This window comes from Brevundimonas bullata (assembly GCF_003350205.1).
Taxonomy (GTDB): Bacteria; Pseudomonadota; Alphaproteobacteria; order Caulobacterales; family Caulobacteraceae; genus Brevundimonas; species Brevundimonas bullata.
The window spans coordinates 1-113,128 of the sequence record NZ_QLLC01000002.1 but is presented as its reverse complement, the minus strand read 5'-3'; the positions used below and the strand labels follow the sequence as shown (position 1 = coordinate 113,128).

The window sequence follows — 113,128 nt, the reverse complement described above, 5'->3', positions numbered from 1 at the left end:
CGTCGTCGGCGGCGCGTGCATTGTCGGTCGTCTGGCGCACGGTCGCGGCGACCTGTTCCAGCGCGACGGTCGTCTTCTTCAGGCTTTCGTCTTGGCGCTCGGTACGTCGCATCAGGTCTTCGGCCGAGTCGCTGATGTCGATAGCTCCCGACTGCATCGCGCCGGCGCTGTGTCGGATCACGCCCATGGCGGAATCCAGCGACGTGATCGCCTTGTTGAAGTTCGTGCGCAGCAGGCGGTAGTTTTCGGGGAAGGGCGTCGTGATCAGATACGTCAGATCACCCGCCGCCAGCGCCTCCAGCGCGCCCCCGGCGCCCGACACCGCCGCCGCCTGATTTTGCGCCGCCAGGCGATCGCTCTCGGCGCGGCGCGCCCTCTCCTCTTCGGCGGCGGTCACATCGGTCGCGAACTTGACGACCTTATAGGGCGCGCCCTGCTCGTCGAGGATCGGATTGTAGGTGGCCTCAATGACGACGCGCCGGCCGCCCTTGCCGAACCGAGTGAACTTGTCGGCGATGAACTCCCCGTTGTTCAGGCGCGCCCAGAAGGCGGCGTAGGCCGTCGAGCGCGCCTCGTCCTGATCCAGAAACATCCGATGGTGACGGCCGCGAACCTCGTCGAGGGCGTAGCCCAGCACGTTCAGAAAGTTCTGGTTGGCGGTCAGGACATGGCCCTGAAGGTCGAACTCGATAACGGCCTGGGAGCGTTGCAAGGCCGAGAGCATCGCGCGCATCTCGCGCAGTTCCGTTTCAGCCAGCCGTCGGTCGCGCGTACGTGCAAACATGGTCGTCTCGAAACTACAGCCCGCAGGGCGGACATGGGGCGCGGCTTCTAGGAGCGGGTTCGTTAAGAAAACGTGCTGGTTTCGCCTGGCGTTTCGGTCTGCGCCCTGTTCACTTTTTCCGCGCACAGCCGCCGACTGCAAGATTTCGTAAAGAGGCGCAGCCCTACGCAGATATCCAATCAGCAGGGAGCGTGAGCGATGGCGACGGGATGCGAGGGCTGCCGCGACGGCGCCGGGTTCGATCTGCCCTTCTCGATGGCCTTCCAGCCCATCGTCGACGTGGCGTCCCAGACGATCTTCGCCCACGAGGCACTGGTGCGCGGCGTCGGCGGCGAAGGCGCCTATTCGGTCCTGAGCCAGGTCGCGGACGACAACCGCTATGCTTTCGACCAGCAGTGCCGGGTCAAGGCCATCGAACTGGCCACCGCCCTGGACCTGCCGCGAGACGGCGCGCGGCTGTCGATCAACTTCATGCCCAATGCGGTCTATGAACCGCGGGCCTGCATTCGCCTGACGCTGGCGACGGCCATGCGCACCGGCTTTCCGCTCGACCGGATCATCTTCGAATTCACCGAAGACGAGAAGTTGGACGCCAACCACCTGCTGAACATCCTGCGCACCTACCGCGCCATGGGCTTCAAGACCGCGATCGACGACTTCGGCGCCGGTTATGCGGGTCTGGGCCTGCTGTCGAAATTCCAGCCCGACATCGTCAAACTGGATATGGAGCTGATCCGCGACATCGACCGCGATCAGGCCAAGCAGAAGATCGTCAAATCCCTGCTGGGCCTGATGGCCGACCTGGGCATTCAGACCATCTGCGAAGGCGTCGAAACCCAGGACGAACTTGAGACCCTAAAAGACCTCGGCGCAAGCCTGATCCAGGGCTACGTCCTGGCCCGCCCCGCCTTCGAAAGTCTGGTCGGCGCCGACGCCCTCGCCCCCATGCAGGCGCGCCGCGTCGCCTGACGCATGGTGCGACAACTGATCTACACCAGCAGGGTCGCGCCCGGCCTGCAGGACGAAGAGGCCTTGCTGCGATCCATCCTCGCGGTGTCGGTCCGAAACAACGCCGCTGTGGCCGTGACCGGCATGCTGCTGCGCCATCGCGACCACTTCTTCCAGGCGCTGGAAGGGTCCGCAACTGCTGTCGAAGCCATCTATCGCCGGGTGCGCCGAGACCCGCGCCATCGGGATTTAAGGCTGCTCCAGGATGCGCCGCGCGCTTCCAGAAGCTTCGCCGGCTGGGCCATGTGCGGCTACAATCTGGGGCCGGCGGACAATGAGATCCTGGATATTCTCAACCTGCGGCGCGACCTCGACCCGCGACAGATCAACGGATCAAGCGCCCTGTCCCTGCTAAGGACCGTGCACACGATTCAGAAACGCGTCCTGTCGGCGACCAGCACGCCCGTCGTCATCGACGCCTGAGACGAGCCTGCGTCCGCATTTCAGTCGGAAGCAAGGCTCTCAGATCGCCCCCATGGGCCACATCCTCATTCAATAGCGGGGATTACCCTTGCTCATGCTAGGGTGATCCAAGGGCGTCTCGGCGCGCCTGAACACCCGAGGCTTGATTTCCAATTTGGACGTCGCGACGGGATCGGAAAGGGCCCATGGCTCCCGCATCTCAAAATACAGAAGTCGGCGCCGCCCTGGCCCTGGCGGTCATCTCGGTGTCGCGCGCGCCACTGTTGCTCATGGACGAACAGTTCAACGTCGTCGCCGCCAGCGAGTCCTTTCTTCAGGCGTTCGGACTTCGCAACGACGCCGTTCGCGGGCGCTCGATCTTCGCCCTCGGCGCAGGCGAATGGAATCTCCCCCGGCTGCGCTCCCTATTGAGCGCCGTCGGCTCCGGCGACGCTGAGGTCGCCGACTATCAGCTGGAGATGCCCATTGAGGGCGCAGCCCCGCGTAGCCTGCGCCTCAACGCCGAGCGTCTGGCGTTTGCCGACGCCATGCCCGCGCGGCTGTTGCTGACGGTCGTGGACGTCACCGCATCCAACGCGACCCAAAGAAAGATGGACGAACTGGTCCGGCAGAAGGAGGTCCTGCTGCAGGAGGTTCAGCACCGCGTCGCCAACAGCCTTCAGATCATCGCCAGCGTGCTGCTTCAGTCCGCCCGAAAAGTCGACTCGGTGGAGAGCCGCGCTCATCTGACCGAGGCCCACAACCGCGTCTTGTCGGTGGCTGAAGTCCAGCGGCAACTGTCCTTGACCCAGGTGGGGGATGTGGCTCTCAAACCCTACCTGACACAGCTGTGTCGCAGCATCGGCGCGTCGATGATCGCCGACCATGACCAGTTGCGGATCGAGGTGAGCGGCGACGGCAGCGTCGTGGACGCCGAGGTCTCGGTCAGCATCGGCCTGATCGTCACCGAACTGGTGATCAACGCCTTGAAACATGCGTTCCCGAAGGGCCGCAGAGGCCTCGTGACCGTTGACTACCAGTCGCGACCCGAGGGCTGGGACCTGAGGATCTCGGATGACGGCGTCGGCATGCCGAAGAATCCGGGCTCGGCGGAACCCGGCCTGGGCACCGCCATCGTGAAGGCCTTGGCCAGTCAACTGGCGGCGGAGATCGACGTGGAGAACCTCGCGCCAGGCACGAGAATCTCCATCGTGAATCGCAAGTCTAGAGTTGAACCGGCGCTGTTGCAGGCCGTCTAGGCGCGCCCTAGGTGGCTCGCGACCTCAGCGTCGACACCGCAGCATGCGGCTCGGAGCACAGTCTAGCCGCCCAGGGTTCCTCGGGCATCCAGGGTCGCGTCGGCGTTCTCGATGACCGTCAGATCGGCGGCTTCAACGTCGTAGTCCCGCTTGAGGGTCGCTATCCAACCGAACAGCGCCGCCGAGGTCACGCCCGGCGCGTCAAAGGCCAGACCGCCCTCGCCGTCCGCCGACAGGGTCACGGTCAGGCCCGCCGCCTCGGCTGCGGCGCGCGCTGACGTTTCGAAGTCTTCCCGCATCATCGCGGCGGGTTTGGCGCGCACGCGGCGGGCGAGACCGGCGTTCAGCCGCGTCATTTCCGCCGTGGCTTCGACCCTGCGCTCGACGGCCGACGCACGCCAGGCCCAGGCAGGACGCACAACCAGCAACCAGCAAGCCAATGCGGCGATCAGCAGCGCCATCGCCGCCAGCATCCCACGCTCCCGCGCCGAGCGGCCGCGCCACCACAGACCTGCCGACTGGATCATCCGATTCATCCGGCGCCTCCCACGCGAACTTCGCTGACGACCTTGCCCTGGTCGTCGACGGTGCTGTCATCGGTCAGAGACATGCCCTTGGCCGCCATGGCCTGCTGCAGGGCGTCCAGGTCCTGATAGGCGGCGTAGGTCACTGTGGCGCGAACCCCGGCTTCATCGACGGTCAGGCTGTCCAGCTCCGCCTCCTCGACGCTTTCGACGGCGGCGAACAGGGCGGCCGCAGCGGCGGCGGCCCCGCCCGGCGGCGCAGTCGACAGCCGGCGGGTCGCCTCGGCGACCGCGTCTGCCCAAGGCGCGATGTCAGGGTAGGCGCGCCGCGCCGCGGCCTCGGCCCGGTTCTCGGTGTCGCGCGCGCGCCATTCGTCATGACCGGCGGCGGCCAGGGTCAGGATCAGCGGCGAGACGATCAGGGCCGCCGCCAGCGCCGCCGCCCGTTTCCAGCCGCGCCGGTCTGCCTCGACCCGGCGCCCGCCCCCGGCCAGCAGGTTGATCGGCGGGTTCAGGGCGGCCGCAGCCAGCAGGCGCTCGATCTCGTCCGCCCGCTCGATCCGCTTCACCGCCCGCCCGGCGGCCACGGCCTCGGCCAGATCGGGCTGGACGCTCAGCGCCAGTTCGCGCCCGCGCAGAGCCAGGTCGGCGCCGAAGAGGGCGGCGGTCAGCACGCCCTCATCCTCCGGCTCCGGCTCCGGCAGGATCAAGCAGTCGGGGATCATGACGTCGGCGCGAAGACCGAAGCTGGCCAGATAGTCGCTCCACGTCTGCAGCAGCGACCGCCCCGCCACGGCGACCAACCGCCGCCCCGACGTCGGGACCGTCCCCAGGACGGCGGTCAGCCGGTCGGAGGGCGCCGCCAGGTCGTCGCGCAGCAGATGCAGCGCCGTCGCCGCCATCTGGGCCGGACTGCCCGACGGCAACTCCAGCCAGCGCACCAGCACGTCGGCGCCGGGAACCACCGCGACATTGCGCATCGGCTCGGGCGCATATCCGGAGCCGAGCTCCAGAACGCCGCGCGTCAGCACGACGCCTTGCGCATCCAGCGTAAGGCATGACGCCGGCAGAGCCGCCGAGGGCGGGATCAGAATCAGTCGGATGCGGCTCATTCGTCCAGGGTCCAGCGTTGGATCACGGTTTGCGTGCCGGCCATCGCCACAAGGGTCCGCTCAGCCATGGACGCGCACCTCGCCCGCCGCATCGACGACGACGGTCACGACGCGGCTCTTGCGCGACAGGGCCAGGGTGGCGGGCTCGGCGGCGCCGGTCGGGTCGAAGACGACGCGCAGGGGCTCGCCCTGAGGCTGGCCTTCAGGCCGCGCGGCGGTGTCCTCGGCCCAGAACTCATCGCCGAAGGGACCGTCCGTCAGGGGCGACCACTGGACGCCGTCGAAACTGGAAAAGGCGTAGCCCTCGGCCGTCGCCTCGACCGCCACGGCGCGGTTGGTCAGCAAGGCCTCCTCGCGCGCGCGGACGAGCCGCGCGGCGAAACGCTCGGCCTCGTCGCCGACCGGCGGGCGCGGGTCGGGCACGGCCAAGACGACGGCTCCGGCAGCCAGGCCGATGATGGCGACCACCATCAGAAGCTCGACCAGGGTGAAGCCATATCTTTGGGCGCTAACGCAGCGCGCGCGGCGCGCTGCTGCTTGAGCGCAGTCGCGCTTGTCAGCTCTGCCAGTTGCCGATGTCGGCGTCATTGCCCTCGCCCCCTTCCTTGCCGTCGGCGCCGTAGGAGAAGACGTCGAACTGACCGCCGTGAGCCGACGGGCGGCGGTACTGGTATGGGGCGCCCCAGGGGTCTTCCGGCAGGCGGCGGATATAGCCGCCCTCGCGATAGCGTTCCGGGCGCGCCAGACCGGCGGGCGGCGCGGTCAGGGCCTGTAGACCGCTCTGCGCGTCCGGGAAGCTCAGATTGTCGAGGCGGTAGGTCTCGATAGCCTGTTCCAGGGTCGAGATGTCGGCCCGCGCCTTGCCGATCATGGCCTTGTCCTGGCTCGGCAGGACGTTGATCGCCACCACCGTGGCCAAGAGGCCGATGATGACGATGACCACCATTAACTCCACGAGCGTAAAGCCCTGGCGGGCTTTGCGCTGAAGAGCGCTATCGCGAGCGACGCGGTCGCTCGCTGCTTGAGCGAGTCTTAGGGCGCTATCGCGACGCGCGCGGCGCGCCGCTGCTTGAGCGCAAAGAGGCGCCCTCGTCATCCCCTCACAATCGTCATCCTCGGCCTTGTGCCGAGGATCCAGAAACGTCACGACGCCCGCATCAAGCGCCGCGTTGTCGCCTTCCGACGTCGAGCGTCTGGATCCTCGGCACAAGGCCGAGGATGACGGGCGGGGAGAGGTAGGGGTCAGGTCGGAAAAGGTCATCAGCGCCTCGTTCACCCCATCGCCAGGGTGTTGATCTGAAGGATGGGCAGAAGGATCGACAGGACGATCAGGGCGACCACGCCGCCCATGACGACGATGATCGCGGGTTCAAGGAAGCTGAGCAGGACGGCGGTGAAGGTGTTGAACTCGCGCTCCAGATAGTCGGCGGCGCGCTCCATCATCGGCTCCAGTCGGCCACTGGCCTCGCCGGAGGCCGTCATGTGCACCAGGATCGGCGGGAAGACGTCGGCGCGGCGCATGGCCGCCGACAGGCCCCCGCCCTCGCGCACGGCGTCGGCCATCATCTCGGTTGCGGCGCGCAAGGCCCGGTTCGACACCGTACGGGCCGTGATGGTCAGCCCCTCCAGCACCGGCAGGCCCGCCGTGATCATGGTCGACAGTGTGCGCGCCATCCGCGCCCCGTGCAGGTCGCGCGTCAGCCGCCCGACGACCGGCAGACGCAGAATCCGCCGGTCCACCGCCAGCCGGAATTCAGGCTTCCTCAGCCCTGCGATGAAACCCGCGCCGCCGCCGACCAGCAGCAGCAGGAACAGCCAGCCCCAGTTCCGCATCAAGTCGGAAACCCCGATCACCGCGCGCGTCAGCAGGGGCAGGGTCTGGTTCATGCTGTCAAACTGATCGACCACCTTGGGCACGACGAAGACCATCAGGGCGATCACCACCCCCAGGGCCACCAGGGCCAGGACGGTGGGATAGACCAGGGCCGTGATCACCTTGCCGCGCACCTGCTGGTCCCGCTCCAGCCCGTCGGCGAGGCGCTCCAGAATGGGAGCCAGCGCGCCCGACGCCTCGCCCGCCGCGACGGTGGCGCGGTACAGCGGCGGGAAGGCCGCGCCCTGTCGCGCCATGGCTTCGGACAGGCGCTGGCCCTCGACCACGCCCGCATGGACGCCCGACAGGATGCGGCGCACGTTCGGCCGCTCGGCTTGCAGCATCAGGGTGCGCAGGGCCTCGTCGATGGGGGCGACGGTGATCAGGGTGGCCAGCTGGCGCGTGGTCAGGGCCAGGGTCCGGGCCGACAGCTTCTGGCGCAGGCGGGGGGCCTTGTCGCTCGTCGCGGCGGCGCCCGAGGCCCGGTTGAGCGACAGGGTCATCAGGCGACGGCGCTCCAACGCCTTGCGCGCAGCCGCCTCGTCCGGCGCGGTCAGCACGCCCGCGACCGTGCGGCCCGAAACATCCACGGCGCTGTAGTCAAAGGCGGGCATCAGGCGGCGCTTCCCAAGGCGGGCTCAGGCAGCGGATGCGCCTCGGGCGTTTCCTGACGGGTCACGCGCACCGCCTCCTCGACCGAGGTCACGCCCGCCAGCACCAGGCCGCGCGCCCGGTCCGACAGGGTTCCGCCTTGGGGGAAGGCGGCGGCGACCAGGGCGTCTTCGTCCGCCTCGGCGGCGATCAGGCGGCGCACCTTGTCGTCGATCTTCAGCGTCTCATAGACGCCGACCCGGCCGATATAGCCGGTGTGGTTGCACGATCCGCACCCTTGAGCCCGCCAGACGGTCGCGCCCTGGGTCACGCCCGACAGCCGCGCGGTCGCGGCGTCGGCGGGCTCGGCTCGCCGGCATTCGCCGCACAGGCGGCGCACCAGCCGCTGGGCCACGATCAGTCGCAGGGTCGAGGCCAGAAGGAAGGGCTCCACCCCCATGTCGCGCAGCCGCGTCACGGCCCCGGCGGCGTCGTTGGTGTGGACGGTGGACAGCACCAGATGTCCGGTCAGCGAAGCCTGCACGGCGACGCTGGCCGTCTCGACGTCGCGGATTTCGCCGACCATGACCACGTCGGGGTCCTGGCGCAGGATGGCGCGCAGGCCCGCCGCGAAGGTCATGCCGACCTTGGGATTGACCTGGGTCTGGCCCACGCCGTCGATGGCGTATTCGACCGGGTCCTCGACCGTCAGGATGTTGCGGGTGGCGTCGTTCAGCAGCGACAGACCGGCATAGAGGCTGGTCGTCTTGCCCGAGCCGGTCGGGCCTGTGACCAGGATGATGCCGTTGGGCTCACGCAGGGCGTGGCGAAACGCGTCCAGCGCCACCGGGTCCATGCCCAGATCTTCCAGCCGCAGATCGGCCTGATCCTTGTCGAGGATGCGCAGCACCACCCGCTCGCCCGCCCGCGACGGCAGGGTCGAGACCCGCACGTCCAGCGTCTTGCCGCCGAGCGCCAGCGGGATGCGCCCGTCCTGCGGCACGCGCTTCTCGGCGATGTCGAGCCGGGCCATGACCTTGATGCGCGACACCAGCAGGGGCGTGATGCGCGGGTTCAGACTGAGGCTTTCGCGCAGGACGCCGTCGACGCGCATCCGCACGACCAGGGCGCTCTCATAGGGCTCCAGGTGGATGTCGGAGGCGCCGGCGCGCACGGCCTCGGCGATGATGCCGTTGATCATGCGGATGACTGGGGCGTCGTCAGCCGAATCCAGCAGGTCGGCGGCGGCGGGCAGGTCCTCGATCAGGCCGTCGAGGCCAGACGGCATCTCCATTTGCTGATCGCCCGCGGCGTTCAGGTCGCCCGCATAGACGTCGGACAGGCGGCGGTCGAACTCGGCCTGGGCCATGGCTTGCACCTGCAAGGGCCGCCCCAGCGCCCGGCGCGTCTCGACCAGGGCCAGCGGGTCAGCGCCGTCGCGCAGACCCACCACGGCGATGTCGCCCGCGTCCAGCAGGATGACGCCGTTCCGCTTGGCGAAACCATAGGGAAGCGTGGGATTGACCAGGGTGATCATGGTGCTCAGCCCTGCGGCAGCGTCGCGTTTTGGGCGGGCGCCAGCGGCGAGATGGTCACGTCCCCGACTGGCGCGGCGACGCCCGGCGCCGGGTTGTCGATGGCGCGCGGCGCGACCGGCGCCTGGGTCCGCATATAGTCGCGCAGCATCTCGTCGAGGCTGGGCTCGACGCCCGGCTGGGCCCGCAACTGCTCGCCGCGCATATAGCCCCAGCGGTCGGCGCTCAATTGCTGGGCGTCGCCCGGCGTGCGGATGATGGTCGGGCGGATGAAGACCATCAGATTGGTGCGCCCGCGCTGGCGGCTGGTCGACTTGAACAGATTGCCGAGCACCGGGATGTCGCCCAGCCCCGGCACCTTGTCGATGGACAGGCGGTCGTTCTGATCCAGCAGGCCGCCGGCGACCGCGATCTCGCCGTCGTCCACCACCAGGGTCGTCTCCAGCTCGCGCTTGTTGAGCACCAGATCAGAGGCGCTGTTGGTCAGGACGCCGTTGATGCTGGACACTTCCTGACGCAGGAACAGGGTGATGGAGCCGCCCGCATTGATCTGCGGCTTGACGATCAGCTTGACGCCGATGTCCTGACGCTGGGTCGTGCGGAAGGGGTTGGAGTTGCCGTCCAGCAGGGCCTCGCCCGTCGTGATCGGCACCTCCTGCCCGACCAGGATGGTGGCCTCTTCATTGTCCAGCGTCATCAGCGACGGGGTCTGCAGCAGGTTGGAGCCTTCGTCCGACTTGGCCGCATTGATGATGAAGCCGAACAGGCCGTCCGAGCCGATGCGTCCGCCGCCGCCGCCGATGAAGCCGTTGGCGCCCAGCAGACTGTTCAAGGCCAGGTTCTGAAGCTGTTCGCGTAGAGGATCGTCCTTGTCCAACTGGCCCGCCGCCGCCCCGCCCGCAATGGGAACCAGAGGCGCCGAACGGTCGGAATAGTTGGTCAGCCCGATGGGATTGCCGTCCGATCCGGCCAGCAGCCACTGGACCCCCAGTTCGCGCACGGCGGTGTCGCCCAGCTCAACCACGATGGCCTCGATCAGCACCTGCTGGCGGCGGCTGTCGAGCTGGCGGATGACCTCGGCCAGCATCCGCTGGGTGTCGGCCGAAGCCGAGATGACCAGGGCGTTGGCGCCCGGGAAGCGAGCGATGCTGGCCTTCTGGCCCGCGACCGGAGCGGCCGGAGCGGCCGGAGCGGCGACTTGCGGCGTCGGCGCGGCGGCTTCGCCGGTTCCGCGCGCGGCAGCGGGGGTCGCGGTAGCGGTGGCCGCCGTCACCGGCTGGCCGACGATCTGTTGCAGCACGGGCAGCAGCTGTTCGGCGTTGGCGTGTTGCAGGAAGACGACCTTGACGTCGTCGGCCGAACGGGCGCGACGGTCCAGGTCCTCGACCAGGGGCCGCACCCGCGCCACGGCGGCGGGGTCGCCGCGCAGGATGACGGAGTTGGAGCTGGCCACGGGCGTCACCGACACCATCCCCTGCCCCGGCTGGCCGCCCGGCGGGGTCAGGACCTGGGCCAGGACGCCCGCGATCTCGGCGGCGGAGGAGTTTTCCAGCGTCACCACGTCGAAGGCGGCCCGATCCACGTCGATGCGCTGGATCAGGCTGCGGATACGGCTCAGGTTGTCAGCGAAGTCGGCGACCACCACGCTGTTGCCGCTGGGGTTGGCCAAGACCTGACCCTGGGGTCCGACCAGGGGCCGGATGGTCTCGGCGGCCGAGGCGGCGTCGATATTCCTCAACTGAAAGACCTGGGTCGAGAAGCGCTCGGAGCCGACGGTGGACGGCCCCTGGGCCGCGCCCTGGGCCGGGCTGATGCGATATGCGCCGGAATTGGTCGGCGTGACGACCAGGCCATTGGCGCGCAGGGTGGACAGGAAGACCTCGAACAGTTCGGTGCGGCTCAGCGCGCGTTGGCTGGTCACGGTGACGCTTCCAGTCACGGCGGGATCGACGATGAAGGTACGGCCCGTGGTGCGGGCCACGTCCTGAATGAAGGCGCGGATGTCGGCGCCCTGAACGTTCAGGGTCTGGCGTCCGCCGTCCTGGGCCATGACCGGCGAGGCCAGCAGAGGCCCCTGCGCGGCGATCAGGGCCGACAGGGCGACGGCGGCGAAAGAGCGGTGAAGGCGCATCAGGAGCCGGTCCTTATGGTGGTGGTCTGCACCTGGCCGTTCCGCTCGAAGCGGATCTCGGCGGGGCTGCTGCCTGAAAGTTCGCCGCTCAGTTGCGACAGACCTTGCAGACTGTTCAGTTCGTTCCCGTTGACGGCCAGGATGACGTCGCCGGACTGCAGCCCCGCCGCCTGCAGCGCCGCCCCGTCGCCCCGTGCGGCCAGGGTGAAGCCCTTGATGCGCAGGCCGTCCATGCGCGGGCGCAGCGAGGCCTGCGCCATCAGCCGCTTGGGATCGACGACCGGGCCGGTCGGCGCAGCAGCGGCGAGGGACGCCGCCGATACCGGGGCGGGCGCGCCGCCGGGCGGCGCCATGACCTGGGTGGTCGAGGGCGGCGGCGGCGGGGGCGCCGCGCCCGCCGGGGTCTCGGTGAAAACCAGACGACTGACTGATCCGCCGCGCGACACGGTGACGAAGTCGGCGCCGACCGAGGCCAGGGTCAGGCCCTCGGAAATGGTCTCGCCCACGCCGACAGACACCTGTCGGCCGTCAGGCAGGCCGATGATGGCCGAGCCGCCGCCCGGCCCGCCCGCCCGCACCCCGAACAGGCGCAGGGCATCGCTGTCGGCGCCCGCCGCCTCGGCCAGGCCGCTCTTGTCGCCGGTGCGGAAGAAGGCGTCGAAACGCTGGAAGATGCTGGCGTCCACAGGCGCGGCGGCGGCGTGGACGGCGACCGCCGCTTCGGGCTCAGGCGCGACGAAGATCCAGGCCAGACGTCCGGCCTGAACCGCCAGCAGGGCGATCAGAGCGATCTCGACCCCGGCGCGAATCCGCCCAGGCCGCTCGACCATAGCCGTGCGCGCCTGACGCCCCCATTCCCCGACCCGTGCGATCACGCCCGACGCTCCGAACACCCCCGAATAAGGAGACCCCGGCTGCTTACTCCAGCAGCCGGGGTCAGAGCCTCACGCGGGGATGACGACGGCGAGACGTTGTTGTGACAACGCCGCCGTATGCGGATCAGACGGGCGCCCATGGCTGCCGGAACGCTCGCGCAGGCGGTCGGCGAACGACATCGTCTGCGCGATTGGCCCTCCCTAAAGCGGGATGGGAGCGCTAGTGCAGAGGGGGACCGAACGGAGAGGCTGACATGGTGATCTACGCGGCCTTCCTCGGCGGCGGCGGGCTGTTCGTCGGCAGCTTTCTCGGCCTGGTCAGTTGGCGATTGCCGCGGGGTGAGGGCGTAGTGCTGGGCCGCTCTCGCTGCGGGGGCTGCGGTCGTCCCATTCCTCCCTGGCGGATGGTCCCCGTGATCAGCTGGATTCTGTCGCGCGGGCGCTGCGCCGACTGTCGCGCGACCATTCCTCTGCGCTATCCCTTGATGGAAGCGGGCGCGGGACTGATCGGCGTATGGGCCGGCCTGCATCATGCCGCTTTCGTCCCCGCTCTTCTGACGGCCGTGCTGGGCTGGCAGTTGCTTCTCCTGGCCGTGGTGGACGCCGAGAACTTCTGGCTGCCGGATCAACTCACGGCCCCTCTCTTTCTCAGCGGCGTGGCCGCAGCCTTCTGGCTTCGCCCTGATGCGCCGGCTGCAGCCCTGGGCCACGCCTTGCCGGGCGCTCTGATCGGCTTTTGCGGCCTTTGGCTGATCGGCCGCCTTTATCTGGCGGCGCGTGGGCGCGTCGGGCTGGGCGGCGGCGATCCCTTCATGCTCGGTGCAGGCGGCGCCTGGGTCGGCGCTCTGGCCCTGCCCACGACCCTCCTTTGGGCCTCGGCCGCCGGGCTCAGCGTCGTGATCGCGGGTTTAGTCTCGCGGAGGTCGATCAAGGCGACCGACCGTCTGCCGTTCGGCGTCTTCCTGGCGATCGGCCTGTGGATGACCTGGCTTTACGGTCCCCTTCTCGCCTCCTGATCGCTCAGCGTGGCACAGGGCCTAGTCGGGCCTCGACCAACGCACGCCGGTAATCGACGCTCGCCCGTCCCGCCCCACCTGGATCAGGCCCGAACGCGAGGCCGAGCCCTCGGCGAACTGGACCTCGATCACATAATCGAAATAGCGCGTCTCCAGGGAAACCTGCTCATAGACAGCCGCAGGAACCGAGACCGACAGAAAGGCGGGATGCCGCCACAGGTCGAAGGTCGAGACCCAGCCGCCCGCCGGTCGCGAGGCGATCACGCGACGCGCGCCGCTCACCGACAGGGCGCCGTCGGTCAGCATAGCGAGAAGAGGCGCGTCGTCGGCATCAAGCGTATTGATGTTGAGGGGAGACAACTGCGACGTGGGCAGGGCGCAGACATAGGGACGCAGACGCGCATAGGTCGCCGCATCCATGCCCGCGACCTGGCGAAGCTCCGAGACGTCGACCAAGAGACGCCCGCCTGTGCGCAGGGGCTGATCGAGCCGGTCATAGCCCCGATCCTCGGCGCCGTCGGGACGCACGGTCTGGTCGGCGTCGATCCAGTCGGCGGTCGCGCTGGCAATACGTCGGGCGCGCCCGACAGGAACCCCCAACAAGGTCTGGAGACGCAGAAACTGGCGGACGCCCTCGTCCCGACCGCTATAGGCGCCGTCCTGGCCCTGGACGACGCTGTTCAGATTGAAACAGGACTGACCGTCCGAAACCGTGAGGGTGATCTCGCCCTGCTCGACAGGAAATACAAACGGACGGCCATCCCAGGCCGGGTCGATGGGCGTGCGCCCCGGATTTGCCTGAACCAGTCGGCGGATCTGGCTGAGGGCCAGCCGCTCGGCGCCGGCGGCGTGCCATTGCGCCTGGCTGGAAATCTCCGCGTTCGTGGCCCGACGGATCGAAAAGCGCACATCATCGAGCACAAGAACAGCAATAACCGACAGAACCGCCGCCAGCAGCAGGACGGTCAGCAGCGCCATGCCTTCACGGCTGTCGGTTCGTGATTTCACCGCACGCCCCCGACCATGAAGGCCATGGTCACAGGACCGAACCTCGGCGTTTCGATCACCAGGTCGACGGCGTCCGGCAGGGCTGCGCCATCGGTCGTCGGCCAGCTGTTGCTGACGCGTCCCCTGGAGGTGAAGGCCAGCCGCGCCGCCCCGACCCCTTCCATCAGCACCTGGGGCGGCCCCCAGTCGCCGGCGTCCACGCTCGCCCTCACCCGGCGGATCAGGCGACCGTCCGACAGCCGGTACTCAACCCGCTGCAGCGAGGATCGATCAGCCTGGCCGGGATTGACCCGCCCTGTCCGCGTCAAGGTCAGCAGGGCCTCGCCGCCCGACGCAACAAAGGCCGAACCGTCCTGACCCACGTCGGATCTGACCGAACGGTCAATCGCCTGGCCCAGGTCGGCTTTCACCGAGCGATGAACGCGCAGCAGCGACGCTCCATCGTCCGAAGCCGCCTTCACGACCTCCCGATTGGTGATGGAGGTCGTCAGAAGCCCGACGCCAGCCGCCGCCAGAAGGCCAAAGATCAGGAGCGACACCATGACCTCGACCAGGGTGAAGCCTTCCCTGCGGGTCACGCGCCCGTGTCCCTGACCAGGGTCAAGGCCGCCGTCTCTCGCCCCTCCAGCAGCACGGCCACATCCATCCGCACCAGACCGGGCTGGTCCGTCGGCGACACGGTCCGTCGCCAGGTCCAGCGGCGTCCGGCCATATCAATGACGCCCTGGGCCAGGCCCCGGTCCGGGGGGTTGGGTGAGGCAAAGGCCTCCACCGCGACGTTCTCGGCGATGATGCCGGCCAGCAGGCGGTTTTCGACATGCACGGCTGCACGCGTGTTCTCGCTGGCCAGCCGAATGATCGTCAGCGCCACGAGACTGAACACCGCCAGCGCCACCAGCATCTCGATAAGCGTGAAGCCGCGACGACCGGCCAGGTTGGCCGAAGGCGCGCTGAAGCGGGAAAAAGGACGAACCGTCACGTCTGGCGACCTCCGAGACGAAGCGTCCTCTAGGGGCTTATTGTGACAGCAGGGTTGCAGCGTCCGGCGACGACGCTGTCGTCGCCGGACGCGCCGTTCAGAAGCGTGCGGTCAGGCTGACCGACGCGCTGGCGCCGAGGTCGTAGTTGTTGACGCGCACCTTCTGGCCGAGTTCCTGGTACTCGTCGTAGTCGGTCCGCAGCAGGTTGCGCAGTTCGATACCCAGGCCGAGCTCACGTCCCATGACCTCGAAGTCCTTACGATAGACGAAGTCGAGGAAGACGCCGGGGTCCTGCACCAGGTCCGGCTCGCCCGGGCGACCGCGCGCCGAGGTGCGCTCGGAGACATAGTTCAGGATCAGGGTCGCCTGCGAACGGGCGGTGTCGTCTTCCCATCCCAGTTGCAGGTTGGCGACGTGGTCGCTCTGCCCCTGGAGGCGGCTGCCGTCCACCACGTAGAAGGAGGCGGGCTGGGCCACGCCCAGACTGTTCTGGGTGATCACCATGTCGCCCTCGCCGACGCGGACTTCCGAGTTCGAGTAGGTGTAGTTGCCCGACATCAGCCAACGCTTGTTGGCGACGAAATCAAGCCCCGCCGACGGGAACTCGAAATACTTCTTCAGCTCGATCTCGGCGCCCTGAACGACCGCTTCCGGCGCGTTGAGGAAGGTCTGGGAAATGGAGGCGCCCTGGTCGACGACGCTGGACTCGATCGGCTTCTCGAGAAGCTTATAGAAGACCCCCAGGGTCAGGTACTGCTGACGGGCGAAATACCATTCGTAGCGGAGGTCGTAGTTGGTGATCTCCGTATCCAGCAGATAGGGGTTGCCGATGAAGGTCCGGTCGCTTTCGACGTCCGTATATTGCTGCGGGGCCAGTTCACGGAACTGAGGGCGACCGATGGTCTTGGACGCTCCGGCCCGAAGCTGCATGTCTTCGGCGAAGTTCCACGTCACGGTCGCGGCCGGCAGGGCGTAGGCTTCCTCGATCGTGTTGGGCAGGAAGCCGGTCGTGCCCCCGAAGAGGTCGCGCGGGGTCACGCTCTGGCGTCCGTCCTCATAGCGGACGCCGGCCGTGAAGTTCACGGTCGGGATCAGTTCGGCCTGAAGCTGTGCATAGGCCGCATGGACCCGCAGGTCGGCCTCATAGGCGGCGGCGCCGTTGCTGCCCGTGACCTCCTCGATCTGGAGGTAGGGGCCGATGTTGTAGTCCGAGAACAGGTAGTCGACCCGCGACTTGACCTGGTCGGCCGACAGGCCGTTCGGCGCAACAAAGCGCAGGTCGCGCTGCTGCGAGGTGCGGGTGTTGTCCGAGGACGCCGCGCCGACGCTGAACACCGCTTCACGGCCGCCCGACAGGTTCAGGCGATAGCTCAGGTCCAGGCCGCCGCTCAGCAGATCGTCGTCGAGTTCGCTGAAGGAGATCCGGTTCGACTGGATATTGTGGACAAAGGTCCCGTCCGGCAGCTGGCCGTAGCCGAAGCGCGTCTCATAGGGAGCGTCGCGCGTCGTCTTGGCGTAGGCGAGGCGCCATTTCGCCTCCCAGGCCTCGCCGAAGAAGTGCTCGCCGGCCAGCTGGGTCGAGAACAGCTGGCGAACCGACCATTCCGTATAGTCGTCGCGCACCACATTGCCGCTGAGGTAGTTGAAGCCGGCGCGCGTGCGCGCCTCCTTGGTGGTGTTGCGGGTGTAGAAGTTGGTCCAGCGCACCTCATGGTCGCCCGCCTCGAGGCTGACGCCGCCGAGCAGGTTCAGGCCGATGTCGTTCTGGGTGGACTGGAACTGATAGTCGGTGCCGACCTTCAGCTCCCCCTCGTCGATATAGCCTTCCTGGCGGACGCCTTCGCGGCTCTGCCACTTGTTGTCATAGCCCGCCACGAAGACGAGGCCGAGCGTGCCGAAGCCCAATTGCTCGGACAGGCCGCCCGAGGCCTGGAAGCCGAAGTTGACCGGGGTCTCTTCTTTTTGCAGCAGGCGCAGGGGCGCGTTCTCCAGCGACTGGCCGATGCGGCGCAGGTCGTCGTTCGAGAAGTCCGCCCCGGCGACGACGCGGCGTCCCGACTGGAAGGCGAGGCGCAGCGGCCCCGGCACATCGCGCGTGCCGTCGTCAAAGCCCGTAAAATCCGTGCGCGAGCCGAAATAGACCAGTCCCTCGCGCGCCGTTGTTTCCGAGTTCACGCCAAGAGAGGACTTGAAGTTGAAGAAGGGCTTGCTCGGCGCCGAAATGGTGGTCAGGTCGATGACGCCGCCGCCGAATTCGCCGGGATAGGCCACAGAATAGGTCTTCTGAACCGTGACCCCGGCAAGGATCTCGGACGGAAACAGGTCCAGCGGCACGACGCGTTGCAGCGGCTCGGGGCTCGGCAAGGGCGAACCGTTCAGCAGGGCGGACGAGTACCTCTCGCCCAGGCCGCGGACATAGACGAACCGACCCTCGACGATCGACAGACCCGTGACGCGCGTCAGCGCCTCAGCGGCCGTGCCGTCGCCCGTGCGTTGCAGATCCTCGGCCGTCAGAAAGGCCGCGACCTCGGGGCTGCGGCGGTTCTGCTCGGGGATGAACCGTCCCAGGACGACGATATCGCCAACGGCGGACGGCTGATCCTGGTCGCTTGCTGCAACCGGAGCGTCAGCCGCGAGCGGCGCCTCCTGAGCGAAGGCCGAAGTCGCGAGAGCCGTGGTCGCCAGAAGCAGCCCGGCCAGGGTCGAGTGGAAAGTTGTCATGATCTGCGCCTTGGGGGTTCGGAGGACGATGGGAGCGAGGCGTCGAACGCCTCGCTCCCGCTCTGTCTGGCTCAGCAGGTCGAGCCGGCCTGGAAGCCGCAGGTCCAGCCGAGATACCAGGTGTCTCCGGCGTTCCGCACGGCGCCGATGTAGGTCACCGGGGTGAAGAAGCTGTAGACCGCACGGGCGTCCACCGGCGTGACCGCCGTCTCATTGGCCCCGTTGATGAAGGCCAGGACCGTGTTCTGCATGGTGGCGCCGGCCGGAGCCGTCATGGTCGAGACGCCGTTGGTCACGTTGTTGACGTTGGTGGCCGTGGTGAAGACCGCGCCGGTCGCCGCCGCATTGACGTTGGAGTCGTCTTCGAACGGACGCGAGCAAGCGAGGAAGACCGAGCGGAAGATCGGCGCATTGGTCACGGTCTGACCGTCGTCGATATCCAGGCAGGCGGCCGCCGAGGTCGACGGGTTGGTGAAGATCGAGTTGATGATGGTGGGCTGGGTGCCCGTGTTCAGCGTGATGACGGCGTCAGACGCCACAGCGGCGTTGCGGCCGACAATGGTCCAGTTGGACACGCGCGGCTGGGCGAAGAAGGCCGTGCCGGACGGGGCCGCCGACCATTCGTAGCCGCGGCTGCCGTTGGTGACGGCGGTCGGGCGCTGGGTGACGATGCCGAACTGGGCTCCGCCTCGCCAGCCGGTGTCGGTGTCCAGGCCGTCGTCGTCAGCGCCGTTGATGACGATGTGGCTCAGGTTGACCGTGCCGCCGAAGATCTCGATGCCGTCGTCAGAGCTGTTGTAGGACTGGATGTGGTCGATGGTCGTGCCCGAGCCGACGCCGGCCAGGGTCAGGGCCTGAAGCTCGTTGTTGGTCGAGATTTCAAACCCGGAATACTTGATCTGGATATAGCGCAGACGACCCGAGTTGTCGGCCGTCGTATTGCCGCCGTAGTTGGCGCTGGTGCCCTCGACCTGACCGACGCAGGCTTCGTTCGGAGCCGTCACGCCCACCGGACAGACCGCCGTGGGCGCACGGCCCGTGACGACGATGCCGCCCCACTGGCCCTGGGAGTTGGCGGTGGTGGTGCCCTCGACGTCCTGACGGCTGGTGAAGATGATCGGGCTGGTCGCGGTGCCTTCGGCGAAGATCTGCGAGCCCCGGTTGACCAGCAGATAGTCGGCGCCGCCCGAAGCAAAGAGCTTCACGCCCGCCTCGATGGTCAGGATGCCCTGCTGGCTGCCGGCGATCGGCGCAGCCGCATTGGCGCCGCGGTCCGTGCCCACTTCGGTGCGGCCGGCGATGGAATAGATGGTGCCGGCGCGCAGCGGCACGGTCAGATTGCCGAGCACCTGCTGCGGCAGTTGGCAGGCGCGAAGCGTGCCGTTGGCGACGACGCCGACATTGGCGAATCCGGTCGGGCAGTCCGCTGCCGGCGTCCCGGGCGGAGGATTGTTGCCGCCGTTGTTGCCGCCGTTATTGCCGCCGTTGCCGAAATCGCCCTCTCCCGGCGACGCGACCTCAGCGCTGCCGCAGGCTGCAAGAGCCATGACCGCAGCACCGGCCATGAGAATGTTGGACAGTCGAAGCATTGCGAAGTTCCCATAGAATGACCGGGCCGCCGCGCATCAAAGATACACATCCCGCCAGCCCCTCCGACGGAGACTTATTGGACAAGCGCAATAGTTCTGTGACAGGAATACAATTATATACTGAACAGGCAAAACAAATGCGTGCTCTGACAAAGTTTAGTCCGTCAATTTCATGTAAAATAATCAGGATAGAGATCGTTTCAGAATAGGAATTTTAGATTTCCCGCACCAAGCCGGCGGCGGCCCGGCCCGTGTGCGATCCCGCACGCTCATCGACGACAGATACGATCCAACCGATCTCAGATCGGGACTGAACCCCTGATCGCTTCGCAGCCGTGGGGCCTCTGGCGCAGCAGGCTTGCCTTTTTCGGCGGCGACCCGCATCAGACCTCTTCACCTCGGACCCGAACCTGCCTGCAGGCCAAGGGTGGCTATCCCGTCCGCCGATCCGTCGGGAAACTTCGAGGCTGCCCATGACCTCGGCCGAGCGCCGGGTCTTGCAGCCGACCTGAAGACGAACCTCTATGACCCTTATCGCTTCCGCGCGTCAGCAATGGCTCGCCAGTCCGCGCCGCGACCTGCTGGCCGGGACTGTCGTGGCCCTGGCCCTCATCCCTGAAGCCATCGCCTTTTCCATCATCGCCGGGGTCGACCCGGCGGTCGGCCTGTACGCAAGCTTCGTCATCGCCGTGACCATCGCCTTCGTCGGCGGTCGTCCGGCCATGATCTCCGCCGCGACCGGCGCCATGGCCCTGCTGATGGTCACGCTCGTGCGCGACCACGGCCTGGAGTACCTGTTCGCCGCCTCTCTGCTTTGCGGGGTGTTCCAAATCATCATCGGCCTGCTGAAGCTGGGCCGCTACATCAAGTTCGTCAGCCGCAGCGTCATGACAGGCTTCGTCAACTCGCTGGCCATCCTGATCTTCCTGGCCCAGATGCCCGAACTGATTGGGGCCAACTGGCAAACCTTCGCCCTGGTGGGCGCAGCTCTGGTCATCATCTACGGTCTGCCGCGCCTGACCAGAGCCGTGCCCTCGCCCCTGGTGGCCATCGTCCTGCTGAGCGGCTTCGTGATCTGGACCGGCCTGGACGTGCGGACGGTAGGCGACATGGGCCAGATGCCCTCAACGCTCCCGATGTTCCATCTTCCCAGCGTCCCCCTGACCTGGGAGACCTTCGCCATCATCGCCCCGGTCTCCGCGACCCTGGCCTTCGTCGGGCTGCTGGAAAGCCTGCTGACCGCGAATCTGCTGGACGACCTGACCGACACGCCTTCGGACAAGGATCGCGAGACGCGCGGCCAGGGCATCGCCAACATCGCCTCGTCGCTGTTCGGCGGCATGGCGGGCTGCGCCATGATAGGCCAGTCGATCATCAACGTCACCTCGGGCGGTCGCGGCCGCCTGTCCACGCTCTGGGCCGGCCTCTTCTTGTTGTTCCTGATCCTGGTGCTGCGCGACTGGGTCGCCCAGATTCCCATGGCCGCCCTGGTGGCGGTCATGATCATGGTTTCGATCGGCACCTTCGACTGGGGGTCCGTGGTGAAGCTGCGCTCCACGCCTTTCCAGTCCTCTATCGTCATGATCGCCACGACCGGCACGGTGGTGGCCACCCACGACCTGTCCAAGGGCGTCGTCCTGGGCGTGGTCCTGTCGGCGATCTTCTTCATGCGCAAGGTCGGCAAGACCCTGATCGTGGCCGAGATCCCGACGCCTGAACCCGGCGTGCTGCGCTACAGGGTTTCAGGCCAGCTCTTTTTTGCCTCCGCCGAGCTTTTCGCCGCCGGTTTCGAGCATCATGGACGCCCCGAACGGGTCGAGATCGACATGAGCGACGCCCATCTGTGGGATATGACCGGCGTCGCCGCCCTGGACAAGGTCGTCTTCCGCTACCGCCGGCAAGGCGCCGTCGTCGAAGTCACGGGCCTGAACGCCGCCGGAAGCGCTCTGGTCGATAGGCTGGGCCGCTTCGAGAAGGACCACCTGCCGTCGCAGGCGGGGGCGCACTAACCGCTGATCGGCGCCAAAACCGAGGCGCGCAGCAGGACGCCGTCAAGTTGTCGCCGGGTCCGGCCTGAAGGACGGCCCTAGCCTGGCCGCCACTCGCTCAAGAGGGCGCCGCTCGCCTCTTCATAGGCGACCCGTTCGAGCACGACGGCGACCACGCAGACCGGCCGCTGGTCGGGATTGTCCGCCTGGCACCGAACAGCGCGTCCGTCCGGGAAGGCGGCCAGACGCCCCTCCAGACGAAGGCGATAGCCGTCTTCAGGGGCAGAAGGCGTCTGTCCCGCCTCGAACCGCCGGGTAAAGGCGTAGGCGCGGCCGCTGCGGCGGCCAATGCGCGATCCCCCCTTCTCGAACACGGCCGCCAGAGCCACCGTCTGGGGTGAAGCCTCCGTTCCGGCCGCGCGCAAGGGATCGCCCTCCACTCGAGGACAGTCTTCGGACATCATCCAGGGTCGCGGCGCCCAGAAGCCCTCCACCGCTTCCCAGGGGGACTCTGGTCCGGCGGCGACGAGCGCAGACTCGGTCCAGTCGGTGGGCGTCATCGACAGGCGCGCCGCGCGCCCGTCCCGGCTCCATGACCAGCGGGCGAGGCCGTCCGGCGCCCCCGCCGCCTCCGACGCGGCCGGGCCTGTGCAGCCAAAGGCGATGCGAACGGAAAAGCGCCGCCCGACGAGGCTTTCCCCGCTCTGCGGCTGACCTGCGGCATAGGCCGACGCCGCCGCCGAAGCCGCCGTCAGGATGTCGGCGCGCGTCAGGGCCGCCCTCGGCGTCGGCGGTCCTATGACCACGACGGGGTCCGGGGCTGAAGGGGCGGACGCCGGGGCGGGGGTCGGCCCCGTCGCCTCAGGCTCGACCCGGTCGCACTGCGCCAGCATCAGAGCGGCCGCCAGAGCACAGACGCCTCTCACCACGCCGCCCGCCCTCGGGATAGTTACGATCCTGCGCATCATGCCCATGGGAATAGCACGACAATCGCCGTAATGGGGACAGGCAAGCCTCGCGGTGGGGCGACCGGATGTCTTCGGAACGGCGATGGACTTCAATCAGATCGCGGCGCTGGTCGTCCTCGTCCTTGTCATCGCTGTCCTCATCCAGGGCCGCCTCCGCTCCGACGTCGCCGCTCTGACGGCGGCCGCTGCCCTGCTGGTCATGGGCGTCATCCGTCCCGTCGAGGTCCAGGCGGCCTTCGCCAGCCCCGCCGTCATCGCTCTCGCCTGCCTCTTCGTCATCGCCTACGCCATAGAGCTGTCAGGCTTGCTGGGCCTGCTGATCCGCCAGGCCACGCGCCTGTGCGCGCGATTGGGCGCCGCCGGTCTGTGGCTGGTCATGCTCCTGTGCGGCGGAGCGTCCGCCTTCCTCAACAACACCCCCATCGTGGTCCTGGCCGCGCCTGTGGTGAAGGACGTCGCCGTCTCGCTCAACCTCTCCCCCAAGCGTTTCCTGATCCCGCTCAGCTACATCACCATCATGGGCGGGGCCTGCACCTTGATCGGCACCTCGACCAACCTGCTGGTCAACGACATGGCGCGCAATGCGGGCCAGCCGGTCTTCGGTCTCTTCGAAATCACGCCCGTCGGCCTGATCATCGCTGCGGCGGGCGGGCTGTATCTCTTTCTGTTCGGCGGGCGCCTCCTTGCCGGAGCCGAAGACGCGGCGCTCGACGGCCCGACGCCTCACGCCCAGACCGGCGACGGCACAATGGGCGACCTGAAGCTGTTCGCCGTTGACCGGCCCTTCGATCTGAAACGCGCCCTGGTTTCCATGGTCGTCTTCGTCGGGGTCATCCTCGCCGCCGCCCTGGGCATCGCCCCCATCGCCGCAGCCGCCTTCGCCGGGGCGGTCCTCCTGATCCTGCTCAGGGTCATCAGCCCCGAGGAGGCCTACGCCGGCCTGCGGCCCGAGGTCCTACTGCTGATCGCCGGCATGGTGGTGGTGGGGCTGTCCATCGAGGTGACGGGGCTGGCGGCGTCCGGAACAGCCCTGCTGATCGATGTCATCCGCCCCTTCGGCCCCCTGGCGGCCCTGGCCATCCTCTACGGCGTCACCCTGTTCGCGACCGAGTTCCTGTCCAACGCCGCCGTCGCCGTCCTGATCACCCCAGTGGCCGTCGCCCTGGCGGAAAGCCTCGGCGTGGAGCCCCGCCCCTTCCTGATCGCCGTCATGATGGCCGCCAGCGCCGCCTTCGCCACCCCCTTCGGCTATCAGACCAATGTTCTGGTCTTCCAGGTCGGCCGGTACAAATACATGGACTTCGTGCGGGTCGGCGTGCCGCTCAACCTGGTCACATGGCTGGTCGGCGTGATCGCGATCCCGATCTTCTTTCCCTTCTAGCGCCTGACCGCCGGTCGGGCGCACGGCGTCGATCTGCGAAATCTCGAAGACCTTGCCGGTATTTCTCCAAAGTCCGAGAAGGCTCTGGAACCTTTGCCGCAGCCCCGCGATACCAGAGATGCAGCAGGACCACCGCCTGCTGAACCAGAGAGCGTCGACATGAACTACCTCACCATTCTAGCGGTCGCCACGGCCGCCACGGTCGGCCTGGCGGCCTGCAGCCCGTCTCCGTCCGAGCCAGCCGCTTCGGCCGCCGAAGCCCCGGCCGCCGCGCCGGTCGCGCCCGCGCCGAGCCAAGCCGCCGCCCTGCCCGCCGTCGACATGACCGCGGCCAAGGCGCGCGTGACGCCGGAGACGACCATCGAGGCGGTGACCCTGTCCAGCGACGGCGAGACGACCGTAACGGGCGAGGTTCGCGGCTATGAGGCGCCCGCCTATGTCATTCCCGTGGCGGCGGGCCAGACGCTGAAGGTGACGTTCAAGCCCGGCAACACCAACCTCTACATGAACGTCTTCGACGTGGCCGATCAGGGCGTCGCCGCCCACCGGGGCGATGTCGACGGCGAAGAGGCCGTGATCCAGGCCCAGGCGGACGGGACCTATATGATCCAGCCCTATCAGGTCCGCGCCACGGCCCGCCGGGGCGAAACAGGTTCCTACTCCATCGTCATCAGCCGCACGTCGCGCTGAGCAGAGAGCCCGACATGACGCTTTCCAAGCCCGCCGTCCTGCTGCTCGGCTCGGTCGCGGCCCTGAGCCTGGCCGCCTGCAGCCAGCCTGAGCAGACCAGTCCCACGACCCCCGTCCCGACGACGTCCCCGGCGGCGGCGCCCTTCGCCTGGCCCGCCACGCTCCGCGTCGTCGGAGACGGCTACCCGGCTGCGGGCGCCCCGTGCCGCCGCATCGGGGAAACGGCCGCCACCGTCGACTATCTGGACGACAGCGCCGACCTGGTGGGCTGCCCCGCCTCGGATCAGGCCGCCATCGCCGCTCTCGGCGGGACATCGGTCGGTCAGATCGACGGCGTCGCCCTGATCTCCGTCCCTCGCCCCTCGCCCCAGGTGACGGAGGCCGCAGACGCCCGCGTGCCGGGCACGACGTTCAACGCCGTCGCGTCGATCGGGTGTCGCGGCCCCGGCCTGCCGTCCTCTGGCCAGTGCCAGGCCGGCGTCGTGCGCCGCGCCGACCGCAGCGCCGACGTCACCCTGTTGTTGGAAGGCGGTAAGGGCCGCACCCTCAGCTTCGACGCCCAGGGCCAGTCGCGAGACCCCGCCGCGCGCTCGACCATGACCGGCGAGGACACCGTGACGGTGACGATCGGACAGGAACGCTACGACGTGCCGACCGCCTTCCTCTGGGGCGGCTGACCTCACCGGCGCTCTTGAGGGCGCGCCGAGATCAACGTCCGCCGTGGGCGATCCGCCTCGCCGTCGCCGCCACGCCAGCCGCACGACGGGCGACCACGTCCTCTCGCATTCCCGGCGCCACCTCGCCGATATTGTAGTGACCGATGAGTTCCAGCCCCGTCACGGCCGCCAGATGGTCGTCGAAGTGCTTTCGCATGGCGTCCCAGGCGCCCGAGTGCTCCACCCAGTGCTGGGGTGCGCCTGAACTGGTGAAACTGACCAGTCTCCGCCCGGAAAGCATCGGCTGATTGCCCTCCAGACCGAACGAGGAATAGCCGAACCCCATGCCAAAGACCCGCTCGACATAGCCCTTGAGCATGGCCGGCGGCGCGTTGAACCAGAGCGGGTAGAAGAAGGCGAAGACGTCGGCGTCGCCGATGACGGCGCGTTCGCTCAAGACGTCGGCGCGCGGCTGAAAGCCCTCATGGTCCGGCAGTTCGTCGGCCTGCAGCAGCGGGTCGAAGTCCAGACGATAGAGGTCGCGCACGACTACCTCGGTCCCCTCCTCTCGCGCCGCCGCGGCATAGGCCTCCGCCATGGCCAGGGTGAAGCTATGAGCGCGCGGGTGGGCGACGATCAGCGCCTGTTTCATGCGAACCTCCTTGTTTGGAGCGGCCCTGGCCTTCGGATGTGAAGGCCTGCGCCAGGGCGGCGGCGACATTTAAACGGGGCGACAGGCCCAGAGCTGTCCGCAGCCGCGCGATCAGGGCCTCGCGCGCCGCATCGTCGGGCGCGCCCTGCAAGGCTTCATTGATGTCCCCGAGCAGTTCGGCGCGGCCGTTGCGCCAGTCGGGCCTGCCCGCCACGCCGGGCGTCAGGCGCCCGTCGCCTTCCAAGGGTTCCGCCGCACTCGGGGTCAGAGCGTAGGCCTGGTCCAAGCCGGGCGAGATGATGGTCTGCTCATGCCTCCCCGCCGCCGACAGACGGGCCGCCAGTCCCAGGCGGGCGTCAGGCTCGCCGTGGACCAGGAAGACCTTGCCCGCCACCGGCTCGCGCGCCTTAAGCCAGGCCGTCAGGCCGACGGCGTCGGCATGGGCGGAATAGGCGTCCATCTGGCGGATGCGCGCATTGACGCGCACGTCGTCGCCTTGGATGCGCACGAACCGCCGCCCTTCCAAAAGCACGCGACCCAGGGTTCCTGCCGCCTGGAAGCCGGTGATCAACACGGTCGTCTCGCGACGCCAGAGCAGCCGCTTCAGATGGCGCCGGATACGGCCGGCGTCGCACATGCCGCTGCCCGCCAGGATGACATGCCAGTCGCGCAGCCGCTCCAGCCCGTCGCTTTCCTGAGGCCGCATCAGATAGTGCAGGCGGGGCGCGTGGCGGAGTTCAAGATAGGGGTTCTCGTCCGCCTCGACGTTCCAGCCCCTGCGCAGGAAGACGTCGGTGGCCTCGATGGCCAGAGGTGAATCCAGAAAGATGTCCCCCGCCAGCTCCGGGGCGTCGCGCATCACCGCCAGCAGGTCGAGGATCAGTTCCTGGGCGCGCCCCACGGCGAAGGCAGGCATCAGCAGGGGCCCGCCGGCCGCCTTGGCCTGCCGCACCTCCTCTGTCAGAATCCGCTGCCTCGCCTCCGGCGTCAGGTCTTCGCGAACGCGGTCGCCATAGGTGGATTCCAGGATGACATGATCCACCCCGACCGGGCCGTCCGGGCTCGGCAGCAAGGGCTGATGGCCCGAGCCCAGGTCGCCCGAGAACAGCAGACGCACCGGCTTGCCGTCGTCCATGACGACCACCTCGATGGAGGCCGCGCCCAGGAGATGACCTGCGGGCCACCAACGGGCCTGCACCCCGGGCAAGGGTTCGATCAGCTCGCCGAACTTCACGGTCTGAAACAGGCGCAGGGTCGGCGCGACATCCGCCACCGTATAGATGGGCTCCACGGGATCGACGCCGCGCCTCTGGTTGCGCCGGTTCAGATGGGCGACGTCCCCCTCCTGAATCTCGGCGGCGTCCGCCAGCATGACCTCGCACAGGTCCCGCGTGGCGCGGGTCGCATAGATCGGCCCCCGATAGCCAGCCCGCACCAGCTTGGGCAGCAAGCCTGAATGATCGATGTGGGCGTGGGTCAGGAAGACGGCGTCAATCGACGAAACGTCAAATGGAAAGGGGTCGTAGTTCAGCGCCTTGAGCGACTTCGATCCCTGAAACAGTCCGCAATCCACCAGGAAACGTCCGCCGTCGAACGCGACGAGCGCACAGGACCCGGTGACGCATTCCGCCGCGCCGTGGAAGGCAAGGGACAGGCTCATGGAGCGCTTCCGAGCGGTTGATGGATCACTCTGGCACAATCCCGCCCAGGCGTCATGGACAGAGGCCGGTCAGGCCGATCAGTTTCTCGCGACGCGCCCTGCCCGGAGCGTCGCCCCGCCATCGATCCTGACGGCGCCCTCAGGCCGTCAGCAGTCTGTTCTTGTAGATGCGCCCGCCCTTCATGATCAGCCGCAGATTGGCTTCCGGGTCCGCAACCAGGGCGATGTCGGTCAGGGGATCGCCGTCGACGATCAGGAGATCGGCGTAGGCCCCGGCTTCGATGACCCCGAGCTTGCCCGGATAGGGATTGCGTTCGCCCGACAGGCCCAGGAGCTCGGCGTTGCGGCTCGTGGCCATGATCAGGACCTCGTCGCTGGAATACCAGCGCGTCATCTGGGCCAGGATCGCGCCCTGGTTCTTGGTCATGGCGGGATCGAAGAGAATGTCGGTGCCCCAGGCCGTCTTGAGCCGGTGCTTCTTGGCCAGTTCGAAGGCCGCGTCCGTGCCGGCGAACATGACGCTCTGCTTGACCTGACTGGCCGAGCCCTCAGGGTACTGATTGGCGTAGGGGCCGGCGACGAAGGCCTGGGAGGAGAACCACACGCCTTCCCCGGCTATCATGCGGGCCGTCTCATCGTCCAGCATCTGGCCGTGGTCGATGCAGCGCACGCCGCCCCGGATCGCCGTCTGCATGGCGCGCGGCGTATAGGCGTGGACCGTCACATAGGTCCCCCAGTTCTCGGCGGAATCGACGGCGGCGCGGAACTCGGCCTCGGTGTACTGGGCCACGTCGATCGGATCATAGGTCGACGCCACGCCCCCGCCTGCGGCCAGCTTGAGCTGGCTGGCGCCCAGCATCAGTTGCTCGCGCGAGCGTTTCAGCACCTGCTCCGTCCCGTCGGCGATGGCGCCGGCGCCGAGCACCTCGCCGCGCGACAGGGGGGCGCCGGGCGCGGTGGGCACTTCGTGGGGCATGCGGAAGTCGCCGTGGCCGCCCGTCTGGGAGATCATGGCGCCGGACGGCCAGATCCGGGGGCCGACCGCCAGACCGGCGTCGATGGCGCGCTTGAGGCTGAAGGCCGGCCCGGCCAGATCCCGGATGCTGGTGAAGCCGCGCATCAGGGTGCGCTCGGCTTCCGCCGCCGCCGCCAAGGTGATCAGACCCAGATCGGCGGTCATCAGCTCCATCATCGACATGGCGCACAGCATCGAGTGCCAGTGGGCGTCGATCAGCCCCGGCATCAGGGTACGACCGCCGCAGTCGATGGTCTGGACGCCCTCGGTCGGGCGGTCGGCGCCTCTGAGCACCGCAGATATCCGACCGCCTTCGACCAGGACGCTGCGGCCGTCGTGCAAGCGCGCCGTAACGCCGTCGAAGAGACGAAGATTGGTGAACAGCAGAGGCTGACCTGCCGACTGCGGACGACCATAGGCTCGACCCGCGGCGAAGGCGGCTGCGCCCGCCCCTGCGGCGACGAGCATGTGCCGACGCGACAGCGCCCCCCCGGTCGCTGACCCGCTTCTGGACTGCTCCATCTCGCCTGCCTCCACCCAGTTGAAGAACGTCGTTTTCACAATCTACACCCGAGGGAGCGCAATCGGAAATCACATGGGCGCTGATCGAAGGACAGCAGCCAGGGGCTCAAGCCGCGCTTCCGCCCTTGCCACTTCCATGCATCGGGCGTCTTCTCGAGCATCGCTCAGGAGAACAGGACCATGGCTCATCGGGAATCGCACCGGGTCGAGCGGATCGGCTGGCTGCGCGCCGCCGTGCTCGGCGCCAATGACGGACTGGTCTCGACCGCCAGCCTGGTCGTCGGCGTCGCGGCGGCCTCGACCGGCCATGCAGGCGTCCTGATCGCAGGCGTCGCCGGACTGGCGGCCGGAGCCATGTCGATGGCCGCGGGCGAGTACGTCTCCGTCAGTTCCCAGTCGGACACCGAGAAGGCCGACCTCGCACGTGAAACCTCCGAACTGGCGGGCGACCACGAGGCCGAATTGCGCGAACTGGCCGGCATCTATGTCGATCGCGGCGTAGCGCCGGAGCTGGCGACTGAGGTCGCGCGGCAGATGATGAGCCATGACGCCCTGGGGGCGCATGCGAGGGACGAACTCGGCATATCCGAGATCACCACGGCGCGTCCGATCCAGGCCGCGCTGACCTCCGCCGTCACCTTTTCGGCCGGCGCCGCCCTGCCCCTGATCGTGGCGGCGGTGGCACCCATGACAGGCCTGGTCGTCTGGGTCGCCGGGTCGGCCCTGATCGGCCTGGCCGTGCTGGGCGCCCTGGGCGCCAGGGCCGGCGGCGCGCCCATGGGACGCTCTGTCGTTCGGGTCGTCTTCTGGGGCGCCCTGGCCATGGCCATCACCGCCGGAGTGGGCCGCCTCTTCGACGTCGCCGTCTGATCAGTTGCACAGGGCTATGCGATGTCAGGCGACGGCCGCGTCAATCGCTCGAACAAGGCTGGCCCCGATGTCTTGCGCCTTGGTCTTCAACGCCGGATTGTCGATGGCCGACATGGAGGCGACCGGATCGACAGCTGCGATCTCGCACCCGGACCCCGAGGGCGAGGCCTGGATGATGACATTGCACGGAAGCATGACGCCCACCTTGTCCTCGGCCAGCAGAGCTTCATGAGCAGCCTTGGGATTGCAGGCCCCCAGGATGATGTAGGGGCGAAAATCGACGTCCAGCTTCTGTTTGAAGGTGTTGGCGACATCAATCTCGGTGATGACGCCGAACTGCTCGGCCTTTAGCGCCTCCCGCACCCGCGCCATGGCTTCGTCGAACGGCAGGGTCGTCGTCCGGCTATGGTAGTAAGACATGAAGGTCTCCTTCTGGCTTGGTCAACGATCACCGAGCATGGATGTTGCGTAGAGCCCCGACTGGCTGAGCGCGGCTTCGATGAAGAGGGATCGAACGTGCCGTGCGCCGCTCACAAGGCGTTCAGCGGCAGCTTCAGAAACCGCTTTCCAGACGGTTCGGCGGGCGGCAGGGCGCCGGCGCGGATGTTGACCTGCAAGGCCGGCAGGATCAGCTGCGGCGCCTTCAGAGTGGCGTCGCGCGCCTCGCGCAGGGCGACGAAGTCGTCTTCCGTACGCCCGGCGATGTGGGTGTTGGCCGCCTTCTCCTCGCCCACGGTCGTTTCCCAGCGGAAATCTGCGCGACCGCTTTCAGGCAGGTAGTCATGGCCGACGAAGACGCGGGTGGCGTCGGGCAGGCTCAGGATCTTCTGAATCGAGCGGTACAGGGTCCGGGCGTCGCCGCCGGGAAAATCGCAGCGCGCCGTGCCGTAGTCCGGCATGAAAAGGGTATCCCCCACGAAGGCCGCGTCGCCGATCCGGTAGGCCACGCAGGCGGGGGTGTGGCCGGGCGTGTGCATCACCTCGACTTCAAGCGCGCCAAGAGTGAAACGGGCGCCGTCGGCATAGGTCTCGTCGAAGACCACGGCGTCGGGCGTGACGTCGGCGGCCTCGAACAGGTCGCCGAAGGTCTTTTGCACCCGCGTGATCTTTTCGCCGATGCCGACCGGCGCGCCGGTACGGGTGCGGATCACGTCAGCGCCGGTCAGGTGGTCGGCGTGGGCGTGGGTTTCCAGCACGCGTTCCAGTGTCAGGCCGCGTTCGCGCACGGCCTCCAGCACCTGATCGATGGAGCCGGTCGAAGTGCGCGCAGACGCCGGATCATAGTCGAGAACCGGGTCGATGAGTGCTGCAGCGCCCGTGGCGGGATCAGAGACCAGATAGGTCACGGTGTGCGTGGCCGGGTCGAAGAAGCCGACGACGTCGGGACGGAGCGTGGGGGAAGGGGTCATGCGATTAGCCTCCTGAGTTGCTCCCAGTATATTAGGTCTTGCTAATTTAACAAGTGCTCATATATTGCCGTCCATGATCGACCTGAACGCCATCGGACTGGAACGCTTTCAAGCCAGCGCGGGTGACGCCGCCCGACTGCTGAAATCCCTGTCCAACGAAAACCGCCTGATGATCCTGTGCCAGATCGGCGACGGAGAACGGCAGGTCGCAGACCTGCTCCCGCTCGTCGGCCTGTCGCAATCGGCCCTGTCACAGCATCTGGCCCGCCTGCGCGAGGACGGACTGGTGAGCGCGAGGAAGAGCGGCACCGCCGTCTTTTATCGCATCGCCGACCCGGCCGCCCTGCAGGTGATCGGCATCCTGGCCGAAATCTTCTGTCCTCCGGCCTCCGCCTGAGCCCCTCGTTTCCAAGGAACCAGACCATGAACCCGCTTGTCTCTTTGTCCCCTGCCGAAGTCGCCGCACGCCTGAAGGCGCGGACCGCCGTCCTGGTGGACATCCGTGAACCCGACGAACATGCGCGCGAACATATCGTCGGCGCCGTGGCCGCTCCCCTGTCCGCGTTCGAGGCCGCCCATCTGGGGCTGACGCCGAACAAGGATGTCATCTTCATGTGCCGCAGCGGCAACCGCACGGCCGGACACTGCGACCGGCTGGCCGCGCGCGTCGACGGCCCGGCCCATGTTCTGGCTGGCGGTCTGGACGCGTGGAAGAAGGCGGGCCTGCCGGTCAAGACCGACACGAAACAGCCGCTGGAGCTTATGCGCCAGGTGCAGATGGCGGCGGGCGGCCTGATCCTGGTCGGCGCCCTCCTGGGTACGCTGGCGCATCCCGCTTTCTGGGGCCTCAGCGCCTTTGTCGGGGCGGGCCTGTTCGTCGCCGGCGCCACGGGCTTCTGCGGCATGGCGCGTCTGCTGGCGGTCATGCCGTGGAACCGGCGCATGAAGAGGGCTTGAGGTCATGGACCCGCTGCATCTGATTCTGGCGGCGCTCAGCGGCGGGATCGTCGCCATGCTACTGACGGTCTTCGGCGGCGGGGGATCGGTTCTGGCTGTGCCGCTGCTGCTCTATGTGGTCGGCGTGCGTGACCCGCACATGGCCATCGGCGCCTCGGCCGCCGGCGTGTCGCTGAACGCCCTGACGGCCCTGGCCGGGCAGGCCAGGGCTGGGCGGGTACGATGGCCCTGCGCCATCCTGTTCGCCGTGGTCGGCTCGGCGGCGGCCTGGATCGGGTCCTCGGCGGCCAAGGCCATTGACGGCCATCAGCTGCTGCTGGCCTTCGCCGTGGCCATGGCGGCGGTCGGCCTGGCCATGCTGCGGCCCAAGAAGAACGACGGCGATCCGGGCGTACGCCTGAACCGAGGCATGACGCCGCCCATCGTCGCATCCGGCGCAGGCGTCGGCGTGGCGGCGGGCTTCTTCGGCATCGGCGGCGGCTTCCTGATCGTGCCCGGCCTGATGTGGGCCACGGGCATGACCCTGGCGGCGGCCCAGGCGACCTCGCTGCTGAGCGTCGCGGCTTTCGGCGCCAGCACGGCGGTGAACTACAGCCTGTCCGGTCTGGTCGACTGGGGCGTGGTCGCGGCCATGGCGGTCGGCGGCGCAGCGGGCACGATGGCCGGACTGCCGCTGTCCAAGCGTCTGGGCGACAACGCGGCCCTGGGGCGTCGCCTGTTCGCGGGGCTGATCCTGATCGTCGCCGTCTATGTGGCCTACAAGGCGATCACCGGCGGCTGACTTCGGTTGCGCGGCGGCCGGAACTCGTCGAGGTCCCTGGGACGTTTGACTGCCATCGCGTCTGCCGATAGGTCTGCCAAGGCTAGTCTGCGCATCGCTAGTGATGATGAAGGGCGCCTGCCCGACACGGCGCAGAACTAGGCGCACTCAAGCCAGGTAGGGATTTGACCGAGCCCGACATTCGCTCCTTGATCATGGGCAATCCCGTCGCGCGCGCCTTCGCCATCACGGGCGACGCCTGGACGCAGTTGATCCTGCGCGAAGCCTTCTACGGCGTGCGGCGCTTCGGCGTATGGCGCGAACGCCTGGGGACGCCCCGCAGCGTGCTGACCGACCGGCTGCAGAAGCTAGTCGCCGCCGGCCTGCTGAGCCAGGAACAGGTCGCGACCGGCACGCGGACGGAATACCGCCTGACCGAGATGGGCCTCGACATGTTCGGCGTCGCCGTAGTGCAGGGCCAGTGGGAGAAGATCTGGGCCCAGTCGCCTCTGCAGGAACGCTACGCCATCGCCTTTTTCGACCGCGAGACGGGTCGTCGGCTGAAGCCCGCCGTTCTTACGCGCGCGCACGGCGTCGAGGTAAAACCCGACAAGGTCGACTGGAAGCCTGGTCCGGGCCTCATCATCATCCCTCCCCCGACCTCGCGCCGACGACGCTCGGCGCCGATCGAGACGGATCGTCCGATCATCGACCGCTCGACCGAGATCATGGGCGACTACTGGAGCTGGGCGGTGCTGTCGGCGGCCTATTTCCGTCTGCGCCGCTTTGACGAGATCCATGCCGCCCTGGGCGTGGCGACCAATATCCTCGCCGACCGACTGAACCGTCTGGTGCTGCAAGGCGTCCTGGAAAAGCGTCCCTATCAGACCGCGCCCGTGCGTTTTGAATACCGGCTGACCGAGGCCGGCCTGGCCCTCTACCCCATCGTCCTGGCCATGCACGGCTGGAGCCAGAGATGGCTGGTCGAACCCGACGAGGCCCCTTTGACCCTGGTGGACCGCGCCAGCGGCGAGGCGATCACGCCCGTGGTCTGCGATCTGGACAGCGGCGAGCCGCTAGACCCGCGTCGCATCCGCTGGGAGCTCGAGGCCACGACCGAGACAGCGAGCCCATAAGAAAATCGCCCGCCGGCGCGAGGCCGACGGGCGATAGTTTTGACGACAGGAAGGACCGTCAGAAGGTCTTGCTGACCGCCACGCCGAAGGAACGCGGGGCGCCGAAGACGCTGAAGCCGATGCTCGCGTTCTTGATGATGTGCTGCTGATATTCCTCGTCGCCGAGGTTCTTGCCGTAGACCGAGACCTTCAGTCCGCTCGGCGCTTCCCAGGAGGCGAAAGCGCTGATCAGGCCATAGGACGGCACCAGCACCTCGGGGGCGTTCGACGGATCGAAGTAGAAGTCATTCGTCCACTGATAGTCCGCCCGCGCCGACAACGTGCCGCCGAAGGCGTCCCATTGACCGTCGGCGTAGAGGGTGAACTGGCTTTCCGGCGAGCGCGGCAGCTTGTTGCCCTTGTACGGCAGGGCCAGAGCGCCCGACACGGCGTTGGACGTATATTCGGCGTCCAGCTGAGTATAGGAACCGCCGATGGTGATGTTGTGGTTCACCGCCAGCGCCGTCTCGACCTCGAAGCCGCGCACCTCGGCCTCGGCGTTGGACGTGACCAGGGTCAGGCCCAGCAGTTCATAGACCTGCAGGTCGGTGTAATCGAGCATGAAGGCCGCCGCGTTGAGGCGCAGCCGCCCGCCCGCCAGCGTCGTCTTGGCGCCGATCTCGTAGTTGTCGAGCAGTTCGGAGCGCAGCGGCTTGGTCGCCTGGGCGCCGGTCTGGGCGGCGCTGGGGAAGGCGCCGGCCTTATAGCCGCGATCATAGCTGACATAGAACCGCATATTGTCGATCGGCTCGACCGCCAGGGCCAGCTTCCAGGTCGGTTCCTCGAAGGTGGCGTCGGCCTTGACGTTATAGGGCGAACCCGTCGGCCCCAGCGGAATGCCGGGAGGGCCGTTGGCGCCGTTCTCGTTGTCCAGGGCGACCTGATGCACTTCGCGTTCGTCATGCGTCCAGCGCGCGCCGGCGGTCAGCTCCCAGATATTGGCGAAGGGGATCGTGGCCTGACCGAAGACGGCGTAGCTGGAGTTGGTGGCGTCCTGATTGAAGGTCGTGTCGCCGCCAAACGAAGGCGGTGCGATCGGCAGCGCCGTCTGCACCACGAACCGCTCCGACCGCTCCACCTCTTCGCGGAACATATAGACGCCGGCGACCCAGTCGATCGAAGAACCGGACTTGGAGGTCAGGCGGAACTCCTGGCTGAACTGCTTGGCCGCCTCGCTGGCGCGGTCGTCGACCGACAGGGGGAAGCCCGGGAACGGCAGTCCGCCTAGGTTGTCGCGCCAGCTGTAGTCGTTGTCGCGATAGGAGGTCAGGGAGATGACGTCGAAGTTCTCGGCGCCCGACCACTGGGCACGCCCGGTCAGGCCCCAGTTTTCCCGCTTCTGATAATTGTCCGCCGAAGAGAAGCTCTGCCGCACGCTCAGACCGGCGCGCAGGTTGTTCACCAGCGTCGCAAACGCCGGCGGCGTTGAGGAGGCCAGGACCGGAACGCGGGCGTGGCCCTGCATGTCGTCCTTGGAGTAGTCGACGCCGCCCAGGAAGCTCCAGTCGCCGGCGTTGTGCAGCACCTGGGCGCGCAGGCCAAACTGTTCGCCGCCCTCCAGGCCCCGGCCGGTCGGCACGTTCTCGGCGTAGCCGTCGTTCTGGTTCCAGCGCAGGGCCAGACGACCGGCGGTGTCCTCGCCCAGCTGGCGGTTCAGCACGGCCTCGACGCCGCGCTCGTCAAAGCTGCCGAGGCGGCCGGTAAGCTGGGCCGAGTTCTCGAACCGCGGCTTCTTGGTATAGACGTTCAGCGCCCCGCCCGAGGCGTTGCGGCCATAGAGGGTGCCCTGCGGCCCGCGCAGGATCTCGACCCGCTCGACATCAAGGAAGGCCATGGAGCTGGCGCCCGCGCGGCCGATGGAGACCTCGTCGATCGACACGCCGATGGAGGGGTCGCTGGCGGCGGAATCGCTGGTGGTGCCGACGCCGCGGATGAAGATCTGCGGCTCGCCGATGTTGAACTGGGTCAGGGTCACGCCCGGCGCCTTGCCCGCCACGTCCTGAATGCCCGTCGCCGCCGTGCGCTCCAGCGTCTCGGCGTTGAAGGCGGTGACGGCGATCGGCACGTCCTGAAGGCTCTGCTCGCGACGCTGGGCCGTGACGACGACGTCGCCGAGCGTGACGGCGCCCTCGGTCGGCGTGGTCTGGGCCATGGCGGGTACGGCCATCCCCGTGGCCAGCAGCAGCGTCGCGACCGACGCGCTGAATGCGGTCTTCCTCATGTTTCGCTCCCTCGACCGCGCCCCGGCTCCGTTGATCGGATGCTCCAGCGGTCAAACAGAAGCTTGCGCTAACGAACCTTGTTTGCAAGTCTTTTTACGCAAGTCATAAATGGAGCCGCCGCGTGAGACTGGATGGATGGATGCTGGCCGCCTTGGCCTGGGTCGCTCTCGTGGCGGTCTGGCTCTTCGTCATGCCCTCGAAAACACGCGGAAAAGCATGGCATTACGTCATGATGGCCGCGCCTCTGGCGGCCTTCGCGGCCGCCTTCGCCGCGCCGCCCTCCCTGTTGCGTGAAACATTGTTCATCTGGCTCGCCAGCGGCGGCGGCGTGCTGGCCGTGGTCGCCCCGGGCTGGCTGGCGGGGACGATGAAGCGCAATCACGGGCTGATGGACGTGGCCTATCCGCTGGCCCCGGCGGCGGCGGCGGGGACGGGTTTCGCCCTCTCCGGCCTGCCGCTGGACCTGTTCAGCGGCCTGTTCCTGCTCAGCCTCGGCGTCTGGTCGATCCGGCTGGCGTTCCAGACCTGGGGCCACAACATCCACGCCGAACGCCAACCCTACGCCCACTGGCGCAAGAGCTATGGCCCCAACTGGCTGTGGTGGAGCGGCTTCCAGGTCCATCTACTGCAAGGCGTGACCGTCTGGCTGTGGTGCGCCCCCTTCGCCTTCATCCTGACGGCGCCGACGCCGCGTCCGACCGCGTTGCTGGCCCTGGGCGTCGTCGTCTGGCTGGCCGGCTTCCTGTTGCAGAGCACGGCGGATCGCCAGCTGGCGGCCTTCAAGCGCGCGCCCGCGAACCGCGGCGGCCTGCTGGACACGGGCGCCTGGGCCTTCGTGCGCCACCCCAACTATCTGGGCGAGAGCGTCATGTGGGCGGGCTGGTTCGTGCTGGCCCTGGCCCATCCGTGGGGCTGGGTGACGATCTTCGCTCCCCTCTATACCGGCTGGTTCATGGGCTACGCTTCCGCCGCGCCGTTCAAGGAGCAGCACATGGCGCGCACCCGGCCCGAGGCCTGGGCCGCCTACTGCGCCCGCACCCCCCGCTTCCTGCCCTGGCCGCGACCCAAGAGCGCCGTCAAAGCCGCCCCCAAGGCCGAAGGCGCAGACGCATGAGCGCGCTTCAGGATCGGGTCGTCATCGTCACCGGCGCCGGGCGCGGTCTGGGCCGAGCCTATGCCCTGGACCTGGCCCGGCGCGGGGCCGCCGTGGTGGTCAACACCCGCCCACGCCCGGCCGACGCGCCCGGCTCGGCCGAGACGGTCGTGGCCGAGATTCTCGCCCTGGGCGGTCGCGCCGTCGCTGCGCCCCTGGCGGTCGAGGAGGCCGATTCCGGCGAGCAGCTGCTGGCCGCCGCTCTGGACGTCTTCGGTCACGTCGACGGCCTGCTGAACAATGCGGGCGCGCCCGAGGCCAGGACCCTGCACAAGCAGACCACCGACGCCTTTCGGCAGGTGTTCGAGGTCAACTTCTTCGGCGCCCTGACGCCCACCCTGCCCGTCTATCGCCATCTGCGCGCCCAGGGCTCGGGCCGCATCCTGATGTCGACCTCGGCGGCGGGGCTGCACGGCGTCCACGGCATGGCCGCCTATTCGTCGTCCAAGGCGGCGCTGATCGGGCTGATGCGGGTCATCGCCCTGGAAGGGGCGTCGCACGGCGTGGCCTGCAACGCCATCGCCCCCTATGCCGCCACCGGCATGACCGCCGACTATCTGGACGCCGACAGCGCCGCCCGCATGGCGCCGGAGCGGGTCGCCCCGGTCGCCAGCTGGCTGATGGCGACGGACTGTCCGTTGAACGGCGAGACCCTGGTGGCGGGGGCCGGGCGCGTGCGGCCCGCCGCGCGAATCGAGGGACCCGGCCTGGCCTTCGCCGCCGATTTCGCCCCCGACGACCTGACCGCCCACGCCGCCGCCCTGATGGATCTGCACGGCTGGAAGACCTTCACCGACGGCAACGCCGCCTTTGATCAGCTGATGGCCGCGCCGCTGTCGCCGACGCCGTCAAAGTGACTTGCGTTAAGCGACCTAACCGCTCATGGTCGCAGCAGACAAGGATGAGCGAGGCGCGATCTCGCTCACAAACAGGGAAGGAACAGCCGTCATGGCCGACGACGCCCGCCGGATCGAAACCGGACCGCTCAGCCCGTTGAACACGCTGAACCCCTATCTCCAGGGGGCCTATGAACCCGTAGCGAAGGAGACGACCGCGCTGAATCTGGAGGTGATCGGCGAGATCCCGAAAGACCTCTACGGCTGCTTCTATCGCAACGGCCCGAACCCGGCCCAGGCGCCCGAGGGGATGCACCACTGGTTCGACGGCGACGGCATGCTGCACGCCGTCTATTTCGAGAACGGCAAGGCCGAGTACCGCAATCGCTTCGTCCGCTCGGCGGACCATGTGGCGGACCTGAACGGCGGCTGCGGCGCGGGCGGGGTCATGCTGCCCTCAACGCGGGCCAATCCTGCCTCGACGCGCGGAGACAAGGTTTACAAGGACACGGCCAATACCGACGTGGTCCTGCATAACGGCTCGCTGATGGCCCTGTGGTACATCTCGGGGCATCCGGTCCGGGTGGATGCGCGCACGCTGGAAACGGTCGGCATCGAGACCTTCGGCGGTAAGCTGCCGCGCCATGTCTCGGCCCACTCCAAGGTCGATCCGCGCACCGGGGAGTTCGTCTTCTTCGACTATTCCCTTTACGAGCCGTGGATGACCTACGGCACGGTCAGCGCCAATAACGAGCTGACCCATTTCGAGCGCGTCGAGCTGCCGGGGCCGCGCCTGCCGCACGACATGGGTCTGACCGAGAACTACGTCATCCTGCACGACCTGCCGGTGGTCTTCACCGACGCCGGCCTGCGCAAGAGCCAGTGGAACATCCATTTCGCCGACCAGCCCGCGCGCTTCGGCGTGGCGCCGCGCCGGGGCCGTGGCGACCAGATCCGCTGGTTCGAGACGGATAGCTGCTACATCTACCACGTCGTCAACAGCTGGGAGGACGGCGACGAGGTCGTCATGACCGCCTGCATGATGACGCCCAACGGCTATCCGTCGAACCCGGCCTACGGCCCCTATGCGGCCATGGTGAATGTGCTGGCCCTGAACGCCGTGCCTGTCGAATGGCGGATGAACATGCGCACCGGCGAGGTGAAGAAGCGCCAGTTGGACGACCGCATCGGCGAGTTCCCGGTCGTCAACCTCGACTATTCTGCCCAGCCGACCCAGTGGTCCTATCACGTGGCCATGTCGAAGACGGAGCTTCAGCGCTTCAAGGGTCTGATCAAGTACGACCTGACCACGGGCGCCGCGCGGACCTATGATTACGAGCCGCAGATGTTCGGCTCCGAACCCGCCTTCGCCCCGCGCATCGACTCGCGGGCCGAGGACGACGGTTACGTCATCGCCTTCGTCACCGACGAAAACACCGGCCGATCCGAGGTCCAGGTGATCGACGCCCAGAACTTCGAGGCCGGGCCGGTGGCGCGCGTCCTGCTGCCCGTCCGAGTGCCGGCTGGTTTCCACGGCACGTGGGCGCGCGGCGATCAGATGACGAAGGGTTGATCCGTTGAGCGCCTATATCCACGACGCCGTCCGCACCCCGCGCGGCAAGGCCCGCCCCGACGGCGGGCTGGCCGCACTGAAGCCGCACGAACTGGTCACGGGCCTGATCGACGCCATGGAGGCGCGCGGCCATGCGCCCCGCGCCGCCGAGGCCCTGATCCTGGGCTGCGTCGGCCAGGTCGGCGCCCAGGGGGCCAATGTCGCCCTGGTCAGCAAGCTGCACGCGGGTCTGGACGACGCGGCCTTCGCCTTCGCCCTGAACAACTACTGCGTCTCGGGCCTGACCGCCGTGGGTCAGGCAGCGGCCCTGGTCCAGACGGGCGCCGTGGGTTCGGCCCTGGCCGGCGGGGTCGAGATGATGTCCCGCGTCCCCTTCATGGGCGACAAGGCCGATTATTATGAGGACGCCAGCTTCCCGCCGCGTACCCGCTACCTCCCCGTCGCCGTCGCCGCCGACCGTCTGGCCGAGGACATCGGCGTCACGCGCGCCGAGATGGACGCCGCCGCCCTCACCTCGCAGCAGCGCACCGCCTTCGCCGAGGGCACGCCGCTCACCGCCTCGCGCATTCCCCTGAACGGCCTGTCGCACGAGGAAGCCGCGCGCCCGAAGACCAGCAGCGAGAGCCTGGCGTCGCTGCCGCCCGCCTTCGCCGCCCTGGCCGCGCCCTACGCCGAGGCGCTGGAGGGACGGGTGATCGACCACCGCCACACCGTGTCGCACGCCCCGCCGATGAGCGACGGCGCCGGACTGGCCTTGATCTCCAGCCAGGCCGAAGGCGCCCGTGCCCGCATCCTCGCCTGGGCCGAGGCCGGGGGCGATCCCGCCGCCTCCCTGACGGCCGGCTTCACGGCGATGGATCGGGTGCTGGACCAGGCCGGGCTGACCCTGGCCGACATGGACCGGATCGAGTTCATGGAGGCCTTCGCCGTCACCATCGCCAAGTTCACGCGGGAACATCCGACGCTGAGCGACAAGGTCAATGTCGGCGGCGGCCACCTGGCCAAGGGGCACCCGATGGGCGCCACCGGGGCCATCCTGCTGTCGTCCCTGCTCGACGCGCTGGACGCCTGCGAAGGCCGCTACGGTCTGGTCGTGGCCGCGGGCGCGCAAGGCGTCGGCTCGGCCATGATCGTCGAGCGGATGAGCTGAGCATGAACGCGCCCTTCCCGCCCGCCGAGGCCCGCCGCGCCCTCATCGAACGCCACGCCGACCTGATAGAGGCCGCGATCAAGGCCGTGTCCGCCCGCGCCGCCTGGTCGCCGTTCAAGGACTCGCCCTCGACCAAGATCCACGGCCCGGACAAGCCCGTCGCGGGCAAGGCCGCCTTCGAGGCCCAGCTCAATCGTCCCTTCGACCTGGACCTGCCCGGCGTGATCGACCGCGTCGGCGCCGAGGTCTCGCCCTTCACCGGCGAGGCTCTGGGGATCACCTATCCGCGCTGCGATCCCAAGGCCCTGATCGAGGCGGCGCAGACCGCCTGGCCCGACTGGCGCACGGCCGATGCCGAGCTACGTCTGGCCCTGTGCGCCGAGATGGCGATGCGCCTCTACGACGCGAACTTCGAAATGGCCCAGGCCGTCATGCACGTCGCGGGTCAGAGCTATACGCAAGCCTTCAGCGGCTCCGGCCCCAACGCCCTGGACCGGGGCCTCGAGGCCCTGGCCTACGCCGCCAAGGCCATGCGCGACGTGACCCGCAGCGCCCGCTACGAACGCGATTTCGCCGGCGAAGCGGTCAGTCTGGACAAGACCTATGTCCTGGTCCCGCGCGGGATCGGCCTGGTCATCTGCTGCGCCAGCTTCCCGACCTGGAACGCCTATCCGGCCCTGTTCGCCAGTCTGGCGACGGGCAATCCGGTCATCCTCAAGCCCCACCCCATCGCCGTCCTGCCCATGGCCATTGTCGCGCGCGAATGCCGTCGGGTGCTGGCCGACTTCGGCTTTGATCCCAACCTGATCACCCTGGCCGTCGACACCCTGGCCGAGCCGGTGGCCCAGGTTCTGGTCGATCATCCCGCCGTCCAGATCGTCGATTTCACCGGCAGCCCCCGCTACGGCGGCCATCTGGAACGGACGGTGACGGGTAAGCTGCTGTTCACCGAGACGGCGGGCGTCAACACCGTGGTGGTCGAATCCGTCGCCGATCTGGACGCCGCCGCCCGCGCCGTGGCCCGCGCCGCCAGCCTGTTCTCGGCCCAGATGTGCACCAGCCCGCAGGTGGTCTATGTCGCCCCCGCTCTGGCCGAAGCCTTCGCCGCCGCCCTGGTCGCCCAGATCGACGCCATCGCCGAAGACCCGGCCCTGGCCGCCGGGATCATGGGCGCCGTCCAGGGCGAGGTCAGCCTGAAGGCTGTAGCCGACGTGCGCGGGGCCGTGGAGCGGCGTCCCGGCGTCCGCGTCCTGCGCGAAGCCGCGCCCTATGCCCACCCGCAATTCCCCCAGGCGCGCACCCTGACGCCGCTGGTGCTGGGCGTCGATGGCTCTGCGCCCGACTTCTACGCCGAGGAGCATTTCGGCCCGGTCCTGTTCGTGGTGACGATGGAGGCCGACGCCGCCGTGGCCGAGGCGACCCATCTGGCCCGCACCAAGGGTTCGATCTCGTCCTATCTCTATTCGACGGATGAGGCCTTCATCGCCCGCTCGACGCCGCTCTATGAGCAGGCGGGGGCCAATCTGACGATCAACCTGACCGGGGCGATGTGGATCAACTTCGCCGCCGCCTACAGCGACTATCACGTCAGCGGACTGAACCCTGCGGGCAACGCCTGTCTGGCCGATCTGGCCTTCGTCGCCGCGCGCTTCCGCATCGTCCAGCGCCGTCGGCCGTCTGCATGACGGCGCCGGTCTTCATCGCCGGCGTGTCCATGACCGCCCTGGGCAAACGCCCCGCCGACACGGTGAAGAGCCTGACCGCCGAGGCCGTGCGCGACGCCCTGGCCGACGCGGGCGCGCAGGTCGGCGACATCGAGGCCGCCTGGTTCTCCAACACCCGCCAGCCCATGCTGGAGGGCCAGAACACGGTGCGGGGCCAGATCGCCCTGCGCCCGCTGGGCCTGACCGGCATCCCCGTGATCAATGTCGAGAACGCCTGCGCCTCGGGCTCGACGGCCCTGCATCAGGCGATCCAGTGGCTGCGCGCGGGTGCGGGCGACGTCGCCCTGATCGTCGGGGCCGAGAAGATGGTCTGGCCCGACCGGCCCGACCGCGTCGCCGCCGCCTTCATGGGCGGGACCGACATCCACGACCGCGAGGGCGTGCTGGCCTATATCGCCGCCATGGGCGGTGAAGCGCCGGGTGAAGGCCGCAGCCTGTTCATGGATCTCTACGCCGCCCAGGCCCGCGCCCACATGGCCCGCTTCGGCACGACCCAGGAAGACTTCGCCCGCCTCGCGGCCAAGAACCACACCGCCGCCGCCTTCAACCCCAAGTCGCAATACCGCACGCCGATGACGGTGGATCAGGTGATGGCCGACAAGCCCATCGTCTTCCCCTTCACCCGCGCCATGTGCGCGCCCGTCAGCGACGGCGCGGCGGCCATGGTGGTCTGTTCGGCCAAGGGGCTGGAGCGGCTGGGCGCCGCCGCCCGCGCCGTGCGGGTGCGCGGCTGCGCCCTGGTCAGCGCCACCGACCGCGCGCCCGACGACTACGCCAACCATATCGGCCGCCGCGCCGCCCGCGCCGCCTATGAGCAGGCCGGTCTGGGGCCGGAGGCCGTGGACCTGGTCGAGGTTCACGACGCCACCAGCTACGCCGAACTGCAGCAGATCGAGAACCTGGGTCTGGCCGCGCCCGGCGAGGTCGGGGCGCGGCTGAGGGCGGGCGATTTCGCCCTGGGCGGCCGCACACCGGTCAACCCGTCCGGCGGTCTGGTGGCCAAGGGACACCCGGTCGGCGCCACCGGCATCGGCCAGCTGTATGAACTGATCCAGCACCTGCGCGGCGAGGCCGGCGACCGTCAGGTCGCGGGCGCCCGCATCGCAGCCGCCGAGAACGGCGGCGGTTTCCTCGGCGTCGAGGAGGCGGCGACCGTCGTCACTATCCTGGAGCGCCCGGCGGCATGATCCGGCACCCGATCCGCGCCCTCTACGACAACCTGAGCGACAAGCGCGACCGTTCCGCCCTGTTCGACGGCGACCGCGTCCTCAGCCACGGCCAGTTGGTCGCCCGGGTCGAGGCCGCCGCCGCCGACCTGATCGCGCGCAATGTCAGACCCGGCGACCGCGTCGGCCTGTGCGCCGCCAACAGCGCCGACCATGTCGTCGCCTACCTGGCCATCCTGCGTGCCGGAGCGGTCTGGACGCCGCTGAACCCGCGCAACGGTCCGCGCCTGAACAGCCTGTTCCAGCAGCGCGCCGGTCTGCGCCTGACCCTCCACGACGTCGAATCCGCCCAGGCCATGGGCGAGACGGCCCGTCCGCTTGCGCTCGACGACTGGCGCGCGGCCCCGGTCGATGCGGCGACCCTGCCCCCGATTTCCGACGATCCCGAAAGCCCCTTCGCCCTGAAATTCACCGGCGGCTCGACCGGCGTGCCCAAGGGGGTGCTGCAAAGCCTCCGCAGCGGGGCGGCGGCGCTGCGCTCGCTACATAGTTTCTATGGCTTCGACCCCGACGATGTGAACCTGGCCGTCGCGCCGCTGACGCACGGGGCCTCGCACTACATCCTGCCGGTGCTGGCGGCGGGCGGGGCTCATGTCCTGCTGGACAAGCCGGAGCGCGAGGCCATTCTGCGCGAACTGAAGAGCCGGATCACCACCGTCTTCATGCCGCCGACCCTGATCTATCTGCTGATGGAGGAAGGCCGCTTTGTTCCGGGCGACTTCGCCCGACTGCGCCACCTGACCTATTCCGCCGCCCCCATGCCGCCCGCGCGGATCGCCGAGGCCGTGGCCCGCTTCGGGCCGGTGCTCTCGACCCTCTACGGCCAGACCGAAGCCCCCATGACCATCGCCGGCCTGTCGCCCGCCGAGATGGCCCGGCCCGAACTGCGGACCTCGGTCGGGCGACTGTTCCCGGACACGCCGGTCGCCTTGCTGGACGCCGACGGCGCGGTTCGCACGGGCGAGACGGAGGGCGAGATCCTGGTGCGCGGCGACCTGGCCGCCACCGTCTATCTGGACGACCCGGAGCAGACTGACGCCGCCCGCCACGACGGCTGGCTGAAGACGGGCGACATCGGACGGCTGGACGCCGACGGCTACCTGTTCCTGCTGGGCCGCTCGAAAGAGCTGATCATCAGCGGCGGCTACAACATCTATCCCGGCGAGGTCGAGGCCGCGCTGAACGCCCACCCCGCCGTGCGCGAGGCCTGCGCCTTCGGCGTCGCCGACCCTGTCTGGGGCGAGCGGCTGGAGGCCGTCGCGGCCCTGGACGACCCTTCGGTGACGCCCGAGGCCCTGACCGCCTTCGTGCGCGAGGCCGTCGGCCCGGTGCGCACCCCCAAGACCCTTCATATCGTCGCCGCCCTGCCCCGCAATCCGGTGGGCAAGGTGGTGCGCGGCGAGGTGAAGTCACTGATCTATCCGGCGCCTCAATGACCGGAAGACGTAAAAGAGAACCAGGGAGAAGACCGACATGATCGTCGTGCCGGAGGAGCGCATCCGCGATTTCAAGGCCAGGGGCTGGTGGGGCGAGGAGACGCTGGACGATCTGTTCCGCCGCCACGTCGCCGCCATGCCCGACGCCGAATCCGTCGTCGATCCCATCAACCGCGAGGCCATCATGGGCGGCGCCCCGGCCCGCCTGACCTGGGCCCAGGTCGAGGACAGGGTGGCGCGCTATGTCGCTGTCCTGCACGCAACCGGGGTCGGCCGTGACGACGTGGTGGCGGTGCAGTTGCCTAACGTCATCGAACTGGGCCTGATCTATCTGGCCTGCATCCGCCTCGGCGCCATCATCACCCCCGCTCCGGTCCAGTACCGCGAGCACGAACTGGCCTATATCCTCCGCAAGACCGACGCCAAGGCCGTCGTCACCGCCGCCCGCATCGGCAAGCACGCCCACGCCGAGATGATGCTGGCGGTCCAGACGGGCGCCGCCGCCCTGAACACCGTCCTGGTCGTCGGCGGCCATGCGCCCGATGGAAGCATCGACCTCGACGCCCGCGCCGCCGGGCTGGATGAGGCCGAGATCGAGGCCGGTCGCGCCGCCGCCCGCGCGACGAACATCTGCGCCGACGACATCGTCACCATCTGCTGGACCTCGGGCACCGAGGCCGAGCCCAAGGGCGTGCCGCGCAGCCACAACGAGTGGATCATCATGGGCGCCGGCGTCACAGACGCCGCCGATCTGAAGCCCGGCGCGGTCCTGCTGAACCCCTTCCCCATGGTGAACATGGCGGGCATCTCGACCAGTTTCGTCTCCTGGCTGCTGCTGGGCGGGGTGCTGGTCCAGCATCAGCCGTTCGACCTGCAGATCTTCCTGCAACAGGTCCGCGACGAGAAGATCGACTACACCGTCGCCCCGCCCGCCATCCTGAACCTGCTGCTGCAGAACGAGGCCCTGCTGGAGGGCGTGGACTTCGGTCGGCTGCGCGCCATCGGCTCGGGCTCGGCGCCCCTGTCGGAATGGATGGTCCGCACCTTCCACGAGAAATACGGCGTCCAGATCGTCAACTATTTCGGCTCCAACGAAGGCGCCTCCTTCCCCAGCGCCCAGAAGGACGTGCCCGACGCCGCCGAACGCGCCGTCCTGTTCCCGCGCCTGGGCGACGGCTTTGAATGGAAGGCCCTGCTGCACGACCGCATCTTCACCCGCCTAGTCGATCCCGAGACCGAGCAGGAGATCACCGAGCCGGGCCTTCCCGGCGAGCTGCGGGTCAAGGGCGCGACGGTCTTTTCCGGCTATTGGCGCGCGCCCGAGATCAACGCCCGCGCCTTTGACGGCGAGGGCTGGTTCCGCACCGGCGACCTGTTCGAACTGGCCGGCGACCGGCTGCAGTTCTATCGCTTCGTCGGGCGTCTGAAGGACGTCATCATCCGCGGCGGGATGAACATCTCGTCCGAGGAGATCGAGGGCCATCTGATCGGCCACCCGGCCGTGGCCGACGCCGCCGTGGTCGGCGCGCCCGACCCGAACCTGGGCGAACGCCTGTGCGCCTTCGTCGTCTTCAAGCCCGGCCAGAGCGCCGACCTGGGCGACATCAACCGCTTCCTGACCGGCGACAAGCACGTGGCCGTCTACAAGCAGATCGAACGGCTGGAGGTCATCGCCGTCCTGCCGCGCAACCCTGTCGGCAAGGTGCTGAAGCGCGAACTGCGCCAGTCCCTGGGCGACCAATCCGGACACCTGAAATCCGCATGACCACCGCCTTCCCCCACCCGATGCGCCTGCCCGTGATCGCGGCGCCCATGTTCCTGGTCAGCGGGCCGGAACTGGTCATCGCCGCCTGCAAGGCCGGGATCGGCGGCGCCTTTCCGACCCCCAACTGCCGCACGGTCGCCGACCTCGACGCCTGGATGGGCCAGATCACCGACGCCCTGTCGCCCGGCGACGGTCCCTGGGTCGCCAACCTGATCACCCATTCGACCAACGCCCGTCTGGCCGAGGATCTGGCCCTGGTGGCCCAGTACAAGCCGCCCATCGTCATCACCGCCCTGGGCTCGCCCAAGCCGGTGATGGAGACGGTCAAGGCCTATGGCGGCCTGGTCTTCGCCGACGTGGTCAACATGGCGCTGGCGAAAAAGGCGGCGGACGCGGGCGTGGACGGCCTGGCCTGCATCAGCGCCGGCGCGGGCGGCCACACCGGCCATCTGTCGCCCTTCGCCTTTGTCTCGGCGGTGCGCGAGTTCTTCGACGGCTGGCTGACCATCGGCGGCGGCATCGCCGACGGCGCGGGCGTGGCGGGCGCGATCGCCGCCGGGGCCGACATGGTCTATATGGGCACCCGCTTCCTGGCCGCCGCCGAGAGCCGGGCGCAAGACCCCTACAAGCAGATGATCGTGGACTGCGGGCCGGATGACCTTATCGTCTCCTCGGCCATCACAGGCACGCCCGCATCGTGGTTGAAGCCCAGCCTGCGCGCGGCGGGCATGGACCCGGACGCGCTGGGCGGTCCCATCACCCGCGACTATTCCGGCGACGCCGCGCACAAGCGCTGGCGTGACATCTGGGCCGCCGGTCAGGGCCTGCAAAAGGTCGGCGCCGTCGAGCCGACCGCCGTCGTGGTGGATCGGCTGGAGGCTGAATACCGCGCCGCCGCCGCCCGCTTCGCCGGCCTGACCGCGCCCCGGAGCGCCGCGGCATGACTGCGTCGCCCCAGATGATCCAGCCGCCCGCCTTCGCCCTCGACCCGGCGCAGAGCGGGCTGGAGCTGGCGCGCCGCTGGGTCGAGACGGTCTGGCCGGGCGGTTTCGTCAACCGCCTGGCCGCCCGTCCGGTCGAGGCGGCTGAAGGCTTCATGCGGGTCGAGTGCGACATCGACCCCGGCCACTCCAACTTCGTCGGGCTGGTCCATGGCGGGGTGACGGCGGCCCTGGTCGACATCGTCGGCGGCGGGGCGGCCATGACCCTGCTGAAGCCGGGCGAGTTCCTGCTGTCCACCGACCTGTCGATGCGCTTCCTCAACGCCGCCCCCATCGGCTGCGGACGGCTGATCGCCGAGGGCCGCGCGGTTTATGCCGACCCGCGCAAGGTTGTGGCCGAGGTCACGGTCTCGACGCCCGAGGGCCTGACCATCGCCCACGGCTCCGCCGCCATCGCCATCCGCGTCCGGCGTCAGGACGGCTGAGCCGTCCCGAGGCCTGAGGCCTTAGTCGCGACCGATCACCAGGCTGACGGTCGTGGTGGTCGAGCCGCCGATGTTCAGAGTCTGGACGTTACGCGCCCCCTCGACCTGACCGCCGCCCGCCGTCCCCGTCGTCTGGCGGAAGGCGTCCAGCGCCATCCGCACCCCGGTTGCTCCGACCGGATGGCCGCAGCCGATCAGCCCGCCCGACGGGTTGATCGGCAGGCGTCCGCCGATCTCGATATCCCCTGCCTCGACCGCCTTCCAGCTCTCGCCCGGCGCGGTCAGGCCCAGATGGTCGATGGCCATGTATTCGGTCATGGCGAAGCAGTCGTGCGTCTCCACGGCGTCGATAGCCTCCAACGACAGCCCCGCCCGCGCCCGCGCCTCATCGATGGCGCGCTTGACCTGCGGGAAGACGTAAGGCGCCCCGGCGCTGGCCTCGACCTTGCGCTGATAGCTGATCGGTCCCGACCGATGGCCCCAACCCTTGATGCGCGGCAGGAATTCCAGCGGCACGCCGCGCCGCCGGGCATAGTCCGTAGCCCGCTCGGCCGAGGCCAGGACCACCATGGCCGCCCCGTCCGTCACCTGGCCGCAGTCGCTCTTGCGCACCCGGCCCTCGATGACCGGATTAGCCTCGTCATCGGCCGCAAAGCTGGCTTCGTTGAAGACATAGTCGCGCGTCTGGGCGTTGGGGTTCAGCTTGGCGTTGGCGAAATTGATCTGGGAGATGCGACGCAGGTGCGCCTCGTCGATGCCGTAGCGACGGTCGTATTCGTCGGTCAGTTCCGAAAAGGCGCGCGGCCAGACGTAGCGTGCGCCCTGATACTCATGCCCGACCCAGGCGGCGGCCCCCAGATAGGCCGCGCCCGTTTCGCCCGGCACGTTGCGCATCATCTCCAGCCCCAGGACGGCGGCGGTTCCATAGCGACCGGACTCGATGTCCGCCATCGCCGCCAGCAGGGCGATGCTGCCCGAGGCGCAGGCCGCCTCGTGCCGCGAGGTCGGCAGACCGTCGAAGGCCGGGTCGGCCATGGCGAAGAAGCCGCCCAGTTGCCCCTGCCCCGAGAACAGGTCGCCGACGAAGTTGCCGACATGGCCGACCTCGATCTCGCCCGGCGCCATGCCTACGGCGTCGAGGCCGCCGTGCAGGGCCTCGGCGAAACCATCGCCGATCTCCAGCCCCTCGCGGGCCCAGTTGCGTTTGAAGTCGGACTGCCAGCCGCCCAGGATATAGACCATCGGATATTCTCTCTGTTTCAGGCGACGACCACGCCCGGCCCCGGCGGCTCGGCGTAGAGGGCGTCGACCTGGGGCTTGCGGTTGTCGATGACGGCGCGGCGATTGATGGTGGCCTTGTCCGACACCTCGTGAGCGTTCGGATCGGGCGGCGTGGTCAGGAAGGCCAGCCGGGCGATGCGGCCGCTGGCGCCGTGGGCCGAGGCGTTGTGCGCGGCCAGGCGTTCCCGCGCCGCCTGCGCCAGAGCGCCCGAGGTCATGGCCTCGACGACCTCCATGTCCAGCGCCGCCTTGATCCCGGCGGCCGAGGGCCAGGCCAGAACGCCCAGCCACGGTCGGTTGTCGTCGCACAGCACCACCTCGGCGGCCAAAGGCGCCAGGGCCTGCAAGGCGGCTTCGCGCATCTGCGCCCCGAACACCCAGGAGCCGGTCGACAGCTTGAACTGGTCCGCCAGCCGCCCGGCGAAGAAGACGCCCTGGGCCGGATCGTCCCGGTCGGCGAGGGTCGCCAGGTCGCCCATGCGGTAATAGCCGTCGGCGTCGAACGCCTCGGCGGTCCGCGCCGCGTCGTCGTGATAGCCGGCCATGACGTTGGGGCCGCGCACCCGCACCTCGAACTTGTCGGCGTCATGCGGGACCAGCTTCACCTCGACGCCCGGCACCGGCAGGCCCAGACCCAGACGGTCGGTGTACTGATGCACCACCATGAAGCCCGCCGTGGTTTCGGTCGCGCCATAGGCCGAGGTCAGCATGATGCGATGGCCGGTTTCCTGCACCGCCATGGCCTGAATCCGATCGCTGACCGACTGGCTCAGGGCCGCGCCGCCGAAGACCATGACCCGCAGGTCCGAGAAGAAGGTCCGGCGCAGCTCGGCGTCCGCCTCCAGCGCGTCGGCCAGCATGGCGTAGCCGGTGGGGACGTTGACATAGTAGCGCACCGGCAGCTCGCGCAGGTTGCGGATCGACTCCTCAAACAGGCCCGGCATGGGCTTGCCGTCGTCGATGTAGAAGGCGCCGCCCGCCAGCAGAACGGCGCGCAGCACCGCCGCCCCCGCCACATGGTTCCACGGCATCCAGCCCAGCATCTGCCCCGACCAGGCATAGCCTTCGCCGATCACCTGGGCGGCCTGGGCCGTGTTGGCGGCGACCGATTTCAGGCTCAGCGGCACGACCTTGGGCAGGCCGGTCGAGCCCGAGGTCATCATGAACTGGGCGACCTGATCGGGCTGCAACCCTTCGATGCTCGCGGCGACATCCGGGCCTGGCTGCGTCGCCATGACCTCGGACAGAGGCCGGCTGGGACGGGTCAACGCCTCGGGCGTCGCGGTGATGACGATGGCGTCGCCCAGGTCCAGGGCGTCGATCGCGCCCGCGACCATGCGCGCATCCTCGATCAGAAGGATGGACGGCTTCAGTGAGCGGATGACATGGTTCAACCGCCCCAGATCGCCGCCCAGCAGGGCGTAGTGGGCGCTGACCGGCGCGGTCGGCACGCCCGCCGCCATGGCCCCGAACAGGAAGGCGGCCATGGCCGGACTGTTGGCGCCCATCAGCATCAGCGGCCCGCCCCTATGCTGCGGATGATCCAGCAGCCACTGGGTCACGGCGTCCATGCGGTGCTTCAGACCGGCGTAGTCCAGCTTGGACCACGCCCCGCCCTGGGCCGGATCACGCCGCGCCAGGGCCGTCTCCGCCACCCGGCGCGCCGCCACCCCGGCAAAGGCGCGCGGCAGGTTCCAGTCATGCGCGGCCAGAGCCACGCGCGAGCGCATCACCATCGCCCCGTCCGGCTCGCGCCGCACGTCCAGGTCGACGGGCATCAGCCCGGCGTCGCGGAAGCCTGCGGTGCGCCACTGCTCCGACATCTGATCCGATGCGTCCATGAAACCCTCCCGGTCGCCGCCTCAAGACGGTCTGCTAATAAAAGCAAGATGAGACGCAGAACGACGCTGGGTCAAGCCGCGTCGGCGGCGTCCGCCTCGGCGGTGAGGAAGCGGCGGTCGGCCCAGCAGGCGTGGGTGCCGGAACTGATCTTGTGCGGCAGGGCGATGCGGCAGACGGGGCCGTCCTCGAACCGCTTGCAGTCGATCAGGATGCACTCCGACCGGCCCGTGTTCTCGTCGATGATGAAACTGACCAGATAGCCGTCATCCTCGGCCGTCGCCCCGATGCGCGGCGCGAACGGCGCCTCGCTGGCGTAGCGCCCGTCCGGCAGGGTCACGGTCCAGGATTCGCCGGTCTTCAGGTCGTGCTTGATGAAGCCGTTGAACAGGAACCAGCCCGGCTTGGTCGTGGTGCTGTAAGCATAGCGATAGGGCTGGCCGGCGTACTGCTGATTGATGGTGCCGAACTCGACCAGCCGGTCGTCCAGCCGCTCTTCCTTGGTCGTCCCGTCGGCCAGATTGAAGCGCCAGCGGTGCAGTTTCGGGCGGAAGCTGTTCTCGTCGACGAAGGCCATCATGTGGGCGTGCTCGGCGTAGATCTCTGGCAGGTCGCCCAGGGGGTCCGGCATCGGCTTTTCCTGGAAATAGCCGTCCATGACGATCTCGTCGCCCTCCTCATAGGCGTTGAGGAAGTGCAGCACATAGGTCGGCGCCGCCTCGAACCAGCGGATGTCCTTGGCCTCGCCATAGCGGGGGATGACGGCGAAGCGCGACGGCATGTCGGGGCGATAGCGCACGGCGTGATAGCCCGCCTTCAGCGCCTTCTCGTCCCAGAACAGCGGGAAGTCGTTCAGAATGGTGTAGTTTTCGCTGAAGATCATGTCGTGCGGCAGACGCGCGCCCGGCAAAGGAACGGGCGTGTAATGGGTGCGCCGCCCGTCCGGGCCGACCACGCCGTAATACATATAGGGCGCGTGCTTCGAGTAGTTAAAGAACAGCAGCTCTCCCGTCCGCTCGTCCACCCGCGCATGGGCCGAGACCCCGTCCAGCGGCGCCCAGGGCGCCACGCCCTGATCCTCCAATGAGGTCGGGTCCAGCTGATAGGCCTCGCCGCACTGATAGAAGGTCGCCAGCGCCTTGCCCGCATGGACCACCACGTCTGTGCTGGCCGAATCCTTGATGCCGCCGTGGGCGCCGAAGCCGGGGCGTTTCGACACTTCCGGCCCGTCCATCATCCCGCCCCACAGGCTCTCGCCCGCCTGCTGCTCCGCCTGGAAACAGCGGCTGCGCACGAAGCGGTTGCGATAATCGGCCTTGCCGTTGCGGAAGCTGATCTGGTGCAGCATCCCGTCGCCGTCGAAGGGATGGTGACGGCCCAGGGGCGTGTGAATCTGGTTCTCGGTGTTGCGGATATAGACGCCGTCGATGTCCACCGGGATCGCCCCCTCGATCACCTCCAGATCAACCGCGTTGACCTCCTCATGCTGAGGCGTCCACGGCCCGCTGAGGTAGGGGTGATTGCTGGGTTTCAGGGTCGCGACGATGGGCGACAACCGCTCGATCTGCATGGCTCATCTCCTGGCTCTGGACGAACCCTCGCCTTTTTGGTCTATTTACGCAAGTCATAGATCGGCGCGGCTGAGCCGGGCGTGTGATCACCCGTTCGGCGAGGTTTCCACCATGTCCCAGACCATCACCTTCGAGGGGTCCGGCCCCGTGCGGGCGGGGCATGAGCTGCCGGTCGAGCGCCTGACGGCCTGGCTGCGCCAGCACGCGCCGGAGGTGCGCGGCCCCCTCGACATTCGCCAATTCAACGGCGGCCAGTCCAACCCGACCTATCGTCTGGACACACCCGGAAAATCCTACGTCCTGCGCCGCAAGCCGGGCGGCCCCGTCCTGAAAGGCGCTCATGCGGTAGAGCGCGAGCATCGCGTGATCTCGGCCCTGCACGCCGCCGGCTTCCCCGTCCCCGCCCCCCTGATCCTGTGCGAGGACGAGGCCGTCATCAGCTCGACCTTCATGGTGATGGAGATGGTCGAGGGCCGCATCTTCTGGACCCCCACCCTGCCCGATCTGACGCCGGATCAGCGGGCCGCGCATTTCGACGCCCTGAACGCCACCATCGCCCGTCTGCACAGCCTCGACATCCGAGCCCTCGACCTGGAAGACTATGGCCGCCCCGGGGCATTCTTCGCGCGCCAGATCCAGCGCTGGTCCCGGCAGTATCAGGAAGACGACCTGGCGGGGCGCGATCCCAACATGGACCGGCTGGTCGCCTGGCTGCCCGAGAACATGCCCGAGGACGACGGCGCCGCATGCGTGGTTCACGGCGATTTCCGCGCCGACAACCTCATCTTCGCCCCCGACAGCGCCGAGGTGCGGGCCGTGCTGGACTGGGAGTTGTCGACCCTGGGCCATCCCATGGGCGACTTCACCTATCACCTGATGATGTACCGCCTGCCGCCATCCATGATCGGCGGCTTTGCCGGCGCCGACCTGAAGGCCCTGGGGATTCCCAGCGAAGCCGACTACCTGGCCGCCTATTGCGAGCGAGTGGGTCGCGTGCCGCCCAGATCGGACGAACTGCGCTTCTACATGGCGTTCAACATGTTCCGGCTGGCGGCCATCTTCCACGGCATCAAGGGGCGGATCGCGCGCGGCACCGCCGCCTCCGCCCACGCCCAGACCATGGCCGACAACCTGCCCGCCCTCGCCGCCCTGGCCTGGGCCCAGACGGAGACGACATCATGAACCGCAACGACCTCGACCAGGGCCAGGCCATCGCCGCGCGCGTCGAACGCTTCGTGCGCGACGTCGTCATTCCCTATGAGAAGGACCCGCGCGCCACGTCGCACGGCCCGACCGACGATCTGGTCGTCGAACTGCGGGCCAGGGCGCGCGCCGCCGGATTGATGACGCCGCACATCGGGGCCGATGGATCGCACCTGTCGCAGCGCGCGACAGCCCTGGTGCTTCAGGCGTCGGGCCTGTCGCCGCTAGGCCCCGTCGCCCTCAACGTCATGGCCCCGGACGAGGGCAATATGTACCTGCTCGACCAGGTCGCCAGCGAGGCTCAGAAGCGCCGCTTCCTCGACCCCCTGGTCAGCGGTCAGGCGCGCTCCGCCTTCTTCATGACCGAACCCGCCGAGGACGACGGCGCCGGCGCCGACCCCTCCATGCTGAAGACCACCGCCGTCCCGGCCGGCGACGGCTGGCGCATCAACGGCCGCAAGGCCTTCATCACCGGCGCGGTCGGCGCCTCGGTCGGCATCGTCATGGCTCGCACGGACTCGGGCGACGGCAAGGTCGCGGCCACCATGTTCCTGGTCGACCTGCCCGACCCCGCCGTGCGGGTCGAGCGGGTGATGGAGACGATCGATTCCTCCATGCCCGGCGGCCATTCGATCATCGCCCTCGAAGACCTGCGCGTGCCCGGCGACCAGATCCTCGGCGCCCCGCATCAGGGCTTCAAATACGCTCAGGTCCGTCTCAGCCCGGCCCGTCTCAGCCACTGCATGCGCTGGCTCGGCGCCTGCCGCCGCGCGCACGAGATCGCCGCCGCCTACGCCGTCAAACGCCACGCCTTCGGCAAGCCCCTGATAGACCACGAGGGCGTCGGCTTCATGCTGGCCGACAACCTGATCGCGCTGAAACAGGCCGAGCTGATGATCGACTGGTGCGCCGGCGTGCTGGACACCGGCGCCCTGGGCACGACCGAAAGCTCGATGACCAAGGTCGCCGTGTCCGAGGCCCTGTTCGGCGTCGCCGACCGCTGCGTCCAGATCATGGGCGGGACCGGCGTCTCGGGCGACACCGTGGTCGAACAGATCTTCCGCGAGGTCCGCGCCTTCCGCATCTACGACGGCCCGACGGAGGTCCACAAATGGAGCCTGGCCAAGACCGTCAAACGACAGGCGACGATCTAAAATCCGCCCACCGCACCCGCTCTCCAAATCGGGGCGCAAGGCCTCAGGAGAAAGCGGGCGTCCGGTCGTCGCGACGGATCAGTCGACGGGGTCCGTCTCCCGGTCCGCCGGGGGACGTCCTCCGCTCAAGCCTGGTTCGTACAAGCCTGTGGCAAAACCCGCCAATATCCCTTCGACCCGCACGCGGGGGCCGAACCGTCCACAAGGGTCAGGACTGGGGATGGGCCGTACTTCGCGATCATCCGGCGCAAGAGCGTCCCCCACCATGTCGCCCAGGGGCTCGGCCAACTGGTGGGCGTCGCCGATGCGTGACAGCGACGGCTTATCCGTTCCCACCACCATGGCGTCTCGCCGCCACACGATGGCGGCGGCCTGGCGGCCGTCCGGCGTCAGGAGTTCCGCTTCCGCACCCAGGCCGCCCGTGCCGCCGGGCGCCCGTACCTTGATCGGGCCGGGGATGAAGAAGTTGGCGACGGCCGCCGCCGCGGAACCCGCCTGGTGCGTGGGACGGATATAGGTCACGCCCACCCGGACCGTGCCGGCCTGGGGCTCAGGCTGTTCGGCGATCTCGAAACGCTCGCTCAGTTCGTAGCAGACCTGTCGGTCCACCTCGCTCAGCACCGCTCGCCGGTCGTCGTCCGACAAGATCGGGTCCGTCACGCCGAACACCTCGGTCGGCGCGACCCACAAGCGGGTGATGGTCGAGGCCAGGGCCTCGTCGCGCCGCTGCTGGACAGAGGCTCGCACCACGTCCGTTCGCGGCGTCAGCCCCTCGTAAGTGGTCAGGAAGCCCGAGTTCGACGGCGCGCTTCCACTGGCGCAGGCGCCCGCGGCCATCGCCAAAGCCGCCGCGCCCAGACCGCGGATTATCCTGCCAGCCATAGTCGTCTCTCCCTCTTCAATACGAACTTACGCGCCGCCAGGCCGATCAGATCTAGGGGCGGTGCTGGGTTTCCCGCACCAGGCTGAGGTCGTAGCCGAGGGCCGCCGTCCGGTTCATGATGGTGGCGCGGACCGCGTCGGACGGTTTCGCCGTCCGGCTCATGAGCCAGAGATACCGGCCCGAAGGTTCGCCGACGATCGACCAGGCATAGTCGTCGGCATGGTCGAGAACCCAGTAATCGCCCACGTAGAAAGGCCCGAAGAAGGAAACTTTCAGCCGGGCGTCGCCGCTGTCGGCGACCACCTTGGCCTTGCCCTCGACCGTCTTGACCGGCCCGTCGACGCCGCCCTGGCGACAGGTGTTCAGCACGCCGACGAGGCCGTCGTCGCGCCGCGAGTATTCCGCCGTCACGGCCTCGCATCCCCGCTCGAAGCCGTTCTCGTAGCGGCCGATCTCGTACCAGAGGCCTGCATAGCGGTTCAGATCGACCGCCTTCGACGGCTGGGGCACAGCCGGATTGCCGACGGGACCGCGTTGCAGGGTGGCGCAGGCGGACAGGGCCACGGCGCAGATCGCCCCAGCCACAAGCATCAAGGAAGTACGTCTCAGGTTCATGCGCGCATCCAAAAGAAAGACCTCGTGGTCATTGCAAAGGCATGAGACCTAGGGGCGTTCCAGCGCCATCTGAATCACATCGGTCCGACCCGAGCGGAAACCGGCCTCGCAATAGGCCAGGTAGAAACGCCAGAGGCGGCGGAACCGATCATCGAACCCCGCGCCATTGCGAACAATGTCGCCCCAGGCCGCCTCGAAGCGCCGCGCCCATTCCGCCAGGGTGTCGGCGTAGTCGACGCCGAACCGTTCGACGCCCGCCACGCTCAGGCCCGCGCGATCCAGCACGGGCGCCATCCTGGCCTCGGACGGCAGGCTGCCGCCGGGGAAGACATACTTCTGGATGAAGTCGGTTCGGGCGTCATATTCGTCGAACAAGTCGTCCTGGATGGTGATGATCTGCAGGCCCGCGCGCCCTCCCGGCGCAAGCACCTCATGCACCTTGTCGAAGTAGGTCGGCCAGTATTCACGCCCGACCGCCTCGAACATCTCGATGGACGCCACGCGGTCGAAGCGGCCCTCCACGTCGCGATAGTCGATCAGGCGAATGTCAGCCCGTTCGGCCAGACCCGCCTCGAACAGGCGGCGACGCGCATAGTCGTGCTGCTCTCGCGAGATGGTGACGCCGGTCACGACGGCCCCGACTTCGCGCGCGGCGAACTCGGCGAAGCCGCCCCAGCCGCAGCCGATCTCCAGCACGCTGTGGCCCGGCTGCAGGTCCATCATCCGCGCCAGAGAAGCGTACTTGGCGCGCTGCGCCTCTTGCAACGACAGCCCCGGTCGCTCGAAACGGGCGGACGAATAGGTCATCGAGGGGTCCAGCCACGACGCATAGAAGGCGTTGCCCAGGTCGTAGTGGGCGTGGATGTTGCGGCGAGACCCCCGACGGCTGTTCCGGTTCAGCCGATGTCCCAGCCAGTTGATCGCGTTCACCACCCGATTGCCGTCGAACAAGCGGCGAATGTGGTCGTAGTTGTTGACCAGGGTCTCCAGCAGAACCGCCAGCTGGGGCGAGTCCCACTCGCCAGCCATATAGGCCTCGGCGAAACCGATATCGCCGCCCTTCAGCACGCGCGCGGCGAAGTTGTAGCTGCGGATGTTCATGACCGCCGCGTGGCCGGGCTCCTTGCCGCTCAGTTGGCGGCTGGAGCCGTCGGGCAGCACCAGCGTCAGCCGCCCCCAGGTCCAGTTGGAGGACAGCAGGCGCAGCAACAGCCCGAATACAGCCGACGACGGTCCTGCTTCTCGGGCTCCGTAGAAGGTCGTGGTCATGGCTTGCAGAGGTCTCTGTTGGGGAAAAGGTTCATTGCGGCCCTTCATCCTGCGAGCGGCCGGCCAGGGTTTTCAAGGCGTCCAGAGCCCGCTGCCGCGCCTCGGCGTGATCGACGATGGGCCGAGGATAGGTCCTGCCCAACCGAACGCGGGCCTCGGCCAGCACCGCGACCGGCGCGGTCCAGGGGGCGTGAATCCAACGGTCCGAGAGCGCCCGAAGCTCGGGAACCCAGCGCCGGACATAGCGACCGTCGGCGTCGAACTTCTGCCCCTGGATGACGGGATTGAAGATGCGGAAATAGGGCGCGGCGTCGGCCCCGGAGCCCGCGACCCACTGCCAATTCTGCGCATTGCTGGCCAGATCCGCATCCACCAGCGTGTCCCAGAACCAGGCCTCGCCCTCGCGCCAGTCGATCAACAGATGCTTGACCAGGAAGGAGGCGACCACCATCCGCACGCGGTTGTGCATCCAGCCGGTGGCCCACAGCTCGCGCATGCCGGCGTCCACCAGGGGATAGCCCGTCCGCCCCTGCTTCCAGGCCGCCAAGGCGGCGGGATCGGCGCGCCAGGGCATGGCGTCGAACTCGGGCCGGAAGGCGCGGTCGGTGATGTAGGGAAACTGGTGCAGCAGATGAGCCGAGAACTCGCGCCAGCCGATCTCGGCGACGAACTTGTCCGCCTGAGCGGGGGCGACGCGTCCCTGCGCCGCCGCCTGACGCGCGGCCTGCACCGCGCGCCGGGGGCTGATCTCGCCCCAATGCAGATGCGGCGACAGACGCGACGTGCCCTGTCGCCCCGGAACGTCACGACCGGCGGCATAGTCTTTCAGGCCGTTTTCCAAAAAGGCGGCCAGCGCGGAGGCCGCCCCCGCCTCGCCCGGCGACCAGTCGAAGCCCCCGGACCAGTCAGGGGCGGTCGGATGCAGACCCCAGTCGTCGATGTCGTCGCTGGCCGGGTCTGAAGGCGTGAACACGGCTTGGGGCGCGGGCGCGGGGGCCCGGTCCGGCATCGCCTGCAACAGCGCCTTCATGAAGGGCGTAAACACCTTGTAGGGCTTTTCCGCGCCGGTCACGACCGAGCCCGGACGCGTCAGCAGGGCGGCGTTGAAGCCATGACACTCGACCCCGACGTGGCGCAGGGCATGGGCGATATCGACGTCGCGCGTGAAGGCCTCAGGCTCGAACCGACGGTTCATGAAGACCTGATCGGCGCCGGTCTGATCAATCAGACGGCGCAGTTCGGCCTCGGAGTCGCCCCGGCGCAGAACGAGCCGCCCGCCGCGTGTGCGCAGGGCGGCGTCCAACGCCCGCAGCGACTTGTCCAGCCACCACGCGGACGCGGCGCCGAGCGCACGCCCCTCCCCCATCTCGTCCAGGATGAAGAGCGGCAAAATGGGCCGCCCCGTCGCTACGGCGGCGTTCAGGGCGGGGTTGTCTTCCAGTCTCAGGTCGCGGCGGAACCACAGGATGACCGGACGCGCGCTGTCATCGACCAAGGCGGCTCTCCCGCGCGCGATGCTGGATCGTGAAGGGCTTCGACGCTGGAAGCGGCTGGCGCGTCAGACGCACGCCCTTGACCCACAGCTTCAGCGCCTCCCAGTGAATTGCGGCCACGACCTTCAAGGTCATGAGGGGCAAGGCGACGGCGGCGGCCAGAAGGTCGCCATCCTCCAGCGGGCGACGCTCGGCGGACAGGGCAGCCGTGATCAGCAAGCCTTCGGCATCGATGCCGTCGATGGTCAGATCCAGACGTTGACCCGGCGCATGGCCGCGGAACGCATAGTCCATCTCCATCCCCATGAAGGGCGAGACATAGAGCGCCTTGGCCGCGCCCTGGCGGATCACACCCGCCGTCTGATCCTCGATCGGCACGGGAATGACGTAGGCATGGCGCACGCCGAAGGTGCTGGTCACTTCATAGACCATGGCCGCCAGCCGTCCGTCGGCGTGATGGCAATAATAGAGACTGATCGGGTTGAAGACATAGCCCAGAACCCTCGGCATGGTCAGCAGACGGATCGGCCCGTCACCGATATCGATGTCGGCGCGCGCCAGCAGGGCCTCTATCTGCGAACGCAGCGCCAGGCACGAGCCGTCGCCATGGTCCCGGTCGTGAAAGGACAGAAGGTTGAAGCGGTTGCGCGAGAACAGACGCAGCCGACGATCCAGCCCCTCGATCTCGTCCAGATCCAAAAGCAGCCAGAAGACCCGATAGTTCAAGCGATGCGCCTTGGGCCGCAGCCGCCGGTGCATGACCTCGCCGCGATAGAGGGCCGAGGCCTGGGTCACGCGGCCTTCTCCATGGCGTCGGCGGTCGGGGCGGACAGATGGATGCGGCCGCTCTCGTTCTCCACCGTCCAGGGACGGCGCACCCCGCCCAGTTGTTCGGCCACGGCGAGGCCGGATTGCAGACCGTCCTCGTGGAAGCCTGCACCGAAATGGGCGCCGCAGAACCAGACCCCGCCGTGGCCTTGCAGGCTCCACAACTGCTTCTGCGCCTGAATGGCGGCGGGATTGAAGATGGGATGCTCGTATAGTTCGCTGCGCAGGATGGTGTCGGGCTTTGGCGGACGCGGCGGGTTCAGGGTGACGAACAGATCCTGGCCCGGCAGGCCCTGAAGCTTGTTCATCCAGTAGGTGACACACAGGCCGTCATCGGCGCCGATATAGTTCCAGCTGGCCCAGGCGCGACGGCGTTGCGGCATCAGGCCGGCGTCGGTGTGCAGGACCGTCAGGTTGCGGCTGTAATGGAAGGCGCCCAGCACCTCCTGCTCTCGCGCGGTCGGTTCGGCTAGCATGGCCAGGGCCTGATCGGCATGGGCGCCGATGACGACATGGTCAAAGCGCTCGATCCCGCCCTCGCTGTCATGAACCATGACGCCCTGATCCGTACGACGCACCGCCGTCACCCCATGGTTCAGACGCACGTCGCCGATCTCTCTGGCCAGACGCTCGACATAGACGCGGCTGCCGCCCTCGACGGTGCGCCACAAGGGGCGCCCGATCAGTTTCAACAGGCCGTGGTTGCCGCAGAAGCGGATGAAGGCCTCGGCGGGATAGTCCATCAGCGTATGCGCCGGCGAGGACCAGATCGCCGCCGCCATCGGCAACAGGTGGTCGTCGCGGAAGGCCTCGCTGAAGCCCTCGCGCTTCAGATAGTCGCCCAGCGTCAGGTTGGGGTCCGTCAGCCCGCCCAGGTCGATCGGCGCGGTTCGATAGAAACGCATGATCTCACTCAGCATCGACCAGAAACGCGGACGAAGCAGGTTGCGGCGCTGGGCGAACAGGCCGGGCGCGGCGTACTCGAACCGGCCGTCGTCCAGCGACACGGCGAAGGACATGTCGGTCGCGCGGGTCTGGACCCCCAGATGCGCGAACAGGGCGATCAGATTGGGATAGGTGGCGTCGTTGAAGCAGATGAAGCCCGTATCCACCGCGACATCGCCCGACGCCACGCCCGCCGTCACCGTATTGGAGTGGCCGCCCAGACGCTCGGCCTTCTCATAGATCGTCACCCGATGGCGCTGCGCCAACAGCCAGGCCGACGACAGGGCGGCGATGCCCGAACCGATCACGGCGATCTTGAGATTGTCGGCGGGCGAATAGGACATTACGACTCCAGAACACGCCCGTCTGCACAAGGATAGGCATGGAAGGACTACGCTCCCGAGCGGGTTTCGGATTGCGAATGATCCAGACATTTGCGCGCAGCGTACTAGGGTTCATGCATGTCGAGGCTTCCTCTTTCACATCCCCTGCAAGGCGGTCGGCCGGCATGAGCCTGGACGTGGTTCAACCCGACCCCTTTGCCCATGATCGCCTGATCGAGGCCGTGGCCCTGCACCGCGACCGCGAGGCCTTCGCCGAGCTGTTCAGCTATTTCGCGCCCCGGCTGAAGGCCTGGCTGATCAAGTCGGGCGCGACGCCCGGCGCGGCCGAGGACTTCGCCCAGGACGCCATGCTGACGGTCTGGCGCAAGGCCGACCTGTTCGACGCGCGCAAGGCGCGAGCCGCCACCTGGATTTTCACCATCGCCCGCAACCGTCGCCTCGACATGCTGCGTCGCGACGCCCGGCCCCTGCCCGTTCCTGAAATCGAACTGGCGGAACAGACTGTCGAGCGGCCCGACGAGATTGTGGCCCTGTCCCAGGACGCCGCACGGGTTCGCGACGCTCTGTCACAACTCAAGCCGGATCAGGTCGAGGTGCTGCGCCTCGCCTTCTTCATGGACAGCCCTCACTCCGAAATCGCCCGTCAGCTCGACCTGCCTCTAGGCACCGTCAAATCCCGCATCCGTAACGCCATGATCAAATTGCGCCTGATCCTCGAACCTTCCGAGGAGGCCGCCCGATGAACGCGCGTCTCCATTCCTCCGGGGGCAATCCCTCCGAAGAGCGCCTGCTCGCCTATGCCGCAGGTAGCCTCAGCCCGCCCGAGGCTGTTGTCGTCGCCGCTCACCTGGCCCTGCGTCCCGCCAACGACGCCTGGGTGCGCCAGTTGCAAACCGTGGGCGGCGAGTTCCTCGACGAAGCCGCGCCCGCCCCGATGGCGGACGACGCCCTGATGCGGGCGATGGCGCGGATCGAGACCGACGCCGGCGAGGTGAAGTCCCAGCCGCCGCTGAACGACATGCCCGAGCTGCCGGAACCGCTGCGGCGCTACGCGCTCGGTCCGTGGCGCTGGATCGGACCAGGGATGCGGGTGCGCGACGTCCACGCGCCGCGCGACGGCGACTGCCGGGTCATCCTGCTGGAAATCGGCCCCGGGCGCGAAACGCCTCGCCACACCCATGGCGGCGTCGAACTGACCTGCGTCCTGTCGGGCGCCTACGCCACCGAGACCGAGCGGTTCGATGTGGGCGATCTGGAAGAGGCCGATCCCGAGGTGCTGCACCAGCCGCGCGTAGTGTCGGATGATCCCTGCCTCTGCGTCGTCGCCCTGGATGGGCAGATCGAGCTCGACGGATGGCTGGGCCGCCTGATGCAGCCGTTCGTGCGGCTGTAACCCCCGCTGCCGCCGCTCTGGGGCGCTACAATCCAGAAGCGCGCCTAGCCCGGACGATCGGCGCGCGAAGGCGGAAAGCCGAAATGCTCGCTATAGGCGCGGCTAAAGGCTGAGGCCGAAGTATAGCCGACCTTTTCCGCCACCTGCGCCACGCCTATGGCTCCGCCTTGAAGAAGACGGTGGGCCCAGTCCATGCGGACGTCTTTGGAGTATTTGTGCGGCGAGCATTTGAAGACGTCCTGGAAGCCCGACGTCAGCTTGTTGCGGTTCAGCCCCACCCGCATCGCCAGCTCGGCGACGGAAGGGGGCGCGCCGAGTTCCTTCATGTAGATAGCGGCCGCAGCCTCGATCTGCTTCAGCTCCCTGTAGGTAAAAAGGGAGCCTTCGGGTCGCAACGCCGGTTCGGTCGGGCGGTTCAGGGCGCTGACCACCTCGCAGACCATTTCAATCATCTTGGCCTGTAGATAGGTCTTGCGCAGCACGCCCGTATGCGGGGAGCCGAAGATGTCGTCCAGCGTCGTCCATAGCCGAGACGGAAGGGCCATGCTGACAGAGGCCGGGGCGTCGGCTTCGCCCCGGAAAAAACTCCTCAGCGGTTCGCCCAGGCCGTCGACCTGAACGCCAAAGCCGTCGATCAGCAACTGCGGGTCCGCCCAGGCGCCGATGTACTGGACATGCGTGCCGGCGTCGTAGCCTCGGACCTGACGGACTTCCTTCGGATAGGTGGTTAGGGTTATGCGGGCGCCGGAATGACGATAGCGGGCATGGCCCGGCAGATTCAGATGGACGCTCGCCGTCTTGACGATCTGGATCGCCACGCAGTTGCGCAGAACCATCCGGTCGCCCCCCGGCCCGCGGGTCCTGAAATCGTTGACCGAGCAGAACAGACCCGTCTGAACCGGCACGAACTCCAGCTGTCCGTCGATCAGGTGCGAGACCTGGGGAAACATGGCCTTGAGGGTGTCGTCGGAAGACAGGCCGGCGGCTGTCTGGATGAGCTCCGCCTGATCCGTCCAACCCTGCATTCATCACTCTCTAGAGATCGATCTCCGCGTCGATCGCAGGGCCGAGGCTCCCAATTATATCAAGTCGCGCCCAACGGCTACGCTTAGACGACCGGCCCGCGATCGAACCGCCAGGTCCCTCATGCGCCATGCGTTCTCGCCCCCCCTGAGGGGCCGCCCCTCACAGAAGAGGAAACGCACGCAAGAAAACGCCCCAGTGACGCATTGCTACGTCTTAGTGACGAAAAGCAATCATTCGGAAACGTCGGAGCAAAACAGAGTTCATCACCGTTGCGCGACGACCGAGAATACCTCACCAGCCGCTCAGGTTCCGCCTGAACCAAGCAACAAGGCCCAACATCCTTATTGTTTTCGGTGGATAGACAATATTCTCAGGACCAAAATGCGCACCTTCACGCACTCATCGGTAACTATTTCTCAACCTATCGGCAAGTCCCTGCCGCTGCGCTCGCGCCTTAAGATCGGTTCGGCCCTGGTCGGCGCCGCCGTGGCCCTGACCTCCCCCGCCCTGGCCTTCGCCCCCGACGAGTGCGGCGCCGTGGTCAACGGCGCAGTCACCTGCACGGCCGCCGGCGCCCCCTATGCAAACGGCATCGCCTACGGCGCGATGGCGGCGAATGATCTGACGATCAATCTTGAAGCGGCCGCCCAGGTGAACTCGGCAGGCGTCAATGTCGGCGGCATCACCGGCTCGACCTTCGACGGCGATCTGACGATCAACCAAGCCGGCGCCATCCTTCTGACGGGCACAAACAGCACCGGCATTCTCGCCGTCACGGACAGGGGGCTGCTGACCGTCAACTCGTCCTCGATCACCAGCACCAGGGACGGCATTTCGGCCTCCAACGGCGCGGGCGACACCGTCATCAACGCAGGATCGATCACCACGACGGAGTCAAACGCCAACGGGATCGCAACGTCGACCTACGACGGCGCCCTCGACATCCACGTCGAGAACATCTCGACCCAGGGCCACGACGCCAACGGCATCCGGGTCAACGCCGTCACCGGCGCCGTGAGCATCACAAGCGACGGCACGATCCAGACCCAGGGCCAGTTCAGCAGCGGCGTCAATGTCATGGCCGGCGGCGATGTCGTGATCGAAGTCGCCGACGTGACGACGCTCAGCAACAACAGCCACGGCGTCATCGCCCAGATGACTGGGGGCGCGCTCGACATCACGGCAGGTTCCGTTACGACCGGCGGCAACAACGGCAGCCACGCTGTCCGCGCCACCTCATCCGGCGCAACCGCCGGGTCCGGCGCGATCACGATTGATATCGCTTCAGGCGCCACCCAGGGCGCCAACAGCGCAGCCATCTTCGCCACCAACGACCACAGCGACATCACCGTCACAGCGGACAGTTTGGCGACCGCAGGATTCTTCAGTTCCGGCATCCTGACGCAGAACATCGACGGCAGGACCACGATCACCACCACCGGCGCCGTCACGACCACCAGCGCGCTAAGCGCAGCGATCAAGGCCGAGTCAGGCAATGGCGCCGTCACAGTCGCCAACCACGGCGTGATCTCCACAGCGGGCCAGGACAGCCACGGCATTGAAGCCCGCTCGAACACCGGCGCCGTGTCTGTTGAAAATACCAACCAGTTGACGACCGTGGGCAACGCAGCGCGCGGCATTCTGGCCTATTCGTCCAGCGGCGCCGTGAACGTGCTGAACACTGGCAATGTCGCAACGTATAGCGACAACGCCCACGCCCTCGTGGCGCAAAGCGTCAGCGGCGCAGTCACCCTTACCAATGAGGCGACCGGGACCGTCGCCACCACCGGGAATGGGGCGACCGGCATTGTCGTCACCAGCCAGACGGGCGACATTCTGGTCAAAAACCACGGCGAGGTCTCAACCTCGGGCTTCGCCGCCAACGGCATCGGCATCGGCAACCTTGAAGGCGATGTGACCCTGGTCAGCACCGGCGCGGTCTCGACCATCGGCGACAACAGCCTCGGGGTTTCCCTGTCCAACGAGCAGGGCGACATCACGGCCACGATCGCTTCCGTCACGACGGCTGGCGCCAACAGCCACGCGATCACCGCCAACAACTTCGGCTCCGGGAATGTGGATCTCGCCACCTCGGGGACGATCACGACCACGGGCGCCGGCAGCCTCGGCGTCTACGCCACGAGCATTGACGGTTCGGTCAGCGTCGCCAACGCGGGCGACATCAGGTCGTCCAGCACGGGCATCAGCAGCCTCACGGGGGCTGGCGCGCTGAAGATCAACAACTCGGGCTCCGTGACGACCACCGAGGACTTCGCCCATGCGATCAAGGCGCAAACCACCTCGGGCGCCGTGACCATCGAAAACTCCGGCGATCTCACGACCGCAGGTATGGGCAGCGCCGGCGTCCATGCGGAAAGCATGAGCGGCGCGATCTCCATCACCAACCAGGGCGCCGTCTCCGCGACCGGCGACAGCGCCTATGGGATCAGCGCCGAAACCGCCGACGCGGGCGGCGACATCTCCCTGATCAGCCACGGCGCCGTCTCGACCACGGGCGACTTCGCCACGGCCATCCGGCTGCAGGCTCTGCAGTCCGACATCCGGGCCGAGGTCAGTTCAGTCTCGACCACGGGCAGCGACAGCGACGCCGTCAATCTCTGGACGCTCACGGGCGATGTCACGCTTGACGCCTCGGGCACGCTGGCCACGAGCGGTGCAGACAGCGACGCCATCCTGGCCTCCACCCAATCCGGCACGGTTCAAGTCAACAGCGCCGCCGCCATCACGACGACCGGCGACAGCAGCAGCGGCATCTCTGCCCAGGCGTCCAGCGGAACCGTCAGCGTCGTCAGCACCGGCTCGATCACCACGACCGGAAACGACAGCTATGGCGTCGCCGCCCAGAGCGAAAACGACGTCACGGTTTCCGCCGCCGCCGTCACGACCGGCGGGAGCGGCGCCGCCCTCTACGCGCACAGCCTCAGCGGTATCGCCAAGATCGTCGCCAATGGCCTGATCACGACCACGGGCGACTACGGCGACGGCGTCCGCGCCATTGGCAACAGCGGGTCGGTGGACATCCTCACCCTGGCCGCGATCTCGACCTCCGGCGAAAACGGCAACGGGGTCGGCGCCGGCAGCGACAGCGCCGACATCGCCATCACCACGGCGGAGGCCGTCACGACCACCGGCGACTTCGCAGACGCCATTCTGGCCGAAAGCGACAGCGGCAAGATCATCATCGTCGCCAAGGCCCCGGTCTCGACCTCCGGTGAAAACGCCGATGCCATCGACGCCTCCAGCACGGGCGACATCAGCGTCACCACGGCGACGGTCACGACCAGCGGATACAGTTCCGACGCCATCAATGTGAACGGCGGCGGGGACCTCGTCACGATCATCGCGCAAGGCCTGATCTCGACGAGCGGCGACTACAGCGAGGGCGTCGACGCCCGGAACGACACGGGCGACCTGAACGTCACCGTCAGCTCGGTCACGACCACGGGCGCGGACAGCAGCGGCCTTGACCTCTATGCCGACGGCGTCGCCCGCGTCGTCAGCACCGGCGCGATCTCCACCGAAGGCAGCGAGGCCCATGGCGTCGACGTGAACGGCGGGGGCGGAATTTTCGTCGACGTCAATTCGGTCTCGACCCTAGGCCAGGATTCCGATGGCGTCCTGGCCAGCTCGACCAGCAATACGGCGACGATCAAGGTCAATAGCATCTCGGCCACGGGCTACGGCAGCCGCGGCGTCAACGTCAGCAGCGAGGTCGGCGACATGTTGGTGACGGCCGGCGCCGTCAGCGCTCACGACCAGGCCATCCGGGCCAGCAGCGGCGAAGGCGACATCACCGTCTCCACGACGGGCGCCATCACCTCGACCAACGCCGACGCCATACTGGCCACCTCCCAGGACGGCGACGTCGTCCTCAACATCGGCGCCGCCAGCGTCCTGACGAGCGGCGTGCGGAGCATCAACCCCGCCTCCGTCACCACGAAATCCATGCGCGGCGTCAGCACCATCTACGCCGAAGGCGAGACCGTGCTGATCAACAACGCCGGCACGATCAACCGGGGCGAGCAGAGCACGATCTTCGCCCAGGGCGAGGTGACGTTGAACAACAGCGGCCTGATCACCGGCAACGTCGAGTTCGGCGCCGGCGACGACGTCGTCAACAACACGGGACGCTTCGTCCTGTCGGGCTTCAGCGACTTCGGCGGCGGAAGCGACCGCTTCGTCAACACCGGCCTGGTGACGATGCAGGGCCATGCGACCCTGGCGCGTCTCGAGCGCTTCGTGAACGCTGGAACCATCAACCTGGCCGACGGCCGCGTGGGCGACGTTCTGACGATCTCGGGCGACTATGTGGGCATGGACGGACGTCTGGTGCTGGACATGGACGCGGGCGCGACCGGCGGACCGACTTACGATCAACTGGTCGTCGGCGGCAGCGCCACAGGCACGACCACCATCACCCTGAACTACAAGACCGCCGCTCAGCTGAAGCCGGGCGCCGTTCTGAAACTGGTCGATGCCGCCGGCGGTTCGGCGGCCGGCGCCTTCACCATGGCGGATGAGACCACCAACATCGGCTTCGCCCGTTACGGCGTGCGTCATGATGTGGCCGCGGACGACTTCTTCATCGCCGTGACGGAAGGCGACGCCGTCTTCCGCACGCTCAAGCTGAACGAAGGCGCCCAGACCCTGTGGCGTCAGTCGGCCGACGCCTGGTCGGCCCACACCGCCGCCCTGCGCGATCCGAGCCAGGCGGCCTCCGACCGCCGCGTCTGGGGCCAGGTCTATGGCGCCGCCGACAAGCGTGACGAGACCCTGATCCGCGCCGGCAACGGCGTCGATCAGACCGTCGACCTGTCCTATACTCAGGACCACGTGGGCGGTCAGATGGGCGTCGATCTGGGCGTGATCGGCGCTACGGGCGTGACCTATGGTCTGACCGGCGGCTATGTCGACTCGACGCTGGAGTTCAAGGACAAGGCCGACAGCGCCGACTACAAGGGCCTCAACCTGGGCGCCTACGCCGGCGTTCAGCGGGGTCGCTACTTCGTCAACGCCCTGGCCAAGTACGACCTGATCGACATCCAGGCCCGCAGCACCACTGCCGGCTATGATGAAGACCTCGACGGTCGCGGCTACGGTCTCCAGGTCGAGACCGGCGCCCGCTTCAACGGAAAGATCGAGACCCAAGCCTTCTTCTTCGAGCCCGTGGTCAGCCTGGCCTACAGCCGCACCGACCTCGACGCCCTGGCCTCGCAGGGCGCGGTGATCGACTTCGAAGCCCTGGACGGCCTGCGCGCCAAGGCCGGCGCCCGCCTCGGCGGCGCCGGGTCCATCGCCCAGGGCCAGATCGGCTACTACCTGGGGGCCCATCTGGTGCAGGAACTGGCCGGCGAAGACGGCGTCCGCTTCACCTCGGGCGCGGCCGACAGCACTTTCGCCAACACCGCGGTCGACGCCTACGGCCAGTACCAACTGGGCGTGACCTTCACCTCGAAGACCGGCCTGACGGGCTTCGTCGAAGCCAAGGCCGACGCTGGCGAAGACTACAGGAACTACACCGGCCGCATCGGCGTCCGCGTTTCGTTCTAAGTCCCTGCGGAGCCCCCTGCACCCCGCAGGGGGCTCTGTCTCCTTCATGCCGGCGGTTAAACCGCATCCCGCCTTTTCACCGTCCGCGCCGCAAGGCTCGGCAGGACCAGCAGCGTCAGGGCTGTGGCGGTCAGCAGGCCGCCGATCACCACGGTCGCCAGCGGCTTTTGCACCTCGGCCCCCGCCCCGTGCGCCAGAGCCATAGGCAGGAAGCCGACGATGGCCACGGTCGCCGTGGTCAGCACCGCGCGCAACCGGCTGCACGCCCCCTGAACCGCCGCCTCTAGCGGGGCCAGCCCGGCCTCCAGCCGTTCGCGGATCGCCTGCATCAGCACCAGCCCGTTCAGGGTCGCCACCCCTGACACAGCGATGAAGCCGACCGCCGCCGAGACCGAGAAGGGCATCCCTCGCAGCAACAGGGCCAAGGCCCCGCCGACCAGGGCCAGAGGCACGCAGGCGAAGACCAGCCCCGCCTCCGTGAACGACCCTAGGGCCATGAACAGCAGGACGCCGATCAGGACGAAGACCACCGGCACGACCAGCGACAATCGCTGCTCGGCCCGTTTCAGGTTCTCGAACTGCCCGCCCCACTCCAGCCGATAGCCGGTCGGCAGCGGAACATCAGCCACCGACCTTTGAGCCTCGGCGACAAAGCCGCCCAGGTCGCGACCGCGCACATTGGCCTGGACCACCATGCGGCGGCTGCCGTTGTGGCGACTGATCTGGTTCGGCCCCTCCCCCGTCTGAATGACGGCGACCGAGGACAGGGGCGCGATCACCCCGCTGGCGGCGACGACAGGCAGGGCGGCCAGGCTGGCCGGGTCATTGCGCGCCTCGTCGGCCAGACGCACCACCACGTCAAAGCGGCGGTCGCCCTCGAAGATGCGGCCCGCCTGCGCGCCGCCCACCGCCGCAGACACCGTCTCGCTGACGTCCGCCGCCGACAGGCCGTAGCTGGCGGCGTTGAAGCGATCCACGCTGACCGTCAGGGTGGGCAGGCCCGACACCTGTTCGACCTTGACGTCCGCCGCGCCCGGCGTCTGGCGCAGGCGATCGGCCACCTGGTCGGCGACCACCTTCATCTGCTCGAAATCCTCGCCATAGATCATGACCGCCAGGTCGCTGCGCACGCCCGAGATCAGCTCATTGAACCGCAGTTCGATCGGCTGGCTGAACTCGAAGGCATTGCCGATCTGCTGGCCGACCGTCTGCTCGATCCGCTCGATCAGTTCCTCTTTCGTCAGCTTAGGGTCCGGCCAGGCCTTGCGGTCCTTCAGGATGATGACGCTGTCCGAGACATTGACCGGCATGGGATCGACCGCCGCCTCGGCGGTGCCGGTGCGTGAAAAGACGGTCTCGACCTCGGGCATGGCCTTGATGGCCCGTTCCAGCCCCCTCTGCATCTGAAGCGACTGCTCCAGCGAGACCGACGGCACGCGCGACGCCTGCATGGCGATGTCGCCCTCGTCCAGCGTCGGGACGAACTCGCGCCCCAGGGTCGCAAACGACACGGCCCCGAGCGCCAGCGCAGCCAGAGCCGCCGCCAACACCGCTTTGGGTCGTGCCGCCGCCGCTCGGATCGCCGGTTCGATGCCCCGCCGGGCGACGCGCAACAGGCGCGTCTCATGCTCTTCGATCTGACCCTTGGCGCCGAGACGGACGTCCCTGGGCTCGCGCACCAGCAGGGCCGTCATCGCCGGAACAAAGGTGAAGGAAAAGACGAAGGCCCCGACCAGGGCCAGCATGACGGTCGCGCCCATCGGCACGAAGGTCTTGCCCTCCACCCCTTCCAGCAGCAGCAAGGGCGTGAAAACCAGGAGGATGATCAGTTGTCCGAACGCCGCCGGCTTGACCATCTGGCGTGCCGCGCGGGCGGCGATGTCCAGACGCTCGCGCACGACCAGCGGCCGCCCCAGCTCGCCCCGCCGTTGGCTGAGCATCAGCAGGGTGTTCTCGATCACCACCACCCCGCCGTCGACCATCAGGCCGAAGTCGAGCGCGCCCAGGCTCATCAGGTTTCCGCTGATGCCGAAACGGTTCATGCCGATGACGGCGAACAGGAAGCTCAACGGGATCATCAGGGCCGTGATCGCCGCCGCCCGGAAATTGCCCAGCAGCAGGAACAGGACGACGATGACCAGCATGGCCCCCTCGGCCAAGTTGCGGGCCACGGTGGCGATGGTGGAATCGACCAGTTGGCTGCGATCCAGCACCGACACGGCCGCCACATCGGGCGGCAGGCTGTCGCCGACGCGCGCCAGTTGCCGGGCCGCCGCCTGCGCCACGGTGCGGCTGTTCTCTCCGGCCAGCATCAGGGCCGTGCCCAGCACCGCCTCATGCCCGTCGCGGCTGGCGCCGCCCAGACGCGGCGCCTGGCCGATCTCGACCCTGGCCACATCTGCGACCCGCACCGTCAGCCCGGCCCGGTTGACGACCGGCGCCTGAGCCAGATCGTCGACTGTGGCGGCCCGCGCGTCGACCCGCACCACCAGGGCCTCGCCCGCGCGCTGCACATGGCCGGCGCCGGCCTGAACATTGGCCCGCTCCAGCGCCGTCGCCAGATCGGTGACGGACAGGCCGTAGCGGGTCAGGGCGGCCACGTCGGGCCGCACCGCATACTCCTTCACAAAGCCGCCGTTGACGTCGATCCCCGCCAGCCCCGGCGTAGTCCGCATCTGCGGCGCGATGATCCAGTCCTGCACCGTCCGCAGATAGGTCGCGCGCTGCGCCGGCGTGGTCAGCCGCTCGCCCTCCGGCGTCAGATAGACGCCGTCAGCCTGCCAGCCGGGCTTGCCTGCCTTGACCTTGCGGGCGTCGAACGGCGCATAGTCCACCGTCCACATCAGCACCTCGCCCAGGCCCGTGGTGATTGGCGCCAGCGCCGGTTCGACACCCTCGGGCAGGGAGGCGCCGCGCATCCGCTCGGCCACCTGCTGGCGTGCGAAATAGATGTCGGTGCGGTCGGTGAAGACGACAGTGATCTGGCTGAAGCCGTTGCGCGACAGCGAGCGGGTGCTCTCCAGTCCCGGCAGCCCGGCCATCGCCGTCTCCAGCGGATAGGTGACTTGTCGCTCGACCTGTTCGGGCGCCAGAGCCGGCGCCAGGGTGGTGATCCGCACCTGACGATTGGTGATGTCGGGCACGGCGTCGATGGGCAGACGCGTCAGATTATAGAGGCCGAGCGTCGCGATCAGGGCCGCCGCCAGAACCACGAACCAGCGATGGCGGACCGAGGCCTCAATGATGAGTTTGAACATCAGACCTTCCCCTAGTGGCCGTGGTCGGCGTCGCCGAAACCCAGTTGGGCCTTCAGCAGAAAGGCCCCGGCAGCGGCGATCCGTTCGTCGCCGTCCAGCCCGCGCAGGATTTCAGTCCACCCCCCGGCTTGACGCCCGGTCAGCACCGGCGCGGCCCGAAAGCCGCCCTCGACCTGGACGAAGACCACGGCGGTCCCCTCCATGGTCTGCACCGCCTCGGTCGGCACGGTCAGCCCGTCCGACGCCCCCGCCATCGTCAGCACGCCCGCAACAGACGCCCCCGCCGGCGGCGCCTGACCCTCGACCGGACGCGCGCGAATGACCGTGGCGCCGCTTTCGCCGCCCGCCCCTGCCGCCACGCCGATGACCACAGCGTCGAACTCTCCGGCCGGTCCCTGGGCTCGCAAGCTCTGGCCGAGCCGCACCTGGGCCGCGGCCAGAGGCGGGGCGTGAAAGACCAGTTCGACCCGGGCCGGATCGGCCACCTCGGCCACGACTCCGCCCTGGGCTGCAAAGCCGCCGGGGCCGACCAGAACCGAGGTCACCACGCCCGAAATCGGCGTCGTCACGCTCAGGCGACCAGATGCATTCGGCGCCCCGCTGGCGGCGGCCCGCGCCCGCGCGGCGCGCTCGGCGGCTTCCGCCCCGACGTAGCGGGCGTGGGCCGTCTCGACGTCCTGACGCGCCACCACGCCCTGCTCGGCCAGTCGGCGGTCGCGCTGATAGGCGCTGCGGGCCGCGTCAGCCGAGGCGGAGGCCGCGTCGGCGTCAGCGCGGATGACGGCTGCGTCGCCGCTAACCACGACGGCCAGAACCTGACCGGCGCGCACCGCCTGTCCCGGCGCAACCAGAACCCGCTCGACGCGCCCGCCGACCGGGGCCGCGACCGCCGCGCGGGCGTCGATCATCGGCTCGACCCGACCGGACAGACGCACTTCGCCGCCGCCGCCCTGTCCGACCGCCACGACGGAAATGCCCGAAGCCTGGATCTGTTGGGCGGTCAGCAGGACGACGCCTTCGGGCGCCTCGGGCGCTACCTCCGCCTCGGCGGCTTCGGCGACCGCCGGCTCCGTCCCCTCGCGGGTCAGCAGGAAGACGGCCCCGCCCAGGGCGAGAACGGCGACAGCGGCGCCGGCCAGCAGCCGGGCGCGATAAGTCTGGAACGGACGCATCAGCGACCTCCTTCAAAGGGGGCGCGGCCTTGCAGGCGCGCCAGTTCGATTTCGGCGCGCACCCGCGCCAGACGGGCTTCGACCGCGGCGTCGCGCGCCGAGATCAGGGCCACGCGGGTCGAGCGCAGCTCCAACTGGGATATCCGCCCCGCCTCGAACCCCAGCCGCGACAGGCGGTAGGCCTCCTCGGCCGAGGCCACGCCCATGTCGCCCGCCGCGACCCGACTGGCCGAGGCGCGAAGCCGCGCCAGGGCCGCGCTGCGGTCGGCGGCGTCGGCCAGCCGCGCCCCCGCCACCCGCGCCTCGGCGGCGCGATGCTCGGCCCGCGCCGCGTCGATATTGCCCCGGTTCCGGTCGAACAGAGGCAGTGGCATGGACAGGCCCACGGTCAGGGCTGTGGCGTCCTCAGCCTGATAGCGGGTCACGCCCAGCGAGGCGCTGACATTGGGTCGGGCCTCGGCCCGTTCGCGTCCGATGCGACGCTCAGCCGCCTCGGCTTCAGCCTCGGCCACCCGCACCGCCAGCGAAGCCGCGGCGTCGGGCGCCGCCGGCGAGGTCCGGTCCAGCACCCCGGCCTCTACCGACGTCACTGGCGTCGGCAGCATGGCCTCGGCGGTCAGTCGGGCGAAGGCCACGTCACGTTCGGCGCGGGCATCCTCAACCGCCGCCCGCGCCATGGCCGCCTCGGTTTCGGCTTGGATGCCGCGCAGCAGCGGTTCGCGCCCCTCCTCCACCAGCACCAGGGCGGCGCGGGCGTCAGCCACGGCCAGGGTCAGGGCGTCCTCGGCCAGAGTGAAACGGCGCTCGGCCGCCTCCGCCTCGGCATAGGTCAGGGCCAGACGGGCGACCGTGTCGATCCCCGCCTGTTCGCGGCGCAGGGCGCTGACCCCGACCTCGGCGCGGGCCACATCGACGCGGGCGCCGCGACGCCCGCCCAGTTCCAGGTTCTGGGTGAGGTCGAGACTGATCTCGGCTTCGCCCCATCCGGCATAGGGCTTGCCGCCCAGAACGCCGTCGGCGCGCAGGGCCAGCTCTGGATTGGCGCGGACGCCGGCTTGGCGGAGGCGCGCCTCGGCGGCCTCCAGCAGGGCGTCGGCCTCGACCTGGGCAGGGGCGTTCCGCCCTATCCGCTCCAGCAGGATTTCATAGGCAGGCGCGGGGTCGGCCCGGACGGGACCGACGTCCCAGACCGCGCAGGCGGCCAGGGCGCAGCCGACGACCGCAAGCGGCCCCCGGCGTTTCAGGGAAGACATGGTTCATATCCCGAATGACTGACAAGAAGACGCGCCCATCGGCGCGGCGTCCGCTCAGCTTCGGGGAGGGCGTTCCAGTCCGCCGGGCACGCGCGACGTCAGCAGGTCGCTCGGCAGGGGAGACAGTCGCGCAACGCCTGAAAAGGCCGCAGCAGGCGTTTCCAGGAAGGGAATCAGGGCGTTGGCCGCATGGTGGCAATGGCCGTGGGCGCAAGCCGCACCCCCATCCGGACCCGTGTGGTCGTCCGTATCCGCATCGTGGACTTCGACGACAGCCCATCAGCCGTCGCCACATCATGCGGCAGCTCAGGGCCACAGACCGCAGCGTCGGCGACGGGCACGAGACCGAACATGGTGATGACGAGCGCCAGAAGCGCCCCCAACACCATTGTCCTGAATCCACCCTTGGCCATGGGCATCAGATAGCACAACGCGAACGGTTCGCACGACCTTGATCGCCGTACGCGCCCATCCGCCGCACCGCCTGGTTCGTCATCAGAACCAGGCCTTGATCCCGACCACGAAGCGCGTCGCCTCCACGTCGTCGCCGCGCGCCTTAGCGTAGTCGGCGGTGTCGCCGAACGACCGGCTCCACTCCACGCCGACGTAGGGGGCGAATTCCTTGCGGATTTCATAGCGCAGGCGCAGCCCCGCCGTGACCGAGGTCAGGCCCGACCCCATCTCCAGCTGAGGAATATCGCTGGCCGACAGGGCGACTTCGACCGCCGGCTGCAGAATCCACTTCTGGGTCAGGCGCTGGTCGTATTCGGCCTCGGCGCGCGCGGTCAGGTCGCCATCGGTCGATAGAAACGCAGCGGCGCTCACCTCGAACCAGTAGGGCGCGACGCCCTGGACGCCGAGCGTCAAATGGGTCGTGTCGTCGCCGTCGGGCCGGAAGTCCTGGCGCACACCGGCCTGCACGTCCCAGAAGGGGGCGACGGCGCGGCTATAGAGGGCCTGGACCTCGGCGTCGTGCAGCTTGCCGTCGAAGGCGCCCTCGCCTTCAGTCTTCCACCAGAAGCGGTTGATGTCGCCGCCGGTCCAGCCCTGGGCGTTCCAGCTGTAGCCTTCCTCGTCGTCGCCGAAGCTGGCTTCGAGCGTGTCGATCAGGACCCCCGTGGTGCGCACGTCGCCGTTCTCGGCCAGCAACTGCTTGCGCGCCGCCGCCATGACGGCGGGATCGAACAGCAGGTCCGCCGCATGGGCCGGCGTAGCGCGGGCGGCGGCGGGCGGCGGCGTCTCGACCATGCGGCCGCCGACCGCGTCCGCACTGGTCGGGATGTTGGGCGCACCGCCTGCCATGGCCGACATGTCATGACCTGCGTGGGGGTCCGCCGCCGGGGTCTGGCCCATATCGTGACCCGCGTGAGGATCAGCCGCCGGGGCCATGTTGTGACCGGCATGAGGGTCGGCGGCGGGGGCCGTCTGCATCCCGCTCATGTCATGCCCGGCGTGCGGGTCGGTCGCAGCCGCCGGAGCGGCGCTCGTCGCGTGACTCGCATGAGGATCGACCGGAGCCGGTTGGGCGCCGTGTCCGGCATGACCGCTCATGTCATGACCCGCGTGCGGGTCCGCCGCCATCGGTGCCGCAGGCGCAGCAGGCCGAGGCGCGGCGGCGGGTGGTTTGGGTTTGGGCGCGAGTCTCGGGCGTGCCTGCGGCGGACGGGCGGGCGCCGCATGGGCGCCGTGGCCTGCATGCCCGCCGTGCGTCTGGGCCAGGGCGGAACCGGCGGCCAGCATCAGGGGAAGAACCGCGACGGCGGCGAACAGGGCGCGGCTCATCGGGCGGCTCCTTCCAGCGGACGAACCGTGACGACGTTGAACATCCCCGCATGCATGTGCATCAGCAGATGGCAGTGGAAGGCCCAGTCGCCCGGCGCGTCGGCGGTCAGGTCGAACGTCACCTTGGAGCCCGGCGCCACATTCACCGTGTGCTTCAGCGGCTGATGCCCGTCGTGGCCGTTGACCAGCTCGAAGAAGTGGCCGTGCAGGTGGATCGGGTGCGCCATCATGGTGTCGTTGACCAGCGTCACACGCACCCGCTCGTTCAGCTCAAAGCGGATCGGCTCGACCAGCTCCGAGAACTTGCGCCCGTCAAAGCCCCACATGAAGCGTTCCATGTTTCCGGTCAGGTGGATTTCCATCGAACGCGACGGCGGACGCGTGTCCCTGTTCGGCTCCAGCGCGCGCAGGTCGGTATAGACCAGCACCCGGTGATCGACGTCCTGAAGCCCCTGCGGCCGTTCGCCCAGTCGGTTGGCCGGGGCGGGCGAGACCATGTCCACACCGACGCCGACCGCCATGTCGGCGGGGGCGTTGTTGGGGTCACGCATGCTCATGGCGCCGTGGTCCATCGGCGCGGCGGCGGCGCCGCCGTGGCCTGAGTGATCCATCGCTCCATGATCCATCCCGCCCATCCCCATATCGGCCATGGTCAGGTTCGGAACCTTGCGCAGCGGCGGGACCTCCGCCGTCATCCCCAGACGCGGCGCCAGGGTGGCGCGGCCCATGCCCGAACGGTCGATAGCTTCCGACACGATGGTGTAGGCGCGGTCCTCGGTCGGACGCACGATGACGTCATAGGTCTCGGCCACCGAGATCTGGAACTCGTCCACCTCGACCGGACGCACATGCTCGCCGTCGGCTTGGACCACGGTCATGGCCAGTCCCGGAATGCGGACGTTGAAGATCGACATGGCCGAGGCGTTGATGAGGCGCAGCCGCACCCGCTCGCCGGGCCGGAACAGGCCGGTCCAGTTCTCCTCCGGCCCATGGCCGTTGATCAGATAGGTATAGGTCGTGCCGTTGACGTCGAGGATGTCGCGCGGGTCCATTCGCATCCCCGCCCACATTCGACGCTCGACCAGATCCATGCCGTCCGATCCGTCCAGCAGGCCCGCCAGCGTCGTTTTCTGCATGTTGAAGTAGCCGGGGCTCTTCTTCAGCTTGGCCAGGATTTCGTGCGGATGCAGGAAGCTCCAGTCCGACAGGACCAGCACGTGCTCGCGGTCATAACCGACGGGATCGACGCCCGCCGGGTCGATGACGATGGGGCCATAGTGGCCCATAGCCTCCTGCATCCCCGAATGGCTGTGATACCAGTATGTGCCCGACTGCCTGATCGGGAACTCATAGACAAAGGTCTCGCGCGGCTTGATGCCGGGGAAGCTGATCCCGGGCACCCCGTCCATCTGGAACGGCAGCAACAGGCCGTGCCAGTGGATCGAGGTGTCCTCGTCCAGAGTATTGGTCACCGACAGGCGAACGTTCTGGCTCTCGCGCATCCGCAGCAGGGGCGCGGGCAGCAGGCCGTTGACGGTGAAGGCGTGGCCAGTGCGCCCGCCGACGGTGAAGTTGGAATGGCCCACCGTCAGGTCGATATTCGGCCCCGTCAGCGTCGGCAGATCGGCCCGCAGACCCGGCGACCCCGTCTGCGCCCAGGCCGGCATCAGGCCCGAAAGGCCGAGCAGCCCGCCGCCCGCAGCCGCGCCGCGCAACAGGGACCTGCGATCGAGAGCCATGCTCGACATAGGGGGGATCATCCTTCTTGTACCGTACCGCGCCTGACGATTTCGACGCGGGCTTCACTGCTATTACGCGGCTCGGCGCGACGCCCCTTGCGACAGGACGGCACAGACGCGCCTAGACTATTACGCCGAGCACGAGCGGGATCGTCGCCTCGCTTTTTGAGGCATTGACCTTCCCATGACGGGAAGGTTTAGAAGGATCAGGCTGTAAACGACGAAAGGCTCCGCCGATGTCCGCCGCCTCCCTGAAAATCCTCGACCTGCCGGTCCTCGGCATGACCTGCGCCAGCTGTGTCGGCCGGGTCGAGAAGGCCATTCGCGCCGTGCCCGGCGTGACCGAAGCCAACGTCAACCTGGCCGCCGAGCGGGCTACCGTCCGCTTCCTCTCCGGCGCTGTGTCCTTCCGCGATCTGGCCGCCGCCGTGCAGCAGGCGGGCTATGGGCTGGAACACCCGGAACAAGGCGACGCCGACGCGGGCGACCGCGAACAGGCCGCCCGCGCCGCCGAGATCCGCAACCTGGGCCGCGCCGTCCTGATCGCGGGCGTGGCGACCCTGCCCCTGTTCGTGCTGGAGATGGGCTCGCACTTTCTCCCCGGCATGCATCACTGGCTCGCCGAAACCATAGACGTGCAGACCTGGCGCCTGGTCAGCTTCGTCCTGACCAGCTTCGTCCTCTTCGTCCCCGGCCTGCTGCCGTCCGCGCGGCGCGGTCAGCGCCATCGGCCTGTCGCGCGCCACCATGAGCAATATCCGCCAGAACCTGGCCTGGGCCTTCGGCTACAACGTCCTGCTCATCCCGGTCGCGGCGGGCGTCCTCTACCCGGCCTTCGGCTACATGCTGTCGCCCATGCTGGCGGCCGGCGCCATGGCCCTGTCCAGCGTCAGCGTCGTGTTGAACGCCCTGCGCCTGCGCGCCTTTAAGCCGCGCTTCGAAGGAGCCGCCCAATGAACATCGGCAAGGCCTCCCTCGCCACCGGCGTCTCGGCCAAGATGATCCGCTACTACGAATCCGTCGGCCTGATCCGACCGTCCGAGCGGACCGAGAGCAACTATCGCGACTTCAGCGAGCGCGACCTGAACGACCTGCGCTTCATCCGCCGCGCCCGCAGTCTGGGCTTCTCGGTCGAGGAGATCAGCCGCCTGCTGTCCCTGTGGCGCGACCGCAACCGGCCCAGCCGCGAGGTCAAGGCCATGGCCGAAAAGCACGTCGCCGACCTCGACGCCCGCATCAAGGAGATGCAGGCCATGGCCGACGCCCTGCGCGACCTGTCGCGCTGCTGCGCCGGCGACGACCGCCCCGACTGCCCCATCCTGTCCGACCTGGCGGGTTCGCCCGCCGCCGCTTCCCAAGGAGTCACCCCATGATCGCCCTGACCATTCCCAAGATCCGCTGCGGCGGCTGCGTCGCCAGCGTCGAGAAGGCCATTCACGCCGTCGACGCCTCGGCCCAAATCACCGCCGACATCGAGGCCCGCCGCGTCGAGGTGACGACCAGCGCTGACCGTCAAACCCTGCTGACCGCGCTCGACGCCGCCGGCTATCCGGCTGAGGCCGCCTGAGCATGAAGAAGATGAAGATCGCCACCCTCGCCTTCGGCGCCGCCATCCTGGGCGGCGCGGGCTTCCTGCTGAACGGCCTGCCGACTGTGGCCCAGGCCTCGGACATGACCGTCTACAAGAGCGATTCCTGCGGCTGCTGCGGCGGCTGGGTCGAGCATATGCGCAAGGCCGGCTACGCCATCACAATTGTCCCGACCGATGATCTGGCCCCGGTGAAGGTCCGTCTGGGCGTGCCGCAATCCCTGTGGTCCTGCCACACCGCCGTCGTCGACGGCAAGGTGATCGAGGGCCACGTCCCGGCCGCCGCCGTCAACGCCTTCCTGAAGACGCCGGGCGCCTCTCGCGGCATCGGCGTGGGCGGCATGCCGACCGGTTCGCCCGGCATGGAGGCCCCCGGCTACGCCCCCGAACGCTACGACGTCATGCGTTTCGGCAGCGGCGCTCCCGCCCCTTTCATGACCTTCGAGGGCGCGAACCCGGTTCGCCACTAAACAGAAAGGCCCCGCCAGCGAACTGGCGGGGCCTTTTCATATTCAGTCCCGAACCAGTCCGCCGTCGACCACCAGGTTCTGCCCCGTCACCGCTCGGCTCCACGGCGAGGCGAAGAACAGCACCGCGTCGGCGAACTCCTGCGGCGTCGTCACCGAACGCAGAGGCGTCATGCCCGCGATCAGGTCGAACACCGCGTCCGGCGTCGCCGCACTGGCGTCCGTCGTCCGCAGCAGACCGCCCGAGACCATGTTGACCGTGATGCCCGACGGCCCCAGATCGCCCGCCGCCGTCCGCGTCAGGCTGAGCAAAGCCGCCTTGGCGGCGGTGTAGTCGTGATAGGGCACCACCGGATTCTGGAACAGGTTGGTGCCGATGTTGACCACCCGGCCGAACTTCTGCGCACTCATGCCCGGCGCCGTCGCCTGAATGACGTTCAGCGCCCCCCGGATCACGGTCGAGAACTGGCGCGCCATGTCCTCCCACGGAATGTCGGCCATCTGCGCGCGGGCGTCGCCGTTGAAGCTGTAGTCCAGGGCGTTGTTGACCACGGTGCTGATCGGCGCGCCGAAATGGGCCTGCGCCTTCGCCACCATGACCTCGACCGCCGCCCGGTCGGTCACATCGGCCTGAACGGCGATCACGCGCTCGCCCAGCTCGGTCGCCAAGGCTTGCGCCTGCTCGCCGCTGGCCCGCCAGTTGATCACGACCCGCGCCCCCTGCCCCGCAAAGGCCCGCGCCGCCGCCGCGCCGACGCCACGCGCGCCGCCAGTGATGAGAACGATCTGATCGCGGATATCCATGAGAGTACTCGCTGACACGGTGAAGAATACCGCCCAGCCTTAAGCTCTGCCCTGCCGAAAAACCACGCTGATTGCCGAAAGATCAGCATGCGTCTTGGGGCGGACTTTCATCCGCCCCAAGCGCTTCTCCAGCCTCATGAAGCCTAGCGCAGTTGCGCCGAGACCCCTTCCAGTCCGGCTCTCAGAGCAGCGATACGGCGCGTCGCAGCCGCAGCCGCATCCGCCCCAGCCGTGCTCAAGCCCTTCGCCAGCGCGTCCAGATTAGCCGCCAGAGCCGCATCCTTCGTCCCCGCTTCGACAAGCGACGCGGCCTGCCCCAGAGCCGTGGTCAGATCTGCAATGAACGCGGCCGCCAGGACGTTCTGACGCGCCAACTGATCCACATAGGCCTGAGCCACCACCGGATGGTTCGGCCAGGTCACGGGGAACTGCTGTTGCGGATTGAACACGCCGCCCTGGTTCGCCAGCTTCGCTGCCGCAATCTCGGCCGCGCTCAGATGATCGCTGGGCTGCAGGGCCAGCACGTCCAGGCCGCGCGCGATCTCGCTGCCGTAGATGTTCCCGCCAAACCAATAGGTCGACCAGTAGCCGCCGAGAATCTCGTGATCAGCGTCAATCGGCCCACGGTCGAAATAGGCGATTTCAACCGGATTGGAGGAATCGGTGAAGTCCATGACAGACACACCGCCCTGATACCAAGCCTGCACGAAGATATCGCGGCCGGGAACTGGAATAATCGAGCCGTTATGGGCGACGCAGTTTTCTTTGTCCGTCTGGGCCGCCGGCAGCTTATAATGGCTACGGTATTCCAGCTTACCATCGACGATGTCGTAGATCGCGTTGGCGCCCCAGTTCGTCGGATCCTGCACCCGACAACGCGGGCGCGAGCCACCGCCCCACTCATCAGTGAACAGAACCTTGGTGCCGTCATTGTTGAACGTCGCCGAGTGCCAGTAGGCGAAGCCCTTGTCCGTGACGGCGTCAATGCGTTTCGGCTTCCGAGGGTCCGAGATATCGAAGATGATGCCGTTCCCGGAGCAGGCGCCGGCCGCCAGTTGTCCGGTCGGGAAAACGGTGATGTCGTGACAGTGGTCTGTCCGGCTGGTTTCCTGCGTCCCCTCGCCGTGGTCTCCTCCCTGCCACAAACCGGCGAGTTGCCCGGTCTGGCTGTCGGCAAAGACGCCAGGACTGTCGATGATCCGGGCCAGCGCAGGCTGCTCTATAGGGATCTCAATGACATCAACACGGAACAGGGCGGTGCGGGCGTCGCCCGCGACCGGACCAACACAGCCCGCCAGCTCGCGCTCGTCACGGATCGAGGACGTGCCTGAGTTGTAGACGATGATGCTCTTGTCGTTGACGGACACTACCGAGTGAGTGTGCGAACCACGGCAAGTCTGGACCTGCCCCACCTGCATCGGTTGAAGCGGGTTGCTGATGTCGAAGATGCGCAGGCCACGGAATCGATCAGCGCTCACATCCTCGGTAATTCCATCGCGCCCGCAGTCCACACGCCCGCTGGTTTGCTCCACCGACATGAGCAGCAAGTCCCCGACGATGGAGACGTCGCCCTGGCCGCCTGGGCATACCACCGAACTGATCAGTTGCGGCATTTCACCTTGGCCGAGACGGTAGAGGTTGAAGCCATGATAATTGCCGACCGCCAGCAGATCGCCGGCAAAGGCCATGTCGGTGTTGGCGAAGCTGAGGAAGGGTCCCCGCTTGCCGAATCGATCTTCAGTATCCTCTGCGCGCCCAGCGGTCTTGTCACTGTCGGCTTCAGCCGGGAGGGGAGGCGGCAGGCCCACAGGATTGCTGGGGTCGTAGAATCCGGCCGGCTTGGGCAGGTTGCCGATCAGGTTCAGGTTGCGGATCGCCTGTCCAGCATCACGGTATCCAGCGGCGAGAGTCGAGCGCGGATCCTCCGAGAGCTCGCGCGACAGCGCCGTCATCCGCCGCATCTCGCCCTGCTGCTCATTCGTGACGTCATTCGCGAATTCGAACAGGATCGGATCATAGGCCGAGCCTGAACGACCCAGCAAATGCTCGACCATCTTCACCGCGCCATCATGGTGGGCGATCATCAATTCCAGGAACAGGCGATCAAACGCGGGGCCGCGAGCCCCCGCCAAGGCGTTCATCTGTTCCGGCGTCGCCATGCCGACCATCATATGGTGCTGGCCATGCCCCTGCTGAGCATTGTGCATGGCGTGCGGATCGCCTGCGGGATTAGGCGCATCCTGACCACGCTCCTTCAGCCAACGCTGCATGAAGGCGATCTCGTCAGCCTGGGCCACATTGATGCGGCCCGCCACATCAATCAGCGCTTGTCGATTCGTGCGTTCCTGAACCAGGGCGGCCATTTGCACGGCCTGATAGTGGTGCACGATCATGTCCTGCATGAATCGTACGTCGTCGGTCGAGAAGCGGTTGTCTGCGATCCGCACCGCGTCTTCAGCCGTCAGGGCGCGGGTCGCCTGACCGGGGGCTCCAGGCTGAACAATGGGCGCATCCTGCGCCATCGCGCCGCCCGCAGCCAAAAGGCCGACAAGCGAGCAACTGACGAGCAGATGCAAGGACCGTGTGGATCGAAACGACATAGTAAGCTCCCCCTGAACAAGGCGGCGATTGAACTTGGCCTTTTATCTAGGCGCAAGAACAAATAACCGTGATCGCCAACTCTCGCCTCCCGTGGCACCTCTGCCCTACCCGTCCAGCTCCGCCCTCGCCTGCTCCGCCAGATCAAAGAACCGCCGCCGCACCTCGGCGGCATAAGGGTTGTCGTGTTCGATGGCGCGGAACACCGCTGCGCTGTCGTGGCGGACCATGTCGACGCCCTGCATGACGCGCTCGAAGCTGGTCGTGGTCATCCGTGTCGGCAGCGGCTCCATGGCCAGCAGAACCTTGGCGATCAGGTGGGTCAGGCCCTGGACCGTGGCCGCCTCGCGGTCGTGATCCTCGGGCGTGACGACGAAGACCTTGAGCCCCAGCGCCTTGCGACAGAAGGCGGCCACGCGCCAAGCCGCCTTGTCGCCGCGCACCGGACAGACAGCGATGCGCAGGCCCGCGATGCCGTCCTTGCCGCTCTGGGGACCGAACAGGGGGTGGGTTCCGACGATCTGGACGCCCTCGGGCAGGCCCTCCAGCATGACCTCGGCCGGCTTCACCTTCACCGAGCCGACATCGAGGATCAGGGCGCCCGGCGTCACGGACGGAGCGATGGCCGCGACCGTCTCGGCCAGAACCCCGACCGGCACAGCCAGCACCACCACCGGACAGGCCGCCGCCTCTTCCAGCGTCGTCAGCCGCACCAGCCCCTCGCCGTCGCTGGCCGCCGGGTCATAGGCGACAATGTCGAACCAGGGCGACAGATGCCACGCCGTCAGCCGCCCAAAGGCGCCGAAACCGATCAGGCCCAGGCGAGAGCGAAAGACCGGAGCAACCGCGTCGGGCTTCAATGCAGCGCCTCTCATCGAGCCCCCTCCCTGCATTGTGCCGCCCACGCATCAAGCGACGCTATTGCCGACTTAACAACAGCGCCTGGGTTCGCTTTGACATCACCCCAGGACACAACCACGGCGTAGCCTCGCCACGACATGACGGCGCGGCACATTTCAGAGCAGGCGTACAGCACGCCGGGAGTCGCGCTGTCCGCGACAGGCCTAGATGGAAGCAGACTGATCAAATACTCATCATAGCCCGTGGCCGTTTCGATGCCCTCAAGCTCGGCGTCGCCGATACTTCGAAGAGGCTGGTACGGAATAGATACGTTTACACCGTCCACCGTTACGCCAGCCAAGCAAGGCGCAGATGTTCGACTCACGCTGACGAACCGCTCGTTGCTCTCGACATCGCACACCCGCGCAATCTCTCGGATCTCACACGGCGCAAGAACAGAGGCTTCCTCGGTAGAACACCCCGCCAGAGCGGCCGACACCATAGCCAACCATGCGGAACCGATCAGGCCTTTCACCCCGCCAGCGTCTCCTGGAACCGCACCGGCTGGCCGTGCGCCTGGCCGATCAGTTCGCCGTCCTTCATCACCACGCGGCCGCGCACGATGGTCGCCACCGGCCAGCCCGTGGTCTCGAAGCCGTCGAAGGGGGTCCAACCGCAGCGGCTGGCCTGCTGGTCGTGGCTGATGGTCTTCTTCGCCTTCAGGTCAACGATGGTCAGATCGGCGTCATAGCTGACAGCCATCCGCCCTTTGTTGGCCGTGCCGAACACCCGCTGCGCTCCGCCCGAGGTCAGGTCGATGAAGCGTTCCAGCGACAGACGGCCCTCAGCCACGTGCGTCAGCATCAGCGGCACCAGGGTCTGCACCCCCGGCATCCCCGACGGCGACGCCGGATAGGGCTTGGACTTTTCTTCCCTCGTGTGCGGAGCGTGGTCCGAGCCCAGGACGTCAGCGACGCCCTGCTGCATGCCCCATAGCCACAGGGCGTCAACATGCTCCTGCGAGCGGATCGGCGGGTTCATCTGGGCGTAGGCGCCCAGCCGCTCATAGGCCTCGGGCGCGACCAGGGTCAGGTGCTGCGGCGTGATCTCGACGGTGGCGACATCCTTGTGGAAGCGCAGGAACTCCATCTCGTCGCGCGTCGTGACGTGCAGGACGTGGATGCGGGCGCCGGTCTCCTTGGCCAGCCCGACCAGACGGCGGGTGGACATGATGGCGCTTTCGGCGTCGCGGACCTCGGGGTGGCTGGTCCAGTCGCCGGTGCGCGCCAGGCTGCGGCGCTCGACCAGCCGGTATTCGTCCTCGGAGTGGAAGGTGGCGCGACGGCGTACGTTCGACAGCACCTTCCTCACCCCCTCGTCGTCAGCGATCAGCAGGTCGCCGGTCGAGGCGCCCATGAAGACCTTGACCCCGCAGCAGCCCGGCAGGCGCTCCAGATCGGCCAGATGCTCGGCGTTCTCATGCGTGCCGCCGACGTAGAAGGCGTGGTCGGTCCACATCCGGTTGTTCGCCCGGACCAGCTTGTCGGCCATGGTGTCCGGGTCGGTGGTGTTGGGATTGGTGTTCGGCATCTCGAACACGGCGACGACGCCGCCCAGGGCCGCCGCGCGGCTGCCCGTCTCAAGGTCTTCCTTCCATTCCAGACCCGGCTCGCGGAAGTGGACCTGGGTGTCGATGACGCCCGGCAGGACGGTCAGGCCCGTGGCGTCGAACACCTCGCCCGCCGAGGCCTGGGACAGGTCGCCGATGAAGGCGATGCGCCCGTCGATGACGCCGACGTCGGCCATGCCGCGTCCGGCGTGGTTGGCGACTTCGCCGCCCCGCACGATCAGGTCATAGGTCTGTGTCATTGGCGCATCTCCTGAGGTCGAGGCGCTTATGCGCGCCTGACGCCTCATGGGACAACCCCTCGCCCACTCAGGAAGTGGTCAGTCCGCCAGTTGCGCCAGCAGCTTCTTCGACGCCTTCAACACCCGCTCATAGGGCAGGTCCATCATGTGCTGGATGTGCTGGTTCAGGCGCGGGTCCATGTCGATGAACTCTTGCAGGCTGCGCGGACCGCGCACCGCCACCCCGGTCCAGGGACGACGCAGGGCCTCGTCCGAGGGGCCGAACACGGCCACCGTCGGCACGCCCGCCGCCACCGCCAGCTGGGTCCACAGCGAGTCCCCGCCGATATAGAAGTCAGCGCGCGACAGGGCCGCGACCGTCTGCAGCCGCGTCAGCCGGCCTTGCAGTTCGATCACCCGCTCGCGCTTGACGGCGAAGCGGATGGAGTGGGCCGCGTCGCGGTCGGCCTCTTCGCCGACGATCATCAGCCGCCCCCCGGCCAAGGGTCCCCCTTCGCCGAGCAGGGACAGGGCAACCTTGGCGTAGCGGTCGGCGGGCCAGCGCTTGCCGATCCAGTCCACGCCCGGCCCAATAGCCAGGATCGGCTCCTCGCCCGGCGGGATCAGGGCGTCGGCGGCTTCCTGCGTGTCGCGCCCGACGAACAGTTTCGGCGCCGGAATCTCGTCCAGTTGCAGCACCCGCGCCGCCTGCTCGACCAGATGGACGTCGGGCAAGACCTTGCCCTTCACCGCCCGCTTCTGGCGTCGCAGCTTGCCCGACAGGGTCGAGCCGCGCATGTCGACCACCAGGCCCCAGTGGGTCTCGCGCACCTGGTTCCACAGGGCGATCCAGTCCCAGCGCCCGTCGCGGTCCAGAACGATCAGCCGCTCCAGCCTTGGCGTGTCCGCAAACAGGGGCGCGCTGGCCGCCGAACCGACGACAGTGAAGGTGGCGTGCGGGATGGCCTCGACCAGATGGGCGAGCGTGCCCGACGAGAGGACCGCCTCTTCAGCGTCCGCCTCGGCGATATAGAGGATCGGGAAACGCCCATGCATGAGACGACCCTAGAGGGATTCTCTACGGAATTCAGCGTAGATAAGACGTGACGCGGGTTCCGTGAGCGAAGTTCGCCCTGACCGCTGCGCAAGCGGGCGCCCTCTGCTAGCATTCGCGTCGCTGAGGGAGCCGGACCATGAACGTGCTGACCATCCTACGGTCAGTGGAGGAACTGCTCTACGAGGTGATGTCGTGGCTGCTCTTCTATCCGCGCACCCTGTGGACCACCCTCACGCGCCCGCTGGCCACGATGCGCTATTCCGATCAGGAACAGCGCGACAAGCCCGAAAAACAGTACCTGGAGACCTTGAGCCCGCCGCTGTTCCTGGTGCTCAGCCTCCTGCTCGCCCATGGCCTGGAGCTGGCCATGGGCATGCCGGACGCGGCGCCACGCTCGCGCCTGGCCCAGGCCATCATGCATAGCGAACAGACGGTGCTCGCCTTTCGCGCCCTGCTGTTCAGCCTTCACGCCCTGGCCTTCGCCTGGATCTCGCTGAAGCTGGAGAAGAAGCGGATCGACCGCGAAACCCTGCGCACGCCGTTTTTCGCCCAATGCTATCTCTCCGGCGCCACCGCCATCCTGGTCAGCCTGGGCGCCGCGGGCATCCGCTATCCCAGCGAGACGGCCACCTTGGCCGGGCTGGCCGTGATCGCGGCCACCACCCTCTGGTACCTGGTCATACAGCACCGTTGGCTGATGCGGCTGGACGGCGTGGGCGCTGTCCGAGCCGGGCTCTGGGCTCTGGGCGGCTTCACCCTCTCGACCAGCCTGGTTTTCGCCTTCGGCTGGCTGCTGTCCTGACCCCAGCCCCGCCCTGCGCTCAGGCGGGCGAGCGCAGGCGCGCAATCCCCCTCTCAATGCACCAGAACCCGCCCATGAGCCTTCCCCTCCTTCCCGACCGGACCTGCGGCGGCTGCGTCGAGTGCTGCCGCGTCATTCCGCTGAACCTACCCGAACTGGCCAAGCCCACGGGCGAGCTGTGCGGCTACTGCGTCGACGGGGCCGGCTGTTCGGTCCATGAAATCCGGCCCCAGACCTGCCGCGTCTGGTTCTGCCTGTGGCGCGCCGTCGAGCTATCCGACGACTGGCGCCCCGACCGCAGCGGCGTCATCATCCGCCCCGACGGCGTCGAGCGCGGCGAGATCACCCTCTATGTCGTGCGCCGCTCCGACTTCCTTGCGAGCATGGAGGTCTTCGCCACGGTCGCCGGCTGGATCGCCGAAGGCATCGAGGTCGCCCTCAGCGTCCCCGGCCCGGTCGGCACCTACCCGGCCCGCGCCGTCGTCACCGACTGGCTGCGCCCCGCCGTCGAGGAAGGCGACCCTCAGGACTTCGTCGCCCGCATGATCGCCTCGCTGGACCGGCTGGACCAGCACGACTTCCAGCCGGACGGGGTCACGGCCAGATACGCCGTCGCCTGATCCCCTTCGTTCCTCCCCATTCCATGGGGAGGTGGCGCGACGCGCAGCGGCGTGACGGAGGGGGCGGCGGATCGGTCAGCCTTGAAAGGCTCAAAATGCCAAAGGGCGCCGCCGCGCGTGGGGAGGAAAGAGCCCCTGTCGCTTGCCCCTCCCCATCCCTATCTTGGCCGGATGTCCATCGCCCGCCTCGACAGCCGCGCCCTGATCCGCGTCACCGGCCCTGACGCCCGCCTCTTCCTGCACAACCTGCTGACGCAGGACGTGGAGACCCTGATGCCCGGAGAGCTTCGCTTCGGCGCGCTTCTGTCCCCGCCGGGACGCCTGCTGTTCGACCTCTTCATCTGGGGCGAGGAGAACGGCGTGGTGCTGGATGTCGCCGCCGAGCGGCGCGACGCCCTGGTCCAGCGCCTGTCCATGTACAAACTGCGCTCCAACGTCGAGGTCATGCCCATCCCCGACGCCGTCTTCGTCGCCTGGGGCGGCGATACACCCGAGGGCTTCATCCCCGACCCGCGCCTGCCCGCGCTCGGCGGACGCCGCTGGGGCGACCAGTGCGAGACCGACGCGACCGAGGCCGACTGGCAGGCGCATCGGCTGAGCCTCGGCCTGCCCGACCCCACCGCAGACACCCTCCTCGACAAGACCTATCCGATCGAGGCGAACTTCGACCTGCTGAACGGCATCGACTTCCACAAGGGCTGCTTCATCGGTCAGGAAACGACCTCGCGGATGAAGCGACGCGGCACCATCAAGAACCGCATGATGGCCATCGCCTTCGAAGGACCAGCCCCCGAGCGCGGCGCCGAGGTGCTGAACGGCGAGCTTCGCGCCGGCGAGGTCATGACCGGAAGCGACGGCCGCGCCATCGCCCTGATGCGTCTGGACCGTCTGGAGGGCGATCTGAGCGTCGATGGTCGTCCCGTGCGCGTCGAGAAACCCGACTGGGTTCCTGATTTCAAAGGCTAGGGCTCCAAGGCCATCGCCGCCGTCAGCCCTTGCTTAGCAAGAACATTCCGGCAACATCGGCCCATGACCGAATCCGAGAAAGCTGAAGGCCGCTGCGGCTGGTGCGGAACCACCGACCCGCTCTACATCGCCTACCACGACACCGAATGGGGCGTGCCCGAGTACGATCCCCGCGCCCTGTGGGAGAAGCTGGTGCTGGACGGGTTTCAGGCCGGCCTCGCCTGGATCACCATCCTGAGAAAACGCGAGGGGATGCGGGACGCCTTCGACGGCTTCGATCCCGAAATCGTCGCCCGCTATGACGACGCCGACCGCGCCCGGCTGCTGGCCGACCCGCGCATCATCCGCTCCGGCGCCAAGATCGACGCCGCCATCAACGGCGCCCGCCTCTGGCTGGAGATGCGAGACAATGGCGAGGACTTCTCCGCCTGGCTCTGGTCCTTCGTCGATGGAAAGCCGCTGGTGAACCAGTGGACCGACTTCCGCGAAGCCCCGACCCAGACGCCGGAAAGCGTCGCCATGGCCAAGGCTCTAAAGGCCCGCGGCTTCAAATTCTGCGGCCCGGTCATCACCTACGCCTTCATGCAAGCGGTCGGCATGGTCAACGACCACCAGACGACCTGCTTCCGCCATGGGCAGGTGGGCGGAGCGGGCGCGGTCACCAAGGTCTGATCGTCTGGCGTTGAGTAGCGCTCCGCCTCTGCCACCGTCATTCCGGGGCGCGCAGCGAACCCGGAACCCAGGCGGTTACAGTATCTCCTCCCCCGCCATTGAGTTGAACGCCTGGGCCCCGGATCGCCCCTTCGGGCCGTCCGGGGTGACGGCAGAGGGGCCTGCAATCCGCTTTCGCGGCTTAGCGGACAAAACGCTGCCAGAGCCACAGCGCCAGCAGGACGACAGGAACCACAAGTAGCAACTGGTTCACTCGGATGTCCCAGCGCACGGTCGGCACCTGATGGCGAGGATATTTGAGCGGCCACCGCTTTGTGTCGATGGCCTCAACCAGAATGTTTGGGGTGATCGGTATGCGCTGCATACGTCTATATGGCGGCGCGAAGAACAGTCCGCCGAAGTTCGTGCCCTCCTCACGATGGTGGAAATACCAACGATAATTTTCGCCATCGATCCCAAATTGAGCCCCGAAACCGTCCATGAAATCGGATGCGTCGTCTCCCTCGATGCCGAACCGCTCAAACAGATCTGTGTCGCCGCTAACAGGAAGCTTCTCGCCCCAAAACTCCTCGAACCATTCTGCAAGACGTAAAGGCGCATCGCTCATGCACCATCGATACGCGAATGCTGCGCGATCTGAAAGCGAGCGTCCACACCAGTACCACCACCTTCCACCCTGCGTCCGTTCGTGGCACTGACGCGCGATGAAGCCGCCCAAAGCCGCCACCAAGATCGACCGCCCCTTCCCCACCCTGATGCTGGAGCTGGAAGCCCGCGCGACCTGGAACGGTCCCGTCTGCGGCGTGGACGAGGCGGGGCGGGGTCCCTGGGCCGGGCCGGTGTCGGCGGCGGCGGTGATCCTCAACCCCGACGATTTGCCGCCCGGCATCGATGATTCCAAGGCCCTGACCGAGAAACGCCGCGCTGCGCTGGAACCCGAGATCAAGGCCCGCGCCCTGGCCTGGGGCGTCGGTTTCGCCTCGGTCGAGGAAATCGAGGAGCTGAACATCCTGCACGCCACGGGCCTGGCCATGTGCCGCGCCATCGAGGCCCTGAGCATCCAGCCCGCCATCGCCCTGGTGGACGGCAACTACCGCTTCAAACTGCCCTGCGACGTGACCACCGTGGTCAAGGGCGACAGCCTGTCCCTGTCTATTGCGGCGGCCTCCATCCTGGCCAAGACGGCGCGCGACCGGCTGATGATCGAACTGGACGGACAATATCCCGGCTACGGCTTCGCCAGCCACAAGGGCTACAACGCCCCCCTTCACCAGCAGGCGCTGAAAGCCCTCGGCCCCTGCCCGGCGCACCGCCCCAGCTGGGCGCCGATCAAGGCGTTGCTGGAAAGCGCCTAAAGCCCCAGAGCGCCGCCTACCAGCAGGGCGATCACCACCGCGACCGCGAGCCCGGCCAGCAGGATCGCCCAGCTGGGCAGCCCCTTGGAGGCGAGGCGCCGGGTCGAGGATGGGCGTTGCGACGGCATGGTCATGCCGAAAACAATCCCGACATTGCGAGATTGGTTCCGCCTCAGGCCGCGACCGGCAGGCTCAATGGCTGTTGCGTCACGACGAACAGATGCTCGACATTGCGCAGCCGTCCGACAGCCCCGACCTTCTCGCCCTTGCGGTTATGGATGCCGATGCGGGCGCCGACGTAGCGGGGGCGCGGGATCTCGACCACCTGCACATGACCGCGCGCCGACAGCATGGCCGTCAGGTCGTCGCGGCTCAGATAGCCTTCGTCGTTGAAGCTGACGATCAGGTTCGGCGTCTTCAGCCGCTCGACCACGGATTGCAGGGCCGGGCCGATGCCGGGGCGGCTGTTGAACGGGCTCTTGCGGGTCCGCACGTCCACCCGCTTGTTGGCGATGCCGTAGGTCTCCGGCTTGTCCCAGAGGACCAGGCTTTCCCAGCAGTGGTAGTTGGCCAGATAGGAGTGCTGGTTGTAGGGCGGGTCCAGATAGACGAGGTCGGCCTCGACCTGATCCGCGATCTCCACCGCATCCCCTTGCGTCGCCCGGCAAGGCCCCGCCGCCACGCCCGGCAACAGGTCCGGCAGCCGCAGCTCCAGCGGCTTCAACGCCCGCGGCGCCCACTGCTTCATATAGGCCATCTGCAGCCCGGCCGTGGAATCCACCCGGTCCGCCGCCTCCATCAGGGCGACCAGAACCACGGCCTTCAGTTCCGGCTCCAGCCCCATGGCCTCGATGCGGGCGCGCATGGCGTCGATGCGGGCGCCGTTATCGGGATGGAAGAAGCGGGCGTCCTCGCAGAAGGCCTTGGTGAACCAGCCGGCCTCGGGCGTCACCGTCCGCAACTCGGTCAGAACGACCTCTGCCTGCGCCGCCCAGCGTTCACGATCGGCCTGGACATAGGCCGTCGCCAGCGTGTGGGCATAGGCGTTGTGGTCGTTGGACCAGACGCGGAAGCCCTGACCCTTCAAGGCATGACCGACACGGGCCGAGCCGGAAAACAGGTCGCAGACCGTGCCCCCGTCCGGCAGGGCGGCGCGCACAGCACCCGTGACATGGCCCAGAAGCGCACGCTTTGAGCCGATGTATTTGATCATTCGTTCTCCGATCCTCCCCCGTCCCTTTGCGGGGGAGGGGGACCATCCGAAGGATGGTGGAGGGGGCGGAAGCCGGGCTCTGCGTTTCAGGGTCGCCCCCTCCACCGCTGCGCGGTCCCCCTCCCCCGTTTCGCTGACGCTGCACAGGGGAGGATCCATACCTCAGTCCTGGCCGCGCTTCACCTTTCCCGGAACATGGGCCGGAGCATGGGCCAGACGCAACAGATTCGCGGCCCCCGGCGCGCCGAAAGGCGTTCCGGCCAGGATCAGGATGCGCTGACCCGGCTCGGCCAGGCCATAGATCATGGCGCTTTCGACCGCATCCTCGGTCAGGCCTTCCAGCGAGGTCGGCTGCTCGCCCAGACGCGGCTCAAGCCCCCAGACCAGGGCCAGACGCCGCGCCGTCTCGGGCTTGGGCGTCAGGGCCAGCACCGGCTGCAAGGGCCGCTCGCGCGACATCCGCCGCGCCGTGCCGCCCAGCGTCGTGAACACCACCATGCATGCGGTCGAGGCCGCCTCCGCCGCCTTCCGCGCCGCCGCCACCAGGGCGTCGACGTCGTGGATGTCCATGCCCGCGTGCTCGGCGTCCATCAGGCCGGGCCACAGGGGGTCGCGCTCCACCCGCTCCATGATGCGGTTCATGATCTGCACCGCCTCCATCGGATAGTCGCCCGACGCCGTCTCCGCCGACAGCATCAGGGCGTCCGCCCCCTCATAGACAGCGTTGGCCACGTCGGACGCCTCGGCCCGCGTCGGGGCCGGCGAACTGGTCATGGACTCCAGCATCTGCGTCGCCACGATGGCGGGCACGCCACGCTGGCGGGCGGCGCGCAGGATCTTCTTCTGCGCCACCGGCACTTCCTCCGGCTCCATCTCGACGCCCAGGTCGCCGCGCGCGACCATGACCCCGTCGCAGTAGTCGAGGATGCTCTCCAGATCATTCAGGGCCTGGGGCTTCTCGATCTTGGCCATGCAGGCGGCGCGCCCGTTCACGATCCGCTTCAGCTCGGCCATGTCCTCGGCCTGCTGTACGAAGCTGAGGGCCACCCAGTCGACGCCGAGGCGCAGGGCGAAGGCCAGGTCCTCGCGGTCCTTGGGCGTCAGGGCCGACACTGGAATGACCGCTTCCGGCACCGCCACGCCCTTGCGGTCCGACAGCTTGGAGCCGCTCTCGACCGTGACATCGGCCCATTCGTCAGAGCGTTCCCCGACCCGCAGGCGGACGCGCCCGTCGTCGATCAGCAGCAACATGCCGGTGCGCAGGGCCTTGAAGATTTCCGGGTGCGGCATCTGCACCCGCGTCTCGTCGCCCGGCTCCGGGTTCAGATCGAAGCGCATCCTGTGCCCGGGCTTGATGGCGATCTCGACATCGGCGAACCGGCCCAGCCGCAGCTTCGGCCCCTGCAGGTCGGCCAGGATGCCCAGCGGGCGCTTCAACGCCATCTCGGCCCCGCGCACAGCCTTGAAGGCGGCGGCGTGGTCTTCGTGCGAACCGTGGCTGAAGTTCAGGCGGAAGACATCCACACCAGCCTGAGCCAGCGCCTTGACGGTCGCGGGTGAACGGCTCGCGGGTCCAAGGGTCGCAACGATGCGCGCGCGGCGGGCTCTGTTCATGGTGTTTCCTCAGGCGGCTCTGACGGCCATGGCCTCCCCTCAGAGGCCTTGATCCCTTGTGCCAACGAAACGCCGGGGGCGTAAGACCACGCCCCCGGCCCGAAACACGAGTTTATGAGCCCTGAAACACGACTTTACGGCTTTTGGGCCTCGCAACGCCCCGTGGCGAACTGCGGCAGGTCCATGCAGCGACCGTCCACAGCGTCCGTCGGCTTGACCCCGATCAGGTGGGCCAAGGTCGGGGCGATGTCGATGGTCCGCATCGGCAGGAAGCGCTCTTGACCCTGGGCGCCCGGCCACCAGAAGATGATCGGCACGCGACGGTCATAGTCCCAGGGCGAGCCGTGGCTGGAAATGGCGCCGCCGACCCGGCCCGCGCCGGTCAGGCCCGGCTGATAGGACCGCATGATGTCCGGCGAGCGCCCGGCCACCGCCGACAGGCGTAGGCGCTGACGCAGGCTCAGTTCCTCGGGATTGTTCGAGGCGGGCGCCGGCTCGGCCAGCAGCTCGTCGCGCGACACCGCCAAGGCCACCTGCGGCTCCTGGTTCAGCAGTTCGACGGCGGCGGCCAGGACCTGACTGCGCAGCGGCTCGGCCAGCGACTTCTTGTCCTTGTCGACGACGATCAGCCCGCCCGCCGAGGAAACCAGCGGATTGGCGTCCAGCTTGAACCGGGCCTTCAGCACATCATTGACGCGCGGCATCAGGGCGCGGTCCACGCGGCCCGCCGCCGGATAGCCCTCGACCGAGGACCGCTCGGGGAAATCCGAACCGCCATGGTCGGCGGTCAGCACCACGACCACCCCGCCCGGCACGGTCGCCAGCTTGTCGAGGAAGACGCCCAGCGCCGCATCGAGACGCAGCATCTGCTCGCACATTTCCGGCCCCTGCGTGCCGTATCCGTGACCGATCTTGTCGGTGGCCGACAGGCTGACGCCCAGCATGTCGGTGACGCCGCGACGGCCCAGTTGCTGGCTGTCCAGCAGCTCGGCGGCGCCCTCCAGCGTCAGCTCATCCAGCAGGGGCGATCCCTCGATGCTGTCGTTCGCGGGCGGCAGGGTCGAGTTGAAGGTCTGCCCGCCGATGACCCACTGGCCTTCCAGACGACGGCAGGCGTCATTCGTATAGGTCCAGGTCGGCGCCTGACGCGAGAAGCGGTCGATCATCCGCGCGTTGATCGCCGCGACCGGCGCCAGCCTGGCCTCGGCCGACTGGCCCGGCGCGACATAGGTCGTGAAGCCGAAGCCCTCGGTCAGCCAGAAGGCGCCGTCGCCCTTGTGCCCGGCCAGGTTGATGGCCCCGCGATCCTTGCCGGAAATGCCGAAGACGCGGCTCTGCGGGCTGACCGACTTCAGCCAGTCGCCGAGCGTCGAGGCCTTCAGCATATCCGGCCCGACCGGGCCGTTGTCGGTGTTCCTGCCGTGCGCCAGCGTGTTCTGCGGCGCGGCCAGGCAATAGGTCTCCTGACCCGTCGTGGTGTCGATCCAGTCGTTGGCGGGGATGCCGCTGTGCGTCGGATGGACGCCGGTCAGGACGGTGGAATGCCCGGCGCAGGTCACGGTGACGCCGTGCGTCTGATAGCCGTTGATCGACACCAGGCCCTGATCGGCCAGGGTCTTCAGCCCGCCGGTAAACTGGCTGCGATACTGGTTGAAGAGGTTGGCGCTCAACTGATCGACCACCAGGGTCACGACGAGGGCCGGCGCGGCGCGCTCAGCCGATGTCGCCGCCGCCATGGGCTGAGCCGCCTGCTGCGCCATGGCCGGAAGGGCCGCACCGGCCAAAAGGGCGAGCGCCAGGGTCGGAGCCAGAACGCGGCTGAAAATCATCTTGAACACCGGAAACACTACAGGTGCAGCTTGCCTACCCCCCCAGCGTTACGGCGCCAAGACAGGGGATCGGATCAACCCAATAGAGCCGCGTAGAGGCTGACGCCGAGAGCCGCGAATATGGCTAGGGCCGAGAGCGCGGCCCCGATCGCCCCGATGACCAGAATGATGCAGAGAAGGACTTCGCTCAGGGGCATCTTCTTCATCGCCCAAGCCTAGCTATACACCCCGAAGGCACCGAGCCCTCGGGTCCCCGCGAAAAAACCAAGCCTGCGAAATGGAAGTGGTGCGAGCGGCGGGGGTCGAACCCGCAAGACCGAAGTCGGCAGATTTTAAGTCTGCTGCGTCTACCAGTTTCGCCACGCTCGCGGCTTCAGCCCCCTAGGGCTTGGCCCTAAGGCTTCGCTTGTGTAGCCGCCGAACGCAGGGCGCGGAAGTCCACATCGGAATCGGCGATCAGGCGCACCAGGGCGGCCCAGGCGGCGACGTTCTGGGTCATCTGCGCCGGGTCGATCTTGTCCAGGGTGTCGTCGGCGGTGTGGTGCAGGTCGAAGTAGCGCGTGCCGTCCTGCGCCAGGCCGAAGACGGGCACGCCCGCCCCCGCCAGCGGGCCGATGTCCACGCCCCCGAACAACTCCGGCTCCGGCGACGACAGGACTCCCAACGGACGCAGCACGCGCTCCGCGATCTTGGCGAAATCGGACCCTTGCGCGCCGGGCGGCAGGCCCAGGGCATAGACCCGGTCGGCGCCGAAATCGCTCTCGCCCGCGATGACGTGCTTCTCCACGCCCGCCGCGCCGATGTTGCGGACATAGGCGCCGCCGCCGTTGCCGGTGTCGGTCGGCTGGGCCACTTCTTCCGAGCCATAGAGCACGACACGCACGGTGCGCGCCGGACGCCCCTGCTCGGCGAGCAGCTTGGCCGCGGCCAGGGTGATGGCCCCGCCCGCCGCGTCGTCGATGGCCCCAGTCCCTAAGTCCCAGCTGTCCATGTGCGAGCCCAGGACGATGATCTCGTCCGGCCGGGTCGCGCCGACGATGTCGCCGATCACGTTCTGGCTATGGGTCTGATAGGTGTGTGCTGTGGACTTCAGGCGCAGTCGCACCGGCTCGCCCATCTTCACCAACCGGGCCACCTGGTCGGCGTCGGGCGCGCTCAGGGCAAAGGCCGGCAGCGGCACCTTGCCCTCGACATAGCGGGTGGTGCCCGTGTGCGGCATGCGGTGCTCGTCCGACCCGGCCGAGCGCATGACGAAGGCCACGGCGCCGCGCTTGGCGGCTTCGGTCGGGCCCAGGCCGCGAATGCGCGACAGGGAGCCATAGCCCGAACCGTCCTGCATCCGCACCATCTGGCCGCCGTCGACGACCGCGATCTTGCCGGTCAGCGAACCGGCGGGCGCGGCCAGCAGGGCGTCCAGACCGTCAAAGAAGACCACGTCGGCCTCGATGCCGTTGGCGGGCGTGGCGATGGAATGGCCCAGAGCGGCGGCGACCAGACGCTGCGGGCGGGCGCCCAGCAGTTCGGCGCTCTCCTCGCCCCGCTCCCAGCCGACCAGCGGAAACTGTTCGATGCGGACGTTCTGGAAGCCGTGGGCGCGCATATAGTCGGCGGCCCAGTCGGCGGCGGCCTGTTCCGAGCGCGACCCCGCCGGGCGGGCGCCGAAGCGGGTCGTGACCTGGGTGACGTAGTCGAGGGCGATGTTGGCTTGCAGCGCCTGATCGCGCACCTGTTCGGCGGCGCGGATGGTCTTGGCGTCCTGCGCCATAACCGGCGCGGCGATCAGGCCGAGCGCCAATGCGCTGGCGGCCATCAGACGGACGTTGAATGACATTGAGCGCCTCCCAGACTCACGGAATGAGGCGCGACCCTAGCGGGCGAAGCCTGCGACCGAAAGCCTCAGCTTCACCGTTCCATCCTGCCTGCGTCATTCTCGGCCTTGTGCCGAGAATCCAGAAACGCTGAGTCTGAAATAATCGGCGCAGCGCCAGCCTCTGGATGCCGAGGCGTGTCTGGATCCCCGGGACAAGCCCGGGGATGACGGAGAGAGGGAGCCGAAGAACAGCGCCCCTGCCGCAGTCCAAAATCACTCGCCCTTGAGGAAGGGCTCGACCGGGCCTTGCAGCTTGACGGTCAGGGCCTTGCCGCGACGGTCGACGCGGTTGCCGACGGCCAGACGGACCCAGCCTTCCGAGACGCAGTATTCCTCGACATTGGTCTTTTCCTCGCCCTTGAACAGGATGCCGATGCCGCGCGCCAGCAGGTCGGCGTCGTGGAAGGGGCTGTCGGGATCGACCGAAAGGCGGTCAGGCAGGGCGTCGGACATGGAATGGTCTCGCGAAAATCGAAGCGCGCTGAATAGCGGCGCGCGGTCGCTATGCCAACCTACTGAACCGATTGACGGGCGGCGGCGGGCTGGCCGGCCTCGGCGGCGGGCGGCGTATAGGGGCGCGGACCGGCCTCCGCCGGCGCGGCGGCGGGAGCGGCGGGCCTGGGCGCGGGGCGCGGGGCCGGACGTGGAGCCGGACGCGGAGCCGGACGACGTGCGGGCTGGGCCGCGGGTTTAGCGGCCGGCGTCGTCGGCGTCGCAGCAGCGGGGGTCGCAGCCGCCGGCGCCGCCGTGCGGGCCGGAGCGGGCGCCGCAGCAGCCGCAGCCGGGGCGGCCGTCGGAACCACAACCGGGGCCGCAGCGGGGGCACCCGCCGTCGCGGCGGCGGCGCGGGCGGCGAACTGTTGCGACTGGAAGCGCTTGGCCAGTTTCTCGGTCAGCTCACGCGCACCGGCGGGCGGCATCTGGGCCATGATGGCGGCGAGCGTCCGAGGCCGCATGGCGGCGGCGACCGGCAGGCGAACGCTGTCGTCCAGGGTGTTGAAGACCGCCGCCGCCTCCTTGGGCCGCATGGCGGAATAGACGGCGACCAGACGGTCGTTCTCGGCCTTTTCCTTCTCGTCCACCTGACCGACCAGGGCCGCGATCTCGCCCTTCAGCGCTTCCAGCGCCTGCAGCTTGGCGTCCAGTTTCTGCTCGGCGGCGACCATCAGCGGCAGGGTGGTGGCGAAGTCGGCGTCGCGCGCATCCAAGGCGTCGCGGCGCTTGGACAGCGACTGGATGATGCGCAGTTCAGCCGGCGAAATCCCCGCCTGCTGGGCCAGCTGTTCCGGCGTCAGGGCGCAGACAGCGGGCGCGGGTTTGGCGGCGGCGGCCCCGCCCTCGCCCGGCGTCTCGGCGGTCACGGCTTCCTGAGCCCAGGCGGTCGCGCCCTGGAACAGCTCCGGCGCCACGCCCGCCGCGCGCACGGCCACGACCCCGCCGATGGCGATGGCGATCAGGGGCAGAAGGCGGGGCAGCTTGCTCATCGGTCAACTCGGGTCGTCGGCGCCCTCAAGTCGTCCGGGGCCGCGCCCCGGACATAGGGCCAAAAAGATACTTCCCCCTCAAGTCGCTTGACGCCGCGCGTCAGGCATAGGGGTCTAAAAATGCATCATGCAGCGAAAAGATCTTCGTCCAGGCTACGACGGGCGCGGTTTAGGCTCTGTTGCGCAGCATGGTTAGCGGCCATGGCCTGACGCACCGGGGCGAAGCTTTCAGCGGCGACAGGAGCGGCGGCGGCAGGACGCGCCGCCGGCGCCTTCATCACGGCGCGGGCGCCCTCGATCCGCTCCATCAGCGAGGCCATGCGGCGGGCGCGCGACTCGTCGTCCAGCAGCGGCGAGACCTGCGACGTCGGCGTGTTCAGCTCAAGCACCGGCTCCTCGCGCGCCTCGACCTGAGACTGCGATGGCGCCGAACGCGGCGGCAGACCGGCGGGGGCGCGGGCGATCAGCACCTCCAGCTCCTGCTTCACGGCGCGAGCCTTGATGATCCGGTCGTGCAGCAGGTCGGTCTCGTGGCCCGAGGCGCGCAGCGTCGCCAACGCCTGTTCGGCGCGCCCGGCGGCCGAGTTCAGCTCGCTCACCGCCCCGGCGAAGGCCAGTTGCCCCTCGCGCAGGGCCTTGAGTTTCTTCTCCAGCTTGATGCCGTAGCCGATGGCCGCGACCAGCAGCAGCATGAGGATGGAATCGAGAATGATGCCGGTCATGTCAGCGTTTCCCTCGGCTCAGAGTGGCGGCGATGTCGGGGTTGATCGGGCCTTCGACCCGCACGGCGATATGCTGGCCTCTGCGACCCATCTTGCCGGTCGTCAGCGGGATGGTTCCGGCGCGCACCGAGACTTCGGAATCCGGCGAGACGTTCAGCATCAGGGTGTCGCCGACCTTGAAGTTCAGCGCCTGCGACAGCGGGATCTGCTGCTCGTCCAGCACGCAGCGGACCTCGGTTTCCGTGGTCCACAACTCGGTGGCCAGGTGGCCTTCCCAGATGTTGTCGCGACCGAACTTCTCGCCCATGAACTGCTGCAGCAGCATCTTGCGGATGGGCTCCAGCGTCGAATAGGGCAGCAGCAGTTCGACCCGACCGCCACGATCTTCCATGTCGATGCGCAGCTTGACCAGGATGGCGGCGTTGGCCGGGCGGGCGATGGCGGCGAAACGCGGATTGGTCTCCAGCCGGTCCAGGGTGAAATGCACCGGCGTCAGCGGCTCGAAGGCGGCGCGCGCGTCGTTCAGGATGACCTCGACCATCCGCTGCACCAGCACCCGCTCAATGGTGGTGTAGGGCCGACCCTCGATGCGCAGCGCCGCCGTGCCACGACGCCCGCCCAGCAGCACGTCCACGATCGAGTAGATCAGGTTGGAATCGACCGTCAGCAGGCCGTAGTTGTCCAGCTCCTCGGCCCGGAACACCGCCAGGATGGCCGGCAGCGGGATCGAGTTCAGATAGTCGCCGAACCGGATCGACGAGATGGTGTCGAGGCTGACCTCGACGTTGTCCGAGGTGAAGTTGCGCAAGGACGTCGTCATCAACCGCACCAGGCGGTCGAAGACGATCTCGAGCATCGGCAGACGCTCGTAGGACACCAGGGCCGAGTTGATGATCGCGCGAATGCCGCTCCTTTCGGAGTCGTCGCCGTCGCCCATGTCGAAGCCCAGCAGGCTGTCGATCTCGTCCTGGTTCAGCACGCGTTCCGACAGGGCCGCGCCCATGTCGGCTTCGCCGCCGAAGGGGTCCAGTTCGTTTTCGGCGGCCAGGGTGTCGGTCATGCCTAGGACACCAGCATTTCTTCGATCAGCACGGCGTCCACCTTGCCCGGCGCCGCGATCAGATTGACCCGGCGCAGGATCTCGACCTTCAGCTGATAGACGCCGGCCGAACCGGCCATGTCCTCGGGACGCAGCTCGCGCAGGAAGCTCTGGAACATGTCCTGCATCCGCGGTGTCTCTTCCTGCAGATGGGTCGCCAGTTCGGCGTCCTTCATCTCCAGCGTCAGCTTCAGCTTCAGATAGGTCGGGCGCCCGTCCGGCGTCTGAATGTTCACGATCAGGTCAGGCAGGGTGTAGAAGGTCACGCCGTCAGGCCCGGACGAGATCTTGCCCAGGGCCGGATCGGCCTCGCCCTCCTTGCCGCCGCCGTGATCGCCGCCCTTCTTGGCCTTTTCTTCCTTCTTGGCCGGCGCCGCGTGCTCGGCGCCCGCTTCGGCCTCGGCCGGCTTGGGCTTCATCAGCAGGAAGGCCGCCGCCCCGCCGCCGCCCAGTACGACCAGGGCCGCCGGGATGATGATGAACAGCAAGGGCAGCTTCTTCTTGGCGGGCGCGCCCTCGCCGCCTTCGCCGTCCGACACGGCGGGCAGGTTGGCGTCGTCGCCGCTCGGCGCCGCGTCTTTCTTCTTGCCCAGCTTCAGCTTCAGCATCCGCACGTCGCCCCGATCTTCACAACCATCCTGATGAGACGATTTTGGTTAACGAGGCGTTTACAATCGGCAAATCCTGCCGGGCGCCGCAGGGGTCAATCTGGCCCAAACGCCCGCTGTGACTGGATTAACCCTGTTGGCACGGTCGTTGCGACGAGATCGGCGAAGGAGCCGCACTCGTGGAAAACGCCGCCTATATCGGATTGTCACGCCAGATGACGCTGCGCCGCGAGCTCGACATCGTGGCCAACAACGTCGCCAACGCCGACACCACCGGATTCAAGGTCGAACAGCTGATGGTCGGGACCGAGGTCGGTCAGCGCGCCCGTAACGACAACATCCGCCCCTCGGCCAGCTTCGTGCTGGACAAGGGCGTCGGCCGCGACTTCGGCCAGGGCTCGATGAAGCAGACCGGCCGGTCGCTGGACTTCGCCATCGAGGGCGAAGGCGCCTTCTTCGCGGTCCAGAGCGGCGCCGGCCAAGCCTATACCCGCGACGGCGGCTTCACCACCAACGCCGAGGGCGTGCTGACCACCAAGCAGGGCCTGCCGGTCTTGGGCGACGGCGCCCAGATCACCTTCGACCCCGAACTCGGCCCGGTCAGCGTCGGCGCCGACGGCACGATCAGCCAGCAGGGCCAGCCCGTCGGCCGCCTGAACGCCGTCCGCTTCGACGCCCTCGGCGCCTTGCAGAAAAGCGGCGACGGCCTCTACCGCAACACCTCCAACGCCCAGCCCGTCGACGCCCCGGACGTCCAGATCCGCCAGGGCATGCTGGAAGGCTCGAACGTCAACACCCTGCAAGAGATCACCAATCTGATCGAGATCAGCCGCGCCTACGAGCGCGTGACCAAGATGATCGAAAACGCCAACGACCTATCACGCCGCTCAGTCGAGCGGCTGGGCCGGGTCAGCTAGTAAGGACGCCTGAACGATGCGCGCTCTCAGAACCGCCACCTCCGGCATGCTGGCTCAACAGCTGAACGTCGAGGTCATCTCCAACAACATCGCCAACATGAACACGGTCGGCTTCAAGCGTCAGCGGGCCGAGTTCCAGGACCTGCTGTACCAGAACGTCGAGCGCATGGGCTCGCAGTCCTCGACCCAGGGCACCGTCGTCCCGACCGGCATCCAGATCGGCGCCGGCGTCAAGGCGGGCAGCGTCTATCGGATCACCGAACAGGGCAGCCCCACCCGCTCGGGCAACCCCTATGACATCGCCATCGACGGCAAGGGCTACTTCCAGATCACCATGCCCTCGGGCGAGATTGCCTACACCCGCGCCGGCAACTTCGCGGTGAACGGCGAGGGCCAGCTGGTCACCGAAGACGGCTATGCGGTCGAACCCGCCATCACCATCCCCCAGGACGCCATCGACGTCACCATCTCCAAGTCGGGCCAGGTCCAGGTCACAACCCAGGGCCAGACCGCGCCGCAGACCGTCGGCCAGCTGGAGCTGGCCACCTTCTTCAACGAGGCGGGCCTGGAAGCCATCGGCGACAACCTGCTGCTGGAAACCGCCGCCTCGGGCGCGGCCACCATCGGCGCCCCCAACGAGCCGGGCTACGGCCACCTGTTGCAGGGCTATACCGAGGCCTCCAACGTCGACGCGGTCAGCGAGATCACCAACCTGATCGTGGCCCAGCGCGCCTATGAGATGAACTCCAAGGTCATCACCACCGCCGACGAAATGCTGTCCGTCTCGGCCCAGGTGAAGAGCTAGGTCATGGCCATGATCCGCAGTCTTTCTCTGGCCTTGGCCTTCGCAGCCCTCGCCGCTCCGGCCCTGGCCGGTCCCGTCAGTCTCCTGCCCGATCCGACCGACGACGACGGCCGCGTCACCCTGGGCGAGTTGTTCGACGACGCGGGCGCGGCTTCCGGCGTCGTGGTCGGCCAGCGCCTCGGCGCCACCGCCGTCTTCGAGGCCAGCCAGATCCAGTCCGCCGCCCGCCGCGCCGGTCTCGACTGGGCCAACCCGCAAGGCCTGCGCCGCATCGTCGTCCGCGAAGGCGGAGCCCTTCCTGCCGACGCTTCCGCCCGTCCCACCGCCGCCACCGTGGCCTCGCGCCCCGGCGCCACGGTCGAGGTCCTAACCTACGCCCGCAGCCTGGCCGCCGGCGACATCGTCCAGCCCGCCGACGTGGTCTGGTCCACGGTTCAAGCCCACCAGGCTCCCGCCGGCGGTCCCCAGGACGCTGATCAGGTCGTCGGTCTGTCGGCCAAGCGCGCGCTTCGCGCCGGCGCCGCCGTGACCAGCCGCGATCTGGCCTCGCCCCAAGTCATCGCCCGCAACGACATGGTCGAGGTCGCCTATATCTCCGGCGGCGTCGAGCTGACCGTCACCGGCAAGGCGACCCGCGACGCCTCGGCGGGCGAGGCCGTGCCGGTGCTGAACACCCAATCGGGCCGCACCATCGACGCCGTCGCCGTCGGTCCGGGCCGAGCCGTCGCCGGTCCCGCCGCCCAGATGGCCCGCGCCAATCCGCAACAATTCGCCGCCCGCTGAGAGATCCCGTCATGCGTAAAGTCCTGATCCTCGCCGCCGCCGCTTCCGCCCTGTCCCTGGGCGCCTGCTCCACGGTCACAGAGACGCTGAAAGGCCCGGACCTGGCCCCCATCGGCTATCCGGCCGCCCTGGTCCCGGTCGAGCAGGCCTATCTGCCGACGCCCACGCCCGCCTCGGCCAACAGCCTGTGGCGCACCGGCGCGCGCAGCTTCTTCGGCGATCAGCGCGCCCGGCGCGTCGGCGACATCCTGACCGTCAACATCGACATCAACGACCGCGCCCAGACCCAGAACTCGACCCAGCGCGCCCGCAACAACAGCATTTCCGGCGGCGTCACCAACTTCTTCGGCCTGGAGAACAGCCTGGGCCGCGCCTTCCCCGGCGGCTTCGACCCCGCCAAGATGGTCGGCACCGAGGGCGAGTCCAACGCCTCGGGCTCGGGCAGCGTCAACCGCTCGGAGCGGGTCAACCTGACCGTGGCCGCCGTCGTCACCGCCGTCATGCCCAACGGCAACATGGTCATCCAGGGTCGGCAAGAAGTGCGCACCAACCGCGAGGTCCGCGAACTGACCGTGGCCGGCATCGTGCGCCCCGAGGACATCTCCTCGGCCAACACCATCGCCCACACCCAGATCGCCGAGGCACGCATCAGCTACGGCGGTCGCGGCGACATCAGCCGGATGCAGGCCAGCCCCGCCGCCCAGTCCCTGGTGGAGCGCTTCAGCCCCTTCTGACCCGCGTTCGGCGAGCGTGTTTTTCCAGTGACTCGCCATCACGGAATCGCGCGCGTTCAAGCGGAGCCGTGAACCCTTAACGAGTGACCCGCGTTTGCTCTGTCGAACGCGAGTGATTTGTAATGTTGAAGTCCCTGCTTCCCGCCGCCGCCGCCCTCAGCCTGGCCTTTCTTGCCGGCCAGGCCATGACCACCGCGCCCGCCGCCCCCGGCGAAGGCGCGGCCGGCTGGCATCTGCTGCACGAAGGGCCGATGGCCAAGCTGGCCTATGGGCTGGCGGATTCCGATCAGGTGGCCCTGATGCTGACCTGCTCGCCCGGCGACCGCACGGCTGCCGTCTATGGCGACGCCCAGCCCCGAAGCCCCGCCTTGGTCCCCGCCGCTCTGGGGCCGCAGCCGATCGACCCCCTGTCAGACGGCGAAGCCTTCGAGACCCGCCTGCCCCTGACCGACGCTGCCCTGACCGGCCTGGCGCGCGGAGGCCGGATGGCGGTGCAGACCGAGGCCGGCGCCACGCAACTGCGGGCCAGCCGCGCCGAACGTCGCCTAGTTCAGAACTTCCTCGGCTATTGCGCTTCCAGCCACGCCTGATCAAAGTCGCCTTCGAACCCATCAGCGGGGGCTGAACCATGACCGCCTTGCTCGGCCTCGCCTTGGCCCTGACGCTTCAGACTGCGCCACCGGCCCAAGTCTGGGCCTGGACCCTCTATGCCGACAACGGCCCTCTCGTTCTGGCCAACGAGATCCCCGATACGCCGCGCCTGCGCACCACCCTGGAGTGCGCGCCCGGCTCCAGCATCGTACGCCTGACCCTCTATGACGCCGCGCCCGCCGAGGGCATAGCCGTCGTCACCTCGGGTGCGGCCTCCTCCAATGCCGAGGTTCGCCCCCGGCGCGGCCAGTTGCAGACCATGCTGCGCGCCGACCACCCCGTCTTCGCCGCCTTCCAGGCCAATGGACGGTTGCAGGTCACGGTCGGCCAACAATCCTCTGCGATAGAGATTGATCGGGCGAATCTGTCCAAGCTGCGCCGGTTCGCCGAACTCTGCACCGGCTGAGGATTTCCATGCGCCCCATCATCTGGCTTGCCCCCGCCGCGGCGGCGCTCGCCCTGTCCGCCTGCGCGCCGACAGCGTCCAACCTGACAGCTGCGACCAACGGCGCGCCGATCCCCGTCGCCGGCTACGACTGGCATCTGAACGAGGATGCGGATGAAGCCAGCCTGTCCTACGGCATGGCCGAGACCGACGACGTGCCGCTGGACCTGTCGTGCCGTCCAGGCTCGGGCGCCCTGCAAATCCTGCAGACCGTCGCGGAGGACCACCCCCGCGTCATCGCCCTGGAATCCGGCGGGGACACGGAAACCTATCCCGCCAAGGCCGAGCCCTCGGCCATGCACGACGGCCTCGATCTGACCGCCGTCGCCCGCACCACCGACCCGGTCTTCCTGCGCTTCCGCAAGCTGGGCTGGCTGGCGACCTACGGCCCCGACTACCGCACCCCGCTGGTCGCCCAGCAAGGCTCGGCCTCGCAGATCGACCGCTTCTTCACCCTGTGCGGCTGACCTCGCGACGCGCGCTTGACCATCCACCGCTACGCCTGTCTCTTCCCCCTCACTTGAGGGAGGACAGCAATGCACAAGCCACTTCTGATCGGGGCCGCTCTGGCGGCCTTCATGGTCACGCCAGCTCTGGCCGTTGGGCAGCCGCAATCGGCGCCCGGCGCTCAAGCCAGCGCTCAAAGCACCGCCCTCGCCGGCGCCCTGGCCGACTACGAGGCCTACCTGCGCCGCGTCGATCCGATCACCGCCGGCATGGAGGGCGACCGTGAGGCACTGTCGCGCCTGCCTGACCCGACCCGCACGGGCGAACTGGCGCGCGTCGCGCCCCTGACCGCCCTGCTGACCCGGCTGGAGGCCATCGACCCGTCGTCTCTCAATCCAGACGAGCAGTTGAACCGGACCTTCGCCGCCTACCTGATCCGCCGCAACCTTGAGGCCATCCCGCTGGACGGCGGCCGCTTGGCCTTCAGTTCCGAAGGCGGCCCCGGCCAGACCTTCGCCTATCTGGCCAGTTCGACCCGCATCACCTCGACCGCCGACGCCGAGGCCTGGCTGTCGCGGATCAGCGCCGTTCCCTCCTTCTATGACGCCGCCATCGCCGACGCCCGGCGCGGCCTCGACACCGACCTGGTCCAGGCCCGCTCGGTCGTCGACAGCGCCCTGGCCCTGGCCGAAACCGACGTGAAGCCGCGCGAGGGCGGCGACATCCTGATGCAGCCGTTCAACGCCCTGCCCGCGACCATTCCCGCCGCCGAACAGTCGCGCCTGCGCGCTGGCGCCCAGGCCCTGATCGACGGCCCCGTCGCCCAGCGCCGCCTCGCCTGGCGCGACCTGCTGAAGAACGACTACCAACCGCGCGCTCCGGTCGAGCCCGGCATGACCCACCGCCCCGGCGGTCGCGACCTCTATGCCTATGCCGTGCGCAGCTACACCACCACCGACCTGACCCCGGATCAGGTGCATCAGATCGGCCTGGAAGAGGTCGCCCGCATCCGCGCCCGGATGCAGGACGAAATGCGCGCCGCCGGATGGACCGGAGACTTCGCCGGCTTCCTCCATTTCCTGCGCACCGATCCGCAATTCTATGCGACCAGCCGCGAACAACTGCTGGAAAAGGCCTCCGAGATCGCCAAGCGCGCCGACGACGGCCTGCCCGCCCTGTTCGGAACCCTGCCCCGCCTGCCCTATGGCGTGCGGCCTGTCCCGCGCGAGATCGAGGACAGCTACACCACTGGCCGCTACAATCCCGGCTCGATACAGAACGGCGTGGCCGGCGGCTATATCGTCAACACGTCCAAGCTGGATCAGCGCCCCCTCTATGAGCTTCCGGCCCTGACCGTCCACGAGGCCGTCCCCGGCCACCACCTGCAGATCGCCTTGCAGCAGGAGGCGGCGGATCAGCCCTATTACCGGCGCGGGGCCGACGTGACCGCCTTCACCGAGGGCTGGGGCCTCTATTCCGAGTTCTTGGGTGAAGAGATGGGCATCTATCGCACTCCCTACGAACGCTTCGGCCGCCTCAGCTACGAGATGTGGCGCGCCTGCCGCCTGGTGGCCGACACCGGCCTGCACTGGATGGGCTGGACCACGGAACAGGCCCGCGCCTGCTTCCGCGACAACTCGGCCCTGGCCCCGCACAATATCGAGACCGAACTCCAGCGCTACATCGGCTGGCCGGGTCAGGCCACGGCCTACAAGATCGGCGAGATCCGCCTGCGCCAGATCCGTCAGAAGGCCGAACGCGAACTGGGCGACCGCTTCGACGTCCGCACCTTCCACGACGCCCTGCTGGTCGACGGCCCCCTGCCGCTGGACCTGCTCGACGCCCGCATGGACCGCTGGATCGCCGAGCAGAAGGCCCGGTAGGCCGCCCTTCCTTCCTCCCCATTTCATGGGGAGGGGGACCGCGTAGCGGTGGAGGGAGCGGCACAGAGATCAGACGCGGCGTCACCCCCTCCGCCTCATCCCCTATCAGCGACGATCCCCCTCCCCACCGCTCCGCGACAGTCAGGAAAGAACCAGTGGCTCCCTAAAGCCCCAGCTCCGCCCGCGCCTTCTTCGTCAGCTTGCCGACAATGATGGCGTGGGCGGACTGGATATGGTCCGCCAGCTCCTCGTCCGCCCAGTCGTCGATGCGCGGCAGGTTCACCCACTTGGCGCGCGCCATATAGGGCGCCGGCCGCGCATGGCCGCTCTCAGTCAACACCTCATAGGCGATGTCCGAGACCTTGAACGACACCCCCCCGGTCGCCCCCACCATGACGAACATCTTGCCGCCGACCTTGTAGGCGTCGTGGTCGTCGCCGAACGGATGGTCCAGCGTCGCCCCCGGCAGCGCCAGGCAAACCTGGCCGACCCCCGCCCGGTCCATCAGGCCCCAGCGCCCATGGTGACGCCGACGCCGATGGGGCAGACCACCCCGGTCCCGCCGATGCCGCAGTACCCCGCCGGGTTCTTGGCCAGATAGCCCTGGTGATAATCCTCAGCGAAGTAATAGGGACCCGCCGGCTGGATCTCCGTCGTGATCGTCCCCTTGCCCGCCGCGCTCAGCGCCGCCTGATAGGCGTCGCGCGAGGCTTCGGCTTCCGCCTGCTGGGCGTCGTTCAGGGTGTAGATGGCCGAGCGATACTGCGTCCCCTGGTCATTGCCCTGGCGCATGCCCTGGGTCGGGTCATGGTTCTCCCAGAAGGCCTTCAACAGATCGCCGTAGGAAATGACCTTGGGGTCAAACACCACCTGCACCACCTCGGTATGACCCGTCCGCCCCGAGCAGACCTCTTCGTAGGTCGGATTCGGCGTAATCCCGCCCGCATAACCCGCCGACGTGACCCAGACGCCCGGCAACTGCCAGAACACCCGCTCCACGCCCCAGAAGCAGCCCATGCCGAACACGGCGGTCTCGAAGCCTTCGGGATGCGGCCCCTTCAGCGCATGACCCAGCACAAAGTGAGTCGCATCCGTCGTCAGCGCCGCCTCGCGCCCCGGCAAAGCCGTCTCGGCGTTAGGCAGGTCGGCGGTCTTTTGGAACAGCATCGGAAAAATCTCGCAGAAATCAGCGGCAAAATCGACTTCCCCCCATATGGGGCCTCAAAGGGCGCTTGCCGAGGGGTTCATGCTGTTCTATCAGCCTCGCTCCGCTGGATCGACCGTCCAGCGGCTACACGGCGACGTCGTGGAAACGGACAGGTGGCGGAGTGGTCGATCGCGCACGCTTGGAAAGCGTGTGTAGGTGAAAGCCTACCGAGGGTTCGAATCCCTCTCTGTCCGCCACCACCATCGCAATTTCCTTTATTTTCAGTTAGTTAGCGCTCGATTTGGCTAACTTCCCTGCCGGGTTAGCCAAAGTTTGTTCGCGTTGCGTGCCGCCGATCATGGCGAAAGCGTCCTGCGCCAACAGCCGCTGATCCCGCGCCTTCGTGTACCGTTCGACCTCCTTTGAGGTCTGGTGGCCCGTCACGGCCTTAATCTGCGCCTCGGTGCAGCCCGCGTCCGCCAAGCGCGTCGCAGCCGACTTCCGTAAGCCATGCGCGGAACGATCCGGTACCCCGGCTTGCCTGCACGCCCCTCTGAACCAGTTGCCGAAGCCGCCCGCCGTAAAGCCGACGCGCGATTGCGTGACCAGAAAGAGCATCTGACCAGCCGGAACGGTTTCGAGCGACGCCTTGAGGCGTGGATGGATCGGAATCTCTAGGCAGGCCTCGGTTTTCTCCTGCTGCACGAGAATGGCGTGACCTTGGACGTGCTGGCGGCCCATCTGACGCACGTCGCCTGACCGCTGAGCGGTGTAGAGCAGGAGATCAAATGCCAAGCGCTCACGGGAACCCACAGGCCAGTGCGCCTCAAATTTCGCGATGTCCGCCTCATTCCACACGGGGAAGCCGCCAGAAGGGATCTTTAACGGGCTGATGCCGGTGGCTGGGTTGTCGACCCGCCATTGTCGGGCAACTGCGAAGGCCAGCATCCAACGCACGATCTTGACCAAGTTATTGGCCGCCGTTGGATAGCCGGCCTTGCGGTCCCGCATTTTGAGGATGTGCTGCGTCTGCAGTCCCCGCACAGGCTGCCCGCCATACTCTGTCCGCAACCGCTCGATGATGCCGCGATATGTAGCTTGAGTAGGCTTTCTAAGTTGCCTCCACTCTGCCGAACCGTAGATCGCTACCGCCAAGGCATTGATGGTGCCTGGAACCGTGCGGTCGGAACCTGGAATGATCGCACTTGTCTGGCCTGCGCAGGCAGCATCGTAAGCCGCACGGAATTCTGGAGAGCCAAACGCGCCATGTAGGTAAACAGACGCTCGACCTTTCTGTCGATATCGGTAGCGAAGCTTGCCGTGTCGATCTTTAAAGACATTCAGGTAGGGATAACCGAGGGCCTTAAAGTCCCTCGCGCTCAGTTTTCTACCTTGGGGGCGCTTGATGACAGGCATTCATCGTCACCTCTAGAAATTGGTGCGGAAGCTGAGAAACATTCAACTCAGCGCCTTGTCCCAGGATCTAACTTCATCAGAATATTCTCCCGACGTCGGCTGCCCTGGCAACGCCAGAGTTAAGCGGACCTCGCCCGATGGGAGAATGTCTAGAGAACGAAAGGATACGCCTCGCTCTTGGAATGTATCGAGAACGCGACGGAGATCCGCCTTTCGTACCATATTCTGCCGACGAGTCATCCTGAACACCATACAGATCAAAAACCTGCGCTCATAGTTAGTCACCAGATTCTGAATCAGCAACTATTAAACTCAAATTTTACAGAGTGCTATAAGTATATAGGTATAGCAACCCAAACTACGACACCCTCATAACGGGCACCGGGAAACAACACGATCTATTAGTATTCAAAACGGACCCTCCACGGTGAAGGCACCTCCGTCAGTTCGCTCGAGCGAACTCCAGTCCCATGAGGCCTCCGTCACAGTGCAGCGCCAGTTCGCTTGAGCGAACTCCGGCGCAAGACTTTCCGAGAAGCGTGCGCGCTTTGACGTGCCCCTGAGAATTTCCTCCACGCGGAGCTAGAGTCCGGCCCTTGAAAGG

Annotated in this window: 101 protein-coding genes, 2 tRNA genes, 2 pseudogenes and 1 other annotated feature (1 of these 106 cut by a window edge); of the genes and pseudogenes, 47 read left to right on the top strand and 58 right to left on the bottom strand. The window is 68.0% G+C overall.

Annotation, left to right across the window (positions count from 1 at the left end; all coding sequences use genetic code 11):
- Positions 1-784, bottom strand: partial view of a methyl-accepting chemotaxis protein gene (locus DXK21_RS01570; protein ID WP_114816033.1) — the 5' portion only. Its footprint begins 599 nt before the window's first position; the window shows 784 of its 1,383 coding nt (coding positions 1-784); it begins with the start codon at positions 782-784; its stop codon lies off the left edge, out of view.
- A 198-nt stretch (positions 785-982) separates the two neighbouring features.
- On the opposite strand from DXK21_RS01570, the gene DXK21_RS01565 reads away from it, so the two are divergent.
- The 3 genes from DXK21_RS01565 (at position 983) to DXK21_RS01555 (ending at position 3,453) form a co-directional block, all read left to right on the top strand.
- On the top strand, positions 983-1,753 hold the full coding sequence (locus DXK21_RS01565) for an EAL domain-containing protein (RefSeq protein WP_114816032.1): 771 nt from the start codon (positions 983-985) through the stop codon (positions 1,751-1,753).
- A 3-nt stretch (positions 1,754-1,756) separates the two neighbouring features.
- Complete coding sequence (locus DXK21_RS01560; protein WP_114816031.1) at positions 1,757-2,215, top strand: BLUF domain-containing protein; 459 nt, start codon at positions 1,757-1,759, stop codon at positions 2,213-2,215.
- A 269-nt stretch (positions 2,216-2,484) separates the two neighbouring features.
- Positions 2,485-3,453 (top strand): sensor histidine kinase, encoded by a 969-nt coding sequence (locus DXK21_RS01555; protein WP_245945040.1) that lies wholly within the window; start codon positions 2,485-2,487, stop codon positions 3,451-3,453.
- 62 nt (positions 3,454-3,515) lie between these two features.
- On the opposite strand, the gene gspM is transcribed toward DXK21_RS01555, so the two are convergent.
- From gspM to DXK21_RS01515, 8 genes are all read right to left on the bottom strand, one after another.
- The gene (gene gspM, locus DXK21_RS01550; protein WP_114816029.1) at positions 3,516-3,989 is read right to left on the bottom strand and encodes a type II secretion system protein GspM; all 474 of its coding nucleotides are present in this window, start codon (positions 3,987-3,989) and stop codon (positions 3,516-3,518) included.
- Entirely contained in the window at positions 3,986-5,089 is a 1,104-nt protein-coding gene (gspL, locus tag DXK21_RS01545; protein ID WP_114816028.1) for a type II secretion system protein GspL, read from the bottom strand. Before gspL ends, gspM begins: the two co-directional genes overlap by 4 nt.
- 60 nt (positions 5,090-5,149) lie before the next feature.
- Positions 5,150-5,560: a GspH/FimT family pseudopilin gene (locus tag DXK21_RS01540; protein ID WP_245945038.1), complete on the bottom strand. Its 411-nt coding sequence runs from the start codon at positions 5,558-5,560 to the stop codon at positions 5,150-5,152.
- A gap of 85 nt (positions 5,561-5,645) precedes the next feature.
- Positions 5,646-6,185 (bottom strand): type II secretion system major pseudopilin GspG, encoded by a 540-nt coding sequence (gene gspG, locus DXK21_RS01535; RefSeq protein ID WP_114816026.1) that lies wholly within the window; start codon positions 6,183-6,185, stop codon positions 5,646-5,648.
- A gap of 176 nt (positions 6,186-6,361) precedes the next feature.
- Positions 6,362-7,576, bottom strand: a complete 1,215-nt coding sequence (gspF, locus tag DXK21_RS01530) for a type II secretion system inner membrane protein GspF (RefSeq protein WP_114816025.1) — start codon at positions 7,574-7,576, stop codon at positions 6,362-6,364.
- Positions 7,576-9,090, bottom strand: coding sequence for a type II secretion system ATPase GspE (gspE, locus tag DXK21_RS01525; protein ID WP_114816024.1), 1,515 nt, complete (start codon positions 9,088-9,090; stop codon positions 7,576-7,578). Before gspE ends, gspF begins: the two co-directional genes overlap by 1 nt.
- 5 nt (positions 9,091-9,095) lie before the next feature.
- Positions 9,096-11,219, bottom strand: coding sequence for a type II secretion system secretin GspD (gene gspD, locus DXK21_RS01520; protein ID WP_114816023.1), 2,124 nt, complete (start codon positions 11,217-11,219; stop codon positions 9,096-9,098).
- Entirely contained in the window at positions 11,219-12,094 is an 876-nt protein-coding gene (locus tag DXK21_RS01515) for a type II secretion system protein N (protein WP_245945035.1), read from the bottom strand. Before DXK21_RS01515 ends, gspD begins: the two co-directional genes overlap by 1 nt.
- Before the next feature lie 254 nt (positions 12,095-12,348).
- On the opposite strand from DXK21_RS01515, the gene DXK21_RS01510 reads away from it, so the two are divergent.
- On the top strand, positions 12,349-13,110 hold the full coding sequence (locus DXK21_RS01510) for a prepilin peptidase (protein WP_114816021.1): 762 nt from the start codon (positions 12,349-12,351) through the stop codon (positions 13,108-13,110).
- Positions 13,111-13,131: 21 nt separating this feature from the next.
- On the opposite strand, the gene gspK is transcribed toward DXK21_RS01510, so the two are convergent.
- The 5 genes from gspK to DXK21_RS01485 all read right to left on the bottom strand — a co-directional run bounded on the left by gspK (position 13,132) and on the right by DXK21_RS01485 (position 19,408).
- Positions 13,132-14,118 carry a type II secretion system minor pseudopilin GspK gene (gspK, locus tag DXK21_RS01505; RefSeq protein WP_245945033.1) on the bottom strand — a complete coding sequence of 329 codons (987 nt, stop codon included), beginning with the start codon at positions 14,116-14,118 and terminating at the stop codon, positions 13,132-13,134.
- Positions 14,115-14,696 (bottom strand): type II secretion system minor pseudopilin GspJ, encoded by a 582-nt coding sequence (gspJ, locus tag DXK21_RS01500; RefSeq protein WP_114816019.1) that lies wholly within the window; start codon positions 14,694-14,696, stop codon positions 14,115-14,117. The genes gspK and gspJ overlap by 4 nt, the downstream gene beginning before the upstream one ends.
- Positions 14,693-15,097, bottom strand: a complete 405-nt coding sequence (gene gspI / locus DXK21_RS01495; protein WP_245945032.1) for a type II secretion system minor pseudopilin GspI — start codon at positions 15,095-15,097, stop codon at positions 14,693-14,695. Before gspI ends, gspJ begins: the two co-directional genes overlap by 4 nt.
- Before the next feature lie 97 nt (positions 15,098-15,194).
- Entirely contained in the window at positions 15,195-17,819 is a 2,625-nt protein-coding gene (locus tag DXK21_RS01490; RefSeq protein WP_114816018.1) for a TonB-dependent receptor domain-containing protein, read from the bottom strand.
- Between the two features lie 71 nt (positions 17,820-17,890).
- On the bottom strand, positions 17,891-19,408 hold the full coding sequence (locus tag DXK21_RS01485) for a hypothetical protein (RefSeq protein WP_114816017.1): 1,518 nt from the start codon (positions 19,406-19,408) through the stop codon (positions 17,891-17,893).
- Positions 19,409-19,805: 397 nt separating this feature from the next.
- Positions 19,806-19,869, top strand: a sequence feature (sul1 is cis-regulatory element that is thought to sense ions involved in sulfur or methionine metabolism; They are found in Alphaproteobacteria).
- Between the two features lie 63 nt (positions 19,870-19,932).
- On the opposite strand from DXK21_RS01485, the gene DXK21_RS01480 reads away from it, so the two are divergent.
- Positions 19,933-21,417: a SulP family inorganic anion transporter gene (locus tag DXK21_RS01480; RefSeq protein ID WP_211305948.1), complete on the top strand. Its 1,485-nt coding sequence runs from the start codon at positions 19,933-19,935 to the stop codon at positions 21,415-21,417.
- Between the two features lie 77 nt (positions 21,418-21,494).
- On the opposite strand, the gene DXK21_RS01475 is transcribed toward DXK21_RS01480, so the two are convergent.
- Positions 21,495-22,364, bottom strand: a complete 870-nt coding sequence (locus tag DXK21_RS01475) for a hypothetical protein (RefSeq protein WP_245945030.1) — start codon at positions 22,362-22,364, stop codon at positions 21,495-21,497.
- A gap of 82 nt (positions 22,365-22,446) precedes the next feature.
- Here DXK21_RS01475 and DXK21_RS01470 point away from each other — a divergent pair, with 82 nt between their 5' ends.
- From DXK21_RS01470 to DXK21_RS01460, 3 genes are all read left to right on the top strand, one after another.
- Complete coding sequence (locus tag DXK21_RS01470) at positions 22,447-23,745, top strand: SLC13 family permease (RefSeq protein ID WP_114816016.1); 1,299 nt, start codon at positions 22,447-22,449, stop codon at positions 23,743-23,745.
- 159 nt (positions 23,746-23,904) lie between these two features.
- The gene (locus tag DXK21_RS01465) at positions 23,905-24,435 is read left to right on the top strand and encodes a hypothetical protein (RefSeq protein ID WP_114816015.1); all 531 of its coding nucleotides are present in this window, start codon (positions 23,905-23,907) and stop codon (positions 24,433-24,435) included.
- Between the two features lie 14 nt (positions 24,436-24,449).
- Complete coding sequence (locus DXK21_RS01460; protein WP_114816014.1) at positions 24,450-25,112, top strand: hypothetical protein; 663 nt, start codon at positions 24,450-24,452, stop codon at positions 25,110-25,112.
- Positions 25,113-25,143: 31 nt separating this feature from the next.
- Here the strand turns inward: DXK21_RS01460 and DXK21_RS01455 are convergent, their stop codons facing one another.
- The 3 genes from DXK21_RS01455 to DXK21_RS01445 all read right to left on the bottom strand — a co-directional run bounded on the left by DXK21_RS01455 (position 25,144) and on the right by DXK21_RS01445 (position 28,979).
- Entirely contained in the window at positions 25,144-25,743 is a 600-nt protein-coding gene (locus DXK21_RS01455) for an NAD(P)H-dependent oxidoreductase (protein WP_114816013.1), read from the bottom strand.
- Positions 25,703-27,403, bottom strand: a complete 1,701-nt coding sequence (locus DXK21_RS01450; RefSeq protein ID WP_114816012.1) for an MBL fold metallo-hydrolase RNA specificity domain-containing protein — start codon at positions 27,401-27,403, stop codon at positions 25,703-25,705. Before DXK21_RS01450 ends, DXK21_RS01455 begins: the two co-directional genes overlap by 41 nt.
- Before the next feature lie 139 nt (positions 27,404-27,542).
- A complete protein-coding gene (locus tag DXK21_RS01445) occupies positions 27,543-28,979 on the bottom strand; it encodes a metal-dependent hydrolase family protein (RefSeq protein WP_211305947.1) in 1,437 nt (478 codons plus the stop codon).
- A 141-nt stretch (positions 28,980-29,120) separates the two neighbouring features.
- Between DXK21_RS01445 and DXK21_RS01440 the strand changes: the two genes are divergently transcribed.
- Positions 29,121-29,810 (top strand): VIT1/CCC1 transporter family protein, encoded by a 690-nt coding sequence (locus DXK21_RS01440; protein WP_114816010.1) that lies wholly within the window; start codon positions 29,121-29,123, stop codon positions 29,808-29,810.
- A gap of 24 nt (positions 29,811-29,834) precedes the next feature.
- Here the strand turns inward: DXK21_RS01440 and DXK21_RS01435 are convergent, their stop codons facing one another.
- Together DXK21_RS01435 and DXK21_RS01430 are read right to left on the bottom strand one after the other, a co-directional pair.
- A complete protein-coding gene (locus DXK21_RS01435) occupies positions 29,835-30,230 on the bottom strand; it encodes a DUF302 domain-containing protein (protein ID WP_114816009.1) in 396 nt (131 codons plus the stop codon).
- Positions 30,231-30,340: 110 nt separating this feature from the next.
- Positions 30,341-31,219 carry an MBL fold metallo-hydrolase gene (locus DXK21_RS01430; RefSeq protein ID WP_114816008.1) on the bottom strand — a complete coding sequence of 293 codons (879 nt, stop codon included), beginning with the start codon at positions 31,217-31,219 and terminating at the stop codon, positions 30,341-30,343.
- A gap of 73 nt (positions 31,220-31,292) precedes the next feature.
- Here DXK21_RS01430 and DXK21_RS01425 point away from each other — a divergent pair, with 73 nt between their 5' ends.
- The 4 genes from DXK21_RS01425 (at position 31,293) to DXK21_RS01410 (ending at position 34,072) form a co-directional block, all read left to right on the top strand.
- Positions 31,293-31,616 carry an ArsR/SmtB family transcription factor gene (locus DXK21_RS01425; RefSeq protein WP_114816007.1) on the top strand — a complete coding sequence of 108 codons (324 nt, stop codon included), beginning with the start codon at positions 31,293-31,295 and terminating at the stop codon, positions 31,614-31,616.
- A 26-nt stretch (positions 31,617-31,642) separates the two neighbouring features.
- Positions 31,643-32,176 (top strand): rhodanese family protein, encoded by a 534-nt coding sequence (locus DXK21_RS01420; protein ID WP_114816006.1) that lies wholly within the window; start codon positions 31,643-31,645, stop codon positions 32,174-32,176.
- Positions 32,177-32,180: 4 nt separating this feature from the next.
- Positions 32,181-32,957, top strand: a complete 777-nt coding sequence (locus DXK21_RS01415; protein WP_114816005.1) for a sulfite exporter TauE/SafE family protein — start codon at positions 32,181-32,183, stop codon at positions 32,955-32,957.
- 164 nt (positions 32,958-33,121) lie between these two features.
- Positions 33,122-34,072 (top strand): winged helix-turn-helix transcriptional regulator, encoded by a 951-nt coding sequence (locus DXK21_RS01410; RefSeq protein WP_114816004.1) that lies wholly within the window; start codon positions 33,122-33,124, stop codon positions 34,070-34,072.
- A gap of 58 nt (positions 34,073-34,130) precedes the next feature.
- Here DXK21_RS01410 and DXK21_RS01405 read toward each other — a convergent pair whose 3' ends face one another.
- Positions 34,131-36,332: a TonB-dependent receptor gene (locus DXK21_RS01405; RefSeq protein ID WP_114816003.1), complete on the bottom strand. Its 2,202-nt coding sequence runs from the start codon at positions 36,330-36,332 to the stop codon at positions 34,131-34,133.
- Between the two features lie 122 nt (positions 36,333-36,454).
- Here DXK21_RS01405 and DXK21_RS01400 point away from each other — a divergent pair, with 122 nt between their 5' ends.
- From DXK21_RS01400 to DXK21_RS01355, 10 genes are all read left to right on the top strand, one after another.
- A complete protein-coding gene (locus DXK21_RS01400; RefSeq protein WP_245945028.1) occupies positions 36,455-37,447 on the top strand; it encodes a DUF1295 domain-containing protein in 993 nt (330 codons plus the stop codon).
- Positions 37,444-38,343: an SDR family NAD(P)-dependent oxidoreductase gene (locus DXK21_RS01395; RefSeq protein ID WP_114816001.1), complete on the top strand. Its 900-nt coding sequence runs from the start codon at positions 37,444-37,446 to the stop codon at positions 38,341-38,343. The genes DXK21_RS01400 and DXK21_RS01395 overlap by 4 nt, the downstream gene beginning before the upstream one ends.
- A gap of 91 nt (positions 38,344-38,434) precedes the next feature.
- Complete coding sequence (locus DXK21_RS01390) at positions 38,435-39,895, top strand: carotenoid oxygenase family protein (protein WP_114816000.1); 1,461 nt, start codon at positions 38,435-38,437, stop codon at positions 39,893-39,895.
- Positions 39,896-39,899: 4 nt separating this feature from the next.
- Positions 39,900-41,045: an acetyl-CoA C-acyltransferase gene (locus DXK21_RS01385; protein ID WP_114815999.1), complete on the top strand. Its 1,146-nt coding sequence runs from the start codon at positions 39,900-39,902 to the stop codon at positions 41,043-41,045.
- Between the two features lie 2 nt (positions 41,046-41,047).
- Positions 41,048-42,730: an aldehyde dehydrogenase family protein gene (locus DXK21_RS01380; protein WP_114815998.1), complete on the top strand. Its 1,683-nt coding sequence runs from the start codon at positions 41,048-41,050 to the stop codon at positions 42,728-42,730.
- Positions 42,727-43,956: a thiolase family protein gene (locus DXK21_RS01375; protein WP_114815997.1), complete on the top strand. Its 1,230-nt coding sequence runs from the start codon at positions 42,727-42,729 to the stop codon at positions 43,954-43,956. Before DXK21_RS01380 ends, DXK21_RS01375 begins: the two co-directional genes overlap by 4 nt.
- Positions 43,953-45,431, top strand: coding sequence for a class I adenylate-forming enzyme family protein (locus DXK21_RS01370; protein ID WP_114815996.1), 1,479 nt, complete (start codon positions 43,953-43,955; stop codon positions 45,429-45,431). The genes DXK21_RS01375 and DXK21_RS01370 overlap by 4 nt, the downstream gene beginning before the upstream one ends.
- 37 nt (positions 45,432-45,468) lie before the next feature.
- The gene (locus DXK21_RS01365; RefSeq protein ID WP_114815995.1) at positions 45,469-47,196 is read left to right on the top strand and encodes a class I adenylate-forming enzyme family protein; all 1,728 of its coding nucleotides are present in this window, start codon (positions 45,469-45,471) and stop codon (positions 47,194-47,196) included.
- Positions 47,193-48,140, top strand: coding sequence for an NAD(P)H-dependent flavin oxidoreductase (locus tag DXK21_RS01360; protein WP_114815994.1), 948 nt, complete (start codon positions 47,193-47,195; stop codon positions 48,138-48,140). The genes DXK21_RS01365 and DXK21_RS01360 overlap by 4 nt, the downstream gene beginning before the upstream one ends.
- On the top strand, positions 48,137-48,622 hold the full coding sequence (locus tag DXK21_RS01355; RefSeq protein WP_114815993.1) for a PaaI family thioesterase: 486 nt from the start codon (positions 48,137-48,139) through the stop codon (positions 48,620-48,622). Before DXK21_RS01360 ends, DXK21_RS01355 begins: the two co-directional genes overlap by 4 nt.
- Positions 48,623-48,643: 21 nt before the next feature.
- Here the strand turns inward: DXK21_RS01355 and DXK21_RS01350 are convergent, their stop codons facing one another.
- From DXK21_RS01350 to DXK21_RS01340, 3 genes are all read right to left on the bottom strand, one after another.
- Positions 48,644-49,864 (bottom strand): acetyl-CoA acetyltransferase, encoded by a 1,221-nt coding sequence (locus DXK21_RS01350; protein WP_114815992.1) that lies wholly within the window; start codon positions 49,862-49,864, stop codon positions 48,644-48,646.
- Between the two features lie 17 nt (positions 49,865-49,881).
- On the bottom strand, positions 49,882-51,744 hold the full coding sequence (locus tag DXK21_RS01345) for an AMP-binding protein (protein WP_114815991.1): 1,863 nt from the start codon (positions 51,742-51,744) through the stop codon (positions 49,882-49,884).
- A gap of 71 nt (positions 51,745-51,815) precedes the next feature.
- Positions 51,816-53,312, bottom strand: coding sequence for a carotenoid oxygenase family protein (locus DXK21_RS01340; RefSeq protein ID WP_114815990.1), 1,497 nt, complete (start codon positions 53,310-53,312; stop codon positions 51,816-51,818).
- Positions 53,313-53,424: 112 nt separating this feature from the next.
- Here DXK21_RS01340 and DXK21_RS01335 point away from each other — a divergent pair, with 112 nt between their 5' ends.
- Both DXK21_RS01335 and DXK21_RS01330 read left to right on the top strand, forming a co-directional pair.
- A complete protein-coding gene (locus tag DXK21_RS01335; protein ID WP_114815989.1) occupies positions 53,425-54,495 on the top strand; it encodes a phosphotransferase family protein in 1,071 nt (356 codons plus the stop codon).
- On the top strand, positions 54,492-55,670 hold the full coding sequence (locus tag DXK21_RS01330; protein WP_114815988.1) for an acyl-CoA dehydrogenase family protein: 1,179 nt from the start codon (positions 54,492-54,494) through the stop codon (positions 55,668-55,670). The genes DXK21_RS01335 and DXK21_RS01330 overlap by 4 nt, the downstream gene beginning before the upstream one ends.
- Positions 55,671-55,748: 78 nt before the next feature.
- Here the strand turns inward: DXK21_RS01330 and DXK21_RS01325 are convergent, their stop codons facing one another.
- The 6 genes from DXK21_RS01325 to DXK21_RS01300 are packed head-to-tail and all read right to left on the bottom strand — an operon-like array spanning position 55,749 to position 62,047.
- A complete protein-coding gene (locus tag DXK21_RS01325) occupies positions 55,749-56,552 on the bottom strand; it encodes a DUF3313 family protein (RefSeq protein ID WP_114815987.1) in 804 nt (267 codons plus the stop codon).
- A gap of 52 nt (positions 56,553-56,604) precedes the next feature.
- The gene (locus tag DXK21_RS01320; RefSeq protein ID WP_114815986.1) at positions 56,605-57,168 is read right to left on the bottom strand and encodes a lipocalin family protein; all 564 of its coding nucleotides are present in this window, start codon (positions 57,166-57,168) and stop codon (positions 56,605-56,607) included.
- Between the two features lie 48 nt (positions 57,169-57,216).
- Positions 57,217-58,437 carry an SAM-dependent methyltransferase gene (locus DXK21_RS01315; RefSeq protein ID WP_114815985.1) on the bottom strand — a complete coding sequence of 407 codons (1,221 nt, stop codon included), beginning with the start codon at positions 58,435-58,437 and terminating at the stop codon, positions 57,217-57,219.
- Between the two features lie 31 nt (positions 58,438-58,468).
- Positions 58,469-59,932 carry a cryptochrome/photolyase family protein gene (locus tag DXK21_RS01310; protein WP_114815984.1) on the bottom strand — a complete coding sequence of 488 codons (1,464 nt, stop codon included), beginning with the start codon at positions 59,930-59,932 and terminating at the stop codon, positions 58,469-58,471.
- Positions 59,922-60,725: a DUF1365 domain-containing protein gene (locus DXK21_RS01305; protein ID WP_114815983.1), complete on the bottom strand. Its 804-nt coding sequence runs from the start codon at positions 60,723-60,725 to the stop codon at positions 59,922-59,924. Before DXK21_RS01305 ends, DXK21_RS01310 begins: the two co-directional genes overlap by 11 nt.
- A complete protein-coding gene (locus tag DXK21_RS01300; protein ID WP_114815982.1) occupies positions 60,722-62,047 on the bottom strand; it encodes an NAD(P)/FAD-dependent oxidoreductase in 1,326 nt (441 codons plus the stop codon). The genes DXK21_RS01305 and DXK21_RS01300 overlap by 4 nt, the downstream gene beginning before the upstream one ends.
- 164 nt (positions 62,048-62,211) lie before the next feature.
- Here DXK21_RS01300 and DXK21_RS01295 point away from each other — a divergent pair, with 164 nt between their 5' ends.
- Together DXK21_RS01295 and chrR are read left to right on the top strand one after the other, a co-directional pair.
- Entirely contained in the window at positions 62,212-62,790 is a 579-nt protein-coding gene (locus tag DXK21_RS01295; RefSeq protein WP_245945027.1) for a sigma-70 family RNA polymerase sigma factor, read from the top strand.
- The gene (gene chrR, locus DXK21_RS01290) at positions 62,787-63,440 is read left to right on the top strand and encodes a cadmium/peroxide/UV radiation responsive anti-sigma factor ChrR (protein ID WP_114815980.1); all 654 of its coding nucleotides are present in this window, start codon (positions 62,787-62,789) and stop codon (positions 63,438-63,440) included. Before DXK21_RS01295 ends, chrR begins: the two co-directional genes overlap by 4 nt.
- A gap of 44 nt (positions 63,441-63,484) precedes the next feature.
- Here the strand turns inward: chrR and DXK21_RS01285 are convergent, their stop codons facing one another.
- Positions 63,485-64,465 (bottom strand): helix-turn-helix domain-containing protein, encoded by a 981-nt coding sequence (locus DXK21_RS01285; RefSeq protein WP_114815979.1) that lies wholly within the window; start codon positions 64,463-64,465, stop codon positions 63,485-63,487.
- Between the two features lie 382 nt (positions 64,466-64,847).
- Here DXK21_RS01285 and DXK21_RS01280 point away from each other — a divergent pair, with 382 nt between their 5' ends.
- Positions 64,848-70,037 (top strand): hypothetical protein, encoded by a 5,190-nt coding sequence (locus DXK21_RS01280; RefSeq protein ID WP_114815978.1) that lies wholly within the window; start codon positions 64,848-64,850, stop codon positions 70,035-70,037.
- Between the two features lie 56 nt (positions 70,038-70,093).
- On the opposite strand, the gene DXK21_RS01275 is transcribed toward DXK21_RS01280, so the two are convergent.
- The 6 genes from DXK21_RS01275 to DXK21_RS01250 form a co-directional block, all read right to left on the bottom strand.
- On the bottom strand, positions 70,094-73,294 hold the full coding sequence (locus DXK21_RS01275; protein WP_114815977.1) for an efflux RND transporter permease subunit: 3,201 nt from the start codon (positions 73,292-73,294) through the stop codon (positions 70,094-70,096).
- Positions 73,295-73,305: 11 nt separating this feature from the next.
- Positions 73,306-74,466, bottom strand: coding sequence for an efflux RND transporter periplasmic adaptor subunit (locus DXK21_RS01270; protein WP_114815976.1), 1,161 nt, complete (start codon positions 74,464-74,466; stop codon positions 73,306-73,308).
- Positions 74,466-75,719 carry a TolC family protein gene (locus DXK21_RS01265; protein ID WP_114815975.1) on the bottom strand — a complete coding sequence of 418 codons (1,254 nt, stop codon included), beginning with the start codon at positions 75,717-75,719 and terminating at the stop codon, positions 74,466-74,468. Before DXK21_RS01265 ends, DXK21_RS01270 begins: the two co-directional genes overlap by 1 nt.
- A gap of 173 nt (positions 75,720-75,892) precedes the next feature.
- Positions 75,893-76,138, bottom strand: coding sequence for a hypothetical protein (locus tag DXK21_RS01260; RefSeq protein ID WP_114815974.1), 246 nt, complete (start codon positions 76,136-76,138; stop codon positions 75,893-75,895).
- A gap of 76 nt (positions 76,139-76,214) precedes the next feature.
- On the bottom strand, positions 76,215-77,501 hold the full coding sequence (locus DXK21_RS16830; RefSeq protein ID WP_245945025.1) for a copper resistance protein B: 1,287 nt from the start codon (positions 77,499-77,501) through the stop codon (positions 76,215-76,217).
- Positions 77,498-79,249, bottom strand: a complete 1,752-nt coding sequence (locus tag DXK21_RS01250) for a copper resistance system multicopper oxidase (RefSeq protein WP_114815973.1) — start codon at positions 79,247-79,249, stop codon at positions 77,498-77,500. The genes DXK21_RS16830 and DXK21_RS01250 overlap by 4 nt, the downstream gene beginning before the upstream one ends.
- A 227-nt stretch (positions 79,250-79,476) precedes the next feature.
- Here DXK21_RS01250 and DXK21_RS17005 point away from each other — a divergent pair.
- The 5 genes and pseudogenes from DXK21_RS17005 to DXK21_RS01230 all read left to right on the top strand — a co-directional run.
- A pseudogene (locus DXK21_RS17005) lies at positions 79,477-79,626 on the top strand (heavy-metal-associated domain-containing protein); the annotation flags it as partial.
- A gap of 322 nt (positions 79,627-79,948) precedes the next feature.
- Positions 79,949-80,197: pseudogene (locus DXK21_RS16715) on the top strand (haloacid dehalogenase); the annotation flags it as partial.
- Positions 80,194-80,613, top strand: a complete 420-nt coding sequence (gene cueR / locus DXK21_RS01240; RefSeq protein ID WP_114815972.1) for a Cu(I)-responsive transcriptional regulator — start codon at positions 80,194-80,196, stop codon at positions 80,611-80,613. The pseudogene DXK21_RS16715 and the gene cueR, both read left to right, overlap by 4 nt.
- Positions 80,610-80,807 carry a heavy-metal-associated domain-containing protein gene (locus tag DXK21_RS01235; protein WP_114815971.1) on the top strand — a complete coding sequence of 66 codons (198 nt, stop codon included), beginning with the start codon at positions 80,610-80,612 and terminating at the stop codon, positions 80,805-80,807. Before cueR ends, DXK21_RS01235 begins: the two co-directional genes overlap by 4 nt.
- Before the next feature lie 2 nt (positions 80,808-80,809).
- Entirely contained in the window at positions 80,810-81,298 is a 489-nt protein-coding gene (locus tag DXK21_RS01230; protein ID WP_114815970.1) for a DUF411 domain-containing protein, read from the top strand.
- Between the two features lie 42 nt (positions 81,299-81,340).
- Here the strand turns inward: DXK21_RS01230 and DXK21_RS01225 are convergent, their stop codons facing one another.
- The 5 genes from DXK21_RS01225 to DXK21_RS01205 form a co-directional block, all read right to left on the bottom strand.
- Positions 81,341-82,099 carry a 3-oxoacyl-ACP reductase gene (locus DXK21_RS01225; RefSeq protein WP_114815969.1) on the bottom strand — a complete coding sequence of 253 codons (759 nt, stop codon included), beginning with the start codon at positions 82,097-82,099 and terminating at the stop codon, positions 81,341-81,343.
- Positions 82,100-82,242: 143 nt separating this feature from the next.
- Positions 82,243-84,675 (bottom strand): DUF305 domain-containing protein, encoded by a 2,433-nt coding sequence (locus DXK21_RS01220; RefSeq protein WP_211305946.1) that lies wholly within the window; start codon positions 84,673-84,675, stop codon positions 82,243-82,245.
- Positions 84,676-84,804: 129 nt separating this feature from the next.
- A complete protein-coding gene (locus tag DXK21_RS01215) occupies positions 84,805-85,572 on the bottom strand; it encodes a prephenate dehydrogenase/arogenate dehydrogenase family protein (RefSeq protein WP_114815967.1) in 768 nt (255 codons plus the stop codon).
- 496 nt (positions 85,573-86,068) lie between these two features.
- Positions 86,069-87,406, bottom strand: coding sequence for a dihydroorotase (locus tag DXK21_RS01210; RefSeq protein ID WP_114815966.1), 1,338 nt, complete (start codon positions 87,404-87,406; stop codon positions 86,069-86,071).
- Between the two features lie 78 nt (positions 87,407-87,484).
- Positions 87,485-88,441 (bottom strand): glycosyltransferase family 9 protein, encoded by a 957-nt coding sequence (locus DXK21_RS01205; RefSeq protein ID WP_114815965.1) that lies wholly within the window; start codon positions 88,439-88,441, stop codon positions 87,485-87,487.
- Positions 88,442-88,578: 137 nt separating this feature from the next.
- On the opposite strand from DXK21_RS01205, the gene DXK21_RS01200 reads away from it, so the two are divergent.
- From DXK21_RS01200 to DXK21_RS01185, 4 genes are all read left to right on the top strand, one after another.
- Positions 88,579-89,244 (top strand): hypothetical protein, encoded by a 666-nt coding sequence (locus tag DXK21_RS01200; protein ID WP_114815964.1) that lies wholly within the window; start codon positions 88,579-88,581, stop codon positions 89,242-89,244.
- Between the two features lie 74 nt (positions 89,245-89,318).
- Positions 89,319-89,864 carry a hypothetical protein gene (locus DXK21_RS01195; RefSeq protein ID WP_114816085.1) on the top strand — a complete coding sequence of 182 codons (546 nt, stop codon included), beginning with the start codon at positions 89,319-89,321 and terminating at the stop codon, positions 89,862-89,864.
- Positions 89,865-90,035: 171 nt separating this feature from the next.
- Positions 90,036-90,830, top strand: a complete 795-nt coding sequence (gene ygfZ, locus DXK21_RS01190) for a CAF17-like 4Fe-4S cluster assembly/insertion protein YgfZ (RefSeq protein WP_114815963.1) — start codon at positions 90,036-90,038, stop codon at positions 90,828-90,830.
- 63 nt (positions 90,831-90,893) lie between these two features.
- On the top strand, positions 90,894-91,502 hold the full coding sequence (locus DXK21_RS01185) for a DNA-3-methyladenine glycosylase I (protein WP_114815962.1): 609 nt from the start codon (positions 90,894-90,896) through the stop codon (positions 91,500-91,502).
- Positions 91,503-91,683: 181 nt separating this feature from the next.
- Here the strand turns inward: DXK21_RS01185 and DXK21_RS01180 are convergent, their stop codons facing one another.
- Positions 91,684-92,109 carry a DUF1493 family protein gene (locus tag DXK21_RS01180; RefSeq protein ID WP_114815961.1) on the bottom strand — a complete coding sequence of 142 codons (426 nt, stop codon included), beginning with the start codon at positions 92,107-92,109 and terminating at the stop codon, positions 91,684-91,686.
- A gap of 97 nt (positions 92,110-92,206) precedes the next feature.
- Here DXK21_RS01180 and DXK21_RS01175 point away from each other — a divergent pair, with 97 nt between their 5' ends.
- Positions 92,207-92,857 carry a ribonuclease HII gene (locus tag DXK21_RS01175; RefSeq protein WP_376856753.1) on the top strand — a complete coding sequence of 217 codons (651 nt, stop codon included), beginning with the start codon at positions 92,207-92,209 and terminating at the stop codon, positions 92,855-92,857.
- Here the strand turns inward: DXK21_RS01175 and DXK21_RS16430 are convergent.
- The 12 genes from DXK21_RS16430 to DXK21_RS01125 all read right to left on the bottom strand — a co-directional run bounded on the left by DXK21_RS16430 (position 92,854) and on the right by DXK21_RS01125 (position 103,296).
- Positions 92,854-92,991 carry a hypothetical protein gene (locus tag DXK21_RS16430; protein WP_162790554.1) on the bottom strand — a complete coding sequence of 46 codons (138 nt, stop codon included), beginning with the start codon at positions 92,989-92,991 and terminating at the stop codon, positions 92,854-92,856. The two genes, DXK21_RS01175 and DXK21_RS16430, sit on opposite strands and share 4 nt — an antisense overlap.
- A 38-nt stretch (positions 92,992-93,029) precedes the next feature.
- On the bottom strand, positions 93,030-94,070 hold the full coding sequence (locus DXK21_RS01170) for a DNA adenine methylase (RefSeq protein ID WP_114815960.1): 1,041 nt from the start codon (positions 94,068-94,070) through the stop codon (positions 93,030-93,032).
- 162 nt (positions 94,071-94,232) lie between these two features.
- Positions 94,233-95,684: a pyruvate kinase gene (gene pyk / locus DXK21_RS01165; RefSeq protein WP_114815959.1), complete on the bottom strand. Its 1,452-nt coding sequence runs from the start codon at positions 95,682-95,684 to the stop codon at positions 94,233-94,235.
- 134 nt (positions 95,685-95,818) lie between these two features.
- On the bottom strand, positions 95,819-97,513 hold the full coding sequence (locus DXK21_RS01160; RefSeq protein WP_114816083.1) for an alkaline phosphatase family protein: 1,695 nt from the start codon (positions 97,511-97,513) through the stop codon (positions 95,819-95,821).
- 74 nt (positions 97,514-97,587) lie between these two features.
- Positions 97,588-97,719 carry a hypothetical protein gene (locus DXK21_RS17000; RefSeq protein ID WP_281269011.1) on the bottom strand — a complete coding sequence of 44 codons (132 nt, stop codon included), beginning with the start codon at positions 97,717-97,719 and terminating at the stop codon, positions 97,588-97,590.
- A 78-nt stretch (positions 97,720-97,797) separates the two neighbouring features.
- Positions 97,798-97,882 (bottom strand) — tRNA-Leu (locus DXK21_RS01155).
- 25 nt (positions 97,883-97,907) lie between these two features.
- The gene (locus DXK21_RS01150; RefSeq protein WP_245945023.1) at positions 97,908-99,344 is read right to left on the bottom strand and encodes a M20/M25/M40 family metallo-hydrolase; all 1,437 of its coding nucleotides are present in this window, start codon (positions 99,342-99,344) and stop codon (positions 97,908-97,910) included.
- Between the two features lie 252 nt (positions 99,345-99,596).
- The gene (locus DXK21_RS01145; protein WP_105564633.1) at positions 99,597-99,836 is read right to left on the bottom strand and encodes a DUF3297 family protein; all 240 of its coding nucleotides are present in this window, start codon (positions 99,834-99,836) and stop codon (positions 99,597-99,599) included.
- A 59-nt stretch (positions 99,837-99,895) separates the two neighbouring features.
- Positions 99,896-100,867, bottom strand: coding sequence for a MotE family protein (locus DXK21_RS01140; RefSeq protein ID WP_114815958.1), 972 nt, complete (start codon positions 100,865-100,867; stop codon positions 99,896-99,898).
- Between the two features lie 125 nt (positions 100,868-100,992).
- On the bottom strand, positions 100,993-101,589 hold the full coding sequence (locus DXK21_RS01135) for a DUF6468 domain-containing protein (RefSeq protein ID WP_114815957.1): 597 nt from the start codon (positions 101,587-101,589) through the stop codon (positions 100,993-100,995).
- 1 nt (position 101,590) lies between these two features.
- A complete protein-coding gene (gene fliM, locus DXK21_RS01130; RefSeq protein WP_114815956.1) occupies positions 101,591-102,649 on the bottom strand; it encodes a flagellar motor switch protein FliM in 1,059 nt (352 codons plus the stop codon).
- Between the two features lie 2 nt (positions 102,650-102,651).
- A complete protein-coding gene (locus tag DXK21_RS01125; protein WP_114815955.1) occupies positions 102,652-103,296 on the bottom strand; it encodes a flagellar basal body-associated FliL family protein in 645 nt (214 codons plus the stop codon).
- A gap of 179 nt (positions 103,297-103,475) precedes the next feature.
- On the opposite strand from DXK21_RS01125, the gene flgF reads away from it, so the two are divergent.
- The 8 genes from flgF to DXK21_RS01085 all read left to right on the top strand — a co-directional run bounded on the left by flgF (position 103,476) and on the right by DXK21_RS01085 (position 109,961).
- Positions 103,476-104,213 carry a flagellar basal-body rod protein FlgF gene (flgF, locus tag DXK21_RS01120; protein ID WP_114815954.1) on the top strand — a complete coding sequence of 246 codons (738 nt, stop codon included), beginning with the start codon at positions 103,476-103,478 and terminating at the stop codon, positions 104,211-104,213.
- A 16-nt stretch (positions 104,214-104,229) separates the two neighbouring features.
- Positions 104,230-105,018: a flagellar basal-body rod protein FlgG gene (gene flgG / locus DXK21_RS01115; protein ID WP_114815953.1), complete on the top strand. Its 789-nt coding sequence runs from the start codon at positions 104,230-104,232 to the stop codon at positions 105,016-105,018.
- 3 nt (positions 105,019-105,021) lie between these two features.
- Entirely contained in the window at positions 105,022-105,801 is a 780-nt protein-coding gene (gene flgA / locus DXK21_RS01110) for a flagellar basal body P-ring formation chaperone FlgA (RefSeq protein WP_114815952.1), read from the top strand.
- Between the two features lie 11 nt (positions 105,802-105,812).
- Positions 105,813-106,535, top strand: a complete 723-nt coding sequence (flgH, locus tag DXK21_RS01105; protein WP_114815951.1) for a flagellar basal body L-ring protein FlgH — start codon at positions 105,813-105,815, stop codon at positions 106,533-106,535.
- A gap of 122 nt (positions 106,536-106,657) precedes the next feature.
- Positions 106,658-107,125, top strand: a complete 468-nt coding sequence (locus DXK21_RS01100; protein WP_114815950.1) for a hypothetical protein — start codon at positions 106,658-106,660, stop codon at positions 107,123-107,125.
- A 38-nt stretch (positions 107,126-107,163) separates the two neighbouring features.
- The gene (locus DXK21_RS01095) at positions 107,164-107,592 is read left to right on the top strand and encodes a hypothetical protein (RefSeq protein WP_114815949.1); all 429 of its coding nucleotides are present in this window, start codon (positions 107,164-107,166) and stop codon (positions 107,590-107,592) included.
- Positions 107,593-107,600: 8 nt separating this feature from the next.
- The gene (locus tag DXK21_RS01090; protein ID WP_114815948.1) at positions 107,601-108,098 is read left to right on the top strand and encodes a hypothetical protein; all 498 of its coding nucleotides are present in this window, start codon (positions 107,601-107,603) and stop codon (positions 108,096-108,098) included.
- 69 nt (positions 108,099-108,167) lie between these two features.
- Positions 108,168-109,961: a DUF885 domain-containing protein gene (locus tag DXK21_RS01085; RefSeq protein ID WP_211305945.1), complete on the top strand. Its 1,794-nt coding sequence runs from the start codon at positions 108,168-108,170 to the stop codon at positions 109,959-109,961.
- Between the two features lie 163 nt (positions 109,962-110,124).
- Here DXK21_RS01085 and DXK21_RS01080 read toward each other — a convergent pair whose 3' ends face one another.
- Together DXK21_RS01080 and msrA are read right to left on the bottom strand one after the other, a co-directional pair.
- On the bottom strand, positions 110,125-110,466 hold the full coding sequence (locus tag DXK21_RS01080; RefSeq protein WP_114815947.1) for an MmcQ/YjbR family DNA-binding protein: 342 nt from the start codon (positions 110,464-110,466) through the stop codon (positions 110,125-110,127).
- The gene (gene msrA, locus DXK21_RS01075; protein ID WP_114815946.1) at positions 110,466-111,128 is read right to left on the bottom strand and encodes a peptide-methionine (S)-S-oxide reductase MsrA; all 663 of its coding nucleotides are present in this window, start codon (positions 111,126-111,128) and stop codon (positions 110,466-110,468) included. The genes DXK21_RS01080 and msrA overlap by 1 nt, the downstream gene beginning before the upstream one ends.
- A gap of 147 nt (positions 111,129-111,275) precedes the next feature.
- Between msrA and DXK21_RS01070 the strand changes: the two genes are divergently transcribed.
- A tRNA-Ser gene (locus DXK21_RS01070) sits at positions 111,276-111,365 on the top strand.
- 28 nt (positions 111,366-111,393) lie between these two features.
- On the opposite strand, the gene DXK21_RS01065 is transcribed toward DXK21_RS01070, so the two are convergent.
- Entirely contained in the window at positions 111,394-112,524 is a 1,131-nt protein-coding gene (locus tag DXK21_RS01065) for a tyrosine-type recombinase/integrase (protein WP_114815945.1), read from the bottom strand.
- Positions 112,525-113,128 lie beyond the last annotated feature (604 nt).

Excerpts from the sequence above, each read along its gene's own strand:
- DXK21_RS01345 (WP_114815991.1), bottom strand. The coding sequence starts at position 51,744 with ATGGACGCATCGGATCAGATGTCGGAGCAGTGGCGCACCGCAGGCTTC.
- DXK21_RS01335 (WP_114815989.1), top strand. The coding sequence starts at position 53,425 with ATGTCCCAGACCATCACCTTCGAGGGGTCCGGCCCCGTGCGGGCGGGG.
- DXK21_RS01170 (WP_114815960.1), bottom strand. The coding sequence starts at position 94,070 with ATGATCAAATACATCGGCTCAAAGCGTGCGCTTCTGGGCCATGTCACG.
- DXK21_RS01395 (WP_114816001.1), top strand. The coding sequence starts at position 37,444 with ATGAGCGCGCTTCAGGATCGGGTCGTCATCGTCACCGGCGCCGGGCGC.
- pyk (WP_114815959.1), bottom strand. The coding sequence starts at position 95,684 with ATGAACAGAGCCCGCCGCGCGCGCATCGTTGCGACCCTTGGACCCGCG.
- DXK21_RS01235 (WP_114815971.1), top strand. The coding sequence starts at position 80,610 with ATGATCGCCCTGACCATTCCCAAGATCCGCTGCGGCGGCTGCGTCGCC.
- DXK21_RS01125 (WP_114815955.1), bottom strand. The coding sequence starts at position 103,296 with ATGCTGAAGCTGAAGCTGGGCAAGAAGAAAGACGCGGCGCCGAGCGGC.
- gspL (WP_114816028.1), bottom strand. The coding sequence starts at position 5,089 with ATGAGCCGCATCCGACTGATTCTGATCCCGCCCTCGGCGGCTCTGCCG.
- DXK21_RS01370 (WP_114815996.1), top strand. The coding sequence starts at position 43,953 with ATGATCCGGCACCCGATCCGCGCCCTCTACGACAACCTGAGCGACAAG.
- gspM (WP_114816029.1), bottom strand. The coding sequence starts at position 3,989 with ATGAATCGGATGATCCAGTCGGCAGGTCTGTGGTGGCGCGGCCGCTCG.
- DXK21_RS01460 (WP_114816014.1), top strand. The coding sequence starts at position 24,450 with ATGACGCTTTCCAAGCCCGCCGTCCTGCTGCTCGGCTCGGTCGCGGCC.
- DXK21_RS01135 (WP_114815957.1), bottom strand. The coding sequence starts at position 101,589 with ATGACCGGCATCATTCTCGATTCCATCCTCATGCTGCTGCTGGTCGCG.
- DXK21_RS01420 (WP_114816006.1), top strand. The coding sequence starts at position 31,643 with ATGAACCCGCTTGTCTCTTTGTCCCCTGCCGAAGTCGCCGCACGCCTG.
- DXK21_RS01315 (WP_114815985.1), bottom strand. The coding sequence starts at position 58,437 with ATGACCACGACCTTCTACGGAGCCCGAGAAGCAGGACCGTCGTCGGCT.
- gspE (WP_114816024.1), bottom strand. The coding sequence starts at position 9,090 with ATGATCACCCTGGTCAATCCCACGCTTCCCTATGGTTTCGCCAAGCGG.
- DXK21_RS01140 (WP_114815958.1), bottom strand. The coding sequence starts at position 100,867 with ATGAGCAAGCTGCCCCGCCTTCTGCCCCTGATCGCCATCGCCATCGGC.
- DXK21_RS01205 (WP_114815965.1), bottom strand. The coding sequence starts at position 88,441 with ATGCATGGGCGTTTCCCGATCCTCTATATCGCCGAGGCGGACGCTGAA.
- chrR (WP_114815980.1), top strand. The coding sequence starts at position 62,787 with ATGAACGCGCGTCTCCATTCCTCCGGGGGCAATCCCTCCGAAGAGCGC.
- DXK21_RS01330 (WP_114815988.1), top strand. The coding sequence starts at position 54,492 with ATGAACCGCAACGACCTCGACCAGGGCCAGGCCATCGCCGCGCGCGTC.
- DXK21_RS01195 (WP_114816085.1), top strand. The coding sequence starts at position 89,319 with ATGAGCCTTCCCCTCCTTCCCGACCGGACCTGCGGCGGCTGCGTCGAG.
- DXK21_RS16430 (WP_162790554.1), bottom strand. The coding sequence starts at position 92,991 with ATGACCATGCCGTCGCAACGCCCATCCTCGACCCGGCGCCTCGCCTCC.
- flgH (WP_114815951.1), top strand. The coding sequence starts at position 105,813 with ATGCGTAAAGTCCTGATCCTCGCCGCCGCCGCTTCCGCCCTGTCCCTG.
- DXK21_RS01470 (WP_114816016.1), top strand. The coding sequence starts at position 22,447 with ATGGACTTCAATCAGATCGCGGCGCTGGTCGTCCTCGTCCTTGTCATC.
- DXK21_RS01175 (WP_376856753.1), top strand. The coding sequence starts at position 92,207 with ATGAAGCCGCCCAAAGCCGCCACCAAGATCGACCGCCCCTTCCCCACC.
- DXK21_RS01380 (WP_114815998.1), top strand. The coding sequence starts at position 41,048 with ATGAACGCGCCCTTCCCGCCCGCCGAGGCCCGCCGCGCCCTCATCGAA.
- DXK21_RS01465 (WP_114816015.1), top strand. The coding sequence starts at position 23,905 with ATGAACTACCTCACCATTCTAGCGGTCGCCACGGCCGCCACGGTCGGC.
- gspD (WP_114816023.1), bottom strand. The coding sequence starts at position 11,219 with ATGCGCCTTCACCGCTCTTTCGCCGCCGTCGCCCTGTCGGCCCTGATC.
- DXK21_RS01430 (WP_114816008.1), bottom strand. The coding sequence starts at position 31,219 with ATGACCCCTTCCCCCACGCTCCGTCCCGACGTCGTCGGCTTCTTCGAC.
- DXK21_RS01415 (WP_114816005.1), top strand. The coding sequence starts at position 32,181 with ATGGACCCGCTGCATCTGATTCTGGCGGCGCTCAGCGGCGGGATCGTC.
- DXK21_RS01565 (WP_114816032.1), top strand. The coding sequence starts at position 983 with ATGGCGACGGGATGCGAGGGCTGCCGCGACGGCGCCGGGTTCGATCTG.
- DXK21_RS01405 (WP_114816003.1), bottom strand. The coding sequence starts at position 36,332 with ATGAGGAAGACCGCATTCAGCGCGTCGGTCGCGACGCTGCTGCTGGCC.
- DXK21_RS01475 (WP_245945030.1), bottom strand. The coding sequence starts at position 22,364 with ATGATGCGCAGGATCGTAACTATCCCGAGGGCGGGCGGCGTGGTGAGA.
- DXK21_RS01440 (WP_114816010.1), top strand. The coding sequence starts at position 29,121 with ATGGCTCATCGGGAATCGCACCGGGTCGAGCGGATCGGCTGGCTGCGC.
- DXK21_RS01295 (WP_245945027.1), top strand. The coding sequence starts at position 62,212 with ATGAGCCTGGACGTGGTTCAACCCGACCCCTTTGCCCATGATCGCCTG.
- DXK21_RS01145 (WP_105564633.1), bottom strand. The coding sequence starts at position 99,836 with ATGTCCGACGCCCTGCCTGACCGCCTTTCGGTCGATCCCGACAGCCCC.
- DXK21_RS01560 (WP_114816031.1), top strand. The coding sequence starts at position 1,757 with ATGGTGCGACAACTGATCTACACCAGCAGGGTCGCGCCCGGCCTGCAG.
- gspG (WP_114816026.1), bottom strand. The coding sequence starts at position 6,185 with ATGACGAGGGCGCCTCTTTGCGCTCAAGCAGCGGCGCGCCGCGCGCGT.
- fliM (WP_114815956.1), bottom strand. The coding sequence starts at position 102,649 with ATGACCGACACCCTGGCCGCCGAAAACGAACTGGACCCCTTCGGCGGC.
- DXK21_RS01325 (WP_114815987.1), bottom strand. The coding sequence starts at position 56,552 with ATGGCTGGCAGGATAATCCGCGGTCTGGGCGCGGCGGCTTTGGCGATG.
- DXK21_RS17000 (WP_281269011.1), bottom strand. The coding sequence starts at position 97,719 with ATGAAGAAGATGCCCCTGAGCGAAGTCCTTCTCTGCATCATTCTGGTC.
- DXK21_RS01390 (WP_114816000.1), top strand. The coding sequence starts at position 38,435 with ATGGCCGACGACGCCCGCCGGATCGAAACCGGACCGCTCAGCCCGTTG.
- DXK21_RS01540 (WP_245945038.1), bottom strand. The coding sequence starts at position 5,560 with ATGGTGGTCGCCATCATCGGCCTGGCTGCCGGAGCCGTCGTCTTGGCC.
- DXK21_RS01090 (WP_114815948.1), top strand. The coding sequence starts at position 107,601 with ATGCGCCCCATCATCTGGCTTGCCCCCGCCGCGGCGGCGCTCGCCCTG.
- DXK21_RS01185 (WP_114815962.1), top strand. The coding sequence starts at position 90,894 with ATGACCGAATCCGAGAAAGCTGAAGGCCGCTGCGGCTGGTGCGGAACC.
- DXK21_RS01265 (WP_114815975.1), bottom strand. The coding sequence starts at position 75,719 with ATGTCTTCCCTGAAACGCCGGGGGCCGCTTGCGGTCGTCGGCTGCGCC.
- DXK21_RS01450 (WP_114816012.1), bottom strand. The coding sequence starts at position 27,403 with ATGAGCCTGTCCCTTGCCTTCCACGGCGCGGCGGAATGCGTCACCGGG.
- DXK21_RS01080 (WP_114815947.1), bottom strand. The coding sequence starts at position 110,466 with ATGGACCGGGCGGGGGTCGGCCAGGTTTGCCTGGCGCTGCCGGGGGCG.
- DXK21_RS01300 (WP_114815982.1), bottom strand. The coding sequence starts at position 62,047 with ATGTCCTATTCGCCCGCCGACAATCTCAAGATCGCCGTGATCGGTTCG.
- DXK21_RS01350 (WP_114815992.1), bottom strand. The coding sequence starts at position 49,864 with ATGGTCTATATCCTGGGCGGCTGGCAGTCCGACTTCAAACGCAACTGG.
- DXK21_RS01280 (WP_114815978.1), top strand. The coding sequence starts at position 64,848 with ATGCGCACCTTCACGCACTCATCGGTAACTATTTCTCAACCTATCGGC.
- DXK21_RS01365 (WP_114815995.1), top strand. The coding sequence starts at position 45,469 with ATGATCGTCGTGCCGGAGGAGCGCATCCGCGATTTCAAGGCCAGGGGC.
- DXK21_RS01285 (WP_114815979.1), bottom strand. The coding sequence starts at position 64,465 with ATGCAGGGTTGGACGGATCAGGCGGAGCTCATCCAGACAGCCGCCGGC.
- ygfZ (WP_114815963.1), top strand. The coding sequence starts at position 90,036 with ATGTCCATCGCCCGCCTCGACAGCCGCGCCCTGATCCGCGTCACCGGC.
- DXK21_RS01095 (WP_114815949.1), top strand. The coding sequence starts at position 107,164 with ATGACCGCCTTGCTCGGCCTCGCCTTGGCCCTGACGCTTCAGACTGCG.
- DXK21_RS01270 (WP_114815976.1), bottom strand. The coding sequence starts at position 74,466 with ATGCGTCCGTTCCAGACTTATCGCGCCCGGCTGCTGGCCGGCGCCGCT.
- DXK21_RS01435 (WP_114816009.1), bottom strand. The coding sequence starts at position 30,230 with ATGTCTTACTACCATAGCCGGACGACGACCCTGCCGTTCGACGAAGCC.
- DXK21_RS01425 (WP_114816007.1), top strand. The coding sequence starts at position 31,293 with ATGATCGACCTGAACGCCATCGGACTGGAACGCTTTCAAGCCAGCGCG.
- DXK21_RS16830 (WP_245945025.1), bottom strand. The coding sequence starts at position 77,501 with ATGAGCCGCGCCCTGTTCGCCGCCGTCGCGGTTCTTCCCCTGATGCTG.
- DXK21_RS01215 (WP_114815967.1), bottom strand. The coding sequence starts at position 85,572 with ATGAGAGGCGCTGCATTGAAGCCCGACGCGGTTGCTCCGGTCTTTCGC.
- DXK21_RS01480 (WP_211305948.1), top strand. The coding sequence starts at position 19,933 with ATGACCCTTATCGCTTCCGCGCGTCAGCAATGGCTCGCCAGTCCGCGC.
- DXK21_RS01340 (WP_114815990.1), bottom strand. The coding sequence starts at position 53,312 with ATGCAGATCGAGCGGTTGTCGCCCATCGTCGCGACCCTGAAACCCAGC.
- flgA (WP_114815952.1), top strand. The coding sequence starts at position 105,022 with ATGGCCATGATCCGCAGTCTTTCTCTGGCCTTGGCCTTCGCAGCCCTC.
- DXK21_RS01150 (WP_245945023.1), bottom strand. The coding sequence starts at position 99,344 with ATGTCATTCAACGTCCGTCTGATGGCCGCCAGCGCATTGGCGCTCGGC.
- DXK21_RS01085 (WP_211305945.1), top strand. The coding sequence starts at position 108,168 with ATGCACAAGCCACTTCTGATCGGGGCCGCTCTGGCGGCCTTCATGGTC.
- gspF (WP_114816025.1), bottom strand. The coding sequence starts at position 7,576 with ATGCCCGCCTTTGACTACAGCGCCGTGGATGTTTCGGGCCGCACGGTC.
- DXK21_RS01230 (WP_114815970.1), top strand. The coding sequence starts at position 80,810 with ATGAAGAAGATGAAGATCGCCACCCTCGCCTTCGGCGCCGCCATCCTG.
- DXK21_RS01375 (WP_114815997.1), top strand. The coding sequence starts at position 42,727 with ATGACGGCGCCGGTCTTCATCGCCGGCGTGTCCATGACCGCCCTGGGC.
- DXK21_RS01260 (WP_114815974.1), bottom strand. The coding sequence starts at position 76,138 with ATGCCCATGGCCAAGGGTGGATTCAGGACAATGGTGTTGGGGGCGCTT.
- DXK21_RS01555 (WP_245945040.1), top strand. The coding sequence starts at position 2,485 with ATGGACGAACAGTTCAACGTCGTCGCCGCCAGCGAGTCCTTTCTTCAG.
- DXK21_RS01225 (WP_114815969.1), bottom strand. The coding sequence starts at position 82,099 with ATGGATATCCGCGATCAGATCGTTCTCATCACTGGCGGCGCGCGTGGC.
- DXK21_RS01510 (WP_114816021.1), top strand. The coding sequence starts at position 12,349 with ATGGTGATCTACGCGGCCTTCCTCGGCGGCGGCGGGCTGTTCGTCGGC.
- DXK21_RS01360 (WP_114815994.1), top strand. The coding sequence starts at position 47,193 with ATGACCACCGCCTTCCCCCACCCGATGCGCCTGCCCGTGATCGCGGCG.
- DXK21_RS01065 (WP_114815945.1), bottom strand. The coding sequence starts at position 112,524 with ATGCCTGTCATCAAGCGCCCCCAAGGTAGAAAACTGAGCGCGAGGGAC.
- DXK21_RS01250 (WP_114815973.1), bottom strand. The coding sequence starts at position 79,249 with ATGTCGAGCATGGCTCTCGATCGCAGGTCCCTGTTGCGCGGCGCGGCT.
- DXK21_RS01100 (WP_114815950.1), top strand. The coding sequence starts at position 106,658 with ATGTTGAAGTCCCTGCTTCCCGCCGCCGCCGCCCTCAGCCTGGCCTTT.
- DXK21_RS01355 (WP_114815993.1), top strand. The coding sequence starts at position 48,137 with ATGACTGCGTCGCCCCAGATGATCCAGCCGCCCGCCTTCGCCCTCGAC.
- DXK21_RS01455 (WP_114816013.1), bottom strand. The coding sequence starts at position 25,743 with ATGAAACAGGCGCTGATCGTCGCCCACCCGCGCGCTCATAGCTTCACC.
- DXK21_RS01275 (WP_114815977.1), bottom strand. The coding sequence starts at position 73,294 with ATGTTCAAACTCATCATTGAGGCCTCGGTCCGCCATCGCTGGTTCGTG.
- DXK21_RS01320 (WP_114815986.1), bottom strand. The coding sequence starts at position 57,168 with ATGAACCTGAGACGTACTTCCTTGATGCTTGTGGCTGGGGCGATCTGC.
- DXK21_RS01490 (WP_114816018.1), bottom strand. The coding sequence starts at position 17,819 with ATGACAACTTTCCACTCGACCCTGGCCGGGCTGCTTCTGGCGACCACG.
- DXK21_RS01210 (WP_114815966.1), bottom strand. The coding sequence starts at position 87,406 with ATGACACAGACCTATGACCTGATCGTGCGGGGCGGCGAAGTCGCCAAC.
- DXK21_RS01160 (WP_114816083.1), bottom strand. The coding sequence starts at position 97,513 with ATGATTTTCAGCCGCGTTCTGGCTCCGACCCTGGCGCTCGCCCTTTTG.
- DXK21_RS01180 (WP_114815961.1), bottom strand. The coding sequence starts at position 92,109 with ATGAGCGATGCGCCTTTACGTCTTGCAGAATGGTTCGAGGAGTTTTGG.
- msrA (WP_114815946.1), bottom strand. The coding sequence starts at position 111,128 with ATGCTGTTCCAAAAGACCGCCGACCTGCCTAACGCCGAGACGGCTTTG.
- flgG (WP_114815953.1), top strand. The coding sequence starts at position 104,230 with ATGCGCGCTCTCAGAACCGCCACCTCCGGCATGCTGGCTCAACAGCTG.
- cueR (WP_114815972.1), top strand. The coding sequence starts at position 80,194 with ATGAACATCGGCAAGGCCTCCCTCGCCACCGGCGTCTCGGCCAAGATG.
- DXK21_RS01485 (WP_114816017.1), bottom strand. The coding sequence starts at position 19,408 with ATGCTTCGACTGTCCAACATTCTCATGGCCGGTGCTGCGGTCATGGCT.
- DXK21_RS01200 (WP_114815964.1), top strand. The coding sequence starts at position 88,579 with ATGAACGTGCTGACCATCCTACGGTCAGTGGAGGAACTGCTCTACGAG.